Below are 115,343 nucleotides of genomic sequence, written 5' to 3'. Positions count from 1 at the left end.
TACAAATAATCAATCCAATAACAGAGGAGAGATATTCTAAAAAGCGAACTGAAAACAAGTATAGTTTATTACTATTACTTCTGCTGAAAGGAAAAAAACGATAAAAATCTCTGGCGATATAATGAACCGGTATACGATGAGTTTTTCTTTCGTAAACTTGTGTGTATTCACGAATAACATTTCCAGATTCTAACAAATGAAGCAATTGTTGGTACAAATCAGCAGTAATTCCGTCAGTTTTTTGAGAGGCAATGACAATCTCAGAAACCTGATTATGAAGTACAAAGGCTTCTAAATCTTTCTTTTGAATTTCTTTTATATATTGAAAACCTGATTGCTCCTCAGCAATAGAATCTGAATTTACAAATCCAATAAATTTATAATGTGGATCAACATTTTCAAGCCCTAAAACTAATTCCTCAACCTGATTATGATCACATATTAAAACTACATTTTGCGAAAACCGCTGCGACGCTAAAAAATAAGCATAAAACTGACGCCACAACAACAAAGTTAAAAGTATTGTGAAATAGAAAGTAAATATTATTAAGCGTTGTTTTGGTAATTCCGGAGATAAAATTGGGGTAAATAAATAAGCTAATCCTGTGGCAGTGGTAGTAAAAATTACACTTTGAAGAATCTGCAATTGATTACTTGCAACCTGTAGATTATACATTTCGAATATCATTCCAAAAATATAAATATAAGATATCAATAATATAACACTTAAAGAGTTACTTTTCTCGATTACAAAATAACCGTAGTCAGATATTATATTTAAAACGTATAAAGCTGATAAAACAAAAATAGCATCAAAAACAAGAAGTAGTATTCTTCTTTCCGAAATTTCGAAATGCATTTTATTAGTAGAAAACATTTATTCAGGTTTGTTTAGGGGCTTAAACGTCAAGCAAATGTATTATAAAAAAAAGATTTTACTCGAGGGAATTTTCTCCTTTTTCAGGAATTTTAAGTTGTACTGAAAGAAGTGCTAATGCATATACAAATGCGGGAGCCGCAAGTCGCATAGCTGCATGATTTATAGTTAGCAGCCAAAAAGTCAAAAAGGAAAGTGCCAAAATATTTTGTCTGTTATTAACAAACAAAAGTATAGGAGTAAAAAATAAAATCAATAAATCTATTATTCCAAATAAACCATGTTCTGCCAACATTCTCGTAATTTCATTGTGACTCGCCAAATCAATTCCTGTTTGTTGTTTTCTTAACTCCTTATTTTTACCTACACCTACTCCCAAAATTGGATTATCCAAAAACATTTGCCACTCCGATTCCATGAGAACTTCTCTTCCTCCCAGCTGACTCTTCTTCTTTCTCCCCAAAGCGTCTTCGTTTGCATAGCGTTTATTAATCAATCCTTTAGTCTCAAAAGAGCTATAACCCCAAACTCCCAATCCTGTTAAAAAAGAAAACATAATAATTAATGCGATTTTAGGTCTTGCATTATTATTAGCTTGAAAAAACAGCACTATTAAAAATAAAAGAATCATCACTACTGCGGTTATTACTCCCCCGCGTGAAAAAGTTACAATTCCCCTAAAAGCAAAAGTCAAGACAAATCCTGCATTTATTACTTGCAATAATCGACTTTTGGAATTCATCAACAATTGAACAAAAAACACAAAAACACCTAAACCCAATATAGTGGACACTTGATTGGGGCCAAATCCACCAGATGTTTCAAAATTGGATTGCGTTCCAGTAATCACATCCTCAACACTAGGTGTATAAAAATAAAGATATGCCAAGGTAGTAATCAAAGGCATAGAAAAAGCGGTAATTAATTGCTTTAATCTATCAAAACTTATTTTACGCTGATAGCAATAGATGGAAGAAATTCCTAGACAAACCGGCCCAGAAATATTAAATGCAATTGCCTTTCTAATATCAGTTTCGAAATTTAAGGCGGTAGTAGATAAAATGATCCCCGGAATAAGCAAAAGCAAGAAAACACCATACAATAAGCCATTCTTGGAAAATCTGGAATAAATCATTCCAAGAAACATAAAAAATAAGATTGAATATTTACCAAACTCATTCAATATCATTCCATTAGTCATTCGTAAAAGTACCTCAACACCTACAACATAAGCAGATACAATAAGAACTTCATTATTTTTATTCTCAGTTTTTACAATATAATAAACCCCAAATGCAAATATTGCCAAAGTATATATTTTTGAAGCAAAAGGAAAAGCGAATATTAATGCTCCTAAAAAAAAATGAAGCATTATTAAAAAAATATAAGACCGATCTTCTTTCTTCATTTTTAACTTTTTTGCAACCAATTCAAATATTTACTAATAACGCTTTTATCTGTATAATCATTTTGAACGGTATTATAAAGTGCTTGCCCAAAATCAGAACGCAATCCCTCACTAGTAATCAATTTGACTAGATAATTATAAAACAAATCCGGTTCGTTAGAATCAACAACAAAACCATTTTCCCCATGCTCGACGATCCTCGGTATTTCCCCAACTCGAGTAACAACAATCGGTTTTTTATACAATCCATATTCTAAGACCGAAACTGGTAATCCTTCAGATTGTGAAGTTAATATAGCAATTGAAGTTAAATTTAGTATATTTTCTACATCTTGTCTCGAGCCATAAAGGAACACCTTTTCTTCTAAATTATATTCTAGGATTAATTTCTTAATCTGCATCGCATAATCGTCTTTAAAATCTTTTCCAACTAAATGAAAAGTCCAGTCTGAATGTGTTTTTTTTAGTTTTTTAGCGACTTCTAATAATAAAAAATGGTTCTTCTGAGGTCTCAGATTAGCTAAACAAATAATTCTTTTTCCTTCAAAACCTTTAAGAATTATATCTTCTTTTTTACTTTTCTCTTTTATCGTAAAATTAGGCAAATAGATAATGTTCTTTGCTTTTAATTTTGATTCCGACCAATTTTTAAGCTTTTGATTTACAACGATAATTCCATTAAAAAAAGGAGCTGTTTGCTTCAACACAAAATAAGGTCGAACCGATAAAAACTCATTATTCCCATAATGATCGTGGCGAATAATTCTTAACGAAGGATGAATCAATTTTAATAAAAAAGCCAGAAAAAAAGAGGTACTGTGCGCATGAATATGAGTTACTTTATTTTTTAGCACAAAAGATCTTAATCTAAAAAGTGCGCCAAAGTCAAGCTGCCTCTTTTTATTTAAAAACAAATACGAAACATTCGCATCAATTTGACCTAGCAAAGAACCTTCTTTCCTGGTAGTAACAAGTCCAGAAAATTCAATTTCATTGACCAAAGCATTAGCATAATTTACAGCCATACGCTCTGCTCCACCTGCTTCAAGGGAGTCTATCATTTGAATGATTCTCATTGATTCAAAATCCAATTTTTAACATCAATATAAGTCCATTTTAGAGGGCCATAAATATTTACTTTTTTAGAATCGCTATTTAATGTATTTCCATCATATACATAGTAGTAATGATTTTCATCTAATTTTTGAATATCCAATTGATGCATTCCTGCATTAAATTCTTTTATTTCTTTATTAGCCTTTAAAAAAAATGGAGATTCTCTTTTAACTGTATAATTTCCATCTTTAAAAGAAAAACGATACAATGACAATCCGAATCCATAACCATTTGTAGAATTTTGTACTGGCAAAATCAGTCCTTTTTTATCTGCAAAAAAACGCCCGCCCGCTCTGGCTTCTGTCCCCATCATCGCTATTGGTTTTTTATGTAACTTCCATTTTCCAAAAAGCGAATCGGCCTGGTACATGTACATATTCAAATTATCATCTGATGCTACCATAACATTTAAAGAATCTGATAGATATATTGACGGATCTTTCAATCTAACATTACTTACCAAAGTATCATAAACCCTCCAATCAAAAGGAAAATGATATGCTTTATATAACAATACATTATTTGCCCCTTTGGACTCTGGAACCATGTAAAAGTCGTTTCGATATTTAAATACCTGAGGATACGATAAATGAAACTTTTGAGTAAGTACAGTACCACGATACTGGTAATTCTTTCCATCGGTTGACGTTAACAAACCAACATCTCCATTAAATTTGTTTTTTTTATGTTCAAAAAACAAATAAAAAGTATCTTTCTCTTTTACGAAAAAAGGATCTGCTAAAAATACCGTGGAGTCATTACTAATCTTCAATTTTTCAATACTATAAATAGCATTATCCTTTACATTAATACTTTTCGGAAATTCGTTAGATTCTCCATATCCTACAGACCAACCGCCGCCGCCATCTTGCTGAAAAAAAGGAGTTCTACGATTTATCAAAATCAATATTAAGATCCCTAAAAAGAGAATAATAATTAAAATTTTCTTGTTTTTTATTTTCATAATTACTTATCTAACATTTTTTCAATCTCCTTATCAAAAACATCAATAGTATATTTTTGTGACCATTCTAATGCTTTTTTACTTTTATTTTTAAAAAGCAATTCACTTTTTAAAATAGTTTCTATTTGCTGGATATCGTTTTCCAAAATCATTTTAAGCAGTACTCCTCTTTCTCCATAATCCAGCATATATGGCACACAAGACACTGAAGTTGCAATAGGCACACACCCCCAGAACATTCCTTCTGCAACTGCCTTTGGCCAGCCTTCACTTTTAGAAGGTAAAATAACAAAATGGCTATCTTGATATGCTTTCTTCAATGTGTCTTGATTTACATTTCCGTTTAAAGTTATGAAAGCTCCTAAATTATTTATTTGAATGTAATTCTCTAAACTAATTCTTTCAGGCCCCTCGCCATATAAATCCAAAGTCACTTTATATCCTTTTTCCTGCAACTTTTCAACAAATTGAATAGCATACATTGGATTTTTTCCTAAAACCAAACTCCCGACAAAAATGAATTTTGTTTCCTGATCAAAACTTGTCTTTTGAACCGTTTCTTTTTCCGATTCTGAATAGGTGGCTGTAAAAAATGGTTTACTATTTTTAGATTGATTTTCCCAATCACCGTAAACTAAAACCTTCATATTTCGAGTCAGGAAAGTATTACTTAGCATCCATTTTTGCAATTTGTATGTGTATGGCTGTTTACTTTTAGGATCCCAATTACCAGCGTATTTTGCTGTTTTTTCTTTTTTCGGAAATAGAATCTGGACAAAACAACCTATTAAACCCATATTTCCCGGACAGCGTAAATGAATATGATCTGCATTTTTCATCGCCCAGAATACTTCCCAAAAAATCCTTGGCAATTTTAAAACTGAAAGCAAACTATTTTTGAAACTAGTAAAACTAAAATCACTTACTTTTTTAAAATTTATTTTATTATGCTTATAAGGAATATCTATTATTTTAGGTTCATTATTTTCTAAAGGAGCAACAATAATTACCTCATCAACATACTTTAACCAAATATTCATTTCGCGTATATACGGAGAGTAGCCATAAAAGCCTTTCTTGTCTTTTATATGTCTGACATGAGTTATTATACACAAAATCATAAATCACGAGCTTTTGGCTTATTAAATAACAAACTCACCCATCCTAAAATTCTTCCAAGGCCTTCAGTAAAACTAGCTTTTTTATTATTGGAAGTAAATGTATTACTTAATCTTACTGCAGTTAAAAGTATTGTGATTGAATTCCATTTTAAACGGTCTTTAAATCTTGGTCTTGGATTTTTAACACGCCAAACATACCAGCCATTTCTAACTACCATCTTTCCGTATTGGTATTGATTTGGACGTCCTTCCTCAGCATGAAAATGCCCTAACCGAGCTTTTGTGTTAACATATAATTTTCCGATTTTCGCTACTCTTAAACTAAAATCAGCATCTTCATACAAACCATAACCTTCAAAATAGGTCGAAAATGAAAATTCTTCGAAAATCGTTTTCCTAAAAGATGAAACGCCACCCATTAATTGTTCAACAGGGTATATTTTATCACTTGGCGGTAAAAACCCAACACTTCTTCCGTGTGAGAATAAAGGCGAAAATCCAGGAGGACAATCACTATCTAGATTAAGTTTCTTTCTAAGAACAAAACGACTTCCATCTTTACGTTTCCATCCATCATAATAAAATTCATTTACAAAAGGAATGTAATTATCGATTACTCTCTCCCATTTTGTTTCGTTTGTGATGTAACCGCCAACGCCTAAAGCCTCTGGAAAAACTTTATAAGTTTTAATTATTTCTTCAAAATAATTTTCCTCTAAAACTGTATCATCATCTAGGAAACAAACAATTTCAACCGAATCGTTTACTTTTTTTATTCCAAAATTTCTCTGGTTCGTAAGTCCTCGATTTTGTTCGTCAACCAAAAAATATTTTAAATTTCTGAATCGATTCTCCTTTAAAATAGTTTCTGTTTCATTGTCTAAAGATCCATCAATAATTAAAATTTCATCAGGATAAAAAGTCTGTTTCTGAACCGATTGCAATAACTCCAGCAAAGGCTCAGGGCGCATATATGTACAAACAATTAGAGAAAATATCATTCCGACTTACGTATTAATTCATTAGCCCAATACAAACTCTGTTTCCATTCTTTATTAAATTTTACAAAATATTTCAATGGATTTTTGATATTTTGGATTTTATAATATTTAAAAAACAAGATAGTTTTAAAACCATTATGTTGTTCTTTTGTTTCGTGCAATAGTTTATACAATGATATAGTTGGAGAAGGCTTTGGTTTAATTTCATGATCACTCCAAAGTAAACTTGGTTTTGTCCTGAACCCTCCAATTGGCGCTTTTAAATGTAATATTTCCGGAGTTGGGAAATACAACACATCACATCCTAGATTTCGAATCTGCATTCCGAAATCTGCGTCTTCACCAAATCCAAATTCATAACGTAAATCAAACTGCACGTTTTTAAGTAGTTCACCATTAACCAAACTGCATCCTGAACCGAAAGTGCCCCATTGGAATATATCTTTAAAAATACTCTTTTCATTTTTCTGAAAACATCTAAAAGTAACGGCTTTACATTTATATTGAGAAATTAGTTTAACTGCCGATTCAATAAAATTTTCATTAAATCTAATATCATCATCTGCAAAAAAGATCCAGTCACTTTCAACTTGACTTAAAGCAATATTTCTTGCATTACAAGCACCTGTTTGGTTTATAAAAGTGTGTTTTATTTTAAATGGCCAATCTTCCGCAGTTAAGTAATCTAATTCTGAAATACTCTCTCTTAAAGAATTCTGTTCCACAATTATTACATTCCTAGGCAAATAAGTTTGTTGGGATAAATCTTTTAAAACATCATATAAATATTGTTTTCTTCCAATAGTTGGAATAATCACATCAATAGTTCCTGAATCAACAAAATTTAATGAAGAACAAACTTTAATAGAATTCATATTAATGTTATTACCGTTCCTATTCTTAAAAAAGAAACTATACAATAGGGCTAAAAATGGAAATCTAAATTCATAAATAACTAGATTTAAAAACAACAAGAATATCCATCGCGTTCTGTAATGCTGTTTGATAAATTTAAAAAGAGTATAATTTGAAGATTTTGAAATTATGCGTAATTCATTCTTTAATAATAATTTTGGATCTGAATAACACAGTAACCCCAAAGGCGCACATAATTTGGCTACTGAATTTAAATAATAATCAAAATTAGAATCTAATTTTATTTTTTTATTAACCGCCAAAAGTACCGATGCATGAATAACACCCACTAAGCTACTCATTTGCCAAGTTGGATAATTTACATCTTTATTGATTTTAATAAAAGGGGATTCGTCAACATAACCTATTTTTGGTCCTAAAAACTCAATTTTTTCAGGATTATAAGACACCATCATTTTTCTGTGATGAAAAATTGTATTTATAGATTCTAAGTTTAGATTTGATTCGAACCTTTCGTCGCACCAAACAATTTTTGAATCTGGATATTGAAAAGCGAGTTGCGATAATATAACAGATAGTTTTGTATTCTTATCACAAGATAAAATAATATCTCCGTTCGAAACGACTTTTACAGCTCTAGTTCCGTTATGATATAAAACTATCAATTTTTAACGATTAATGATTTATAAAAATTAATATTATCATTAGCTATTTTATCAACTCCAAAGAAATTTTCAACTCTTATTCTCCCTTTTCTACCAATTTCTTCGATCAAAATAGGATTTTCTAAAAGCTGAACGATTCTCGATGCAAACAAATCATGCTTTTTTGGGTCAATTAAAAAACCGCTCTCACTATCTATGATAACTTCCTTGGCCCAACCAATATCCGAAGCTACTATGGCTTTTTCCATCGCCATAGCTTCTAACCAGGAAACTGGAAAAGCTTCTGCGAAAGAAGGGAACACGCAAACTGATGCATCTCTAATTTTATTCTTAATTTCAGAATAGGGAATACTTCCTAAATAAGATACTTTTGCCTTCGCTTCTTCTGAGAATAATTCTTTCATCATTTCCCAAGTTGAAGAATTACCGGAAATAATATCAGAGACGTCCTTTCCAATTAAAACCAATCTCACTTTAGGGTTATTCTCTATAACTTTATTAAAAATTAAGGGAAGTTCTAAAAGTCCTTTTTTGCGAATAAGACTTCCGAAATACAAAATAGTATTGTTAAAATTAGATTTTAAATCCTCTGCTTTAAACAAAGTAAAATCAATAGAATTTGGAATAATGGTAAACTTTTTATCTAAGCCAAAAACGAAATTAGTTTTTTCTGCTGTAAACTGACTTACAGATAATAATGCATCAGCATTTTGCAAAGCCCTTTTTTCATGAAACTTATTGATCCATTTTACAGGACGATTATCTAAATAGCAGAAATAAGCATCAGAGCCATTTAATCTTATAATCAGCGGACATGATTTTGGTTTTATAAAAGATGTGATACCGGTCCAATCTGGTGCTTCGACCAAATCAATTTTTTTATCTAAATGTAACTGATTAATTATTCTTTCAATTTTTTTTCTTGTAAGAAACCACGATAACCCTTTTAATTTGACATTTTTTATTTGCTGAATTAAAATCCCATTATCGTCAAAAGAAGCATCTTCTTTTTGACCGTACACCAAAACTCGAACAGAAATGCCTTTTGCTAAAAGTCCGATTGCTAAATTTTTAATGCTGGTACCTATACCTCCAGAATTACCTGTTTTAGGATGTGGGTATTCTGGAGTCAAAAATGCTATTTTCATGAATTTTATTTGTTAAAAAAATCCTTCAAAATTTTTGTTGTAAAAATTTTTGCTCCAGTATCTGTCATATGTCCGCATGAAGAGAAATATTTATTTTCCTCAACAACATTTTCATAATTATGAATTTCCGGATAAGCTTTTTTTACCTTATCAAAGTAATTCATTCCAACAACATTTTCGCACATTGGAGTCATTATTGCAATAAAATTGATATTATTTACTTTGCAAATATTTTTGATTTCTTCATAATATTTATTGTGAGGCAGTGGATTTAAATTCACAATATTATTCTTCATATTTCCATTTTTATGCTTTTCTAGAGGATAATATCCTAAATTATTTAAAGCATTTGTTTTTTTTCGAATTGCAGTAAAGAAAGTCTCCCTGAACCCAATTTTAGAGTCATATTTTATATATCTATAGAATGGAACATAATACAACTCTTTGAAGTTTTCCTGACTTGAAAAGTGCTTTTCAATAATATCTGAGTTGTGTATGTAAGGCAGAAATAAAGCAGAAATACCTTCGGCTTCATGATCATTAGCAAGATTTAAATCGGCTTCAAGAATGACATTTTTAATTTCATATTTTCTTTCGATCATTAATTTAAGCATTAAAGAAGCTTCAAATAAATGTCCTCCACTCATACCGTAATTAAAAGTTTTCAACCCCTTATCTTCAAACATTTGAGATACAAAATGATTATTTGCTCTCGAAGAACCCAGAACTACAACATCATACTTCTTAGCTCTTGAGTTAAAAACTGTTTCGATTTTTCCTCTATTTTTAGATTGCATAAAAATGGTTGTATAAAGACCATCAAGAACAATAGCAATCAAAATGACTACCAAGATAATTTTAGTTATATAAATTAAAAAACGTTTCATTAAAATTGAAAATAAATAAATTCTTTGTAATCTGAAAAAGTTCCGAAAGCCATAATTCCAACAATAGCTAAAGTGATCTTAAGTAAACTTCTTTTACCAGAAAGTGGTTCAACTTTTGTACGATTATACCATTCGATCAAAATAAAAACACTTAGCATTCCTATTAATTCATAACTATAGCGCTCATTATCTAAATATTGAAAACTAAAATCTCTATTTAAAACAATACGTTTTAAATACATGACAGCATCTGTTATTGTCCTGGCTCTAAAAAACACCCAAGCAACACATGTCAATAAAAAAGTATATAGAATGCTCAATATAATTTTTGCTGAATCGACATTAAATTTTAGCTGAAAAGTATCTATATTATTCCGATTACTATTTCGTAACAATAGTGGCAAAAAGTAAATAGCATTTATGAATCCCCATGCAAGATAAGTCCAATTGGCTCCATGCCAAAACCCGCTTACAACAAAAATGATAAATGTATTTCTAATTTTCATCCAGATTCCTCCCTTGCTTCCACCTAACGGAATGTACAAATAATCCCTAAACCAAGAAGAAAGTGAAATATGCCAACGTCTCCAAAACTCAGCAATATCTCGCGAAAAATAAGGATAGTTAAAGTTTCGTAATAAATCTAGTCCAAACAATTTAGATACTCCTAGTGCAATATCTGAATATCCTGAAAAGTCACCATAAATTTGAAATGCGAAATAGATAGCTCCTAAAATAAGTGAAAAGGAATTCATTGAAGTATAGTTGTCAAAAATAGCATTGGCATAAGTCGCGCAAGTATCTGCAATCACTACTTTTTTTACTAAACCCCAAATAATTTGACAAACTCCTTCTTTGGCTTTTTCAAAATCAAATTCTCTTCTTACTTTTACTTGTGGCAACAAATGTGTAGCTCTTTCTATCGGTCCGGCAACTAAAAGTGGAAAATAACTAACGAAGAGCGAATAATCTACAAAATTGTATTCGGCTTTAATTCTCTTATAATAAATATCTATAACATAAGATAATCCATGAAAAGTATAAAATGAAATTCCGACTGGAAGAATGACATTTAGCAAAATTGGACTTGCCTGAATTCCAACCGAATTTAACAAATCGGAAAAAGAAGCTGCAAAAAAATTGTAATATTTAAAAACTCCTAAAAAACCTAAATTGACCAAAATACTAAGCAAAAACCAAAATTTTCGGCTTCGCTCAGATTTTCCTCTTTCAATTTGAATTCCAGTATAATAATCAAGAAAAGTAGAGAAAACAAGTAAAAAAAGGAATCTCCAATCCCAACAAGAATAGAAATAATAACTGGCAACAATTAACAATGCATTTTGTGTACTTTTTGTTTTATTGAAAACAAACCAGTACAAGAAAAAAATGATTGGTAAAAAAATAGCGAATGCTAAGGAATTAAAAAACATATTTAATTTTAAACTAATATTTAATTTACAAAGTTTTGTTTTTGAGTAGTTCAAAATGGTTTTCTACCATTTTTGGCAAAGAAAAGGAATTAGCAATTAATTCTCTTGTATTAAGAGATATCTTTTTGTTTCCTAAAAAAACATCTTCAAGAATTTGTGCCAAAACTTTGATGTTTTTTGCTTGAAAAACATATCCATTTTCTCCAGAAGTAATTACTTCAGTATTGCCGCCAACATTGGTTGTAATTACAGGAACATTTGCGGCAAGACTTTCTAAAATTGACAAACTGAAACATTCCATATGTGTGGGCTGTAACATATAATCATATTGCGAGAAAATCTCATTTAGATTCGATTTACTTCCCATAAAAACAAAACAACTTTCAAGATTTAAGTCCTTGATTTTTTTTATTAGATGTTTTTCGTAAGGACCTTCGCCATAAATATCAATCTTAATATCATTTTTTATTTGAAGTGGAAGAATATTTACCGCATCAATTAAATCCTGAATTCCTTTAGATTCTCTAAGATGGGAAGCTACCAAAAAACGGGGGTTTAGAATAGCTCTTTTCTCTCTCTCCAATATTTCATTTATAATAACACCATTATAAATATTCAAAGTTTTAGTTTTTAAATGAGACCCAAAATCTTTTAAAATTTCAAAAACAGTATAATTTGACACCCCAACAAAAACATCAATGTATTTTGAGAACAATATCCCTTTGAGTCTTTTGTTTACTTTCTTTTTTAATGAATATCCTTTTAAAGGCCTCGGATTATGATCAACGACAATAGTCTTATTCGAGAATTCTTTTATTCTATAATAAAATGGAGTACACAGCTCTATAAAATGAGTAATTACATGTGTATATTGACTATTGTTTTGCTTGCAAAAAGAGAGAAAATTATTCTCTACATTTTCTGTTTCACTACAATAAATATTCAAATTCGAATACTGTCCATGATCAGAAATATTTGGGAAAAACCAATTTATTTCAATACCATTTTCTTTACATTTTTTGTCAAACTCCCAGAAAAAATAATCCATGCCTCCCACTCTTCCAGGAAGTAATTCATAATTACAGATAACTGCTATTTTATTTTGATTTATGCCCATTTTAAAAGAGTTTCGGCAATTCTTCTTCCTGTATTCTGCAATGGTTTACTGACTTGTAATTGTAATAATTCCTTTCTATTATCTGAATCTAATTTTAAATCTTCTAAATATGAATTTACTCCATTTATTAATTCATCTTCGTTTTTAACAATTTTGGTTGCCTTACTATTTATGACATTTTCTATGTGGGCATAGTTTAAAAATCTTTGATCATCATACAATCCATTTTTAGAATTACCAAAAACAGTATTAATTACCGGTTTATCAAACAGAATAAAATCCAAACTCATTGTAGACAACATATTAATATTAAGATCTGAATATTCTAATAAACTTCTCAAATCTCTAATATCCTCAACAGAAGGAATTCTTTGCGACCAGGATTCCTGATGATTCTCTCTAGATAAATCCCACTTTGGATAATTCCATTTTATAAAAGGAAATTTTTCTTTGTATTCAGAAAAACGAATAGGATCTTCTGCAGGAGAAGTTCTAATTATAAAATTAACATTCGTTATTTTTTCTTCTTTTATAGCATTTGCAATAGTATCAATATACAATTCATCATTTTTACTTGTCGAAATATCTCCACAACTAAAACAAATGGTTCTAAAATTAGGATTCAACTGGAACTTTAGAACAAAATCTTCTTCTGAAACTTTATATCTGTTTAATACATATGGCTCAAATTGAGGAGTTCCAACCACTTCAATATCTTCCTCTTTTACGGATGAATAGAACTGTTGCAATTCGGTTTTCATTAAATCACTCCAAACCAGGTAATAATTAAAATTGGCGGCCATTCTTCCTTTTGAAGCCAAATTATCCCAACTAAAAATAAATGAAGTAGTTTTAATTTTAAGCTTTTCGGCTTGATAGACTAATGGTGCAATAAATGGTGGTCGTTGATGTGTAAACAACAACATATCGAAATTTTCCTTTTCTAGTATTTCTTTATATCCAATTGTTATAGAATCCGATCTAAAAGAAAATTGCTGCAATAAATTAAATCTTTGAATCCACTTTTCTGAATGTATAAACGAAGTTAATTTAAATATAAAACGCGTTGCATAACCTCTATTAGTTTTAGAAGTAGATGCGTTTATTTTTAAGCTATCCTGAATACCAAAATTATTTTTTTGATGTAATTTTAAATGTGCAACTTCTTTTGCTTTTCTAAAAAACCAAGTTTTAAACTTTTCTTCAAAAACATCTAACGCTATAACTTTAGATTTGCTTAGAAATCCAGAATATACTTTTGTAGGTAAACAAGAAAGAATTACAACCTCATCAAATGTCTTTTCGGCTTCATCCAAAAAATCACTTAAAATGAAGTTCCTGAAACCAACGCCATCTGTAATTACTATTCCTAGTTTTTTCATTTATACGTTATAATCTTCTTTATTCTATTTTTAAAATGCTTTTTGTTTACTTTATATAGATACTTGCCTCTTTCAATCAAACTATAAAAATATCCATATATTTTTAATCGAAAATAAGTATCTGACAGTTTTAATTTTTCATGTTCATGCATTATCCATCTTTTTGGAAAATAATCACTATCATCATTTTTTTTCAACTATTCTCCATCAAAAGCATGTCGTGGCCTAATAATTTTAGTGCTTTTCTTTTCTCCTAACCATGCCATCCACCACGAAAAAGTAGAGTTGCTTATTATGTAATTATCAAATTTAGCCCCTAAACAAAGTTGCTCAATTGGAGACAAATTTTCTAAAAAAAAAGCATTTTCAAAAAAAGAAAAGTGCTTTTTACAATAAGAAATATCATCGCTGGCAAAAATCAAATTATATTCTTCCAAATTTTCAAAATGTACCAAAAGGGCTGTTAGGTAATATTTATAATCTAACTGAAAAAAAATTGGATTATTTACAAAATCACCTCTTCTAATCGTTATCAGGATATTTTTTTTTGAAAACAAATAGCTATATTTTTCAAGTAATTTTTCCTCAAAATCTTGTTTAAACTTAAAAATTAGTTTTATATCTGAATTTACAAAATAGCGTTCTGTTTGATACCAACCATTCAAATTAAAATCACCATTTGGGATATCTATTTTATGGTATGTATATTGTTTTTCTTGTAATCCTTGAAAATTAAAAGTATCACAAATTTCAAAAGTAAAATCAAAATAGTCTGAAAATTGCCAACTTGGAAAGCTAAACTTTTGATTATTACTTTCAGCAATACCAATAATAGATGCAATTTGAAATAATTGATTTCCTAAATTTCCTTTTTTACCAAGGTTTAAAAATGTAATCATTAATTTGAGTCTCTAAATTGTTTTTGGTGATTTAGTTTCCAAATATGTGTTTTTTGAAGACACTGAAGAAATAATTCGTTACTATTACCTTGCCCAAAATCATTTTCGATACTTTGAACTTTATGCGAATTAATAATCGAAAGTGCTTTTTTTATACCCCTTTCAGAATAATCTGTATTAATAATATCGGCATGAACAGCTCTATTTTGCTGACGAGTTCCAATATTGATAATTGGAATTCCATAATACGGAGCTTCTCTAATTCCTGCGCTACTATTTCCGATAATAAATTGGCAATTTTTTAATAGAGTTAAAAAATATTCGAATCGAAGAGATGGAAAGATTCTGAATCTATTGTTTCGTTTTATTTTTTCATAAGCTTCAAGAATAAATTGACTTCCTAAATCGTTGTTTGGAAAAATGACGATATAATTATGATTGTCTTGCAATAATGAATTCACGAAGTTATCTGCATATTGCTGCATCTCTTTAATTTCGGTGGTGATCGGATGAAACATTACTATTGCATATTTTTCAAAATCAATTTTATAATATGCTTTCGCTGTTATCAACTCTGGCAACTGATCAGAAAACATAATATCCACATCGGGTGAACCAATTGTAAATATTGATTCTTTTATTTCCCCCATTTGTATCAATCTTTTTTGTGCTTGTTTGTTGGATACAAAGTGAATATGACTCAATTTACTCACACTATGTCGAATTAATTCATCTACTGTTCCTGAAACTTCCCCACCTTCTATATGAGCTACTAAAATATTATTAAGTGAGCCAACAATTGCACCTGCCAACGTTTCGACCCTATCACCATGAACGACTATCATATCCGGATTCACATCTTTGCAATAAGTTGAAAACCCCTCAATAGTTTTAGCCAGAGTTAAATCCATCGTGGTTTCATGCGTGTGGTTTTTAAAAGTATGAATATTTTTAAAATTACATCTTTCAATTTCAATTAAAGTGTAACCATAAATTTCTTGTAAATGCATTCCGGTAACAAAAACATATACTTCAAAATCTTGCTGTTTTTCAAGCACTTGAATTAGTGATTTTATTTTACCAAAGTCTGCACGAGTGCCTGTAAGAAATAGGATTTTTTTCAATATTTTCATTATAATTTATAAACAACCAATCGACTACCCTCTCAATAAAATACTTCCCTTCCCAATTGTATTGTACAGAATTGATGCAACCAAAAATTTAAAAAACCATTTTAAATTTTTAAAATCAAACACAAAAAGAGTTTTAAACACTTTAATAAAAGAATAAAAGCTGTTTTTTTGGGAATATAAATACCTGTAATTTTTAACTTGTAATTTAAGTAAAAATAACTTTAACTCTTTTGATGGTTTATTTTTTAAAATCAGCGCTATGGTTTTGTTTAAAGCATCAAAATAAGATTCTATTACATCAATACTAAATGTATTACTAATTGTATCAGAGTGTTGCCTGTAATAAGTCAAACATTGGTCGATGAAGATTATTTTTGGATTATCTAATAACAGTCTAATGAATAAGTCTCTGTCCTGTCCTTTTTTAAGTTCTTCACGAAAGAGTTGTTTTCCTACAAGAAAGGATCTTTTCCATAAAGGATCAGGCAAGTGCCAACTAATTTTTAGTGTAACAAAATCCTCAAATATATTATCAGAAGATTTAGTCCTATTTTCAACACCTATAATGTTCTGTATATTATTTTTAAAATAACAAACTTTAGAAATTACTACATCTGCATTTTCAAAAGCTGCCATTTTATTTCTAATAAAATCGGGATGCATTATATCATCACTGTCAAACCAATTTATATAGATTCCTTTACTAATTTCAAATCCATAATTACGACAGGAATTTGCTCCTTTTATTTTATTTTCCGGTCTTGTAAACAACAGGAAACGTTCATCTTTTTTTATAAAATCCGAAATAACTGCAGTAGAATTATCTGTTGAACCATCATCAACTAAAATACATTCAAAGTTCGAATAGCTTTGATATTGAATTGACTTCAAGGTATCAATTATTAAATCTGATCTATTATAAACAGGTATTATTATAGAAACTAATTCCTTTTCAATCATCGTCTTTAGTTTATATCAACCCAATTCAATTGTTCATCATCAGCAATATCTTTTATAGCAATTTTACCTAATAAATCATTAAAGTGTTCTGCTAAGATTTCCCCGGTCCCCGGGCGTTTTACCCAAATATTTTCTTTAGATAATTTTTCTCCTTTTTTAATTGGAGCTATTGCACAAACAGTCGCAAATGCAAAATCGATCGTTACTTGTTCTTCGGGAGCCGGCTTTTTAGTTCCACCACGCATTAATGCTATTTCTGCAGATGAAACAATTAATTCCTGACAAGTTTTTTCATCCATACTACATACGATATCCGGACCAGTTCTTTCCATATGATCTGTAAAATGTCTTTCTAGAACACTTGCACCAAGCGCAACAGCACCTAAACAGGCATTATTATTCAAAGTATGATCACTTAAACCAAATACTTTATTGGGAAATGCATCATGCAATTCGATCATGGCCCCAAAACGTACCAAATGAACTGGCGTTGGATATAAATTAGTAGTATGTAATAATACTAACGAAATATTGTGTTTATCAAAAATAGCAACAGCCTTCTGAACACTTTCTATCGTATTCATTCCTGTACTTAATATTACTGGTTTACCAAACGACGCAATGTGATGCAATAATGGATAATTATTACATTCTCCTGAACCTATTTTATAAGCTGGAATATCAAATTTCTTTAACCGCTCTGCAGCTGCGCGCGAAAATGGTGTCGAAATAAAGATCATTCCTTTACTTTCGACATAATTTTTAAGTTCCAATTCATCCTCTTCATTCAATGAGCACCTTTCCATAATTTCATAAATAGAAACATCTGCATTACCAGGAATGACTTTTTTTGCAGCACCGCTCATTTCATCCTCCACAATGTGGGTTTGGTGTTTCACAACCTCAACTCCTGCTCTATGTGCCGCATCAACCATTTCTTTTGCAACTTTTAAAGAACCTTCATGATTAATTCCAATCTCGGCAATTACTAAAGGGGGGAAATCCTGACCAATTTTTCGTCCTGCTATTTCTATATATGGATTCATAAAGTAACTACTTAATTAAGGTTTTATGTGTTTATGGTATAAATATTTGGCATAATCAAAATCTTCTTGAGTGTCAATATCAACGTTGGCAAAAATATGATCTATTTCAAATGGAAAGGCATCTTCTGATATAATTATATTCTCTAAAATCAATGAAGCTTTTGTAATATAAAGCAATCCATTTTCAAAATAAAGGGGTTCTATATCCTGGCTCCTTTGACCAATTTTATAATTATAGGGAATAAATTTTTGACTTGTTATTTTACCAAATTTTTTATGATTTCTCGAGACCGTAAATAAACTATCGCAGTTTTTTTCATTATATATTTCAAAAGCTTCCTTTAAAAGGTTTTCAGGACGAATTGGATTTGTTGCCTGAAGCAAAATAACATTTTCTACTTCTGAATCAATATTTTTCAAAGCATGTTTTAATGCAGAAACTGTTGGTTCTAAATCTCCTGAGATATCTTTAGGTCTGTCTATAACTTTTGCTCCGTATTTTAAAGCAATGTTTTTTATATCCTCATCGTCTGTAGAAACATAAATTTCATCAATAATTTCGTTATTCGCTTGTGCAAATAATATACTAAATGACAACAAAGGAACTCCGTCTAACAATTTAATGTTTTTTTGAGGTAATCGCTTGGAGCCACCTCTAGCGGGAATTATAGCAATGTTTTTCATTTTAAAACTTTAAATTCGATAAATTTTTTATTTTCACAATCACTCTTTTATCAACAGGATCCCTATGTTTTAAAATTTTTGGAACATGTAACAATACCGTAAAAATAGTTTTAAAATATATCCTGCAATATTTAAAATCACTTAAAGCATATTTTTTAAAATTATGCCAATACAATTTTAAAATCCTTAGTACTGGAAATGGATAATATACCAAATAGTAATACGTTGAATTTTTCAATTGTTTTTCAAATCTAAAATAATTCTGTTTATTCGCTTTTCTTTGTTCTCGATCAACTCTATGATTAACTTTAATTTCATTCGAATATAAAATATCATATCCATTTGCCAAAACTTCAATAGAAAGACAAGATTCCTCTCCATAAATATCAACCCAGACTGGAAAACCATTTGTTTCATTATAAACTGACTTACGAATCGCAAAGCCACAACCAATAAACTCAGAAGAAAGAAATTCTTTCTTCTCTTTTTCAGCTTGATTTAACACCTCATTATCAGACGAGTAAACCCCTTTTATTTCTTCAAATGCAAGAACCCCAACATTTGGATATTTATTAAATAAAGTTTCAATTTTAAATACAAAATCTTCGTTTAACGGATGTGCATCATCATCTAAACCAATAAAAAACATCCCTTTAGCATGTAAATAAAGGCTGTTTCTCGCTGCCGATGCGCCAATGCTTTTTTCAGAAGAAAACCATTTGACCCAAGGCATATTACTTTTTAAAGTAACCGTATCATCTGTACACCCATCTAAAAAAACTAAAACCTCATGAATAGACAAATCTATCTGCCGAGCCAAAACCTTTAATGTAATTTCTAGTTCATTTTTTCTGTTTTTGGTAACAATTAAAATAGAGGCTTGCATATAATAAAAAAGAGTTTCTAAATGAATTTTGATTTTAATAGCGTAAAAATATGTTTAATGCTTTTTGTCCATAATTAAGAATTCGCAATTTAGAATTAACGTAAACTAAACCAATTATTTCTCTAAGTCATTAATTAATTTCCTCAAATAATCAACTGACAAATAATACTCTAAATCTCTTCTATTTAATAGTAAATTATTGGGATTAATTTTCCATAATTGATACATCTTTTCGATAATAGAAGCTATTTCGTTAACAGCATCTGCCTCTGTCCAATATGGGTAATCATGACCTAATAATCTTCTGGTTTCACTGTAATAAGGTGCTAGAGAAAGAATTGCTTTATTAGCTTCTACACAATGAGGAAACTTTGCAGGAAGAAAAGGGCTAATCTCCGCTTTAGCTTCTAAAATAATATTTACTGAAACATTTTTCTGTAAATGGTAAACAATATCAAAAGCTACATTTCCATTATAAATATAGATCTCTAAATTATCCTTTTGATATTCATTGAGCATCTTGGAGTGATAAGAAGCATTTCCTAATAAAATTAGTTTTGAATATTTTTGAGCTTCAATATTTTGATTCAAAAAAAGCTTAAACCCTTCAATCAAACTTTTGGGAGAACGCTGTTTCATTAAATTTCCTGCATGTAATAAATTGAACTTTGCAGGGTCAAAATAATCTGGAAAATTTGCCTCCTCTAAATTATATTTTGCGTTTTGATGTGGTATTACTATTCCAGTTTTTATAAAATTAGGAAAATAACTTCCCATCCATTCCAACAACAATTGGCTTGGAAAAGCACTATACATAGCCTTTTCTGCAATTTGAGTAAAGAATTTTTCTTTTTGTTTGTAACTTGACTCTACCCAAGTGTAAGGTCTTGGATAAAAATGAAATGGATAGGGATCGTGTACATATGCCATCCATTTATCATATAATTCTGGAATCTTTAAAACAGCATAATGAGATCTAAAACTACCTCCTTTACTCAATGTCAATACCAGATCAGGTTGGAATTTAGTCTTTTTTAATGCTTTAGTGATACTGTTGGTATCATTAAAGAAAGTAAACGAAAAGCCAAACATTTGCTCAAGAAATGACGCCAAATTAACTTTAAAAATTCTGCTAAATACTCTTTGAAATCTACTTAAAAAATAAAGAGGGCTGTATTTTATTTCAGGAATTGCAAAACAAGTTACTCCAGCTAATGAAATTTTTTTTAAAGTGTAATGATACACAAGCACATCAAAACGTGCTGCTATAAGATTATGAATCAGAGCTACATTTGCTTTTGATCCGCTGCTATCCTCTACATCGATGGAATCCACAACAATGAGTATTTTCATTCCGACATTTTAATTAATAAATACTCAACAATCTTTTTAGATGCATCACCATTTCCGTAAGGGTTTATTATTTTTTCAAAACTAATAAAATGATCTAAAGTCGTATGAACTGCATTTAAAATTTTATTTTTATCTGTTCCTACTAAAGTTGAAACGCCTGCTTTAACTCCTTCCTGTCTCTCAGAAACATCTCTAGTTACTAAAACTGGTTTTCCTAGTGAAGGTGCCTCTTCCTGAATTCCTCCAGAATCAGTAATAATTAAAAAAGATTGTTGCATTAGCCAAACAAATGCAGGATAAGAAACTGGTGGAATTAAATAGATATTTTCTTTTTCCGACAATAATTCGTAAACGACTTTCTTTACATTTGGATTCAAATGCACTGGATATAAAATAATAACGTCTTCTCTTTCTGCAACTTTCAAAAGAGCTTGACAAAGATTTTTTAATCCTGACTCAAAACTCTCTCTTCGATGGCCAGTTACTAAGACTATTTTTTTATCGTTTGGAATTTCTTTTTTTAATTTTTCAATTTCTGGATGATTATAATCTTTTTTTGAAATCTTATTTGTTGTCCATAATAGAGCATCTACAACCGTATTCCCAGTTTCTATTATGTCCTTTTGAAGAATGCATTCTTTTAACAAATTTTGTGTGGCTTCTGTTGTTGGCGTAAAATGAACATCAACCAATCTACTGGTTATTTGCCTGTTGATTTCTTCCGGAAAAGGTGCTTTTTTATTATAAGTACGTAATCCGGCTTCGATATGACCAACTTTAATTCCTAAATGAAAAGCCGCCAAAGCCACCATTGAAGATGTCGTCGTATCTCCATGAACTAAAACTAAATCAGGTCGCTCGATTACTAAAACTTCATCTATTTTAGAAAGGATCTTGGCACTTAATCCATTCAGACCTTGATTTAACTGCATTAAATTGAGGTCATAATCTGGAACTATCTCAAAGAAATTTAATACCTGATCTAACATTTCACGATGCTGGGCAGTAACACAAACAACAACTTCAAAATTTTTACTTTTTAACTCATGATATAAAGGAGCCATTTTTATAGCTTCAGGACGAGTACCAAAACAAAGGAGGGTTTTCATTTTTTCAATCTTTTTTTTATCTTATAAATAGGTCGGCGCAAAGGATAAGATTGATAAAACAAACTCCATTTTAGATTACTAAAAATACTTAAATTCAAAACATTTAGTACACGATTAAACAAATCATATTCTTTAAAACCAATAGAAAAGGTTATAAAATATTTAATTAATGAAGCTGAAAGCAATTGTTTTTCTTTTAGATTTTGAACAACCAAAATAACGGCATCTGCCTGTGAAGCTCTCCTAATTGGATTATGAGCATAAAACTCTCCAGTATTCGAATTAGAATGTTTTCTTCCATAAAACAAGCATTTATTTATAGAAATACCTTCTATTCCAGCAGATACAATTCTGGAATACAATTCCCATTCTTCGGCAAACATCAAATGTTCTACAAAACGATTCTCGTTAAAACATTCTTTCTTCCACATTACTGCACAAGAGTTAAATGGCAATTCATTTTTTAATATTCTTCCTATATCATTTACATCGATTTTGAATGATGTATATTTTTTAGAATGATCAAAATTATAATCGAATTCGTTAAAAAAAACTTTTCTCTGATATCTGCAAAATGAAGCTCTATTTTTATCTAATTCAGTTACACATAATTCTAAATTTTGAGGATGTACAATATCATCATCGTCAAAAAAAATAATATAATCTCCTTTGGCTATATCAATACCATAATTACGGCAGCCCGGCAGCCCTTTTTTATATTGATCAGGACGTTTTAAAAATTTAAAACGCGAATCTGTATCTAAAACTGGACTGATTACTTCTAATGTATTGTCGGTTGCTCCATCATCAATTATTAAACATTCCCATTCTGAATAAATTTGACTCTGAATCGATGATAAAGTTTCCAGAATAAAATGGCTTCTATTGTAAGTTGCCATTACTATAGTTACTATAGACTTCATTTATTTAAAAAACTTTTAATGAATCGTAGTGGCCTTAATAAAAAATACCCTATTTGATATTCATTTTTTTTTAAACACTTTAATTTTTCTTGTTCTTGTCTCTGAATTTGAGTTAGAAGATGATCAATAAAAAGACCATAATTGTCAATATAAAGATCTTTATGTTTTGCGTAAATATAATTTAAGAGTTCATATTTATTCAAATTAGCCCTAGTTGTTGTTGAATCATTTCGTTTCCTGTAATTGTACAATGGCTCTTGAATTATCTCGGCACTTCCTCCAGTTTTCAAAAGTCGAATAAAAAACTCCCAATCTTCAAAACCTTTTTTCATTGTTTCATCATAACCTCCACAATTATCCCAATCTTCTTTTTTAAACATTGAAGTTCCAAGTGCTGCATTTGAAAACAAGAAATCGTGAATAGTTCCTCCAACAGGTTTAAAAAGAATTGTTTTATTATTTTCAAAAATCAAATTCGCATAACAACTTACTAATTTTAAATCTAAATTATTTTTAAAAATGGCAAAAGCTTTTTCACAAAAAGTTGATTCCAAATAATCGTCACTGTCTAACACCAGAATGTAATTTCCATTTGCAACTTCAATACCAATATTCCTAGCTTTACTTTGTCCTGAATTTTCTTGTGTTATTAATTTAGTAATTTTAGATTCTAAACTTTTCAAAACTTTTTTAGTTTCTAAATTTGAACCATCATCTACAACTATCACTTCAACTTGAAAATGAGTTTGATTTAAAGCCGAAAACACCGACTGTTCAATAAATTTCACGTCATTAAAACACGGAATAATTATAGATATTAAAGTATTATTTTCCATTTTTGACCTCCCTAACAGCTTCTAACCATTTAGAACCAAACTTTGCATCTGGTTCTAAATGGTTACCCTCAGCCCATTCATTCCAGGATTTTATAATAATAAATTGAGGGTTCTTTGGATTCTTAAACAATTCTTTAACTGCTTTTTCTAAATGCTTCTTCCACGAGCTAGGGTTTGAGTTAACAAAAATCAAAGATTTTTTCCCACTGCGAGCTGAATTATCCCAATTCGGAAAAACGCAGGGAATGAATTTTTCATGTGGAAATATCACATTCAAATAAGACACTGCTTTTACATAATCAAAAATCAAAGGTTTCAATCTTTTGCCAACTTGATTTGTAAAACCAAGCTTCACTTTAATTTGTTTTTCAAGCCAGCCTAAATATCTAACGTCTTCAAACATAAATCCTTTTTTATATCTCATGTTATAAAACACTTCTATTCCAACTTTTCCGTATATATAATCATTATTTAAAATCATATCAGAACCATGCGTTGCAACAAAATAAATACCATTAAAACCATTTACAATAGCCAACTCGTTAAATACAGAAATAAATTGACTTGCATCTGGAATATCATCAAATCTATAAACATGAAACATCGGCTTATCATCTACCTTGATATAGCGCTCATCTCGAAAGAAAGGTAACAAATAATCAAAATAAATTTGATATCCTTTTATACCATCATAAGTTTGTTCTATTAAAACATTTGGATTGTCTAAACCATGCCATATACCTTTCCATGTTTCATTTGCCCAACAAAAACAGAAAGGTAATTCTATTTTTTTATTGTTCAACATAGCTTCAGCAGGTCTTTCTAGTAACATTTTACCATTCCCAAACCAATATTGATAATATATAAAACCATCAATCCCATAATCTTTTGCTAATTTAGCTTGTTGTTCTTGAGTTTCAGATACTCTTAAGTCATAGAAACCCAATTCACCTGGCAAAATCGGTTGATTGTGACCTTTGAATAAAGGTTTAGCTTTAGTTACATTTGTCCATTCGGAAAAACCTTTTCCCCACCATTTATCATTCTCTGGAATAGGGTGATATTGAGGAAGATAATAGGCAAGAAATTTTATTTTATTTTGAGACATTATTATTTTATTTTAAAAATTAATCTCAATAAATATTGTTTCTTTAACTTTTCTATAATTCTATAACTTCTAGATTTTCTGTAATTTAAAATTGTAGTTTGCAGTTCAATATTATGGTTATATTTTTTTTCTAAAGCATGAATTAAAAAAGCTAAATAATCCTTTTCTGAAATCAAATTCTTTAAATAAAAGATTGATTGTAATTGATTTTCTTGCATAAAAGCATATTTTTTTGTCATACTTTTTTCATGAAATCTATAAAATGCTAATGCCTCATTTATAAAATAAATTTTAGATTCCTTTTTAAAAAAAGACAACCACATAATCCAATCTTCTTTAGCTTTCAAATTTTCCGGAAACCTAAAATCATCAAAAAAAATAGATTTAAATAATCCGCAATGAATTGGAATAGTAAAGACGGAATCCCAATCATATAAAATATTTTCAAATGTAAAGAGCTTATAACTTAAGTCGCAGTAAGGCTCTACAGTTTCATTAATATTATTAGTAAATAACCTAAAATTAGAAATTATGATTTTATAATTATAGTCTACTTCTATTTCACAATTAGCTAATGATAACTCCAATTTTAAATTGTCTAAGACATCATCCGAGTCTAAAAATTGAATAAATTCTCCAGTTGCATGATCTAATCCTGCATTTCTTGCAGAACTTAAACCTCCATTCTCTTTATATATATATTTGAATCGAAAATCTGTATTTATCCACTTTTCAACTACTCCTTGTGTATTATCTAAAGATCCATCATCTACAATAATACATTCCCAATTAGTATGTGTTTGATCAATTATCGACTGTAAAGCTTCAGGTAAATACTGCGCTTGATTATAACATGGAACTATTATTGAGACTAAAGGATTATTATTTTTCATAACACACAGACTCTTTAAAGCAAGAAGCAATTTTTATAAGATATTTAAGACTAACTTTTTTCTCTAAAAAAATATTTCTCATAACAATCGATAATCCTTTTCTATATTCTTTTTTTCTTAAATAATAAAACTCTGTATATTCTATCCAAGAAGAATTCCATAAATGGACCGTAAAACTTTCCTCTTTTATAAATTCTTTATACTTACTATTATTTTTTGATTCATCAAAAGGAAAAGGATAAAAAAATACTGATGGGAAAATTGCCAAATCATTATCAACAATTAAGTCACCAAAAGATCCTGAAAAACTATATTCTTCTTTAAAAATTTTTGTAACAATCCTTGGAATTGTATTCATTTTGATGCTATCATCATCAAAAAAATTTGATTCAAAATAAAAATTAAAACATTTTTTAATAAAATCATTTTTCTTTTCTGCACCAATTATTCCACAACTTATAAACTCTAAATCCTCTGCTCCAAAAAAACATCTAAAGTTCAACAAATCGTCAATTTTTTTCAACATCATCATGTCTGTATCTAAATATACTCCTCCATATTCATAGAGAACCTTCAATCTAATCCAATCAGAAACGAAAGCCCATTTTTTTTGTTTATATGCCTCTATTAAAAAGGGATGACTTAAATCTGTATTTGATTCGTTCCATTCAATAATTTCATAATCAGGCAGAAACTTTTTCCATGAAGAGATACAATCTTTTATCAATTTAGATTTTGTATTGTTACCAAACCAACAATAATGAATTACTTTGGGAATCATCAATATAACTTAATTTTAGCAAGATTAACAGCTATAGTATCTCCAAACTCATCAAATAAAAAATAACCATGTCTTTTTAAGTATACTTTTAGTTGATTTTGGTCACTTGCCTTTAAATTGACCTTTTCATATTTAATCATAAAAGGTCTATAACTTTCAAAATTCAATCCTTTTAAAATCTCAAAATCAAAACCCTCAGTATCAACCTGAAAATAATCTATTTTCTTGTTTTTCAAATTATGATAAAGAATACTCATTAATGAATTTGCCTTTACTTCTTCTTGTATTATATCATTACTATCAATTCCCGTTTTTAAATGATGTTCAGAATCTAAGGAAGCTATCCCTTTTACCCAATCCGGATATTTTTGAATTGCACTTGGGGAAATTTTGTTTATAACAATTAAACGTTCGGTTGGATGAACAGCTTTATTAACTTTAATTATTTCTGGAAACGCTCTATAGTTATATGTTAACTCTGTAAAGTATTCTTTTACAGGCTCAATTACAACTCCTTCTGATTTTCTTTTTATTACAAAATCGTATAAAAAATCAAAACTAATACCATCATTGGCACCAACTTGGACAAAGTTAAAAGTTTCATTTTCTAGAAAATTTTTTTCTAATATAACCTTACTCGAAAATACTTTCTTTTTAAAAACTAATGCTCTTCCAAATATATTTGAAATTCTAATAATAAAAATCAATAAATAATTCCTTAAGTATCTCATATCGTTTTTATACTTATTTTTTTATGAACTATTCGATTCCAAGCCGTGTCTAATTTTCTTCCAGAACCAAAAACATCTTCTCCAATAATTTTAAATTTTATTGCATTTTCTAAACCTTCATAGTTAGGACCTTTATCTCCAAAATATAAATTAATCCAATAATCTCCATTAGCAAACAAAGGAAAATCTTCAATTAAAATTTCTCCAATACCTTTTCCTTCTTTAACAATTATATTAGTTCCAAGATGTTTATTATTTAGGCCTAAATAAGAAATTTGATCAGAATCTTTTATAACAATTCCTATTTCTCCCTCATAAAAATCTCTACATGAATCAAAATATAACCTTAACTTAAACATAGATCCTGCATAAATTGTATCGCTTAATTGATTATCACAAAACAGTTCGGCTTTATAAATACCAAACAAGTTTTCCTTATCTCTATGATTTTTTAATTCATAAATACCTAAAAATTCATTCTTAGATTCTTTATAATCTGACATATAATATCTTGAAATACAATCTTCAACATCACCTTTAAAAACGACCCTCCCATGCTCCAAAACAATCCCTTTTGTACACAAACTCTTAACTGCCGCCATATTATGACTCACAAAAAGTACCGTTCTCCCTCCTTCTCTTGAAATATCCTGCATCTTCCCGATCGCTTTTTTCTGAAATTCAGCATCTCCAACAGCCAAAACCTCATCTACAACCAAAATTTCCGGTTCTAAAAAAGCGGCCACAGCAAATGCCAAACGAACAGTCATTCCAGAGCTATATCTTTTTACCGGAGTATCGATATAACGTTCGCAACCTGAAAACTCTATAATTTCATCCAGTTTTGATAAGATCTCTTTTTTGGTCATTCCTAGAATTGCGCCATTTAAGAAAATATTCTCTCTTCCGGTCATTTCTCCGTTAAATCCTGTACCCACTTCAAGAAGTGAAGCAATACGTCCACGAGATTTTATACTTCCCGTTGTAGGAGCGGTTACCTTTGAAAGTATTTTTAACAGAGTAGATTTACCAGCTCCATTTTTGCCAATAATACCAAGAACTTCACCTCGCTCAACTTCAAAATTAATATCTCTCAAAGCCCATACATAATCAGAAGTTCCTTTCGTTGAACGATCATTTGTATCGCCTATTTTTAAATAGGGATTTTCTTTTCCTCTAATTAAATGCCACCAACGATTGATGTCATGACTCAAAGTTCCTGTACCAACCTGTCCTAAACGATACTGTTTAGAAATGTTTTCGGCTTTTAAAATAATATCTTTTTTCAATGGAAACTTGTAAATCTAGAATGATAAATAAAATATGCTGTTTTAAACAGTATCTATAAAGCTCTTTTCTGTTTTATTAAAAACTAAAAGTCCAATAAAAAACACTGCAATAGTTACAGCCAAAGTATATGATAATCCTAAAACTGAAACTTCTCCTACATTTAAAAGCATATAACGAGTTGTTTCTATTATATATGCCAAAGGATTATATTCAACAAGCCAACCGTAAGTTGGTAATTTATCTTTAATTAATTCCATCGGATACATTACTGCCGATAAATACATTAGCAATTGTATTCCAAAAGTAATTAAATAGCTAAAATCACGATATTTGGTTACCATCGAAGAGATAAGCATACCTAATCCAAGTCCTAAAACCCCCATTAAAGCAATTAACACTGGGAATAACAATAGAGAACCATTAATAGTTAGATTACTTCCTTTAAAATAATAGAAGGCATAAAATGCAACAAAAATAAAAAATTGAATTCCAAACTTCACCAGATTAGAAATTACAACTGATAAAGGAGTAATAATTCTAGGAAAATATACTTTACCAAAAATTGCAGCATTCGCCTTAAAAGTATCTGATGTTCCTGTTAAACAAGCTGTAAAATAATTCCAAACAGTTATCCCTGCCAGATTAAACAAAAATGGAGGAATAGTTCCGGTATTAATCCCTGCAACATTATTAAATATTATAGTAAAGGTTACAGAAGTAAATAAAGGCTGAATTAAATACCAAAGTGGCCCTAAAACCGTTTGTTTATAAACCGTAATAACATCCCGTTTTACGAAGAGCAGCAACAAATCTCTATACTGCCAAACCTCTTTAAGATTCAGTGCTAAAAACTTATTCTTTGGCGTTATTTCAAACAACCAATCATCGTGAATATTATTGTTATTCATTTATCTTTAATTACAACTAAATTGTTTCGATAATAATTTAAAAAAATCATTGAATTGCAACATATCTTTACCTTACGCTAATTAACAGGATTTTTATTCGGTTATAAATTATTAAAAACGCAAAAAGGCGTTTTAAAAAAAAACACCTTTTTAATATTATTTGAATCCAAAACTCAATTTATTATAAGAAAACTACTTGTCTAAAACTTCAAAAGTAGAATTCATGCTTTTAAATTCAGGAACAATTTTTTTCATTTTAGTAACAATATCATCATTATCATAAAAATCGGCAATACCAATTAGCTCATCAATCTCAATATGCAAATTTTCATATTCATCCTGTATCTCCTGAGCTATCATAATTTTGTTATGATATGTTGGTAAAGTCTTTGAAGTATCATTCAATAATTCCTCGTATAATTTTTCACCAGGTCTTAATCCCACAATTTTAATTTTAATTTCTTTATCAGGAATAAAACCTGCAAGCTTAATCATTTTTTTTGCCAGATCAATTATTTTTACTGGTTTTCCCATATCGAAGATATAAATCTCTCCTCCGTTACCCATCGCACCAGCTTCTAAAACCAACTGACAAGCCTCTGGAATGGTCATGAAATAACGAATAATATCTTGATGCGTTATAGTAACCGGGCCTCCTTCTGCAATTTGCTTAGTAAACAAAGGTACAACCGAACCGTTTGAGCCTAAAACATTACCAAAACGCGTTGTAATAAACTTGGTTGCACTCTCATTACTTTCTCTTTGATTTTTTAAGAATAATGATTGTACATATTTCTCCGCTATTCGTTTACTAGCTCCCATAACGTTACTAGGGTTAACTGCCTTATCAGTAGAAACCATTACAAATTTTTTGACGTGATATTTACAAGCCAAATCAGCTAAATTCTTAGTTCCTTTAATATTGGTCTGAATAGCTTGTGACGGATTTTCTTCCATCAATGGAACATGCTTATATGCCGCTGCATGAAAAACAACATGTGGATTGTAGTTTTTGAATACTTTTTCCAGCGCTTTTTTACTCCTTACATCAGCTATAACTGCTACAATTTTTGCTTCTGAACCTAATGTTAGTGTTTCTAAGCATAGGTTGTGAAGAGGCGTTTCAGCGTGATCTAAAATAATGACCATCTTTGGATTAAATCCTAGAACCTGCCTTACTATCTCACTTCCTATTGATCCTGCAGCACCAGTAATAAGGACCGTTTTATCTTTTAATTGTTTAGAAATTGATTTACTATCCAGAACTATCGGTTTTCTTTCTAACAAGTCTTCAATCTGAATATTCTTTACTTTTTGAGAAATCTCTTTCTGATTTTCCCAATCTGAAATTAAAGGAACAGTATATACTCTATAGTTAAATTCTAAACATTGATCAACAATAATTAATTGTTCTTCTTTAGACAAACTTTTATCAGCAATAATAACACCTTCCGCAGCAACAGAACGCATTAAGGCAGGTAATTTTTTTCTTAAAATCAGAATAGGTAAATCTAACATGCGTTTAGAAGCATTCTGATTATTCTTATCTACAAAACCGACAATTTTAAAACGTGAAGGAGTTTCAAATTTCAATGCATTTGCAACCGAAATTGCATTAGCATCAGTTCCATAAATTACAGTTCTAATTAATTTAGAATTTGTTTTCTCTGAAAAGTATAATTCAAAAGTTTGTTTTACAATCACACGATATAGAAACAAACCACAAAATGACAATACTAAATTGATAAAAAGAGCAGTGTTCAAAAAGGCTTTATGTCCAGTATATAGTTCAAAAACTAAATTGAAAAACAAAAAGAAGACCAAAACTGACATTTGAGAAAACAACAGTTTTATTGCATCTATATAAGAGGAATGTCTAATAATTCCCGAGTAAGTTCTAAAAAGCCAAAAGAAAAAAACATTAATAACAATTAAACTCCCAACAAAATAAAATTGATGAGAAGTAATAATATAACCTAGTGCTGTGCCTTCAAACAACATATAGGTGAAAGTAAATGAGAAAATCAGCACCATAATATCAATGGCAATGATGATCCACCTAGGCAAATAACTAAGGTTATTAATACTAGCTCTCAAATTTCTTGGTGAGAAAGAATTGTGCAATAAAGAGGCTATTTTGGTTTGTTTATCTGTATCCAATTTTGGTTTGGTTTAGTTTTGTAAACTCTATATGACCCACAAAAATACAAATTAAAGGTTTTAAAAAATTATTTCTTGACCTAAATTATACTTTAACACCTTTTTTCTTTTGTTTTAAAAATTCTAATAAATAAGATCCGTATCCTGATTTCACTAATGGCAATGCCAACTCTTCAAGTTGAGCATCATTTATAAATCCTTGTCTCCAGGCAATTTCTTCAATACAGCCCACTTTTAATCCTTGTCTTTCTTCAAGAACCTGAACAAATTGTCCTGCTTGCATCAAACTATTAAAAGTTCCTGTATCCAACCAAGCGGTTCCTCTACTTAAAATCCCAACTTTTAAGGCTTCTCTTTCCAGATAAACTTTATTTACATCGGTAATTTCGTATTCACCACGAGCGCTAGGTTTAATATTTTTAGCAATTTCTACAACTGAGTTATCATAAAAATACAATCCTGGTACAGCATAATTTGATTTTGGCTCTATTGGTTTTTCTTCAATAGAAACGGCTTTAAAATTTTCGTCAAACTCTACAACTCCATAGCGTTCAGGATCTGAAACATGATATGCAAAAACTACTCCTCCATCTGGTTTTGTGTTAGAACGCAATAATTCTTGCATATTTGCACCAAAGAATATATTATCTCCTAGTATTAACGCAACATCATCGTCTCCTATAAACTCTTCTCCAATTACAAAAGCCTGTGCTAATCCGTTAGGAATAGCTTGCTCTGCATAACTAAATTTACAACCTAAACTAGAACCGTCACCTAATAACTTTTTAAAATTTGGCAGGTCATGTGGAGTTGAAATAATCAATATTTCATTTATCCCTGACATCATCAAAGTCGACAATGGATAATAAATCATCGGTTTATCATAAACCGGCATCATTTGCTTACTCATCGCTAATGTTAGTGGATGTAAACGAGTGCCAGAACCTCCAGCTAAAATAATTCCTTTCATAAATTTTATTTTAGATTTTAGACTACTTAAAATTGAATCCTAAAATTTGTTATCTTCAATGCTTTTTTATTTTATACAAACATTTTTTTCAAACTCTCTTTATAATGAGGTACATCCAGATTATAAGTATTCTTGATTTTTTTCTTATCTAGTAATGAAAACTTTGGGCGCTTTGCCGGTGTCGGATAAGATCCCGACGGTATCCCTCCAACATTACAATTATATCCTCCAAGTTCTTTTATAGCCAACGCAAATTCATACCAGCTTATTTCACCTTCATTAGAATAATTATAAATACCCGGAATCCAATCTGGAAACTCTATAACATCAATCATTGTCTGAGCAAGATCTGCAGCACATGTTGGAGAGCCTATTTGATCATTTACTACATTAATTGAATCTTTTTCCTGCATCAATCGTTGCATGGTCTTTACAAAATTGTTTCCAAATTTACTATATACCCAAGAAGTTCTTAAAATAATGGCATTTGGGTTTTTCTCCAAACAAATCATTTCTCCAGCCCTCTTACTTGCGCCATAAATATTTATTGGATTGGTTTCTGCATCTTCATTCAAAGCAATAGAAGAAGTTCCGTCAAAGACATAATCTGTTGAGATATGAATTAATTTAACATCATTCAATGAACTATATATCGAAATCAACTCAACTGCCAAATGATTTATTGTAAATGCTAATTCGCTTTCGCTTTCTGCTTTATCAACTGCTGTATATGCACCGCAATTTAAAATTATATCTGGTTGAATTTCGTTTAATTGCATTTTTAGAATCTCTAAATTATCTAATGTAATTTGAGTTCTATCTGCAAAAACCCATTCGTAGTTAGTATATTTTGAAGATAAAACAGCTAGCTCAGAACCTAATTGTCCATTTGCACCTGTTACAAGAATTTTTTTCATTAAAACAAACTGTTGCAATTATCAATAAATGGAAGAATCTGATCTTTTTCAGAAACTATAGCTTCGTTTAAATTCATTCCCCAATCAATATTAAGTGATGGGTCATTAAATTTTATTCCTCCTTCAGATTCTTTATTATAGAACTGGTCACATTTATAGAGCACTGATGCTGTTTCACTAACTACAGAGAAACCATGAGCAAAACCCTGAGGCACTAAAAGTTGTTTTTTATTTTCAGCTGACAATAATATTCTAAACGATTTTCTATAAGTTGGAGAATCTTTTCTTAGATCTACTACAATATCGATGATCTCACCCTCTAAAACACGAATTAATTTAGTTTGTGCAAAAGGAGGATTTTGGTAATGTAGACCTCTTAAAGTTCCTTTTTTGGAGTAAGATTGATTATCCTGAACAAATTCAATATTAATACCATAATCTTCAAGTTTAGTTTTGTTGTAGGATTCAAAAAAGTAACCTCTTTCGTCCCCAAAAACTATTGGATCGATAATTACTAAATCTTTTATGAACGTTTCTTCAATTTTCATGTTACATTACTATTTAAAGAAATTGACTATTACTTCTTTAATTTTATTTTTATCTTCATTTGTAAGTGTTGAACCAGAAGGCAAACACAATCCTTTGTCAAATAGTTGTTCTGCTATTTTATTACCATAAAATGGGTATTTTTCAAAAATTGGCTGTAAATGCATTGGTTTCCACAGAGGACGGCATTCAATATTTGCGTTTTCAAGAGCCAATCTTAAACTCTCTCTGTCTTTATTTTTATTGGGTTTAACCAAAATAGTGTTTAACCAAAAATTGGAAAAGAAACTTTCTTCTATTACTTCAGAAAGTACTACATCATCAATTTCATCAAAGATCTCTTTGTAAAAAAAATGATTATTTCTTCGCGCTTCAACATTCTTATCAAGTATTTTTATTTGTCCAAGACCGATACTCGCGCAAATATTACTCATTCTATAATTATAACCAATTTCAGTATGCTGATAATGAACTGCCATATCTTTTGACTGAGTGGAATAAAAAATTGCCTTTTCTTTCATTTTTTTAGAAGCTGTAACTAATGCTCCTCCGCTTGAAGTAGTAATAATTTTATTTCCATTGAATGAAAGTACTCCAAAAGCACCAAAACTACCACATTTTTTACCTTTATATTTACTTCCTAAAGCTTCTGCACAATCCTCAATAACTGGTATTCCATATCTATCTGCAACAGCATGAACTTCATCGACTTTATATGGTGTACCATATAAGTGCACAGCAATAATTGCTTTGGGTTTTTTCCTTTTTTCTATTCTATCCTTTATTGCTATGTCCAGTGTAATAGGGCAAATATTCCAGGTTTCAGGTTCACTGTCAATAAACACAGGAATTGCACCTTGGTATAAAATAGGATTTGCAGAGGCAGAAAATGTCATGCTTTGACAAATCACCTCATCATCGGCCTTTACTCCTAATAAAATTAATGATAAATGAATCGCTGATGTTCCAGAATTTAATGCTGTTACATATGACCCATCACTAAAATAATCCTCAAGCTTACTCTCAAAATCATCAACATTTGGTCCACCAGAAGTTATCCAATTTGTTTCTAAAGCTTTCTGTACAAATTCTTGTTCAAAACCACTTGACTGAGATAATGACAAATAAATTCTTTTATTTGTCATTTACATTCCAGTAATCTAAAGGATAACGAACATCATCTTCACTAACATTTGCCAAAGGTAAGGTAGAGAATGAGATCAATTTCGAATCTTTTTCTAATGATTTAATTGCATTGGCATAACCTGCAGGAATATGAACAATCTTACTATCTAAAGCAGAAACCAAAACGGTTTCTATTATTAAATCCTTAGATGGATTTTCCCAATTATCAATTTTTATGAAATAAATTTCGAAGGAGCCGCTTAAGCAATAAAAATTTTTTGAATCTAATTTATGCCCTTGCCAGGCACGAATAGGATTTTCATCAGAATTACTAATGATGTAAAACCTTTCGATATTGGCAAAGCTAAAATCATTAACATACGAAATTGTCCCCCTATTATCTGAAAAATTACCCCCTTGAATTATTTTAGGAATCATGTGTTTAATTTTAGATTGCTTTTGTTCAACAAATAAAATTTTAAACTATAGACAATAAGCAAAGGCACAATAACAATTGCAAACAATACTGAATCATCTATTTTTTGATATAACGAAACAACTATAATGGAAATTATTGTTTGTGCAATTGCATAAAACAATGAAACTAATCTGTGATCGATTTTATATTCATTACTCAAAACTTGATATAGATGCAATCTGTGGGCCTCAAAAATATTTTGTTTTAAATATAGACGATGCATGATTGTACAAATAGCATCAACTCCGTAAATCGCCAGAAACAGTAACCATATCAAAGAATTTGTTATCAAAATAAGCTTTAAAACCAGATAAATTATCCAAAAAGCAATTGCGATACTTCCAACATCACCGGCAAAACATTTCGCTTTTTTTCTGTAATTAAAAAAAAGAAAAACAATACTGGCGATCATTCCGTATTTTATAAAACTTCCATCAATAAAAACTTGAATGTTTGTATTAATGTAAAGTAAGGATCCCATAACAACTAAAGTATAAAGTCCTGTTATACCATTTATACCATCCATGAAATTGTAGGCATTTATTAGTCCTATAGCTAGAACATAGGCTATTACAATACCCCAAATTGGAACTAAATTAAACAAACCTATGTCATAAAAAATCATGGTTATTGAAAGAAAATGAATGCTGATCCTAATTTTATTAGATAAACTTTGAATGTCATCCCAAAAACTTACCAAACTAATTAATGTTATTCCAGTAAAGAAGAAAAAACTACTTTGAATGTGCTGAACAAAATAAAGTAAAGCCGAAAACCAAAAGATAATCCCTCCGCCTCTTAATGTTATTTCGGTATGTGAACTCCTTTGATTAGGTTTATCTATAATATTAAAACGATCTGCTACTTTAAAATAAAGTAACATTATAATCATTAATAGAATTCCGAGTATTGTATATTCCATTATGAAATTATTCCCAATTATTATTTTTTATTTCATCGTATACTCTCTTAATACCTTCCTCAAGAGTAGTTTTTGCTTTCCAGCCAAAACTACTTAATTTCGAAACGTCCATTAACTTACGAGGGGTACCATCTGGTTTCGTTGTGTCCGTAAAAATTTCTCCTTCGAAACCGACAACTTTTTTAACTAAAATTGCTAAATCTAAAATGGAAATATCTTCACCAACTCCTATATTAACCAATCCTAATTCATTATAATTTTCCATTAAAAACACACATGCTTCAGCAAGATCATCAGCATGGAGAAATTCCCTTTTAGGACTTCCCGTTCCCCATATTGTAACCGAATTATCGTTGTTTCGCTTTGCGGTAATAAATTTTCTCAGCATTGCAGGCAATACATGGGAATTTTTCAAATCATAATTATCATTAGGACCATATAAATTCGTAGGCATAACTGAGATAAAATTACAACCAAATTGATCTCGATAGGCATCACACATTTTAATACCAGCAATTTTCGCAATTGCGTAAGGCTCATTAGTTGGTTCTAATTCTCCTGTAAGCATGTATTCCTCTTTCAAAGGCTGAGGGGCCATTTTTGGATATATACAAGAAGAGCCTAAAAACATTAATTTTTTAACCTCATTTAGATAGGATTGATGAATTACATTATTTTGTATCATCAGATTTTCGTATATAAAGTCGCCTCGATAGGTATTATTAGCTATAATCCCTCCCACTTTCGCTGCCGCTAAAAAAACATAATCCGGTTTTTCTTTTTGAAAAAAATCTGCAACTGCTTGTTGGTTTCTTAAATCTAGTTCTGAAGAGGTTTTTAAGATAAAGTTATTATACCCTTCAGCTTTTAGTTGGCGTAAAATAGCTGAACCCACCATTCCGCGATGTCCAGCTATGTAAATTTTATCATTTAAATTCATAATGCTAATTTGTTTCAAGAATAAAATTATTCTGCTTTATCTAAATTAATATTTAATAACCGATCTTACTTCTCTTAACATCTTTTCTTTTTTAACATAGATAAGATCAGATGCCATCATTTCTTTTACTAATCCTGCTAAATCATACTTAGGTACCCAACCTAATTGAGTCTTTGATTTAGTAGGATCTCCGATAAGCAGATCTACTTCTGTTGGACGGAAATATTGCGGATCAATAGCAATAATCTGTTTACCCAACTCAAGTTGATATGCAGGATTATTACATGAAGCTACATATCCTTTTTCATCTACCCCTTCTCCTCTGAATTCAATATCTATTCCTACTTCCGCAAATGACATTTTAACAAAATCACGCACATAAGTTGTTTCTCCCATAGCAATAACATAATCCTCAGCAACATCCTGTTGCAGAATACGCCACATAGCTTCTACATAATCTTTAGCATGTCCCCAGTCACGTTGCGCATCTAAATTTCCTAAATACAAACAATCTTGTTCTCCTAAAGCTATAGCAGCTGTAGCCATAGTTATTTTACGGGTTACAAAAGTTTCTCCTCGACGTGGTGATTCGTGATTAAACAAAATCCCATTACAAGCAAACATATTATATGCCTCACGGTAATTTTTGGTAATCCAGAAACCATAAATTTTTGCCGCTCCATAAGGAGAACGCGGATAAAAAGGTGAATGCTCATCGTACAAACCTTTCTCATTTTTATTCTCAGCCAAACCACCATACAATTCAGATGTTGATGCCTGATAAATACGTGTTTTCTTTTCTAAACCCAAAATACGTACTGCCTCTAAAATTCTTAATGTTCCAATACCATCCACATTTGCAACATATTCTGGTGAATCAAAAGAAACCTTAACGTGGCTCATCGCCCCTAAATTATAGATTTCATCAGGCTGTACCTCTTGAATAATTCGAATAATATTAGTCGAATCTGTTAAATCTCCATAATGCAACTTAAAATTAACATGAATTTCGTGTTGATCCTGGTAGATATGATCAATACGTTGTGTATTAAAAGAAGATGCTCTTCTTTTAACTCCATGAACTTCATATCCTTTTTCCAATAATAATTCGGCTAAGTACGAACCATCTTGTCCTGTAATTCCTGTTATAAGTGCAATTTTCATTTTTATAGTTTTATTTTTTTTTAATTCTTAAATGATTTAAAAGTCTTCATTAACCCAGTATCGGTTTTTATTGGTAACTGCTTACCTAAGGCATTAATAATTTTTTGATTGCTTACAACATAGCTTTCAGTTAATTTCTGCAAACGCTCTGAATTTAATGGAAAAGGTAAAAAATCGCCAATTTTGCCTAATTTCCTTATAAGTAATGGATTTATATTCCAGATTATAGTTTTCTTATCTAAACTTTTTCCTAATAAATTAATTAATTCATTTGTTGATATTGATTTATCATCTGCAACCTGATAGATTCCTGAAAATATCTGCTCATTTTCAATCAATTCTTTAATAACGAAACATAGATTTTCAATACTCAAAAATGAACGTTGATTTTGGAATTTCCCCAACGGCCACGGCAAACCTTTTGATACTAATTGATATAACAAATTAAGATTTCCTTTATTTCCTGGCCCATGAATCATACATGGCCTAAGTATATATACTCTTTTCTGTCTTGGTAATTCTTTACTTAAAATATATTCTTCAGCTTGAAGTTTAGAAATTCCGTAATGAGTCTTAGGGTTAGGTAAACTTTCTTCCGTAAGTACTCCTTCTACCTTATCAGCGACAGCTTTAACAGTACTCATAAATATAAAGACTTCTGCATTGGAATTTAAAAATGCGTCAAATAATTGTTTTGTTAATTTAAAATTTGAATCATAATAATCTTGAGGAATAGAAACGTTTCTTAAATCGTGGGCTTTACCTGCAAGATGAATTACTGCATCAGTATTTATTTTAATTTCTTGACCTTCTTTATAACGTATTTCTAACCTTAATGGTTCGTGAAAAAGCTTAATATATTCCTTCAGGTTTGCTCCTACAAATCCTGTTTCACCAGTTATTAATATTTTCATTTATACATTTAATTTTTCTGCAATTTGATCCCAAATTTTAGTTTGTTCAAAATTTTCTTGAACAAAATGCCTTCCTTCTATCCCGTGTTGTTTTGCTATGTTTTCGCTTTCTAAATAAAATAAAATTTTATTTGCTATATCCAATGGTTCATTTGAGATAAACATACCTGTTTTATTTTCTATAATAGACTCCGAACATCCTGTTGCTTTCGTTATTATTACTGGTAAGTTCATCGAAGAAGCCTCTAAAGAAACCGTTGGAAACCCCTCTCGATATGTTGGCAACACAAAAATTTTCATTAGTCCAAAATAAATAGATGAATCTAACACAAAGTCTGTGAATATTATTGAAGAATCAGATGCTATAATGCTTTTTGAATAATCTGAAATAGAATCTCTTTCTTCAATTGGTCCAACTAATAGTAATTTTGCTTGAGGTGATTTTATTTTAACCATTTCCCAAGCTAATATTAAATCATCAATACCTTTATCTTTTACTAATCGCCCTACATAACCAACTACTTTATCATCTTGAGAAATATTATATTTACTCATCAATGCTTTTATATCTTCTGAATTTTTTCTTTCTGGATTAAATCTATCATTTGTATCGATACCATTACAGGTACCTAATCCTAACACAATATTTTTTAATGAAGTATTAAGTTTGTCTTTTTCGCTAATTTCTTTTACCGAATAACTTACACAAACGATTTTTTTTGCAAAAAAACCTGTCAATCTCTCAATATTTTTAAGAATCGTTCTTTTTATACCTGTGCTTGTTTCATATATAATACCATGTCTAAAATAAATTCTATTTGATATTCCTGCCAAAAAAGAAGCTATCATTGCCACCATGCCCCCTTTTGGAGTATGCCCTACAACTATATCAATTTTATTCTCTTTAATATATCTATAAATTTTTAAAATTGCTTTCAGATCTTTTAAAGGGCTTATTTCGCGCGTGATCTCAACCTCAAAAGGAATGAAGTCTAATTTTTGAGAAAACTCAACTAAGTCACTTGAAAAAGTACAGGCTAAATGATATTCATTTCCTGATTCTTTTTTTAAATATTTAAACTGTTCGCCAAAAAAATGATTTATAACAAAAGATACTGTTATTACATGAAGTACTTTTTCATTTTTCATAAATTTAAAAATATTATTCACATTAGATTAAGAACTCTCAATCTTTTTGCATTAACTATTACTAACTACTCTCTTTAAACTTTATGTTCTATTTTGAGTTTAGTAAAAAAATTATTTTATTAAACTTTTCATCAAACCTTTTCATTACTATTTTCCTTCCTAAACTTATAAATGGCAACTCAATAAATTTATAACTCAAATAACTCAAAAGAATAGTGACAAATAAAGATGTACAAAAAACAGTAATAATATTTCCAGAGAAAAATGAACATGCAATTAGAATAACAGGAAAGTGTAATAAATATAAACTATACGAAATCTCGCCCAAAAACTGAATTGGTCTTAAGTTTAAAATTTTCTTACAAACTCCATTTTTCATTGATAGAACTAAAAAAATACTGCATCCAAGAGTCGTCAAAAATAAATGTGCTTTATTTTGATTGTCTAAAATAAAATCAAGACTAAACCTACTGGTATACAAAAAAAGTCCTGTAGTAAAAAGTATTAAGATGTAAAATTTATTAGTTATTCTATTTAGAAAATTTAAAATATATTCGAGATATATCGCCATTAAAATTCCTAAATAAAAAACTGCTATTACTCCGTCTCTGATATAAAAGAGAATAAGAAGAATTATAAGATTATATACTAATTTATTCCTTAATGCAATGATTATAAAAAAGGGTAAAATCAAAGATATTATCATTTCTAGCCTCAATGTCCATATTACAGGAATAAATAATTTAAAATTAAAAGAAAAACCTACAAGTATGAAAGTATTTATATATTCAGCAAAAGGTACTTCCTTAAAATCCCAATTCCAAAATTCATTTATCCATGGTGAGTAATCAATAATATTCAACGGCTTGAATAATGAATGTTTTAAGAAATAAGAAAAAAGAATAGCTAGGATAAAAGCAGGATAAATTCTAAAAACTCTTTTAATGTAAAACGTACCTATATTAAAATCTTTTTTTTTAGTTATATAAGGCAATGCTAGTACAAATCCGCTTAGCAAAAAAAATAATGTAACTGCACCATCTCCATGCCAAAAAACATGGAATGGGCTGTTTGATAAAAAATTAAACAATGGAGAATTGAATACGAATGCCCCCACCAAATGAGAAAAAACAACGGATAATGCAGCAATCCCTCTCAAACCATCTAATTCTTTATAACGCATACTAATTCTGTTTTAAAATTTATTAATAATCTATAAAAAATGTTTGTCCATACAAAACATTTAAATAAACGAGTCTTAAAATGTATATGTACAGCTATTTTTATTTAAAAATTATTGCTTTAATGTAAATCTTTTTTTGTTATTGATTTTAACAAATTTTCTTTAGCTTCAATATATTGATATTCACTTAATATCTCAAATCTCTTTTTTAGAATAACGTCTGTTTTTCCTATCAAATTTAAAACCGTGTAAACAACAATTTTAAAAGCAAAAAAAAATGTAAAAAAAATCCTATCATACAATGAAATCAAATATTTGCCTTGTATTTTTAGTAATTTAATTATACCTATATTTGATTTTACATATTTTGTTAGTACTGGAATACCAAATACACGATAAAACAATAATGGCTCTTCTAAATTTCTAAATTGACTGCCTGGAAATGTTCGAATCCAAAGTTCCAGATCTTCCATCCTTTCCCATTTTCCATCATATTTATTGTTTTGAAACCAACTGAGTTTCCCCATAACAGAAGGATGTGCAAAGCAACCATTACGCAAAATGTCTTTCACACTTTTAGGCGTATGATTTGCTTTTCTAACACCTAAAATTTCATTATCCGCGTTAATTGCATAATAAGAAGACCCAACTACATCAATTGAAGTATTATTTTCCAAATAAGCTATTTGTTTTTCAATTCTTCTAAAATCCATTATATCATCTGCATCCATCCTAGCATAATAATCCCCATCTGCTAAACTTACTATTTGATTTAATCTATAAACTAATCCCAGATTTTGCCCATCAGATATAACGGAAATTTTATCACTTTTAAATGCCATTGCTATTTCCAATGATCCATCTGTACTTCCATCATCTATTAATATCAAATTCCAATTCTTATAAGTCTGATTTACGACTGATAAAATTGCGTCATGCAAATATTTTTGACCGTTATAAAACGGTATACCAATTGTAACTTTTACATTCATTAAAAAAAAATTAAATTATAATCCAGTCTTTTAGAATTAATGATGCTAAAGCTTTATTATTGGTTTCTTCATTTACATACCAATCTTTTGGAGAAATTACAATTTTACCAGAATTAGAATTTAGCCATGCTCCCCACCAACTAAATGAGCTATTTGCAATAACATTATGCTTACATTTGCTCATTAAATATAAATCAGAACTAGGATCATCTTGGTTAATATCAACAATTTTGAATACATTACCTTTAAAATTTTCATTTACCCAATTAATATCATCAGAAAAAACAAAAAATACCGGATTTTCAAACTTTTGTTTAAAAAAATCGATTGCTTTTTGATAATATTCTTGTGTACAGATACTATAAATTTTAGAGTTTGACGCTATCGAAAGATAATCTCCTCTTCTTATATGTAAGCTAATTGAATTTGTTTGCTTAATTTCTTTTTCAAATTCTTTATTTGCTTCACTTAATTCAAAATTTAACTGAAGATCATTTTCAAGTATCTTTGCTATTGAATCAAAATAATAATGTGATTGCCAATAACCATCATAATAACAATTGTCAATTAGATTATTTTTGTTTATAATATCGAAACCTTTTTCGACAACAAATCTTTTATTAAAAAATGGAAGATTTTGAACCAACTTTCTTTCAATTTTTGACAATAAATCATTCTTGAAAAACTTATATTTTCTTGCTTCATCTTTTTCAGCAAAAGATAAATCAATATTATATTTTGACAACCCCAACAATCTTGGTGTAAAATCAGAAGCCACAATATTTAATTGAGGGTCGAATTTTAATTCTGTTTTATATTTTAGTGACAAAAATCTTCCAAATGAATATTGAAATAATTGATTACCTAGACCTCCTGACAACTTAACTATAATCATTTTCTATCTTTAATTTTAATAGAAGCCGGTCCTGCAACAATATCATATTCTTGAACATCCTTAACTACTACAGATCCAGCAGCTATAACAGCTCCTTTACCAATTTTTACACCATCAATAATTACAGAATTTGCACCTATCCATACATCGTCTTCTATCTTTATCCCTTTTTCATTACTTCCTTGAAGTATCATAGGAATATTTACGTCTTTAAAATTATGGTTACCTCCTGCAATCATACAGTTTGGAGCAATCATCACATTATTGCCAATAGTTACATTTCCATAAATTGTCGTTCCAGGATTAATTTGTGTGTTCTGTCCTAATATTAATTTAGTGGGCCACAAAACTACAAATGAATTAATTTGTGATTTATTTCCAAGTGAAATGTTTTTGTAATTTCTGATAGAGCTTGACAAAGAAATATAAGTAAAAAGGCCTACATCTTTATAAATTAGCTTTCTCAAAGGATACATCATTATTGAAGTCGAAATTCTAATTAAATAGTTTAAATAAAAAACTGGATTATTAAAAAATTTTTCAAACATATTTGTATATTTTTATCTTTTACGATATTGATCATATATTTTTAGTAAAATTCCAAATATACAATTAGAAAAACCGGACTTCCAAAATGGCATTGTTTCAATTGAAATATCAGAATTTTTCTTAATTTCATTTATTTCACATGGATAAGGATATTTTGAATTAAAAACTTCGATATCTCTCATAGTAGAAGCAGATAGTTTTTCTTTTTTAAAAACAGGTTTATGAACTAAATGATTTGCAAATGAATCCTCAAGAGGAATTGTTTTCCAACCCTTATCATTCAATCTCATTATTAAATCCCCATCAGCACAATAAAAGTTAAACTCATTCTCTTCAATATAGTTTACATCTTCTAAAGCCTCTTTATTATAAAATCCATGATTTATATTGATATACCCTTTCGGCAAAAGTCCAACCCTGTAAAAATCATGTCTAGGATATTCACGAAAATAAAATGCTCCTCCTCCTATTTTCTCGCCTTTATTAACTTTATCAACTAATAAGTCATATCCTTTTTGTAATGCTCCTTTCGCAAGAATTAAATCATCACTTACCATAACAATCCAAGGAGATTTTGCAGATTTAAAAGCAATATTCATAAAATTACCCCATGAATGTGCTAAAAAAGAAACTCCTTGTTCGTCTTTTTTCTTAAAGTTGGGTTGAATAATAGTAAAGACATCTTTTTGTTTAGCAAGCCAATCACAACTTCCATCATTTGAGCCACCATCAATAACAATTATTTCAATTTGTCCTGAAAAACCATTATTTCGTATACTTTCTATTGTTGCTTTTAGCAATCTCTTTCTATTCTTACTTCCTAATACTAAAGTAATATCGTATTTTTCCATAAATATTTTTAATTAAACATCAACCTAAACTTTTTTTCAATTCTTGATTTGAAATTGACTTTATTTCTTTTGAAAAACAAATTCCAATACAAAGCCAAACTAGAATGTATCTCAATGTAAAAGCTTGAGAGTTTTCAATCCAAACACAAGCCAAATTAATTACCAAATACAACGAACAAGCTTTTACGAGCCCATTTGTAGAAAAAAGACCTCCTTTAACAATGGAAACTATATTAACTAAAAAATAGATAAATAAACTAATAAAACCTCCTTTTAAAATAACATCTAAATATCCTGTTTCAATATTATATCTATAACCACTATTTTCTAATGATGTAGTATTATTATCATAATCCGTATCTGCTCCTGGACAATAAAACCTTCCATCAATACCTTTGCCAAAAACAAAATCGGTAAATGTCATATCACTATAAAAACAATCTTCGACTGTACCACGTGTATCAGAATCAATTCGTTCGGTCAGTAACGAAAAAGTTTTTGAAATATTAGCGCTAAATAAATTAATTACATAAAAACCAATAATTCCAAAAATTACTATTAAAAGAGAATTTCTTATGATTTTTCTTTTATTAAAATATGTTACATTTAAAAGTAAAGAAAAGAAAAGAGAAATTGAAAAGTAGAAAATCTGCCCACGTCTGGCCAAAAACATTGCTATAAGTAATGGAACTAGAAAGGAAATAATTGAAATAATTCTATGTTTAGGTTTTAAATAATAAAAATTTAACAACAAAAAGGTGTTAGGATATACAAAAAACTTTGAAATACCTTCATAAGTATTTATAATCTCTATTAAATCTGATGAAAGAACAAACAATAATAATACAACAAAACCTAAAAAAAATAAATCTAAAACTACAATAACATTAATGATTTGTTTTATAACATTAGTATTAAATTTCAATAAAGAAAAAAAAGGGATAATCATAGGAAAAAAATATGTAGAACTGGTTAGCATTCTTCCAATGATACTAAAATCAAAAACTAAACCTCTTAGAACAGTAATAATATTCCAAAATGACATACTTAAAACAATAATGATTAAAAATAAATTCTTAATCTTTATTACTTTAAACAAATAATAGAAAGTTAAAGGTATAAACAAAAGCGAAACAGCATAATAAAAGATAATGCTAAAATTTAATAAATTTACCAGTGAAACTAAAACAGCATAATATAGATAAAATTTAATCATCTTATTAAACTGTAAATTTTCCTTCTTTAAATCATTCATTAACTTAATAATTTATTAAATAATGAAGACATTGCTGTTTTATAACCTTCTAAAGTAAAATTAGCTGTAACGTATTCGTAATTCTGTAACATTAATTTCTCAATTTCATTATTATTTAATCCTAAACTCCAATTTATACCCATTTTAATACCACTCATATCTATAGTTGGTATTTGAAATCCAAGAGAGTTTATATCATCCATAGACGCATATTTAGAAACAATAGGAATAAGACCATATTTTTGTAAAGTTAAAACTGATCCAGGAGCTCCACCTTCACTAGAAGATGGATAAATAATAAAGCAACACTCTTTAACTATATTATAAAATTTTTCATCGTCAATATTCTGGAATCCATATAAATAAATATTTTCACTGGCAATTATTTTATCTCTATAGATTTCCATAAATTCAAAATCAATATCACCAACTACATGTAACTTTAAGTTTTTATTTTGGAAAAAATAATCAAAAACTAAATCTAAACCTTTTAACAATGTTCCTCCTCCTCCTAACCAAATGTAATTGTCTCTCGAAGTATTCTTTATTTTATCTTCTAAATTAAACTTAAAGATTTCAGGAGTAGATTGATTTACTAAAAAAATTTTTTTTCTGAGATGTTCCGGATATGTCTCTACTGTAAACTTAGAACCAATCTGAATGATATAATCTGCTATTTCACAAGAATTGTGCTTTTTTACAAGTCGATAATAAGGGTACTTAACATTCCATTTTTTTTTAAAATGATCCGTTTTTCTTATTACTTCATTATTTTGATGAGTATAATAAGCCCCTGTCGCATAATAAATTTTTAATGCCGATTTATTTTTAAGAGATGCTTTTTCAAAACCAGGTTCTATTCCAAAAATAAAATCATAATTTTTCTTATTTTTTAAAAAACAGTTATGATCAGTAATATCATATGATATTTTTAAATCATTGAGAATATTAGACAAAACTAAGATTTCTCTTCTATTCTGATGTCCATTTAAAAAAACCAAATTATCTTTTCTTCTAAAAGGTTCAGTCAAATATGAAATATAAATCCACTTATCAGAATTATAATTAGTGTAAACAAAAGGAAACAAAAAATCCTTGACTTTTTTGGCACTTACTTTCAATCGATAAATAATATGTTTTAAACTAGACATTTTAAATATGTTTTTTGTGTTTCCTCAACACATTTATCCCAAGAAAAATAATTTAATCTTTTATATCCATTTGAAATAAGTTCAGATCTTAAATCGGAGTCAACTATAACTTTTTCAATATTAGTCGCAATTGAATGAGAATCTTTTGGATCGAAATAAATCCCACTGTCTACTGCAACTTCAGGCATAGAACTAGTATTACTCATAACAACTGGACAGCCACAATCAAAAGCTTCTAATATAGGCATACCAAATCCTTCATATAAAGACGGATAAACAAAACATATAGCATTTGAATACAATTGATATAAAGTTGTATTATCAGCTTGAATCGAGATTATTTTATTATAAAGACCTAAATCTTCTAAAAATTTTATTTCTTTATTTGTAAATTTAGAGCCAACACATATAACTTTAATATCTTCATACCTACTCAGTAAATTCGAAATAGAACTAATAAAAAAATCAAAATTTTTGTATGATTCACGCGAACCTACGTACAACAAATACTTTCCCCATTTGTTTTCAATTTTATCTTTCTTGAATGTATTAGGCCCATGGTAGATTACATCAATTTTATCAGGAGCTATTTTATAAAATTCGACAAGATCTTTTTTAGTGTTTTCACTTATTGCGATAACTCTAGTAGCATTCTCAATCACTTTTTTTCTTTGAATTAACAAATTATGATTCGCGCTAAAAAAAATATCTTGATATAATTCTGGAATTAAATCATGAACTGTAACAATAAAAGGTTTTTTGGTTTTTCCTACATAATAATCATAATAATATGTTGGGTGAAAAACATCAAAGTTTCCCTTTTTAATTCTATAATTAGTATAAAGTAAATTGATGTACTTGTAAAGTTTAATTCGTATAGTAGACTTTAAAAAAAAAGGTTTTAAACTAAATGTTTTTTTTTCTTCTAATAAATAAACATTTTCAGAAAACAAAACAGATATTTCATATTTGTAATTTCCAGGTAATCCTTTAATTAACTCTATAAAATATCTACTAATACCTCCATGCATTTGGAATGAAAATATTTGATGATCGTACAAAATTTTCATATCTTAATATTTTTCGAATTTAAATTTAAAAAAGTAAAGCATTAATGGTGCAGAAAATAATTGCATGAATACTAATGTAAATACCATTCCATTATCTCCGAATTTAGGAACTAAAATCATGCAAAATATTAAAAACAAAAACACTTGTAAAACGCTTACTTTTAACATATTTTTTGATTGATTCAATGCCAAAAAAGCAGCACCCATACCTCCGCCAAAAACCAAACCAAATAATGACCATAATGAAAAGCCAATTAATAAAAGTAAATCAACTTTAACGTTTTCTTTTATTAAGTACGGAATAAATAATGGAATTATAAAAAGAATAATTAGCCCTACAAAAATCGAATATAAAAATGAGTATTTTATATACTGCCTAACACTTTGTCTCATTTGGGCTATTTTATTATCTAAAGCCAATTCCGCAAACTTAGACCACAACGGTTGCTGTAAGACAGAGAAAGGAGTTTGTAGTGCATTCATTACTTGAAACAAAACACTATAAATCACTACCTCTTTTGCCCCTTTAAAATATGCTATAATACTAAATTGAGAACTCATTATAATCAAACCTGATAATTGCATAATTATAAAATTACTTCCTACCTTTAACTCTCCTTTTACTATAGAGATATTCTCTTTTGCACTGAGGATTATAAAGTATATATATTTTTTAACAACAAGATGAATAAAAATAGCAATAGGCGTAAAAATGAGGCTAGTTGAAAAAGAAAGTATTAACAATAAAAATCCTAAATCGAAATGAACTGTTAACAAAACAAAAATTAAACTTAGAATATAGCCGATAAACAAATATACCTCAGTAAGGTAACCTGTTTGCATAGTATAGGGAATTTTCAAAATTATATTTGTTGTTAACTGAAATAAAAAAATAGAAACACATAAAATAATGATTTGATCTATTTCTTGCCTAGTTATTGCATTACTCAATTTGAAAATACTAACCCAATCAAAGTATTGTACGCCAACTATTGTTATGGTTAATATTCCAAAAGATATTAGAGATAAGAAAAAAATATTAGCAAAGACATAGCTGCTTGATGCTTTATAATCTTTAAAACTATAAAATTTAACTAAATTATTTATTGCCGCAGAGCTTATGCCAAAATCAAAAAACATGATATACCCAACAAAAGAGCTTATTGTTATCCATAACCCATATTGTTCTTTTCCTAAATAATTAATAATCATAGGAATTATCAGTATTCGTATGAATATATTAAAAAATTTATTACATGAAGAAATTATACCTATTTTAAAAATTGCTCCCCAAAATTCATTAAAATATTTTTCAAATATTTTCCCTTTCAATTCCTTTGCCTTGTTAATTTTAAAAAACATCTTGCATATACTTATTTATAAACATCATATTATTGCTATATATTCAGTCAAATTATACAATCTAATAATGAAAAACTGAATACTTATTATAAAAACTAATAACCACTTTCAAAAAGTTCTTGTTATAATAAATAAAAAAGAAAATTTCTATTCTGAAAGATTGAAAAAAGATTGAAAAAAGATTAAAACTGATCTAAAAATTGTTTAACGATCAGCCACAATACAATTAAAAAACCACCTAAAAAACCACCTATAATAATTCCCATAGCTTTACCAAACTTTGTTTTTTTTAAAGGCAAAATTGGACTGTCAATTATTTGGATTAATGGTGTTTCTTTACGCAATGTTACTTTTGCAAGTTCTGATTGTTTTACCAATTCTGTTAAAATGGCTGTATTAGCCTGCACATCTACTTGTCTTCGAGCTGAAGGTGTACGTCTAACATTGAGTGCTGGATTCAAATTAAAATTATTATCATTTGAAATTGCAACTCCCGTAATAGCGGAATTAAGTTCTCCCCTAATTGAATCTGTCTGACGCTGTAAAATAGACATGTTCATTCTAGCCTTTTTACTTTTTGTGAGAACATAAAATTCTGAAACTTGTCTCGCTAAAGCTTCACAAAAATATTTAGAGAACAATTCGTTGGTTGAAGAAACATCAATATTTATAATAGCAATTTTTTTATCTCTTTGCGCAACAGATAACCCTTTGGCAGATAATCCTTCATAGATTTTACCCATGATACTATCCTGTACCCTTGTAAATAAATGACGATTAGCATTTGGCAAAAAATTTAATGAAGCAAATTTTGGATTATCTTTCCAACTATTACGCCAATTATTATTTTGAATATACATTTCTGCCAATGAAATTGTTTTCCCATTTAAATTTACAGGAGATAATAATGTCTTTTCAACCATAGACCTAGACTTAAACAATTCAGTCAAATTTGAGCCTGAAAAAATACTTCCGCCGCCCCCTCCTAAGTCTAATCCTAAAGAACTAGCTAATCCTAACGCGTTACCTAAACCTCCGCCACCACCTTTTTCATCTTCCAAAGCAAAAGATAAAGTAGCTGTATAAATTGGTTTCTTAATAAAAGAATAACTTAATCCTAAGATAGCTCCTATAATTCCTGAAAGAATAATAATTCTCCATTTTGACAATAAGTAAACATACCACTCTTTTATTTTTTGTACTAACTCTTTTAGCGAAACCTCTTCGCTATCGATCTGTGAATTATTCATTTAATAAATTATTTAAAAGCTGTCACAATTAATAAAGCCAAACTTGAAACAACACTACCTATTCCTACCCATTCCCCTGCTGTCATTTTCTTTCTTTCTGGTTTTTCTGGAATTACTATCTGCGAATCTGGTAAAACTTTTGGATATGATTTAAAAAATAAAAAAGAACCTGTAACTGCTGCCTTTCCATTAGGATAAATTATATAAGCTTTTCGTTTCCATCCCTTATTATCAACACCTCCAACTGCATTAATATAATACTTAAAGCCTTTTCCACTTCGATATGGTATTTCTGAGGTTAGCAATACATTCCCTGTTACTTTTACCCCCTCGTTATAAACAGCTACTTCAATTTCATCACCAGGAAATAGAGTAACATTAGAATAATGATTTTTATCTTTTACAATTTTCTCCCAATTAACTGGTATAGTAGCAAATTTCAAATCCTCTTTTAATTTCTTAGTCAATTTATCTTTCAAAGTATCACTTTTAGACAAATTCAAATCAATACTTTCAAGTTTTTCAATTTGATCTTGTTTTATAGGTCTTTTAATTTTCATTCCATCCAAATTTGCAATGGAAGTAAGCCCTCCTGCTCTCATTACGACATTATAAACAGTCTCTTTTTTATTAGCTAAAACATATTTACCAGGATATCCAACAGCACCACTTACTTTAACCATTTCTGGCTTTTCATAAACCGCTATTTTACGAATATTAATTACATCAAAAGGTTTTAAAATAAAATTTTTAATCTGTTCGTTATTACCTGCCGTTATTTCAAGTTCAACTAATTCGATTCGTTTTGGATCGGCATCATCTATTACATCAGATTTTACCATTCTTGCTATTTCCACTCTTTTAGATGCTGAACCTGTAAGACCACCCACCTGAACCACCAAATCATTCAAAGTCAAATTTTCAAAGTATTCATACTCCCCAGGGTTTTTAACTTCCCCATCGATAGTAACTTTATATTCTTCTCTGAAATCCAGAATAGAATAAACGGTTACGATATCTTCTCTTTTTAATGCTATATCTGAATTTAAGTCTCCCGATAAAGCCGAACCTAAATCAACATTAACAATTTCTGTCGTTAAATCTGTTTTTAAACGAATAATTCGAGCCCTTTTTGTATAGGCATCTTCTTTAAGACCTTCTGCTCTTGTAATAAGATCCGAAATCCGCATTCCTTCATTATAAGAGTAATAATCCGGTCTAAAAACTGCCCCTTCAATTTTGATACGATTTTCAAATCGGTTCAAAATTTTGGTAATTCTAAATACATCTCCGGATTGTGGTAAATAAGAATTGTATTCGCTTTCATTGATATCATGCACTTTGAATTCTTTTCCTGTCTTCTGCATTACATTTACTGAAGCTGTATAAGCAAATTCATTAAAACCAGATGCAAAATTCAATAAATCAGAGAATTTTTCTCCTTTTTTCATCTCGAAAATCCCGGGACGCTTCACTTCTCCTTCAACAGTTACTCTTTGACTGTATGCCGGAATTCGAATTACATCATTATCTTTTAAACTCACATTATCAGATTGATCCCCTTTTACCAAAAATTTATAAATGTCTACATTTTTGTAAACTTTATTATTTCTAATCAGTTCTATATTTCTATAACTACCATTTTTTCCAGGTCCTCCAGCCAAATGCAAAGCATTGTACACTGTTGCCAAAGAAGAAATAGAATAATTACCCGGTTGTTTCCCACCTACAATCGTGATTTTAATTGTACGAATTCGGCTTAAACTGACACTAACCTGAGATTGACCAGAACTCACTGTACTATAAACTCTTGCAATGGATGCTTTGATTTTTTGGGTAGCCGCTTCAATTGACATTCCTGAAACTTGAATTTGCCCTACATAATCGATCGTTATCTTTCCTTCTACGCTAACTGGGATACTGGCATTATATTCCTGAACTCCATAAACACTTACCTGCAATTCATCACCAGGTCCGAGAATATAATTCATAGGAGTTGCCAATTTTAAATCCGGTTCAAAATTTAAAGTAGGATTATCAAATAATTCAGAACCAAAAATTAAAGCATTTGCTGAATCCTTGACTTTCTCATTTTTAATCGTTTCCTGTTTTCTACCAAAATCAAAATTCTTATCTACTATTTTAGGCTTATTATTTTTATCATTTGCATCTCCTTTAGCATTTTTCTTTTCATATTCATTAAGCTTAATTTTAAGCTTATTAAACTCATTCTGAGTCATCCCTTTTGACAAAGCTATTGACTCTACACTATCAATTGTTGCATTGTTGCTTTTTAATTGAGCACTAATTTTAGCTAAATCATCATCAGACAAATAATCGACTTTAACAGTACTCAAATCTTTAGATTTGAGTATGTCCTGAGCATTTGCATTAAATGACAATACTAAAATAAAAAGGAGCGTAAAAACGTATGTTATTTTTTTCATATGAAATTATAATTTAACCTATTTGGTTTAAATAAAATTATTTGCTTTTATGAATATTGTTTTTGATAATAATCTTTATAAGAACCCGAAGTCACATTTTGTAGCCATTCTTCATTAGAAAGGTACCAATTGATTGTTTTTTCCAGGCCTTCTTCAAAAGTAACAGAAGGCTTCCATCCCAATTCTGTATTAATTTTAGAGGCATCTATTGCATACCTTAAATCATGACCAGGTCTGTCTTTAACATAAGTAATCAATTCCTGAGAAGTTCCTTCAGATCTGCCTAATTTTTCATCCATGATTTGGCATAATAATTTGACTAAATCAATATTCTTCCATTCGTTAAAACCTCCAATATTATACGTTTCATGATTTTTTCCTTCGTGAAAAACTAAATCTATTGCAATAGCATGATCTTCGACAAAAAGCCAATCACGTGTATAGTTTCCGTCTCCATAAACAGGCAAAGGTTTATTATTAATAATATTATTAATAAAAAGTGGGATTAATTTTTCAGGAAAATGATACGATCCATAATTATTGGAACAATTGGTCAAAACATAAGGCAACCCATAAGTTTCTCCATAAGCCCTCACAAAATGATCTGAACTTGCCTTAGAAGCCGAATACGGAGAATTAGGATCATAAGAAGTAGTTTCTGTAAAAAGTCCCTCTGCTCCAAGAGAACCATAGACTTCGTCGGTACTAATGTGATAGAAACGTTTACCCTCAAAATTATTTTTCCATTTATTTTTCGCTGCATTCAATAGATTCATCGTTCCAATAACATTTGTTTTTACGAATGCTAAAGGATCATCAATAGAACGATCTACATGGGATTCTGCTGCCAAATGCAAAACACCATCAAAATTATGAATTGAAAAAAGTTCATTTATAAAAGCTTCATCAACGATATCTCCTTTTACAAAACTATAGTTAGGCTGATTTTCTATATCTTTTATATTCTCCAAATTACCAGCATAAGTCAATGCATCCAAATTGAAGATTTGATATTCTGGATATTTATTTACAAAACATCTTACTACGTGTGAACCAATAAAACCGGCACCGCCAGTGATAAGAATTTTTTTCATTTTAAATTTTAATTTAATAAATCGGAATTTATTTTTTCTAATTCACTGTAGATATCCTTAACATCTTGCGAATTTTCTTTTTGCAAAATTAAATTTGCTGTATCGGTATATACAAAAATAGTATTTTTTAATCCCAAAAAAGTAGTATGCTTACCAGAACCAATTACCATATTTCCATTTTTATCAACAGGATGATTTTTTGATACTAAATAATCATAAACCGATTCAAATGATCCTAAGTCTGACCACGAAAAAGCAGCAGGTACTACTTTTATTTTTTTACTGCGCTCCATAACAGCATAATCAATGCTGATTGATGGAATTTCTAATGATAGATCCAAATCTAAAAAACCATTTTTACTTGCTTCCCAGACAGCTTTAGATTTCTCATAAACATCCGGCTGAAATTGCTTTAGTTCCTCTAAAAGAACACTAGCTTTGAAACAAAACATTCCGCTATTCCATAAAAAATTCCCTTTTGCAATAAATTCTTTTGCTGTAGTTTGATTTGGTTTTTCACGAAATGAAATTACGTTATCTCCTTTTGACTCGATATAACCATATCCAGTTTCTGGTTTGGTAGGAATAATTCCGAAAGTAACAATAAAACCATCTTCTGCTTTTGAAACAGCCTCATTAATTGCTTTATTATAATCCTCTATTTTATCAATAATGTGATCTGAAGGTGTTACAATTAATATATCATCAGGATTTGAAGCAAATGCCGCAAAAGCTATGGCAGCAGCAGTATTTCTAGGTGTTGCTTCCACTATGTTTACATAAGAAGTTTTGGTTTTATCCATCACTTTTCCGCTCAAGTGATGATTATCTACATTACCTACTACCATTACCTTATTTGCTAAATGACTGTTACGATCAACAGTTATCTCAAATAAAGATTTATTTTCAAATATCTCTAAATATTGTTTAGGTTGGCTTTTTCTTGAAAGCGGCCATAATCTACTACCTACTCCACCAGTTAAAATAACGTGAGTTATTGACACTCCCATATATTATATTTTTTTTAATTGTTTTTCAGCAACCTCTTTTCTAAGATTACTGCTTGAAAATCGATGATCTCGAACATTAAAGTATAACGCTATTCCCTTTTGTTCACAGTATTCACGTCCAGTAAAATTTTTCTCGCGATATTCATCACCAATAATACGTACATCTATTTTAAAAGACCGCAAAATATCTTCCAGATCTTGCTCGGTTGCATAAGGAACAATTTCATCTACAAATTTGCAGCCTTTTAATTGTATGTATCTTTCTACTACTGTTTGAGAAGGACTGTTTTTTTCAGGGCGATCAAGTGTTGGGTCTGTTTGCAACCCTACTATCAAATAATCGCATTCTCTTTTGGCTTCTTCTAACATCTTAATATGTCCTGCATGTAATAAATCAAAAGCACTAAAAGTTATTCCTACTTTCATAATTTTATTTTATTTTATTTTAGAAAATTACAATCTATTATCAGCTATTGAGCCTAAAACTCCTTTTACGTCGTATAACAAACTGTTTTCTTTTTGCAGTTCTGAAAAATCTAATTTTAAAAATTCATCATGCGCAACTCCTAAGACTATCGCATCAAATTTTTGTTTAGGAATAGAATTTACAGTTTCTAATTTATATTCTTTTCTAACTTCTTCAATATTTGCAAGAGGATCATATAAAGTAACAGAAATACCGTATTCTTTTAATGCTCTTATTACATCAACTATTTTAGTATTTCTTACATCAGGACAATTCTCTTTAAAAGTAATTCCAAGCATTAAAAGGTTTGCACCATTAACTGAAATTCCTTTTTTTATCATCAACTTTACGACTTGCGAAGCCACATATTCGCCCATACTATCATTTAAACGACGTCCAGCCAGAATTATTTCAGGATGATACCCAAATTCCTGTGCTCTTTGAGCTAAATAATATGGATCAACACCTATACAATGTCCTCCAACTAAACCTGGCTTAAATGGTAAAAAATTCCATTTAGTTGATGCTGCTTCTAAAACGTCTTGAGTATCAATATTCATCAAGTTGAATATTTTAGCAAGCTCATTTACAAAAGCAATATTAATATCTCTTTGAGAATTTTCAATAACTTTAGCAGCTTCAGCAACTTTTATAGTTGGTGCTAAATGAGTACCCGCTGTAATAACTGATTTGTACAAAGCATCAACTCTTAAGCCAATTTCAGGTGTTGAGCCCGATGTTACTTTTAGAATTTTTTCTACAGTATGCTCTTTATCCCCTGGATTTATTCTTTCAGGTGAGTAACCTGCAAAAAAATCTTCATTAAATTTCAAACCAGAAATTCTCTCTAAGACTGGAACACATTGTTCTTCTGTTACTCCTGGATAAACAGTAGACTCGTATATCACGATGTCCCCTGTTTTTAATACTTTCCCCACTGACTCACTCGATTTATACAAAGGAGTTAAATCAGGACGATTATTTTTATCAACTGGAGTTGGAACTGTTATTACAAAATAATTACAATCCGTAATATCATCTAAGGAAGTCGTGCAATATAATCCAACTTTAGAACTCGAATTAGTAATCAAAACTTTTTGCAAAGTTGCATCATCTACTTCTAATGTTGTATCTGTACCTGATTTTAATGAAGTAACTCTTGTTTCATTAATATCAAAACCTACCACTGCATATTTAGTAGCAAATAGTCGAGCCAACGGCAAACCAACATAACCTAAACCAATAACAGCTATTTTTATGTTTTCTTCCAATTTATCTTCTTTTTTATTCACTTCAGTCATTACAATTCACGGCTTCGCCTCTCTGAGTCACAAAGGTTTGACACAGATACTCTAAAATCATTTTCGGCAAATATAACATATTAAGTCAATTTATTCAATACGGTTTCCCGTAATACTGAAAAAACAAACAATTTTAAAAAAATGACAAAGTTTAATCTACTATCAATCAGTATGTAAAAAAATACATTATAAAAAAAACAGAAAATAAAATCTCATATTAAAGAAATTTCACCTTCTGTTTTAACTAAAAACAGTTAAAGTATAACTGATTTATTTGTATTTTATTTTAAGGACACATCCTAAAGATTCTAAAACCAATATATAGTGTGTATTTGAGACCTCCTGAACTATTGCATCCTGGTTACTAAAAGCTCCCGTTTCTAATTTTATACGATCTCCAACCTGAATTGAAGTCACTGAAATGTCACATATATTCTCAGCCTTAAGACTCGTTTTAATTATATTTATTTCTTCATCACGAACAACGGCAGGCTTGCCTAACCAAAACAAATACCGAACTACTCCTGCAATTTGAAAAACAGAATTTCGATCTTTATCTGCCAACTGAACAAACACATAAGAATTAAAAAGCGGAACTTCAATCTTCTTCTTCCTATCAGACCATTCTTTTATTTGAGTAATTAATGGACAATAACATTCTATCCCAATCTCATTAAGTTTCTCTGCTACTTTTTTCTCCCATTTAGGCTTTGTATACACGACGTACCAATTCATATTCTCTCTTTATATTGAAATAAAACTTCTAGACTCATCTTTCTTGTATGCATTTCATCATTAATTTTATTTCATCACATAACATATTCAATTATGAACCTATACCGTTATAAATAAACCCAATTGACTCCAGTTCTTTTGCATTTAATATATTCCTGCCATCAAAAAGAAAAGCCGGTTTATGCATCGAATCATATATTTTTTGCCAATCGTAAGCAGTAAATTCATCCCATTCCGTTAGAATTGCAATTGCATGAGCTCCTTTACAAGCTTCATAAGCATTATCAAATATTGACAATGCATTACTATTCTCTTCCACTGTTCTGCTTTCTAAATAATCCAGATCGCTCAACATTTTATTTCTTGAAACTTTTGGATCATAAACAGAAATTTTAGCCCGCTCATTTATCAAATCGTCAGCAACGTAAATTGCTGCAGATTCTCGAGTATCATTTGTATCTTTTTTGAAAGCCCATCCTAAAAATGTAATTTTTTTATCGGCTACTGTATTATATAAAGTTTGAACAATTTTATTTGAAAATCTTCTTTTCTGATGATCGTTCATAATAATAACCTGCTCCCAATAATCTGCTACCTCATTAAGTCCGTAAGATTTTGCAATGTAAACTAAATTAAGAATATCCTTTTGAAAACAAGAACCTCCAAAACCAACTGACGCTTTTAGAAATTTAGGACCTATTCTACTGTCCATTCCAATTGCTCGTGCTACTTCACTAACATCAGCACCTGTTTTCTCACACAATTCAGACATTGCATTTATAGATGAAATACGTTGCGCTAAAAATGCATTAGCCGTAAGTTTAGATAATTCTGACGACCAAACATTGGTGGTTAAAATTTTATCTTTACTTACCCAATTTGCATACACATCCACTAAAGCATTAATTGCCTCTTCACCTTCTGGCGTTGCATCTCCTCCTATTAAAATTCTATCCGGATTTAATAAATCTGTCACAGCAGTTCCTTCTGCTAAAAATTCAGGATTTGATAAAATTTGAAACTGTACTCCATTTCCTGTATTATCCAAAATACTTTTTATCGCTTCAGCAGTTCTTACCGGTAATGTTGATTTCTCAACAACAATTTTATTTTGCTTGGCAACTTTAGCAATTTGTCTGGCACATAATTCAATATATTTCAGATCGGCCGCCATACCTTTACCTTTTCCGTAAGTCTTGGTTGGAGTATTTACCGAAATAAAAATTACCTCTGCTTCATCAATTGCTTTTTCTACTTCTGTTGAAAAGAATAGATTTCTACCTCTTGCCTCTGCCACTATTTCTGAAAGCCCAGGCTCGTAGATCGGAATATTATCTGTATTTGGATCGTTCCAATATTTAATTCTTTGTTCGTTCAAATCGACAACAGTCACTTGAATATGTGGACATTTTTGAGCAATTACCGCCATTGTTGGACCTCCAACATAACCTGCACCAATGCAACAAATTTTTGTAATTTTCATTTAATTTACTATTAACTTGATCCTTATTTTATTTCAAATTATTCCAATACCAGCTTACAGCTTCTTTTAACCCTTTTTGTAAAGAAAACTTCGGGTTATAATCTAACATCTCTTTTGCCTTGTCTATACTTGCTAATGAATGTGGAATATCACCGGCTCTATTTGCGCCGTAAACAATTTCTACATTAGCTATTTCCGAATCAAACTCAGCTAAATACTCTTTCAAATACCTTACCAAATCATTTAATGTATTTCGATCACCAAACGCGGTATTATAAACCGTATTTATTGCTTCCGGATTTTGGCTTGTCATAGCGAGCTCATTCATCTGAATTACATTGTCTATATAAGTAAAATCACGAGAATAATTTCCATCTCCATTAATCACAGGACTTTCATGCTTCATTAATTGGGTAACAAATTTAGGAATCACAGCTGCGTATGCGCCATTAGGATCTTGTTTTCTGCCAAAAACATTAAAATAACGCAAACCTATAGTTTCCAACCCATAAGTTCTGCTAAAAATCTCTGCATATAATTCGTTTACATATTTAGTAATCGCATACGGAGACAATGGTTTTCCAATTACATCTTCGACCTTTGGCAATCCTTGAGAATCTCCATACGTTGACGAACTTGCAGCATATATAAATCTTTTTACTTTTCCATCGCGTGAAGCAACCAACATATTCAAAAACCCCGAAACGTTTACATCATTTGTTGTAATTGGATCGTTAATTGATCTTGGAACTGAACCTAAAGCTGCTTGATGCAAAACATAATCAACTCCTTCAACTGCTAAATTACAATCGGCAATATTACGAATATCTCCCTCTATCAATTTAAAATTGGGATTCGCGATAAAATCTTTTAAATTATGACGATGACCGGTCGAGAAATTATCAAGACAAATTACTTTATAATCTAATCCTAAAAAATACTCAGACAAATTTGACCCAATAAAGCCAGCTCCACCTGTAATTAAAATCGTGTATTGAGTTGATGTATTCATTTGGTTCAATTTATTTTTTATTAAATTTATTCAATATAGTCTTCCATAAACTTAGTTTCAATTCTTCGTCATGGTAGCCATTTGCATAAGCTCCGTAACCGTATCCGTATCCATAAGCTGAACCATATTTTGCTTTATTCTCATAACCATTCAAAACTATACTTGCATTATTTAACTCCCCTCTTTTTACTCTTGTATTCAACAAAGTTATCATATCTTTTTTGGTATAATTCTGTCTTACAATATAAAGAGTTACATCTGCAAATTGAGATAACTCTAAAGCATCTGAAACCAGACCAACCGGAGGTGTATCTAAAATAATATAATCATATTTTTTCTTCAACTCACTAATTAATTCTTTCATAACATCCCCCAATATAAGCTCTGAAGGATTTGGAGGAATTGGCCCGGAAAGTATAACATCCAGATTTGCAATTTGCGTTGCGTTTGTTATTTCTTCTAAACTATTTTGTTTGATTAAATAATTCACAACTCCAATTTGATTTTTTATACCAAATTCTTCGGATAATCTTGGTTTTCTTAAATCTAAACCAACCACGACTGTTTTTTTATCACTTAATGCAAAAACCGTCGCTATATTAATAGAACAAAATGTTTTTCCTTCGCCACTTATAGATGAAGTAATCATTAAAGTCTTTGAACCGCTAACCTGCTGTTTTTTATACAAAAACTGTAACGATGAGCGTATTGCTCTAAAAGCTTCTGAAAGTGCTGATTTTGGTTTATCAAACACAGCTAAACTCAATGAATCATTATTAACACCAATAACACCTATTAATGGTATTTGAGTTAATTTACTAATATCATCTCCATTTTGAATTGAATTGTTTGTAAAGAAAATTCCAAAAACAAAAAACAAAGGAATTAATATACCTAAAAACAAAGCCAGAATATAATTCACGGATGTTTTTGGTCCAACTAATCCTCCGCCAATATCTTTTGCCGGATCAATAAAATGAACATCTGATAAATTAGATGCTTTTACAATCTCTGCCTCATTTCTTTTTTGAAGAAATTCAGTATAAATATTATCACTTAAATCATATTTTCTTTGAATTTTCAATAATTCCTGTTGTTCTTCAGGAAGCCTTTTAACCGTACTTTCAGCCTGACCGATTTTTGCATTAACCATTGCTAAATCAGTCAATAAAGACACTTTTGCAGATGCAATATTTTCGAGCAGAACATTTTTAACAGCTCGCATTTGATTATCAAAATCTTTAAATATCTTATCGCTTTTTACCGCATAAGCCATTTCCGATCTTTGAGTCGAAAGCGCTATAAGTTTTGACACATTTACAACAACATTTGGATCCTCGATTCCTGCAACTGAAGGCGCGGGTAATCTTGAATAATCTTCACTATTATTCAAATACGTTTTTAAAGAATTATAATAAGCAATTTTTCTGGTTACTTGATCTTTCTCGACATCAAAATCCATTATCTTATCCGAAAACTTTACTCCACCTTCGATTTCATAAATGTTTTTATCTTTTCTAAATGATTTTAGTTCATTACCTGTTTGCTTCAGTTGAGATTCCATAGCAACAAGAGTACTATCGATAAATCTAATGGTATTGGTTGCAAACTGATTTTTTCCATCAAGTTGAATTTTGATCAACATTCTCACTGTCGAATTCAAATACTCTACCATTCGGGCTTTGTTTGCGCCCTGTAACCCCAGTGTCAATATTGATCCGCTTTTATCATCAGAACTAACACTTACTCCTCTGTAGCGAGAAACTGTGCTGTCAAAATCATTGAAGCTTACAAAATATTCGTTTCCTGTATAAAAGCCCGGATTATCGTTTATTTGCAATTTCCAATTTAAGAAAGGTAACAAAACCTGTTGACCCACTTTATATCGTTTTACAAATTCAACAGGCTGAACAGCAGTATTACTGTATGTATTATTTGAATATGTAATTAAAGAAGCTGAATTATTCTCAAAAGGAATTCGAATTTCATATTCAGCAGGACTTAGAAACTTAATACTTATTAAGGTATTTGCAAGTTGTCCTTTTGTTTTGTCAATAGTTACATAAAAAGGTATTTCGCCATAAGAATCGATTAAATTATATTTACCCTGAACAAAGTAATCAATATAAAATTGCAATTTATCTACAACTAATTCATTATGAGATCGAGATTGAATTATAGTTGAAATATTGTTTACCTGATCTGAAGCTCCTCCCCAATTAAAGATTAAACTTGTGTTTGATGTAAAAAAAGGATTTCGTTCTTCTTTGATTGAAATCATAGTTTGCATTCCGTAAATTTTTTCTTTACGAATATTTACCTGATAAGCAATTGTGAAAGCAATTATTAAACTTGCTAAAAACCACTTCCAGTAACCGGCAATTTTCAACAAAAAACCTTTAAAATCAAAATTTGACTGATTCTCAAAAATGGAAAAATCTTTTATATCTAGCATCTTTTGAATTTAGTTTTTCAGAATCAAATAAACTGTTGTTGCCAATGACAATAAAGTGATTACAGTTCCTATTGATTGTATTCCTGTTTGGCCAGTTCCCCAAGTTTTTTGCTTGAGTGGTTTTACATAAATATAATCATTAGGCTGTAAATAATAATAAGGCGATTTCATCACATTTACATCTGTTAAATCGAGATCATTCATTTGAACTCCAGTTGGAGTTTGACGAATTACTGTTACAGATTTTCTATTTCCAACAGTAGTGATATCCCCCGCATTTGCAATAGCCTCCATTATATTTACATGCTCCTGAAACAATGTTTTTGTGCCAGCACTCCCAACTTCTCCATTGATTGTATATCTAAAACCAGCCAGTTTTACTGTTACAAAAATATTAGCTTCTTTTTTAAAATATTCTTCAAGGAGTTTCTTTTCAATATTAATTCGAACTTCTTCGAGAGTATAGCCTATTACATTTATTTCGCCTAAAATTGGCATTCTAATATTCCCATGATCGTCAACTGTAAAACCATTAAAATACAAACTCGATTCATTTTTCAACGTTCCTGAACTATTGCTCTCGGTGTTACTTGTACTAAAAATGGATACCAATTTTGGGTCGATCGCTTTTATATCAATACTTAAAATATCATTTACCTGCAATCTATAAGGTTTAGATTGAACAGCAGATATATTATTCTGTTCTCCTGAACTGCTTTTATCTTGTAAATAAACCAAGTCTTTTACAGGAATACAAGATGTAAATAGTGTGCTAATTAATAGCAATATATAAAAGCAGTTTTTTGTCATTATCTAATTTTTATGGCAAATATAGCTTTTCCTTTAATTTTCAGAAAATCTACACCCTATTTGGGCTAATTTAATTGTTTTTGAAAGTTTTTTCAAATGGAACCCGATGCAAAATACTTCTTCCGAGTGTAATTTCGTCAGCATATTCTAACTCATCGCCAACAGATATACCTCTTGCAATTGTAGAAATTATAATTTCTGATTCGCCAATTTGTTTATAAATATAGAAATTTGTAGTATCCCCTTCCATTGTAGAGCTCAATGCAAAAATGATCTCAACTACTTTTCCTGATTTTACTTTTTCAACTAAACTTGAAATATTCAACTGACTTGGACCAACTCCTTCTATTGGAGAAATCTTACCACCCAAAACATGATAAATTCCTTTGTACTGACCTGTATTTTCGATCGCCATAACATCCCGAATATCTTCGACCACACAAATCGTCTGATGATTTCTTGCCAAATTAGCACAGATTTCACAAACTTTTGTATCTGAAATGTTATGGCAATTTTCACAGAATTTAATATCCTCACGCATATTCAACAATGCTTGCGATAAAAAACCTGTCTGCTCTTTGGGCTGTTTTAACAAATGAAGAACCAATCGCAATGCCGTGCGTTTACCAATTCCTGGTAATTGTGACATTTCGTTGACTGCTTTTTCTATTAATTTTGATGAAAATTCCATGACGACAAAAATAATATTTTAATGTTTCTTTTTTAGCCCTGATAGTCCCAAAACTTCAAGAGAAATCCTTTTTGTTTTTTTTCTTTAAAAAATAAAAAAATTGCAACGAATTGCTTCACCAATTCGCACTTTCAGGCTCGGGTACGGGATTAGCTCCTAAAAAATCTAATATTGATTTGTAGCCAATAAAACTAACGTACACGCAACTTCGGCCTTGATATTATTCAATTCTAATAATTGATAAAATTCCGGATTTTCCGTACCAGGATTAAAAACAACTCTTTTTGGCTGCGCTTCGATAATATAATTATAGTACTCTCGCTGACGTGCCGGATTCAGATATAAAGTGACAGTATCAATATTTTTTACAGGAATTGCTTTGGTATGAATTTTTACACCTGCAACTTCGCCGGCCTTTTGTCCAATTGCCAAAACTGAATGTCCTTTTTCAACCAACATATTTATGGCTCTAAAAGCGTAACGTTCTGGTTTTGTTGTAGCTCCAAGAACTAGGGTTTTCTTATTTTTCATTATTTTAAAATATGATACAAAAGTAATCAAAAAGAACGAGCATCGTTTAGCTTATTGATTTAGAATTATTAGTAATAAAAATAATATCATAACGTGAATTTGTGCTGAAATATCAAAAAAAGACTATTTTTACTTCATTAACCCAAACTATATGGATTTATTCATTTATTTATTTGCTGCTCTTTTTTCAGTACTAAACCCAATCGGAACGGTTCCGATTTTTGTTGGACTAACTCAACATGATTCTCAAAAAGAACGATCTCGCATTTCGCTTTGGACTGCCATAAACGTTTTTATTATTTTAATAGTATCGTTTTTTATCGGTCAGTATGTTTTATCTTTTTTCGGAATTAGCATTGATGCTCTTCGAATTGCAGGTGGGATTGTGATCGTAAATTCTGGTTTTTCACTATTATCCGGAAAATTCAATAAGAAACGAGGTATTAATAAAAAGATTGAAAACGAAGTTCAACAACGTAACGACATTGCTTTGACACCACTGGCGATTCCGATGTTAGCTGGTCCCGGATCTATCTCTTTATTGATTGCTTTTCACCAGGAACATCATGAAATGAACGAAATCATCTTTTCATGTTTAGCAATTCTAGCCATTGCAGTCGCTATTTATGCTATTTTAAAAAGTGCGCACTATTTAGCAAGAATACTTGGCGCATCAGGAATTGTAGCCATTTCTAGAATTGTTGGCTTTATTGTAATCTCAATTGGAATTCAATACATTGTAAGTTCAATTATTAATATCGTAAAAGGCAATTTGATGTAAATTGATTATTAAATGTAATTTGTAAAGTTAAAAATTATGAAAGAAATTAATTTCTCTTTTGGAGATTATGTAATTACAACCTATAAAAACAAATTAGATCTTTATGCAATTCATGATTTCTTATCAAAGGAATCTGGCTGGAGCAACAATATTCCTTTTGAAACCTTGAAAAATTCTATCGAAAATTCTCTGAATTTTGGATTATTTTATAAAGACAGACAAATTGGTTTTGCAAGAGTAATATCTGACTTTGCTACAATTGCTTATTTGGGAGATATTTATGTTTTAGACGAATTTAGAGGCAAAGGTCTTTCAAAAACTTTAATGGAGCAAGTAATGCATCATCCTAATCTGCAAGGTTTACGTCGTTGGATTTTATTAACTTCTACTGCCGAATGGCTTTACGAAAAATACAATTTCACAAAATTACCGAATCCAGAATTATATATGGAATTATACAATCCTGAGGTTTATAAATAAAAGTAATTACTAAAAAACGCAAAATTCCAAATTCCAAACTGTACTATTTGGAATTTGGAATTTGTTTATTAAAAATTATAATTTTAGTTTCTTGGTAAAAATACTTCAGCCATCATACATCTTGCACTTCCTCCTCCACAAGCTTCAATAGTATCTAAACTCGAACTCAAAATTTCGGCATGATTCTCTAATTGTGCTATTTGTTTTGGAGTCAAGCTCTGATGTGCCGATGCACTCATTACAATATACTTCTTATCATTGGTTCCTCGAACCTCCAACATATTACCAGCAAAATTATTTACTTGCGCTTCAGTAATCAAAATCACTTCTTTTTTATCCGCTTTTAGATTTTCAAGAACCATTTTGCGCTCTTTCTTATCATCAATACAATCTGCACAAATAACTGCAAAAGTTTCGCCTAAACACATCATTACATTTGTATGATAGATCAATTTACGTTCTCCGTCGACCGTTTGAAAAGCTTCAAAAATAACTGGAGCATAATCAAAATCTTCACAGAACTCAATGAACAATTCTTCATCAGCCCGAGGTGATAATGCGCAATATGCTTTAGCGTTTGCTCGATCTAAAAGTAAACTTCCTGTTCCTTCTAAAAAGAATCCGTCATCTTCTGCAGATGTATAATCCATAATATTAGAAATCTCAAAACCCTTTTCTTCAAGAGTATCCAAAATATCTTCACGACGTTCCTGACGACGGTTTTCAGCAAACATTGGATACAAAGCTACATCTCCGTTTTCGTGAAATGAAACCCAATTGTTTGGAAAAACACTATCGGGAGTATCCGTTTCTATAGTATCTTCTATAACGGTAACATCAACTCCTACAGCCCTTAATTTTTCAACAAAAACATCAAATTCTTGTTGCGCTTTTGCATTTACTGTACTTGGCAAAAGCCCGTCTAATACTTTTTGATAATAATTATTTACAGCAGTTTGCTCATTCATTCTAAAAGCTACTGGCCGAATCATTACGATTGCATTTGTTGTTTGATTCATTTGTTTATGTTTTTTATTTCAGGTTTCATATTTCAAGTTTGCTGTAACTTGAACTATGAAACCTGAAACTTATTTTAGTCTCTAATTAATGGTAAAGTCGAACATCTTAATAAGCCTTCTTGCTTCGCAATTTCCGCATACGGAATTTCTTCAACTATAAAACCATTTGCACGCAGCCAATTGTTTAATCTTGTGAAGTTTTTCTCTGAAACAACTACATTCTCATCTATCGAAAATACATTTGAAAACATGTTATACATTTCGTTTCTCTCGATATGAAATAAATTTTCTTTTCCAAAAAGATTGACCAGATATAAATAATCAGCCTCTTCACGGAAACCTCTTTTGTAAATTATTCCTTTATCTTTTCCAACAGGTTGAAAACAACAATCTAAATGCAAAGCATTGTCTCTAGCTTCTAACTTAGATTTTACTAAATCGAATTCTTTAACAATTTTATTCGGAAACAATTCTTTAATATAGTTTACACCATGCATATTAGTTCTTGCAGTAATGTAATCCTTATAGTCACTCCCTTTATAAGTTCCAATAAAAATATGATCATTCCAAAGCATTACATCTCCACCTTCAATATGAACCTGTTCTGGCGGACGAACTACTTTTAATGGATCCATTTGATCAATTATATATTGAATGGCATCTAATTCACGTTCTCTATCGGGCAATATATTAGATTTCACAAATGTATCATCAATTACAAAACCTATATCTCTCGCAAAAATCTGATTATAATTCTCAATCATTTCCGGACGATAAACGGTTACATCATACTTTTGAAAAACGGCATTAAAAGCTTCCATTTCAGCAACCATATCTTTTTCGATTGGATATGTCCCCGCTTTTATATGTTCCAATGATTTAGGATCATAGGCTTCATCTAAAGATGGAGTCGGCCCATTATGAACAGCTGAACCCAAAACTACAGCACGTAATCTTGACGTTTCGTTCTTTATATTTAATTGCAACATAACTCTATTATATTTTGAGCAAAGATAAAAAAAGCTTCACAGTTAAGTGAAGCTTTAAAATGTTTTTATTTGTTCGACTTAAAGTCTCTCAGCGGGTGTCCAGTATAAATTTGTCTTGGTCTGCCAATTGGTTCTTTATTTTCACGCATTTCTTTCCATTGCGCAATCCAACCTGGTAATCTACCAATAGCAAACATTACAGTAAACATATCAGTTGGAATACCTAATGCTCTGTAAATAATTCCAGAGTAGAAATCAACGTTTGGATATAAATTTCTTGATTTAAAGTAATCGTCTTCAAGAGCTGCCGCTTCTAGTTTTTTAGCAATTTCTAAAATCGGATCATCAACTCCTAAAGTTTCTAAAACCTCTTTAGCCGCTTTCTTGATAATTCTAGCTCTTGGATCAAAGTTTTTATAAACTCTATGACCAAATCCCATTAAACGGAATGGATCATTTTTATCTTTTGCTTTTGCTAAAAATTTATCAGTATCACCACCATCTTTATTTATCTCTTCCAACATTTCAAGTACTGCTTGATTTGCACCTCCATGAAGTGGTCCCCAAAGAGCAGAAACTCCAGCAGAAATTGAAGCAAATAAACCAGCGTGAGACGAACCAACCATTCTTACTGTAGATGTAGAACAGTTTTGTTCATGATCTGCATGAAGGATAAACAATTTATCTAATGCATCAACAATAATAGGATTTGCTGAGTATGGTCCTGTAGGCAATTTAAACATTAATTGCATAAAATTCTCTACATAACCTTGTGTATTGTCATAATAGTTTAACGGATAACCCATAGATTTTCTATAAGTCCAGGTTGCAATTACAAGAAATTTACCCATTGTTTTACAAATGGCTTCATACATTTCTTTTTCATTCTCAACATTTACAGCTTTTGGATTAAATGCCGTTAAAGCACTTGTCAAAGCTGATAAAACGCCCATTGGGTGAGCTGTTTTTGGAAAACCGTCAATGATATTTTTCATCTCTTCGTTTACCAAAGTATGTTTTTTAATACCATTTTCAAATTGCTCCAGTTCTTTTGCAGTTGGCAGTTCACCAAAAATCAAAAGGTACGATACTTCTAAAAAGTTAGCTTTTTCAGCTAAATCTTCGATTGAATATCCTCTGTAACGCAAAATTCCTAATTCTCCATCCAAGAAAGTGATCTCACTTTTACAAGATCCAGAATTTTTATATCCTGGGTCGATTGTAATAATACCTGTTAAATCACGTAATTTGTTAATATCGATAGCTGATTCATTTTCACTCCCCGTGATTACCGGAAGTTCAATTTTTTTACCATCTACTTCTAATGTAGCTATTTTTGACATAATATATCGGAAATAAATCTTTAAAATAATAATTTATCAAATCTAAGGAATTTAAGACTAATTAAAAAAAGAATACTGCTATGAATTTGTTAAAACTCCAAAAAAAAACCACTCGTAAAAACGAATGGTTTAAATTTAATATATAACTCTTACAATTATTTAATCTTGAAAGCGTTTAATCCAGGAAAATAAGCAGTACTTCCTAATTCCTCTTCAATTCTTAATAATTGATTGTATTTTGCCATACGATCAGAACGAGAAGCAGAACCAGTCTTAATTTGACCACAGTTTAATGCTACAGCTAAATCAGCAATAGTATTATCTTCTGTCTCTCCTGAACGGTGAGACATAACTGAAGTATATCCTGCATTTTTAGCCATATTTACAGCTGCAATAGTCTCGGTCAAAGTTCCAATTTGGTTCACTTTTACTAAAATAGAATTTGCAATTCCTTTTTCGATTCCAGTTGACAAACGCTCAACATTAGTAACAAACAAATCATCACCAACTAATTGAACTTTATGTCCAATTTTCTCAGTTAACAATTTCCATCCGTCCCAGTCATTTTCATCCATTCCATCTTCAATAGAGATAATTGGATATTTAGCCACTAATTCAGCTAAATATTCAACTTGTTCAGCAGAAGATCTAACTTTACCAGTTTCTCCTTCAAATTTAGAGTAATCGTATTTACCGTTTACATAAAATTCTGCAGAAGCACAGTCAAGCGCGATCATAATTTCGTCACCGAAAGTATATCCAGCATTTTCAACTGCTTTTTTGATAGTATCTAAAGCATCTTCAGTACCACCTGCCAAGTTTGGAGCAAAACCACCTTCGTCACCTACAGCAGTACTTAAACCTCTATCGTGTAATACTTTTTTCAAGCTGTGAAAAATTTCAGTTCCCATTTGCATAGAATGAGAAAAAGAAGTTGCTTTTACAGGAAAAATCATAAACTCTTGAAATGCAATCGGCGCATCTGAGTGAGAACCACCATTGATGATATTCATCATTGGCACAGGTAATGTATTAGCAGAAACTCCACCAACATATCTGTATAATGGCAATCCAAGTTCGTTAGCAGCAGCTTTTGCGGCAGCTAATGAAACTCCTAAAATAGCATTAGCTCCTAATTTTGATTTGTTTGGAGTTCCGTCTAAATCAATCATTAATTGATCGATTGTGTTTTGTTCAAAAACAGAAGTCCCTACTAATTCTTCAGCAATAACAGTATTTACATTGTTCACTGCATTCAAAACTCCTTTTCCTAAGAAAGCTTTTCCTCCGTCACGTAATTCAACAGCCTCATGTTCTCCAGTTGATGCTCCAGATGGAACAGCAGCTCTTCCTAAAACTCCATTCTCAGTAATAACATCAACTTCAATAGTAGGATTACCTCTGGAATCAAAAATTTGTCTTGCGTGAACTTTAATTATAATACTCATTATTTTTGTTTTTTATTAATAAATTATATTTTTTTTCGAAATTATAAAATTATTTAATAGTAAAAATGCATTTTAACCATTAAACACCTTTATTTATTAACTATATCGTTTTAGCAGTAGCAAGTTTTATATTCTCAACAAACTGATCAAACAAATAAGATGAATCGTGAGGTCCTGGACTAGCTTCCGGATGATATTGGACTGAAAAACAATTCTTATTTTTCATACGCATACCAGCAACAGTTTCGTCATTTAAATGCAAGTGTGTAATCTCTAAATCCGGATGATTATCCAATTGCTCTTTGTTTACAGCAAAACCATGATTTTGAGAAGTAATCTCACCTTTTCCGGTAATTAAATTTTTTACAGGATGATTAATACCTCTGTGTCCGTTAAACATTTTATAAGTCTGAACACCATTAGCCAGAGCAATTACTTGATGCCCTAAACAAATACCAAATAAAGGTTTGTCATTTGCTAAAATTTCTTTTGCAACTTCAATAGCTCCAAAAAGCGGATCCGGATCACCAGGCCCGTTAGACAAGAAATAACCATCTGGATTAAACTCGGCTAAATCTTTATAAGTAGAGTTATATGGACAAACCTTAATATAACAATCTCTTTTAGCAAGGTTTCTTAAGATATTCTTTTTAATCCCAAGATCTAAAGCCGAGATTTTATATGTAGCATTTTCATCACCAAAGAAATAAGGCTCAGTCGTTGAAACTTTCGATGCTAACTCCAAACCTTCCATATTTGGCACATTAGCCAATTCTTTCTTCAAGTCGTCTATAGAAGTTCCATCTGTACAGATAACAGCATTCATTGCACCGTTATCACGAATATAACTAACAAGCGCGCGCGTATCAACATCAGAAATACAGATTAAATTTTGTTTTGCAAAATAATCTTCTAAACTTCCTGAAGCATCTTCTCTAGAATAATTAAAACTGAAGTTTTTACATACTAATCCAGCAATTTTAATGCTATCAGATTCAATTTCTAAATCATTAACACCATAATTTCCAATATGTGCATTAGTAGCCACCATAATTTGACCAAAATAAGAAGGATCCGTAAAAATCTCTTGGTACCCGGTCATTCCAGTATTAAAACAAACCTCTCCGAAAGTTTTACCTCTAATTCCGATAGATTTCCCGTGAAAAATAGTTCCATCACTTAGTAATAAAATGGCGCTTTGTCGTGTAGTATATTTCATTCTTTAATTTGTATTGTTGTTTTTTAATTGTGTCATGAAACCCGCAATGCGTCTTTCATTTGTAATTAGATATTTTGCAAATTTACTTCTTTAAAATAGTGCTTCCAAGATTTTTTAAAAATTTCATTGATAAAATTAAAACCTAAGTTTTAAAATAAGTTATATTTCAAACTTTTAAAAAAAATCAAAAAAAAAGGATAAACTAAAAAATAGTTTATCCTTGATTTCTATAGAATCATTACTTTCATAATTATTCAGAAGCTTCAGTAGTCGATTCAGACTCAGCAGCTGGAGCTTCAGTTGTATCCTCAGCTTTTTTTGCTTTACCACCACGACGGCTTTTTGCTTTTTTAACTTCTTTTTTACCACCATTGTAAAGTTCATTGAAATCTACAAGTTCGATCATTGCCATATCAGCATTATCTCCCAAACGATTTCCAACTTTAATGATACGAGTGTATCCACCTGGACGGTCACCAACTTTAGCAGCTACGTCTCTGAACAAGTCAGTTACAGCATACTTGCTACGTAAGTAAGCAAAAACAATACGACGGTTGTGAGTCGTATCTTCTTTTGATTTTGTGATTAAAGGCTCAACGAATTGTTTAAGCGCTTTAGCTTTAGCAACAGTAGTGTTAATACGTTTGTGCTCAATAAGAGAACAAGCCATATTAGCTAACATAGCTTTTCTATGTCCAGTCTGTCTGCTTAAGTGATTGAATTTTTTTCCGTGTCTCATTGCTATTTTAAATTTAATCCGCCGAAGCGGATTGAATTATTCTTTATCTAATTTGTATTTAGCTAAGTCCATTCCGAAAGTTAAATTTTTAACTGCAACAAGTTCATCAAGTTCAGTTAAAGATTTTTTACCAAAATTACGGAATTTCATCAGATCATTTTTATTGAACGATACTAAATCACCAAGTGTATCAACTTCAGCCGCTTTCAAGCAATTTAATGCTCTCACAGATAAATCCATATCAACAAGCTTAGTTTTAAGCAATTGTCTCATATGCAATGATTCTTCATCATACGATTCTGTTTGTGCAATTTCGTCAGCCTCGAGTGTAATTCTTTCGTCAGAAAACAACATGAAGTGGTGAATTAAAACTTTAGCAGCTTCAGTTAGAGCATCTTTTGGATTAATAGAACCATCAGTTTTAATTTCAAAAACTAATTTTTCGTAATCTGTTTTTTGCTCAACACGGAAGTTTTCAATTGCATATTTTACATTTTTTACCGGAGTAAAAATTGAATCTGTAAAAATGGTTCCAATTGCAGCGTTCTGTTTTTTGTTCTCCTCAGCAGGAACGTATCCTCTACCTTTTTCGATTGTTAAATCGAAGTTCAATTTGATTTTTGAATCTAAATTACAGATAACAAGGTCTGGATTCAGAACTTGAAAACCTGAGATAAATTTTTGAAAATCACCTGCTGTTAATTGATCTTTACCAGAAACAGAAATTGTAACTGCTTCATTATCGATATCTTCAATTTGACGTTTGAAACGTACTTGTTTTAGATTAAGGATAATTTCGGTAACATCTTCAACAACACCTGAAATAGTAGAAAACTCATGATCTACACCTTCGATACGAACAGATGTAATTGCATAACCTTCTAATGCTGAAAGCAAAACTCTTCTAAGTGCATTACCAACTGTCAATCCATAACCAGGTTCTAAAGGTCTAAATTCGAATTTACCTTCAAAATCGGTTGAATCGATCATGATAACTTTATCGGGCTTTTGAAAATTAAATATTGCCATAAATTTCGACTAAGTCAATTATTATTTGTTGTACAACTCTACGATTAATTGTTCTTTAATGTTTTCTGGAATTTGAAGTCTTGCAGGCACAGAAACGAAAGTTCCTTCTTTAAGATCATTGTTCCAAGTAATCCATTCATAAACATGACTTGAATTTGATAAAGAACGTTCGATAGCTTCTAAAGATTTAGATTTTTCACGAACTGCAACTTTATCACCAGGCTTAAGGTGGTAAGAAGCGATATTTACAACTTCACCATTTACAGTAACGTGTCTGTGAGAAACTAATTGTCTCGCACCTCTTCTAGAAGGAGCAATACCCATTCTAAAAACAACGTTATCTAATCTTGCTTCACATAATTGTAAAAGAACTTCACCAGTAACACCTTTAGTAGCTGATGCTTTTTTGAATAAATTTCTGAATTGTTTTTCTAAAATTCCGTAAGAATATTTAGCTTTTTGCTTTTCCATTAACTGAACAGCATACTCAGATTTTTTACCTCTTTTTTTAGCCATCCCGTGTTGTCCAGGTGGGTAATTTCTTTTTTCGAAAGATTTATCATCTCCGAAGATTGCTTCGCCAAATTTACGAGCAATTCTAGTTTTAGGACCAGTATATCTTGCCATTTCTAAAAAATTAATTTTAAGGTAGAGATTATGAATTCAGGTCAAATCCTTCGATAATCTATATTCTACCTTGTTTATACTATAAATAAATAAAATTAAACTCTACGTCTTTTTGGAGGACGACATCCGTTGTGAGGCATTGGAGTAACATCGATAATCTCTGTAACTTCAATTCCACCGTTATGAATAGAACGAATAGCAGACTCACGTCCGTTTCCTGGTCCTTTAACATAAACTTTCACTTTTTTAAGTCCAGCCTCAAGAGCTACTTTACTACAATCTTCTGCTGCCATTTGGGCTGCGTATGGAGTATTCTTTTTAGAACCTCTAAAACCCATTTTACCAGCTGAAGACCAAGAAATAACTTCACCTTTTTTGTTTGTCAAAGAAATGATGATGTTATTGAAGGTAGCAGAAATATGAGCTTCTCCCGTTGATTCAACGATAACTTTACGTTTTTTTGCAGTTGCTTTAGCCATATTACTTATTATTTAGTTGCTTTTTTCTTGTTAGCAACAGTTTTTCTTTTACCTTTTCTTGTTCTAGAGTTGTTTTTAGTTCTTTGTCCTCTTAACGGAAGACCAGATCTATGACGAATACCTCTGTAACAACCAATATCCATCAAACGTTTGATGTTCAAAGAAACTTCAGAACGTAATTCTCCTTCAATTTTGTAAAATGAAACTGCATCACGAATCGCTCCGATCTCATCATCATTCCAATCTTGAACTTTTTTGTCTTGGCTAACTTGAGCTTTTTCTAAAATCTCAATAGCTCTACTTCTTCCTAATCCAAAGATATAGGTAAGTGCTATAACACCTCTTTTATTTTTTGGGATATCTACCCCTGCTATTCTTGCCATAATTATCCTTGTCTTTGTTTAAATCTAGGATTCTTTTTGTTTATTACGTACAATCTCCCTTTTCTACGCACAATGATGCACTCGGGACTTCTCTTTTTTACTGATGCTCTAACTTTCATAGTGAATATCCTTTAATATCGATAAGTAATTCTTGCTTTTGACAAATCATAAGGACTCATTTCCAGTTTCACTTTATCACCAGGTAATAACTTGATGTAATGCATACGCATTTTACCAGAAATATGAGCAATTACGATATGTCCATTTTCTAACTCTACACGGAACATCGCATTTGATAATGCTTCAATGATTGATCCGTCTTGTTCTATTGCTGATTGTTTTGCCATAAATATATTAAGCTACCGCTTTTCTATTTTTACCAGTCTTCATTAAACCATCATAATGTTTGTTTAACAAGTATGAATTGATCTGTTGAATAGTATCTATTGCAACACCAACCATAATTATTAATGAGGTACCTCCAAAAAACATTGCCCAAGATTGTTGTACATCCATAATACTTACAACAATGGCTGGGAACACAGCAATCAAAGCAAGGAATAAAGATCCTGGGAAAGTTATTAAAGACATCACTTTATCTAAAAAGTCTGAAGTTTCAGCTCCTGGACGAATACCAGGAATAAAACCACCACTTCTTTTTAAATCATCAGCCATTTTATTAGTAGGTACGGTGATCGCAGTATAGAAAAATGTAAATACAATAATTAAAGTTGCAAATACAAAATTATACCAAAAACCAAACATATTACTAAATGCACCAACAATAGATTGTGATGTATCTGATTTAGACAATCCAGCTACAGCTGCAGGGATAAACATAATTGCCTGAGCAAAAATGATCGGCATAACTCCAGAAGCATTAAGCTTTAAAGGAATCCATTGTCTATTACCACCTGCCAAATCTTGTTCGTAATCACCTGTTGTTGTACGACGAGCGTATTGAACAGGAATTCTACGTACTGCCATTGTAAGCAATACACAAGAAATGATAACTAATAACCACACAATAATTTCAATAACTAATAACATTGGACCACCATTGTTATTGGTAACTCTAGAAGAGAACTCTTGCATAAATGCTTGAGGTAATCTTGCTAAAATACCAACCATAATCAATAATGAAATTCCATTTCCAATACCTTTATCTGTAATTTTCTCTCCAAGCCACATAGCAAAAATTGTACCTGTAACCAAAATAATAACAGAAGAGAATAAAAATTCAGGAGAATTAAAACCTAGTAAGAATGCACTTCCAGGTAATGTTCTGTATAAATTGTAGATATAAGTTGGACCTTGAACCAGTGTAATAGCTATAGTCAACCAACGAGTGATTTGATTAATCTTTTTTCTACCACTCTCTCCATCGTTTTGAAGTTTTTGCAAATAAGGAATCGCAATTCCCATTAACTGAACAACAATAGATGCAGAAATATAAGGCATAATACCTAAAGCAAAAACTGAAGCTTTAGAGAAAGCACCTCCTGTAAACATGTCCAGGATAGACCCTAAACCTTGTTTAGTTTGTCCCGCCAAACCTGTCAATTGAGTTGCGTCAATTCCAGGTAGCGTTACATGTGCACCAAAACGATATACTAAAAGCAATCCTAATGTAATTAAGATTCTATTTTTCAGTTCTTCGATTTTCCAAACATTACTTATTGATTCAATAAATTTCTTCATCTTAGTAGATAAGTTATATAGTTACAGCTTCTCCTCCAGCAGCTTCAATAGCAGCTTTTGCAGTAGCGGTAAATTTGTGGGCAGTTACTTTTAATTTTGCTTTCAATTCTCCTCTACCTAAAATCTTAACGATTTCATTTTTAGTAGCTAGACGATTTGCTACGAAATCTGTCATAGAAACAGAATCAGTAATCACACCATTGTCTACTAATAATTGAAGCGTATCTAAATTAACACCTTCGTATTCTTTACGATTGATGTTTGTGAAACCAAACTTAGGCACACGTCTTTGAAGTGGCATTTGCCCTCCCTCAAAACCAATCTTTTTAGAATAACCAGAACGAGATTTTGCTCCTTTGTGACCTCTTGCAGAAGTACCACCTTTTCCTGAACCTTCTCCTCTACCTAATCTTTTATTTTGATTGTGTGTTGACCCTTCAGCTGGTTGTAAGTTACTTAAATTCATAACAGTATTTGTTATTTAGCTTCTTCTACAGAAACTAAGTGTTTAACTTTGTTTATCATACCAAGGATAGCAGGGTTTGAATCATGCTCTACAACTTGTCCCATTTTACGTAGACCTAAAGCTTCCAAACCTCTCTTTTGAGAAAGAGGACAGTTGATTTTGCTTCTTACTTGTTTTACTAATAATTTAGCCATAATTTCCTTGAATTAACCTTTAAAAACTTTTTCTAAAGAAACACCTCTTTGTTTTGCAACAGTATGAGCGCTTCTCATTTGTAATAAAGCATCAAAAGTTGCTTTCACTACGTTATGAGGATTTGATGATCCTTGAGATTTAGATAATACATCGTGAATACCTACTGATTCAAGAACTGAACGAACAGCTCCACCAGCAATAACTCCTGTACCATGAGACGCAGGAATTAAGAATACACGTGCACCACCAAATTTACCTTTTTGTTCGTGAGGAACAGACTGTCCATTCAAAGGAATTTTTACTAAATTTTTCTTAGCATCTTCTACTGCTTTCGCAATTGCTTCAGAAACATCTTTAGATTTTCCTAATCCATGACCAACTACTCCATTTTCATCACCTACAACTACAATAGCAGAAAAACCGAAAGCTCTACCACCTTTTGTAACTTTAGTAACACGATTAACACTTACCAGACGATCTTTAAGTTCAAGACCACTTGGTTTTACCAATTCTACATTTTTGTATTTAGACATAATATATTAGAATTTAAGTCCAGCCGCTCTTGCGCCTTCTGCTAATGATTTAATACGACCGTGATATAAATAACCACCTCTATCAAAAGTGATTGTATCAATCCCAGCTTTTAACGCCTTCTCTGCAACTAATTTTCCAACAGCAGCAGCGATTTCAACGTTAGTACCTTTTCCTATTTCTTTTTCTCTTGAAGATGCAGCTAATAAAGTAACTCCATTTACGTCATCAATAATTTGAGCGTAAATTTCTTTATTACTTCTAAATACAGATAGTCTTGGGTTAGTAGCAGTACCACTAATCGATTTTCTAATTCTGAATCTAATTCTCTGTCTTCTATCAGATTTTGTTAATGACATAATCTTATTTTTTAAGCTGATTTACCTGCTTTTCTTCTTAATACTTCACCCACAAATTTAACACCTTTTCCTTTGTATGGCTCAGGCTTACGGAAACCTCTGATTTTCGCAGCAACCTGTCCTAAAAGTTGTTTGTCAAATGATGTTAATTTTACGATAGGGTTTTTACCTTTTTCAGATATTGTTTCTAAAGCTACTTCTGGAGCAATTTCTAAAACAATATTGTGAGAATATCCAAGAGCTAAATCTAATTTTTGACCTTGGTTTGAAGCTCTATAACCAACTCCAACTAATTCAAGTTCTTTTGTAAAACCTTCAGACACACCAATAATCATATTATTGATTAATGATCTGTATAATCCGTGTTTTGCTCTTTGGTCTTTATGATCAGACGATCTTTCTAATAAAATTTGATCGCCTTCAACTTTTACAGTAATGTCCGAAAACTCCTGAGTTAGTTGACCTTTTTTTCCTTTTACCGTAACGATACCGTCTTTAACTTCTACAGTTACTCCAGCAGCGATTACAATTGGGCTTTTACCTATTCTTGACATCTTATTTAGTCTTTAAAATTAGTATACGTAACAAATTACTTCACCACCTACATTTAATTGTTTAGCTTGTTTTCCAGTCATAAGACCTTTTGAAGTTGAAACAATTGCAATTCCTAATCCGTTAAGGATTCTTGGTAATTTGGCAGCACCTGCATATTTACGTAAACCAGGTTTACTAATTCTTTGGATATCTTTAATTACAGGCTCTTTAGTATCTTTATCGTACTTCAAAGCAATTTTGATTGAACCCTGAACAGAGTTGTCCTCAAATTTGTAACTCAAGATATAACCTTGATCAAATAAGATCTTAGTTATTTCTTTTTTAAGATTAGAAGCTGGAATTTCAACAACTTTGTGGTTTGCAGCCACAGCGTTACGAACTCTAGTCAAATAATCTGCAATAGGATCTGTATACATATGTATTTGATTGCGATTATGGTTTTCGGGAGACACTCTGTCTCCCGAACCTTTAATCAATTAAAATTATTTTTTGGTTTGCAAAAGTACTAACTTATTGCGAGATTACCAAGATGCTTTTTTAACTCCAGGAATTAATCCATTATTAGCCATTTCACGGAAAGTTACACGTGAAATACCGAATTGACGAATATAACCTCTTGGTCTACCTGTTAACTTACAACGATTGTGCAAACGAACTGGTGAAGCATTTTTAGGTAATTTTTGTAAACCTTCAAAATCTCCAGCTTCTTTCAAAGCTTTTCTTTTCTCAGCATACTTAGCTACCGTTTTCTCTCTTTTTACCTCACGGGCTTTCATTGATTCTTTAGCCATGTCTTAATTCTTTTTAAAAGGTAATCCTAATTCAGCCAATAATGACTTTGCTTCCTTGTCTGTTTTTGCAGTAGTAACAAATGTAATATCCATTCCTGAAATTTTATTTACTTTGTCAATATCAATTTCTGGGAAAATGATTTGCTCTAAAACTCCAAGATTGTAATTACCTCTTCCGTCGAAACCAGTAGCTTTGATACCACTAAAATCTCTAACGCGCGGCAAAGCAGAAGTAACAAGTCTATCTAAAAACTCATACATTCTTTCGCCACGTAAAGTAACTTTTGCTCCAATAGGCATCCCTTTTCTCAATTTAAAAGACGCAACGTCTTTCTTTGAAATTGTAGATACTGCTTTCTGTCCAGTGATCTTTGTTAACTCATCAACTGCATAGTCAATTAGTTTTTTATCAGATACAGCTGCACCAACTCCACGGCTCAAAACGATTTTTTCAAGTTTTGGAACTTGCATTACGTTTGTATATCCGAATTCTTCTTTAAGAGCAGAGATTACTCTACTCTTATATTCTTCTTTTAGTCTAGGTGTATATGCCATTACTATAGTACTTGATTAGATTTTTTTGAAAATCTTACTTTCTTATCTCCTTCTACTCTAATACCAACTCTAGTTGCTTCCTTAGTTTTAGGATCAATTAGTGAAATGTTAGATATTTGTATAGAAGCTTCTTTCTTAACGATACCACCTTGAGGGTTTTTAGCACTTGGTTTTGTATGTTTCGAAACCATGTTTACACCTTCAACTATCGCTTTATTTTTCTCACGGTAAACACGTAAAACTTTACCTTCAGCACCTTTATGGTCTCCAGCAATAACTCTTACGATATCTCCTGATTTTATTTTTAGCTTTATCATCTTAAAACGAATTAAAGCACTTCTGGTGCTAATGATACAATTTTCATGAATTGTTTTTCACGAAGTTCTCTTGCTACCGGACCAAAAACACGTGTCCCTCTCATTTCTCCTGCAGCGTTCAAAAGAACACATGCATTGTCATCGAAACGGATATAAGAACCATCAGCTCTTCTCACTTCTTTTTTGGTACGTACAACAACTGCAGTTGAAACAGCTCCTTTTTTAACGTTACCGTTAGGAGTTGCATCTTTAATAGATACTACAATCTTGTCACCAACAGAGGCATACCTTCTTTTGGTACCTCCTAAAACACGGATAGTTAAAACTTCTTTTGCTCCCGTGTTATCTGCTACTTTTAGTCTTGATTCCTGTTGTACCATAATTATTTAGCTCTTTCTAAGATTTCAACTAATCTCCAACATTTTGTTTTACTTAAAGGACGCGTTTCGCTAATTCTTACAGTATCTCCAATGTTACAGTCGTTTGTTTCGTCGTGTGCAACGTATTTCTTTGTTTTCAACACGAACTTACCGTATAATGGGTGTTTTACTTTTCTTACTTCAGCAATAACAATAGACTTATCCATTTTATTTGAAGTAACAACACCTATTCTTTCTTTTCTTAAATTTCTTTTTTCTTCCATCTTTCAGCAGAATACAATTATTGTAACTCTCTTTTAGTTAACTCTGTAGCCAATCTTGCAACTGTTCTTCTTACACTTCTAATTTGAAGTGGGTTCTCAATTGGAGAAATAGCGTGAGCCATTTTTAGGTCAGCATATATTTTCTTAGTTTGACTAAGTTTTTCTTGCAACTCCGCTGCAGAAAGATCTTTTATTTCTGATTGTTTCATAATATAAATTTAATTATGCTTCGAAATCTCTAGCAACGACGAATTTAGTTTTTACTGGAAGCTTTTGAGCTGCAAGACGTAACGCCTCTTTTGCAACTGATAAAGGAACCCCTCCAACTTCAAACATAATTCTTCCGGGTTTAACAACGGCAGCCCAATATTCAACGGCACCTTTACCTTTACCCATACGTACCTCAAGAGGCTTCTTAGTAATTGGTTTGTCTGGAAATATTTTGATCCATAATTGTCCTTCTCTCTTCATGAAACGAGTTGCAGCAATACGTGCAGCTTCGATTTGACGAGAAGTTAAGAACATTCCATCTTCATGTACAGATTTAATACCAAACATTCCATTAGAAAGTTCATGCCCTCTTTGAGAGTTACCTTTCATTTTACCCTTTTGTACCTTACGGTATTTTGTTCTTTTAGGCTGTAACATTTTTCTTTAGTTTAAAAATTTACTTTCTTTTACGAGCGTCTGGTTTTCCACCTTTATTAAAGTTAGATTTACCTCTAGGGGCATCTCCACCTTTACCACCACCAGTTCCAGATTGTTTTTTATCCATTCCTGCAAGCGGAGAAAGATCTCTCTTTCCATAAACTTCACCTTTCATGATCCATACTTTGATACCCATTCTACCGTAAGTAGTGTGAGCTTCAGCCAAAGCATAATCAATATCAGCTCTGAAAGTTGATAGAGGAATTCTACCTTCTTTGAAACCTTCTGAACGCGCCATCTCTGCACCATTCAAACGACCAGAAATCAAAACTTTGATACCTTCAGCGTTCATACGCATAGAAGCAGCAATAGCCATTTTGATTGCACGTCTGTAAGAAATACGGCTTTCGATTTGACGAGCGATGCTTGTCGCCACAAGATAAGCATCTAATTCAGGTCTTTTAATTTCAAAGATGTTGATTTGAACCTCTTTGTCAGTAACTTTCTTAAGTTCCTCTTTCAACTTGTCTACCTCTTGTCCACCTTTTCCGATAATGATACCAGGTCTAGCAGTAGTGATAGTAACGGTTACAAGTTTCAAAGTTCTCTCGATGATTACTTTAGATACACTAGCTTTTGATAAACGAGCGTGGATGTACTTTCTGATTTTGTGATCTTCGGCAAGTTTATCACCGTAATCATTTCCACCATACCAGTTCGAGTCCCACCCTCTGATGATACCAAGTCTATTTCCAATTGGATTTGTCTTTTGTCCCATGCTGCTTAAGAATTGCTTTGTGTGTTATTGATAGCTCCAAGCACGATTGTTACGTGATTAGAACGTTTTCTTATTCTGTGTGCACGACCTTGTGGAGCTGGACGAAGTCTTTTCAACATCATTCCACCATCTACTCTGATCTCCTTAACAAATAATCCAGCCTCTTCTAAATTACCTTCACTATTTTTTTGCTCCCAGTTATTGATTGCAGATAATAATAGTTTCTCTAATTTTCTTGAAGCTTCTTTAGAACTAAATCTTAAGATGTTAAGTGCTCTCTCTACCTTCTGACCTCTTACCAAGTCCGCTACTAAGCGCATTTTTCTAGGTGAAGTAGGGCAGTTATTCAATTTTGCGAAAGCAATAGACTTATTAGCCTCTTTTCTCGCATCTGCTGTTTCTCTTTTACGAACTCCCATTGCTTCTTATTTTTTACCTTTATTTTTTGCTCCAGCATGACCTCTAAAAGATCTAGTTGGTGAAAATTCTCCTAATTTGTGACCTACCATGTTTTCTGTTACGTAAACTGGTACAAATTGACGACCGTTATGAACTGCGATAGTTTGTCCAACGAAATCTGGAGTAATCATAGAAGCTCTAGACCAAGTCTTAACTACACTATTTTTACCACTTTCTACGTTTTCCTGAACTTTCTTGTCTAACTTATAATGAACGAAAGGTCCTTTTTTTAATGAACGTGCCATATCTTATTATTTCTTTCTACGTTCTACGATATACTTGTTACTCGGGTTTTTCTTAGAACGAGTTCTATAACCTTTTGCTGGTATTCCATTTCTTGAACGTGGATGTCCACCAGAAGAACGTCCTTCTCCACCACCCATTGGGTGATCAACAGGGTTCATTGCAACAGGTCTTGTTCTAGGTCTTCTTCCTAACCATCTTGTTCTACCAGCTTTTCCTGATACAACTAATTGGTGGTCTGAATTAGAAACAGCTCCAATAGTAGCCGAACAAGTTAACAAGATTAATCTTGTTTCACCAGATGGCATTTTAATTGTAGCATATTTTCCATCTCTTGCCATTAATTGAGCAAATGTTCCAGCTGAACGAGCGATTACCGCACCTTGACCTGGACGTAACTCAATACAAGAGATAACAGTTCCTAAAGGAATTCTGCTCAAAGGCAATGTATTACCAATTTCAGGTTGAGATTCTGGACCAGAAACTAATTTCTGACCAACTTTCAATCCGTTTTGAGCAATAACATAAGTTTTCTCTCCATCAGCATAAGCTAATAAAGCGATAAATGCAGTACGATTTGGATCATATTCGATTGATTTCACTGTAGCCGGAATTCCTTCTTTTGTACGTTTGAAATCAATAATACGATATCTCTGCTTGTGACCACCACCCGTATAACGCATGGTCATCTTTCCTTGACTATTTCTACCTCCAGAGTTTTTTATCGGCGCTATCAAAGAGCGTTCCGGCTTATCAGTTGTAATGGCGTCATAACCATTCACAACTCTAAATCGCTGACCTGGGGTAATAGGTTTTAATTTTCTTACTGACATTTTTCTATCTTAGATATTGTTGTAAAAATCAATTGTTTCTCCTTCTTGTACTTGAACAATCGCTTTCTTAATTGCATTTGTCTTTCCACTGATCAAACCACTTTTAGTGTATTTTGTAGTTCTATCCGGTCTTACATTCATCGTGTTAACTGAAACGATAGTTACTCCATAAGCAGCTTCAACAGCTTTCTTAATCTGAACTTTGTTTGCTTTTCTGTCAACAACGAATCCGAAGCGGTTTAAAACTTCACTTTCTTTGGTTACTTTTTCCGTTACTATAGGTCTAATTATGATGCTCATATTCCTATTATTTACTTAAATTTTCTTCAATTAACTCCAAAGAACCTTCTAAAAGCACTAAATTATTAGTGTTTAAAATAGCGTAAGTGCTTAATTCTGAGCTAGTTACGACATTTGAAGCCTTTAAATTGCGTGACGACAAATATACATTTTTATTTGACTCTCCCAACACAAATAGAGATTTTTTATTATCTAACCCTAAAGCTTTCAAAACGTTAATGAAATTTTTAGTGTTTGGAGTTTCAAAATTAAAGTCCTCTAGAACGATAATATTTGACTCTTTTGCTTTGATTGAGAAAGCTGATTTTCTTGCCAATCTTTTCAAGCCTTTATTCAATTTGAATGAATAACTTCTTGGTCTTGGTCCAAAAATTGTTCCACCACCTTTAAACAATGGATTCTTAATACTTCCCGCACGAGCAGTACCTGTTCCTTTTTGTTTTTTAATCTTACGTGTACTTCCTGTCACTTCAGCTCTTTCTTTAGCTTTGTGAGTCCCTTGTCTTTGATTAGCAAGATATTGCTTAACATCAAGGTATACAGCGTGATTGTTTGGTTCAATTGCGAATACTGAATCAGAAAGTTGAACTTTTCTTCCAGTATCTTTTCCGTTGAAATCTAATACTTTTACTTCCATTACTTCTGAATGATTACATAAGAGTTTTTATGTCCAGGAACACATCCTTTAATAACAAGTAGGTTCTTTTCAGCAACTACTTTTAAAACTCTAAGGTTTTGAACTTTTACATTGTCTCCTCCCATTCTTCCAGCCATACGCATTCCTTTGAATACTCTAGATGGATAAGAAGAAGCTCCTACAGAACCTGGCGCTCTTAAACGGTTGTGTTGACCGTGAGTCGCTTGTCCAACACCACCAAATCCGTGACGTTTAACAACCCCTTGAAAACCTTTACCTTTAGATACACCTTGTACATCTACAAATTCTCCTTCAGCAAAAATAGAAACATCAATAAGATCTCCTAATTTTTGTTCAGTTGCAAAATCTTGAAATTCAACGACTTTTTTCTTAGCAACAGTTCCAGCTTTTTTAAAGTGACCTAAAGCCGCTTTAGTGGAATGTTTCTCGTTTTTGTCATCGAAACCAAGTTGCAACGCTTCGTACCCGTCAACACCTTTGGTTCTGACTTGGGTAACAACACAAGGACCAGCTTCGATTACTGTACAAGGAATGTTTTTCCCGTTTTCGTCGAAAATACTAGTCATGCCGATTTTTTTACCAATTAACCCAGACATAAATATTAATTATTAATTACTAAAATTCCCTTCAATTTGAAAATAACAGAAATTTCCAAACAGGGAGTGCAAAAGTAGACATTAAAATTGAATATACCAAACGGTTATAAAAATTAAATCGCTCATTATCAAAATCCAAGCACCAAACCATCAATCAACATCATTTTATTTCCAAAAGAATTTCATCAAAAACTTTTCAACACACGAAAGCACTTTTACTCATAAACACCAAAACCCAACCAACAAAAAACACTCGCAACAGCCTAAATAAAAGAGCTTATGATAAAAAAATAAAAATTAACAATAAAAACAAATTTCCAAAATCACCATTCAAAAGCACCTATATAACAAAAAAAAGCGAGACATTAACGTCTCGCTTTTATGTATAAAATATAATAAAAAATTATACTTTTATTTCTACTTCTACTCCACTTGGCAATTCAAGTTTCATTAAAGCATCAATAGTTTTAGATGAAGAAGAATAAATATCGATCAATCTCTTGTACGACATTACTTCAAATTGCTCTCTCGCTTTTTTGTTAACGTGCGGAGAACGTAACACAGTGAAAAGTTTTTTGTGAGTTGGTAACGGAATTGGACCTGTTACAACTGCTCCAGTAGTTTTTACTGTTTTTACGATCTTTTCAGCAGACTTATCTACCAACATGTGATCGTAAGATTTTAGTTTTATTCTGATTTTTTGACTCATTTTCTTAAGAATTAAGCGTTACCTTTTGCTTTTTTAATTACAGCTTCTGAAATATTAGAAGGTGTTTCTGCATAGTGAGAAAACTCCATTGTTGAAGTAGCTCTACCAGAAGATAATGTTCTTAATGTTGTTACATATCCAAACATTTCTGACAAAGGCACATCAGCCTTAATAGTTTTAGCTCCATTTCTATCACCCATATCATTCACCTGACCTCTACGACGGTTAATATCACCTACGATATCTCCCATGTTTTCTTCAGGAGTAATAACCTCCATTTTCATGATTGGCTCAAGAATTACTGCTCCAGCAGCTTTAGCCACTTCTCTATAACCCATTCTAGCAGCTAACTCAAAAGAAAGCGCATCAGAATCGACAGGGTGGAAAGATCCGTCAGTTAAAGTTACTTTCAAACTATCAACTTGATATCCTGCTAAAGGACCAGTTTTCATAGCTTCACGGAAACCTTTCTCTACAGATGGAATATATTCCTTAGGAACGTTACCACCTTTAACAGCATTAATAAATTGCAATCCTACAGGAACTTTACCATCAACTTCGTCAGCTGGCTCAAGTGTAAATACGATATCACCGAATTTACCACGACCTCCTGATTGTTTCTTGTAAGTTTCTCTGTGCGTAGCACTTCTTGTAAACGCTTCTTTATATTCAACTTGAGGCTCACCTTGGTTTACTTCAACTTTAAATTCACGTTTCATACGATCGATCAAGATATCTAAGTGAAGCTCACCCATACCTGAAATAATAGTTTGCCCTGAAGCCTCATCTGTTCTAACAGTAAACGTTGGATCCTCTTCTGCTAATTTAGCAAGAGCCATACCCATTTTATCTACGTCAGCTTTAGTCTTAGGCTCAATAGCAATACCAATTACCGGTGCAGGGAATTTCATTGACTCAAGAATAATTGGGTGTTTTTCATCACACATTGTATCCCCGGTCTTGATATCTTTAAACCCAACTGCCGCTCCAATATCCCCAGCCTCGATATAATCGATAGGATTTTGCTTATTAGCATGCATTTGGTAGATACGAGAAATTCTTTCTTTGTTTCCAGAACGAGTATTCAAAATATATGAACCCGCATCCAAACGACCTGAATAAGCACGGAAGAAAGCCAAACGACCAACATAAGGATCAGTAGCAATCTTAAATGCCAAAGCAGCGAATGGCTCTTTTACATCTGGACGACGAAGAATTTTCGTTTGATCTTCTTCTAATAATTCAGCATCATCAGGATGAATTCCTTCGATACCTTCTTTATCCATTGGAGATGGCAAATACTTACAAACAGCATCTAACATAAATTGAACTCCTTTGTTTTTGAAAGAAGAACCAGCAAGCATTGGAATGATTGCCATATCTATAGTCGCAGCTCTTAAAGCATTATTAATTTCCTCCTCAGTAATAGAAGTTTCATCTTCCATATATTTATCAAGAAGATTCTCATCATAGTCAGCAACTGCCTCGATAAGTATAGATCTATATTCTTTTACATCTGCAAGCATATCCTCAGGAATAGGCACGATATCAAAAGTAGCTCCTTGAGTTTCATCATGCCAAATAATAGCTTGATTCTTAACCAAATCAACCACACCTTTGAAATCATTCTCTTCACCAATTGGCAAAGTGATCGCAACTGCATTAGATTTTAACATATCTCTAACTTGTTGACATACATTCAAAAAGTTAGAACCTTGTCTATCCATTTTATTAACGAATCCCATACGAGGAACTCTATATTGATCAGCAAGTCTCCAGTTAGTTTCTGATTGAGGCTCAACACCATCAACAGCACTAAACAAGAAAACCAATCCATCAAGTACACGCAAAGAACGATTTACCTCTACAGTAAAATCAACGTGTCCAGGAGTATCAATAATATTAAAGTGGTAAGGCAATGTTTCTGGCAAAACTTTTCCTTGCTCAGTTGGAAAATTCCACTCACAAGTAGTCGCTGCTGAAGTAATTGTAATACCTCTTTCTGCTTCCTGCTCCATCCAGTCCATTGTAGAAGCACCATTGTGCACCTCTCCAATTTTATGTGTTTTACCAGTATAAAAAAGGATACGCTCTGTTGTTGTTGTTTTACCAGCATCAATATGAGCAGCAATCCCAATATTTCTTGTATATTTTAAATCTCTAGCCATTTCTTATGAATTAAAATCTAAAGTGAGAGAATGCTTTATTTGCTTCAGCCATTTTATGAGTATCCATTCTCTTTTTAACAGCAGCACCTTCTTCTTTAGCCGCAGCTAAACATTCTGACGCTAACCTTTGAGCCATAGACTTTTCATTTCTTCTTCTAGAATAAAGTATCAACCACTTCATTGCCATAGAAATTTTACGGTCTGGTCTAATTTGCATTGGAATTTGGAATGTAGCTCCACCAACTCTACGACTACGCACTTCTACGTGAGGCATAACATTAGTTAAAGCATCTTTCCAGATCTCTAATGATGATTTTTCTGAATCTTGTTTTTTAGACTCAATGATGTCAATTGCATCATAAAATACTTTGAAAGCTGTAGATTTCTTACCGTCCCACATTAAGTTGTTCACAAAACGCGTTACCAATTGGTCGTTAAACCTCGGATCTGGTAAAAGTGGTCTTTTCTTTGCCGCTCTTTTTCTCATGTCTTTTTCTTAAAAGTTTAAATTACTTTTTTGCTTCTTTTGGGCGTTTAGCACCGTACTTAGATCTTCTTTGCGTTCTTCCTGCAACTCCTGACGTGTCAAGCGCTCCACGAACGATATGATATCTAACACCTGGTAAATCTTTTACCCTTCCGCCTCTAACTAATACTATCGAGTGCTCTTGTAAATTGTGTCCTTCTCCAGGGATGTAAGCATTTACTTCATTACCATTTGTCAAACGTACACGCGCAACTTTACGCATTGCAGAGTTTGGTTTTTTTGGTGTAGTAGTGTAAACACGCGTACAAACCCCTCTTCTTTGAGGACAAGAATCTAAAGCAACCGATTTACTCTTCTTAGTTATCTGAGTTCTTCCTGTTCTTACTAATTGTTGAATTGTTGGCATAATTAATACTAAAAATTTATTATGTATATTTAATTCCCGCTTTTTACGGGGTTGCAAATGTATAAAATATTTTTCACTATACAAACGTTAATTCATTAATTTTCAACAACATTATTTATACTTATGATTTTACAAACAAACAATAGATATTTGCAATACTTTTAATAAACAAAAAACACTTACTCTTGAAACGGTATTTACATTTATTTTTTTTCCTTCTTAGCATTTCTAGTTATGCCCAAAATTTTTATTTAAAAATAAACGGCTCGACCGAGCGCGAAAATTCAATATTAGACTCATTGAACTACATCACAAAACACCAAAATATCAAATCACTGTATAACGAAATAAACAACACCTCCAACAGACTCAACAAAATTGGATTCTTAAACAACAAAACACTAGAAACAAATCAAATAAACGACAGCACCTACATATCAACAATCATCCTAAAAGACCCCATCAAAGAAGTACATATATATATAGGTAGAAACAATTATTTTTTTGACCTAGAAAACACAAAAAAAGACACAGTAATAATACCTTATAATGAAGTGGAAAATTTTCTAAACCAAAAAATAATTGACGCAGAAAAAAAAGGCTATGCTCTTAGCAAAATAAAACTTGACAACATCAAAAGAAGCAATTCAATAATTATAGCAGATTTAAATTTTAAATCCGAAAAAAAAAGAACCGTAAATTCAATTATTCTAAGCCAGGCAAATCCAAAAGAAAAAGACTACTTCCCAAAAGGACACTTAAAACAATTAAACAAAAAATACCTTCACCAAACATTTAATCAAGAAATCGTAAAAGAACTATACGATGATATAAATACTTTTGAATTCACATCTCAAACAAAATACCCACAAATACTTTTCACAAACGACTCAACAAAAATTTACGTTTACATAGAAAAAAGAAAAGCCAACACTTTTGATGGATATATTGGCTTTTCAAATGATGAAAACAAAAAAACCACACTTAACGGATACCTCGATATCTCCTTAGTAAACACACTTCACGCCGGTGAGCAATTTTCACTTTACTGGAAAAGCGACGGAAACCAACAAAAAACCTTTAATACCAAAATAGAAATACCTTATATTTTTAAATCACCACTTGGATTAAAAGCACAGTTAAACATATTTAAACAAGACAGTACTTTTCAAAACACAAAAACCTCCCTTGACTTAGGATACTACCTAAACTACAACTCAAAAATATATCTGGGATACCAATCGACCGAATCAAGCGATATTCAAAACACAAACAACTCATCAATTAGCGATTATAAAAACTCATACATCACTTCAACTATTGAATACAAAAAAATTGATCATTTAAACAATCTTTCCCCTAAAAAAGCCTACCTAAACTTCATACTTGGATACGGAAAAAGAAACACCGGCAACGAACCCGAGACAGCCGACCCAAGCAAACAATTTTACCTAAACGCAAACATTTCCTATGATTTTGAATTAAATAAAAAGAATTTCATTTATATAACTTCTCAAAATTTCTATTTACAAAGTAAAAAATACATAACAAACGAACTATTTCGATTTGGCGGAATAAACTCCATAAGAGGTTTCGCCGAAAACAGTCTGCAAGCCAACTTCACATCTATGATTCTTACAGAATACAGATATGTTCTCTCAAGCAACTTATACATTAATTCAATCATAGATTACGCAATTTACCAAGATCAGACAAGCCTATCAAATCCTAATAAAATTAACAATTTAACAGGAATCGGAATTGGCACAACAATCCAAACACCAAACGGATTACTAAGAATTAATCTCAGCAATGGCGGCTCAAACATTCAAGAATTGCAATTATTTAACACTATCATTAATATATGTTATAATGTTAAATTTTAACTCATGACGGAAAAACTTTAAATTATCATTAGGAAAGTTAACAAATTATTAAGAGTTTTGTTGAACTAATTCAAAATATTTAAAAATGAAACTAAAGTTCAATGGATTCTTAGTACTACTATTAGTGCTAATGGCGCAACTAACTTTTGCGCAAGAAAGAGCCGTTACAGGTACAGTTTCCGACAATGCAGGAATGCCCTTGCCAGGCGTAAGTGTATTAGTTAAGGGAACAAAATCTGGCACTCAAACAGATTTTGATGGGAAATTTTCTATCAAAGCATCAACAAACCAAATTTTGGTATTTAGCTACATTGGAATGAAAACCCAAGAGGTAGCCGCAAGCTCATCACTAATCAATGTAAAACTTGGTGATGCAGCACAGGAACTCGAAGGCGTTGTCGTTACAACGGCCCTTGGAGTTAAAAGAGAGAAAAAATCTTTAGGATATTCATCTCAATTAGTAACAGCTGATCAAGTAAACAGCTCTCCAACAAACAACTTCCTAAACAACTTATCAGGAAAAGTTGCAGGTTTGGAAGTTAAGACAAATTCTAACTTTGGAGGATCAACAAACATTGTACTAAGAGGTGTAAAAAGTATCACTGGTAACAACCAGGCCTTAATTGTTATTGACGGTGTTGCAGTTAGTAATGCCAATTTAAATGATACAGATTCACAAAACGGGAAACAAGGTTTTGACTTTGGTAACGCCGCATCTGATATTGACCCAAACAACATCGAAACAATTAACGTTCTTAAAGGTGCAGCAGCAACAGCTCTTTATGGTAGCCAAGCATCAAACGGAGCGATTATGATTACAACTAAAAAAGGAAAAAAGAATACTGCTTTAGGAGTTTCCGTTAGCTCAACGGTATCTGTTGGATCTATTGACAAAAGCACTATGCCAAGATACCAAACTCAATACGGTGAAGGATATGCTGGGGAAGACAGTAGTTATTCATCACCTGGTCTTTTTGGAGATCCAAATGCATTAGTGTCTTCAACAGGGGACGATGCTTCTTATGGAAACAAGTTCGACCCTAGCATCATGGTATACCAATGGAACGCATTTGTACTAGGAAACCCTAACTACGGAAAAGCAACTCCTTGGGTAGCAGCAAAAAACAACCCTACTTCATTTTTCCAAAAATCGACCACTTACACAAATAACGTAAATTTAAGTGGTGGTGATGACAAAGGATCATACAATCTTGGATTCACAAACATTAATAATACCGGTGTATTACCAAACAGTTTATTAAACAAAAACTCTCTTAACGGTAGCTTCTCAAGAAACTTATCCGACAGACTAACATCAACTGCGTTTTTTACTCTTACTGATCAAAATACAACTGGTAGAAATAATACTGGATATGGAGACAACTTTATTGGAGGTTTCAGACAATGGTGGGCAACAAACGTTGACATGAAAGAACTAGAAAGAGAATACAATAGAAGTGGTCAAAATACTACGTGGAACATGACTGATCCAACTAATGGTAATTTAGCAGCCAATTTCTGGAACAATCCTTACTTTGACAGATACCAAAACTACGAGCAAGATTCCAGAACAAGATTTTTAGCAGGAACAAGCCTATCTTACGAAATAGCTAAAGATTTCACAGTTTTAGGACGTGCAACTATTGATTACTCTAATGATCAACAAGAATTAAGAAAAGCTGTAGGTAGTCATGCTGAAACTTTTGGAATTAGTGGAGCCAATGACAGTTCAGGCTACTCTATTTATAAAAGAGATTTCATGCAACAAACTTACGACTTCATTGCTACGTACAATTTTCACCTAAATGATGATATTGGAGCAAAAGCATTAGGAGGATACACATTCTTAAGATCAGATGCTTACTCGATTCAATCTTCAACAACAGGAGGTTTAGCATCTCCAGGCTTATACACTTTAGAAAACTCAAATGTATTCTTACCTGCAAGAGAATCTCAAATTACTTATGAAAAATCTGGTTTGTATGCACAATTATCTTTAGACTACAAGAAAACATTATTCTTAGAAGGTTCTTTTAGAAATGACAAAAGTACAGCCCTTCCAACAGAAAACAGCAATTACAACTACTACTCTATTGGATCAAGTTTAATTTTTTCTGAATTATTACACCAAGATTGGCTATCATTAGGAAAAGTAAGAATTAACTATGCTCAAGTTGGTAATGACCCAGCAGCTGGTAGATTAGGAGCTAAAGTAAATAATTATGGAATCGATGGAAATCCTCTTTTCGGAAACAGCCCTACTTATTTAGATTTTGCTAATTTAAAACCGGAGACTCAAAAAGCCTGGGAAGCAGGTTTAGAGATGACAATGTTCAAAAACAGATTAAGCTTCGATTTGTCTTTATACAAAACAAATACAGAAGACCAAATCTTCAACGTACCACAATCAACTTCTACAGGTGTAAACTACTCAACTGTTAACGCTGGAGACATAGAAAACAAAGGTATTGAATTAGCCTTATCAGGAAAAGTAGTTAAAACAGATAATTTCACATGGGATCTTGGCATCAACTGGTCAACTAACAAAAACACTGTAAAATCTTTAAACCAAGGAAGAGACAACTTATTATTAGCAGATTTTCAAGGAGGAGCATCACTTAATGCAACTGTCGGACAATCATACGGAGCTTTAAGAGGAACTGACTATACTTATGACACTAAAGGAAATAGAGTGGTTGACGAAGACGGGTTTTACGTATTAGCATCAAACAAAGTTATTGGTAATACTCAAGCAAAATGGATTGGCGGTGTATCTAATAGATTTGCTTACAAAAACATCGCATTCAGCTTCTTGATTGACGTTAAAAAAGGAGGCGATATTTTCTCTTTAGATCAAGCTTATGGGCAAGAAACCGGAATCTACGATCTAGGATTAAATGACTTAGGAAACTCAGTAAGAAATCCTTTAACCGGAGGAAACGATAGTGGTGGTGTTATTTTACCTGGAGTAAAAGAAGACGGAACACCAAATACAACTAGAATAGATGCTTCAACATCAGGAACAGGTACTGCTTTCAGTTCAGACTCAAACCCAACAAAAGCTTATATATACGATGGCTCATTTGTTAAATTGAGAGAAGTAGCACTTACCTATACAGTTCCATCACAAATATTAGATAAACTAAAACTTAAAGGGTTATCTTTTAGTGTAATCGGAAACAACCTTTGGATCATTCAAAAAAACCTTCCATACGCTGACCCTGAAGCAGGTTCATCAGCAGGAAACATACAAGGATTTCAATCAGGAGTTATGCCAGCAACAAAAGTATACTCATTTAATGTAAAACTTAACTTCTAGTCAAAATGAAAAAGATATTCCTATCAATAGTAACACTAACCGTACTAACTCTATCGAGTTGTGTTAGTGACAATGAGAATTTTAATGATGACTCAAAAAAAGCTTATGACGCATCGGCAGAATCATTACTAACAAATGCTCAAAAAGAATTAACAGATCAATTAACAACTCCAAGTGTAAACAATAACCCACTTCGTTACTATGTACAATATTGGGCTGCTACATTGTATACTGCAGAGTCAAGATACAACTTAATAAATAGAACAATTCCAGATACCCACTGGACTAAATTATACCAAGATGTTCTAGGAAATCTTCAAACCTCTGAAGAAGTTTTAAGTAAAGAAACAAAACCCGCCACAGTATCTGACAGCGATTGGGCAAAGCAACAACAAAACAAAGTTGCTATACTTGAAGTTTTAAGAGTATATACTTATCAAATTTTGGTTGACACCTTTGGAGATGTTCCTTACACAGAATCATTACAAAACCCAAAAATCATTTTACCTAAGTATGATAATGATACTGAAATCTATCCAAAATTAATTACTCGTTTGAACGCTGCTATCGCAAAATTAGATACAAGCGGAAAAAGCTTTAATACAGGTGACTTAGTTTACAAAGGAGATGTTGCAAGTTGGAAAATATTTGCCAATTCATTAAAACTAAAACTAGGAACCAACCTTGCCGACATTAGCCCAGCTTTAGCTAAAACTACTATCGAAGAAGCTTATACAGCAGGAGTTTTATTAAAAAACCTTGAAAATGCATTATTTGTATACGCTTCGTTTGCCCCGAACTACAATCCTATTTTCGACAACTTGATCGCTAGTCAAAGAAATGATTTCGTTCCTGCAACAACAATAATTGACAGAATGAACTCAACATCAGACCCAAGAAGACCAATTTTCTTCACACCAATGGCTGATGGTTCATACAAAGGGGGAATACCTGGAGCCCAAAATGCTCTTCCATATGAATCTACATATTCTCACGTTGGTGATGCAATAAAAAAACCAGCGGCACCAGGTGTTTTACTAGAAGCATTTGAGGTTAATTTTTACTTAGCTGAAGCTGCCGCAAGAGGATATGCTGTAGGAAACACTCCAGAATATTATTACAAGAAAGCCATTACTTTATCTTGTGAATTCTGGGGAGTAACTCCAGAAGACACAAATACTTATTTAACTAATCCTCAGGTAGCTTATACTACAGCAGCCACAACACCAATAGCTGGTTTCCCAGGAACCGGTACAGGAACATGGCAAGAAAAAATTGGTTACCAAGAATGGATTGCTTTATATAATAGAAGTTTCCAATCCTGGACCGCATACAGAAGGCTAGATTTTCCAATCTTGATATCTCATCCAAGATCTGTAGCTGCTTCAGAAGGAAAAGTACCTGTTAGATGGACTTATCCAAGCGAAGAGCAAACAGTTAACGGTACAAACTGGGCTGCTGCCTCTACTGCAATTGGCGGAGACAAATTAACTACAAAAATTTTCTGGGATAAATTCTAATTCCAAAACCCATAATTACAAAACCATCGGCTTAGCCGATGGTTTTTTTTTGCTTTAACTTTATGGAAAGCTGTAAAAACATAAAAAAAACAAAAAGTTTTGGCTCGTAATGTGTTATTATTCATAGCAAAACCAGTCCAAATGTTAAAATATCATTACTTGGACGTAAAAAAGAAGCACTTTAACTAGGAACATTAACAATTAATTAGGATTTTTGCGATACTAATTCAAAACATTTAAAAATGAAACTAAAATTCAATGGTTTTATAGTACTATTACTAGTACTAATGGCGCAGATCACATTTGCGCAAGAAAGAGTTGTTTCAGGAATTGTTTCTGACAATACAGGAATGCCTATACCGGGTGTTAGTGTATTAGTGAAAGGAACAAAGACAGGAACACAAACAGATTTTGACGGAAAGTATTCTATTAAAGCTTCTCCAAGTCAAATTTTGGTCTTTACTTACATTGGGATGAAAGCAAAAGAAGAACCTGCTACATCTACAACTGTTAACGCTAAACTAGCAGGAGACGCACTAGAACTTGAAGGAGTTGTCGTAGTTGCCTTTGGAACTCAAAAAAAATCTGAGATCACTGGAGCTGTTACAAAAATTGATGCAAAAGCATTAGAGAACACTCAAGCGTCAAATGCTATTCAATCTTTAACTGGTAAAGTTGCCGGTGTACAAATTCAAGCGAACTCAGGACAACCAGGTGATGCACCTCAGGTACGTTTTAGAGGTATTGGATCATTATCATCTTCTAACGCACCTTTATACGTTGTTGACGGTATTCCATACAATGGTGACATCAATGCTATTGCAACGCAAGATATTGAGTCGATTTCCTTTTTGAAAGATGCATCTTCAAATGCCTTATATGGTAGTAGAGGAGCAAATGGTGTAATCATCGTTACGACTAAAAAAGGTAAAAAAGGACAATTGAAAGTAACTTACGAAACTAAAATCGGAGTTAACTCAAGAGCAGTTCCTGAATATGACATGATTACTGATCCGGGAGAATACTACAAAGCTTCTTATAACAGAATCAGAAACGGATTAATATATGAAGAAGAAACTCCTGGTGCGGCATCTACAATAGCATCTCAAACTTTAATTAGTGGAGCAGAATACTCTTTAGGATACAACAATTATAATGTTCCTAATGGTCAAGTAATAAATCCAGCAACTGGACAACTAAATACTAATGCAAAATTATTATATCACGACGATTGGGCTAAAGCATTATTTAGAGACGCAACAAGAACGGAACATTTCTTAAGCTTATCAAGCAGCACTGACAACCTTAGTTCTTATTTATCTGTTGGATATCTAAAAGATAATGGTTACACAGTTAATTCAGATTTTAAACGTGCTACGATTAGAGCAAATGTAGATTATAATGTAAACAGCAAAATAAAAGTTGGAGCTAACTTAAACTATGCTAACTCAGATCAAAATGCACCAATCTCGCAAGTAAGCTCTGGAACTTATAGTAACTTATTTAGCTGGGCTAGAAACATAGCTCCTATCTACACAATCTACCAAAGAGATGCTGCTGGTAATTACGTAACGAATAAAGAGGGAGGTAGAGTTTATGACTTTAACCAATCTGGAGATCGTCCTTATGGAGCAAATTTAAATCCATATGCGACTACTTTATTGAACACAAATTTAAATCAAGAAAATAAATTTGGCGCTAGAGGATATGTATCTATTGATTTCTTAAAAAACTTCAATTTCAGATATAACCTTGGATATGACTTAATGTCTGGATATTACCTAAATGCTACAACTGGAGAAGGTGGTGATGACATGGGAGTAGGTGGTAGAATTGGTACTGCTTCACAAGATGATTATACAATCACTAACCAACAATTATTATCTTGGAAAAAATCATTCGGAAACCACAATTTGGATATCCTTGTTGGTCATGAATCATCTGATTTTAAATCAAAAATGTTAGCGGGACAAAAAAGTGGTGTCATGATACCTGGACTACCTAACCTAAGTAATGCTACTAAATATAACTATGTAGATGGTTATAATGATTTATATAAAGTTGAAGGATACTTCTCAAGAATAACTTACAGCTACAACGACAAATACTTTGTAAATGGAAGTTTTAGAAGAGATGGATCATCAGTATTTGCACCTGAAAACAGATGGGGTAACTTCTACGGTTTTGGAGCAGCATGGTCTGTAATGAAAGAATCTTTCTTCCCTAAATCTAAAGTGATTACAGATCTTAGAATTAAAGGTAGTTATGGAGAACAAGGAAATGACAACATTTACTACCCGTCAAGTGCACAAATTCAGCACCGTAGTTACTTTGGTTCATCAAGAAACTACTACGCATACGAAAACCAATACGATATTGTACCAGATGCTGAAGGAAACGCAACAGTTCTTCAAGTATTCACTGGAAACAGAGATATCAAATGGGAAGTTTCTAAAAACCTGAACGTTGGATTCGAAATCGAATTATTCAACAGAGTGAATCTTGAAGCTGAATATTTTGAAAGAAAAGTAAGTGATTTAATTTACAACAGACCACTATCTCCATCAACAGGAACAAACTTTATCAGTGAAAACATTGGAGACATGGTTAACAGAGGTGTTGAGATCAATCTTGGTGTAGACATCATTAAAACTGAAGATCTTGACTTTAACATCTGGGCAAACGGAACTCATTACAAAAATGAAGTAACTTCATTACCAAGTCCATTTACATCTGGAAATTTCCGTTTTGAAGTTGGAGCTCCTGCATATGCATACTACTTAAGAGAATTTGCCGGTGTTGACAAAACTAATGGAGATGCATTATGGTATATGGATGAAAAAGACACATCTGGAAATGTAACTGGTAAAACAACAACTAATGTCTATGGAAATGCAACTCAATATTTAAGCGATAAAGATGCAAATCCAACGGTATACGGAGGTTTTGGAACAGTAGTACGTTACAAAAACTTAACATTACAAGGAAGTTTCGCTTATCAATTAGGAGGATATATGTACGATAACGTTTACCAAGGAGCAATGTATTCTGGAGGAGATAATGTTGGACAAAACTTCCATAAAGATGTAGAAAAAGCATGGAGTATAGACAATCCAAATTCTAATATACCAAGAATTGACCACATTTCTATTTATCAATCGGCTGCTTCTGATTATTTCTTAATAAAATCAGATTATTTAAGCTTACAAGATGTTTCTTTATCTTATGATTTCAAGAACAGTAAACTTACAGATCTTGGAATTACATCTACTAAATTTAGCGTAATGGGAACAAACTTAGCATTATGGTCAGAAAGAAAAGGTATGGACCCAAGATTAAACAATTTAGGTTCTAGATCAAACAATGGTCAATCTTTGAATGTATATGGAGTAATGAAAACTATCTCATTTGGTTTAACAGTAAATTTTTAAGAACATGAAAAAAATATTAATATTATCAATATCTCTGTTGATACTCACAGGTTGCTCAAAAGATTTTCTTGACACCAAACCAGAATCAACAATAACTGATGAACAACTTGAAACCTCTACCGAGGCAAATCAAGCAATTATCGCCGGAGTATATTCAGCCTTAAGATCTTTCGGTCTATCTAACTCAGCTAGCCATGAAGATTACGGTCATAAATCTATTCTAGTAGCGATGGACATGATGTCTAACGATATGTTGATGACTAAGTCAAGTTGGTACAGTTCTTTCTATAATTACTTAGGAAGAGTACAAACCAACTCAAGAGCAAAATTAGCATGGAGTATCTACTACCCACAAATTAAGACTGTAAACACAGTTCTTACTCTGCTTCCAGCTAAGACTGACAATGCAAAACTAAATGCGCAAAGAGGACAAGCTTTAGCTTTAAGAGGTTATTTTTACTTTATGCTAGCACGTATGTACGGTCCTACTTATGTTGGTAATGAATCTAAATTATGTGTACCTATTTACACTGAAGTATCTTTCGACGGTAAAGCGAGAGCTACTGTCGCTCAAGTGTATACTCTAATTCAAGCTGATTTGGAAGAGTCTGTTGAATTACTTCAAGGTTATTCTCGTAACAACAAAGATGGATTAGACCAATCTGTAGCACAAGCATTTTTGGCTGATGTTTACTTAGAAATGGGAAAATATCCACAAGCTGCTGATTTAGCTCATAAAGCGAGACAAAAATACACTTTACTTAGTAAAGCAGATTGGAACAATGGTTTCTACGACATGGCTACTGGTAATGAAACAATGTGGGGAGCAACAATTACATCTGCACAAAGTAGTTTCGTAGCAAGTTTCTTTGGTCATTTCGACAATACAAATAATTCAGGATATGCTGGAGGTTTAGGAGTATACAAAAACATAGATAAAAATCTTTACGAAAGTATTTCTGATACTGATTATAGAAAAGCTGCGTTTGTATCACCTACTACTGGAAATCCAACTTATCCTTCATTACCAGCATATGCTAATACAAAATTCAGAGATCCAACTATTGATTCTGGAGATTATATCTACATGAGATCTGCTGCTTTATATTACATTGAAGCTGAAGCTTTAGCAAGATCAGGAAATGAAGGTACAGCAAAACAAGTTTTATATGATATTACAATTACAAGAGATCCTTCTTATGTATTATCTACAAAATCAGGAGCTGCTTTAATCAATGAAATCATTCTTCAAAAAAGAATTGAATTATGGGGAGAAGGTTATGCTTGGTTTGACATGAAGCGTTTAAAAGTTGGTCTTACTAGAGATTATCCTGGAACGAATCATCCAGCTTTCGGTAAATTAAACATCCCTGCAACAGATAATAGATTTATCTTCCAGATTCCACAGGCTGAAATTGATGCTAACCCATTAATTGAACAAAGCCCACTATAATTCTAATAGTGACCTAAATTATACATTAAACCACTCTGTTCATTCAGAGTGGTTTTTTTTTATATCAACATTATACCTATATTTGTCCCATGGAAAAAGAACATCAAATTTTTGGAATTAGAGCCATTATAGAAGCAATTCAAGCAGGAAAAGAAGTCGATAAAGTATTTATACAAAAAGAAATTTCTGGAGAATTAATGAAAGATTTAATGAAAGTGATGAAACGCGCTAACATTAATTTCTCCTACGTACCTGTAGAAAAGTTAAATCGATTAACACCAAACAACCATCAGGGAGCAGTTGCTACCATCTCTCCTATTGGATTTATAGAACTCGAACATTTAGTTGAATCGACTATTGCTTCTGGTTCAAAACCATTATTTTTAATATTAGATCAAATTTCTGATGCCCGTAATTTTGGAGCTATTATCAGAACAGCAGAATGTACTGGTGTAAACGGAATCATTGTGCAAAAATCCGGTTCGGCGCCTGTAAACGGAGACACAGTTAAAACCTCTGCCGGAGCTGTATTTAATGTGCCTATTTGTAAAGTTGAACATATTAAAGATGCTATTTTTTATCTTCAGGGATCAGGAATTAAAACAGTTGCTGCTACGGAAAAAACAGATCAAAACATTTATGATGTTACACTAAACGAACCGGTAGCAATTATCATGGGATCTGAGGAAAGAGGAATAAATCCTTCTGTACTTAAAATTGTTGATGAAAAAGCAAAATTACCAATGTTCGGATCGATAGGATCTCTAAACGTTTCTGTTGCCTGCGGAGCATTTTTATACGAGACTGTTCGACAAAGAAGTTAAATAGTATTGAGATACGATGACAAATAAATAAACAAATTAATGTCTTCAAAATCTACTCACAACATATTATTTTTTAAAATCTGTAGCTTATTTGTAGTTTTTATAACTACAAATTTAAGCTTCGGACAAACCACTACTTACGGACAATCGTGGAATGAAGTTCAATTCAATAGAACTATCAATGAAAAGTGGTCAACTGAATTGAATATTGGTAATTCATTTAGCAGCACCGCCACTTCCTCAAACATCTTTCAACAAAACACTCAAAACTCATTTAGGGTTTGGGCGCATTATTACTTAACTCCGAGGTGGAAACTTTCATCATTTATTGCCTACTATGACAATAAAGATGTACCAGAAATAGGTCAGTTTAAATCACCTGAATGGAGATATTCATTACAAGGAATTTACTACCTGCATAAAACGGGCTATACTTTGAGCACCAGAATGCGACTAGAACTTAGACACATGAGAAACGGTGATGACGATTATGAAAATGTTCTTCGCTATCGTCAGCAAATAAAATACATCCAACCTATAAACAGTAAAGTCCTAAGAGAAGGAGTTATTTATGCCATAGCCTCGGATGAATTATTTTTTAAATCCGGAACTAAAGTAACCGGACTAAGTTTTTTTGACCGTAATCGATTAAATGTAGGTGCTGGGTATCTATTCAGCGATGATATACAAGTAGAGCTCACTTATGCTAATGAATATCTTCCAAGAGATGAAGAGAATCAAATAGTAAATGCCGCAGCTTTAACTATCACGTTTAATAATCTGTTTAAAAAAATTGGCAAAAAATTACTTCATCAAGATCACACCTCAAACAAAGAAGACTAAATAGATTATTTACCTGATTCTTCTTTCTTCCCATCTCCTTTCAAAAAGCATTTTAACTGCTGTACGATGGCATCTTTATGGAGTTTAAAAGCATAATCACGTATAAACTCAGTTCCTTCCATATTTATCTCTGCCAATACTGCTTCAAACTTAGAAAAAGCATCAATATCCTTTTCATCAATTAAATAAAGCACTTGCATAATTGAATCATTACGCCTGTATTGTGTGTCGTAATGTGCTAGTTTATATGATTTATTATTATTCAGATGAATAACTAAATCATCTTTAATTTTTTTCCCCTCTTGCTTAGGCGGAAATGGGATAGGCTGTAAAGAGACGAAGTAATGCTCTTTATCGGTTACAATATTTATTTTTAATGATTTAGACTTGGTTGAATAAAAAACAGCCGGCTCAAAATAATACATCATCGAGCCATCAGCTTGTACTCTATTTTTCACATCGCACTGCGCGGTAGCGTTCAGGCTGAAAGAAATCACAAAAACTAAAATTGCAAAACTTATCCTTTTCATAGTAAATTAAATAAAGTTAGGAATGCTTTTAACAAAAATAGTCAATTATTATCAAATCGAATATTTACATTTTATCATCTGATTCCGCTTTTGTCACTGTATAGAGAACTGAAACATCTGAATTGTAATAGGTTGAAAAAATCTCGTCTTCAGGTTCTGGAATTTCAGTATTGACAAAATTTCCATTTTCGTCAAAATGCTTCATAAAAGCATCTTCGTCAGGATTGAAATCCGGTCTTTGCCAATCGTAAACAATAGGTTTTGCATATTCAGGCGCTTTATACAATAGAGACATTATAAATCCGGTAATAAAACCAGCCAAGTGACCTTCCCAGGAAATCGTTTTATCTACTTCTGGAAAAACATACCAAATCATACCTCCATAAAGCAAAATAACAGATAACGAAAGTGCCACTAAACGATAATAGCGCGTTTGGATTCCTTTAAAGAAAATAAAGCTAACCAAAACATAAATTAGCCCACTAGCTCCAATATGAAAATTTTCTCGGCCTATAATCCAAGTAATCAAACCCGAAAACAAAATTCCGTAAACGATTACTAAAAAAGTTTGCTTGGGATAAAAAAACTTCAAAGCAGCTAACAGCACTAAAAGCGGAATGGAGTTATTATAAAGATGACTTAAATTTTCATGAATAAAAGGGCTAAACAAAACTCCTTGCAGTCCAGAAAAACTGCGAGGATAAATGCCATTTTGATAAAAATCGAAATCATATCGAATTTGGACCCAGTAAATAATCCACAAAAAAAGGACAAAAAATACCGGAAGCCCAATAACGGCATTCGAAAATTTAAAGTGGTTATCATTCATTGTTTTTGAAAATAAAGTTAAAAAGAGAACATCAAAAAACTATCCAATTACAATTTACTGATAATTTGTCAGCTATCTCAAATATTCTCACTTACCGATTCTAGCCCTGATGGGAGCGATATCCTTTTTCTGGCTTCTTTAGCCAGGAAAAGATATAGAGGACAGCAGGAATAGCTCCCGAAAACTATAAAATTTGAACTGAAAATAGTAATTTTACAAAATGGAAGCACCTTTAGCCGAGCGTATTCGCCCACAGCAATTAACAGATTACATCAGTCAGAGTCATTTGGTTGGGCCAAACGGATCATTAACACAACAAATTTCGAAGGGAATTATTCCGTCTTTAATATTTTGGGGACCTCCCGGAACTGGAAAAACAACTTTGGCTCAAATTATAGCGCAAGAATCCAAGAGACCGTTCTATATCCTGAGTGCAATAAACTCGGGTGTTAAAGACATTAGAGATGTAATCGAAAAAGCCAAACAAAGTGGAGGATTGTTTACCGCTAAAAACCCGATTTTATTTATTGATGAGATTCATCGATTCAGTAAATCTCAACAAGATTCGCTTTTAGCTGCTGTTGAAAAAGGCTGGATTACGCTTATCGGAGCGACAACTGAAAACCCAAGTTTTGAAGTTATTCCTGCATTATTGTCACGTTGTCAAGTTTATATCCTCAATGCTTTTACAAAAGCTGACTTAGAAGCGCTACTCTATCGTGCAATGAAAACGGATACTCATTTAGCATCAAAAAACATTAAACTAAAGGAAACGGAAGCTTTGCTCCGACTTTCTGGCGGAGACGGACGAAAACTACTGAACATTTTTGAACTTGTTATAAACGCTTCTTCTAATGATGAAATAATTATTACAAATGATCGTGTTTTTGAATTGGTTCAACAAAATACGGTTTTGTATGACAAAAGCGGTGAACAGCATTACGATATTGTTTCGGCATTTATAAAATCTATTCGTGGCAGCGACCCAAATGGAGCAGTTTATTGGCTGGCCAGAATGATTGAAGGCGGTGAAGATGTAAAATTTATTGCCCGCAGAATGCTTATTTTATCAAGTGAAGATATAGGAAATGCAAATCCGACTGCGTTTATAATGGCAAACAACACATTTCAAGCGGTGACAACAATTGGATATCCTGAAAGTAGAATTATATTGAGTCAATGTGCAATTTATTTGGCAACATCTCCAAAAAGTAATGCTTCGTATATGGCGATTGGAAGCGCACAACAATTAGTAAAACAGACTGGTGATTTGCCGGTTCCAATTCATTTAAGAAATGCTCCCACCAAACTTATGAAAGAATTGGGTTATGGTGACGATTATAAATATTCGCACGATTATGCAAATAATTTTGCCGAGCAGGAGTTTTTACCCGATGCCATAAAAAAAACGGTTCTTTACAATCCGGGAAACAATTCTAGAGAGAACAGCAACCGCGAATTTTTAAAGAACCGTTGGAAAGATAAATACGGTTATTGAACCGTATTTTATTTTAGAATTTTACTGAAACTTTTTCAGAAACTAATTGATCATTTTTGTAATACTCAAAAAACCATTGATTGTCTTTTGCATTCAAAGTTCCCTGAACACCATCTTTTATTGCAATAAATGAATCAGATCGTGATGTTTTAAGTAACTTCATAACCACTTTTGGCGTTTTGTCAATCAATTGAAAACCATTATCTGTTGGTTGCGCGTACAATAAATTCGGATCTTTAACATCTGCAACCGGAGTTGATACAGCCGCAGCCGCAGGAGTCAGTGGCACCATTGCTACAGATGTTGAAGTTTTTGCACTGTTACCCACTTTTCCATTATATTTATAATGTAAAGCATTTATAGAAACAAATGCCAAATTAAGACATTCTCTATACGCTGCTTCATAATCTTTTTCTTTGCTTTTACCTACTTCAGATGTATAGATTACTTTTCCATAACAATCTTTAAACTCTACAAAAAGCTTCGTAACTAAAAAAGCGTTGTCTTTTTTTACATCTACATATAAAAGATCACAACGATCGCCAAATCCTTCCGGAAGAACTTCATTGCCATAAAAAGCCTGAAAACCTGCTTTATTCAAATTTGACTTTGTCATTGTTGACATTCTATATTGGTTTTCCGATTTAAGAAAATCATATCTCAAGGGTACAATAACTCCTTTGTAATCATTAACCGATTGTGAAAACCCCATAACTGAAGTAATAAGTGCAATCAACAAAAATTTAATTCTCATAATTATAAATATTTTTTAAGTTCTAATAAATGATTTATTTGTTTGATATTAGTTGGAGCCTCAACATTTTTCTCATTAAAAAAAATAGCATCTAAACCAGCATTTAATGCCCCGTTGACATCAGCATCAAGACAGTCGCCTATCATTACACTACTTTCTTTTGAAGCCTGAGACACCTTTATAGCATAATCAAAGATAATACTATTTGGCTTTTTCACACCCGCTAACTCAGAATTTGTTATGGTACTAAAATAATCAGAAAGTTGCGCGTTATTAATTTTCTTATCCTGAACCTTTGCAAAACCGTTGGTGATGATATGCAATTTATATTTAGGTTTAAGATATTCTAAAACTTCTATAGCACCATCAAAAAGATGATTATTATCGGTTAGAAATTCAATATAATCTTCTGAAATTTGATCAATCTCTTCATCAGAAATTTCAACATTTAAAGCATCGAATGAAAATTTCAATCTATTGTAACGTAATTCCTGATGTGTAATTTTATCATGTTGATACAACTTCCAGCATTCCTGATTTATTGGAGCGTACTTTTCTATAAAATCCTGAACTTTAATTTCGGGAAATCTACTTTTAAAAATTCGATCAAAAGTCATTTCTGAGTTTTTATCAAAATCCCAGAGCGTGTGATCTAAATCAAAAAAAACATCGGTAATAGTGGTATTCATAAGTTAAAATATTCCTTCATCTGCAAAACTATAATATTTTGTTTCAGTTATAATCAAATGATCTAAAACTTTAACATCTAAACTCTCACCTGCAAGCTTTAATTTGTTTGTTATTTGTTTATCTGCTTCACTTGGCACTAAAGATCCTGAAGGATGATTATGACACAAAATCAGGCCCGTAGCTCTATTCTCAAGTGCTAATTTAAAAACCAATCGTACATCAACAATTGTCCCGGTAATTCCTCCTTTGCTTAATTGGGCTTTAGAAATTATTTTACTGGAATTATTAAGAAAAATTACCCAGAATTCTTCATGAAAAAGCTCGCCTATAATGGGCTGCATGATTTCAAAAACAACTTTACTAGAGGTAACTTTATTATTGAATTCCAAAGTAGCTTCGCTTCTCTGCCTCCTGCCTAATTCTAAGGCTGCAACAATTGTAACAGCCTTTGCTTCTCCAATTCCTTTAAAACTCATTAATTGGGAAAGAGATAATTTACCCAAAGAATTTAAATTACCTACACTACTCAAAATGCGTTTGCCTAAATCAACTGCCGATTCATTGCGGCTTCCTGATCCAATCAAAACAGCAATGAGCTCAGCATTACTCAAAACTTCTTTGCCTTTGAGCATTAGTTTTTCACGCGGACGATCTTCTTCAGACCAATCTGTTATAGGAAAATAAGTTGGTTCCATTTGTTAAAAATTAAATAATAGATTTACTCATGCAAACACTATTCTTTAAACCAACATAAGGCTCATAGTTTTCTACGATTTCAAATCCAACTTTTTGATACAAACCAATAGCTTCAATTTGCTTATATAACGTTTCCAAAATCAAAACTTCAAAACCTTGATCTTTCGCCATTAATTCAAGTTCTTTTATTACAAGTTGAGCTAAACCTAAACCCCTTGCTTCTGGCGCAACAAACATTCGTTTTAGCTCTACTTTATTTTCACTATACTTCTTAAAGCAACCGCTTCCAACAGCCTTTTCATCCAAATAGATTAGAACTACATTCGAGTTGAACTCTATTATATTATTGCCCCAGTATTCCTTTTTTAGTTCAGGATAACGCTCCCATAAAAATGCGTCAAAGGTTTTTATTAATGCTATAAAATCCGGGTTTTCACTTGTTGTTTTCACAACTTTTATTCTTGAATTCATTTTACTATAATCTTAAAAATGCTAATATATTTAAAAAATAAGAAAAATCACTCACAAAAAATCATTACTATTTTTTAATTAATTAATTTTAAAGACAAATCAGTCATATAATCCTGGCAATTCAAATGTATGAAGTACCTATTTACTCTAGTAATCGTTTTACTTTTCTTTTCATGTAATCACAAAGAAAAAAACATAGCTCTCACTCAGGCTTCTGAACTCATTGCTAAGGCTTTCCCTGAAAAATTATCTGAGGCAGCAATCTCCATAATTGACCCAACTGTCGATTATGATCCGGCATATTTTTCTATAGAATATCCAAATGGAGATGTACCTAAAAACAAAGGCGTTTGTACCGATGTTATCATTCGATCGTATCGAAAACTAAACATTGATTTACAAAAAGAAGTTCACGAAGACATGATGAAACATTTCTCAGAATATCCAAATTTAAAAAAATGGGGAATGACAAAAACAGATACTAACATTGACCATAGAAGGGTTCCTAATTTGGAAATATTCTTTGAACGAAAAGGAGAAAAACTGCCTGTAACTCAAAATCCTAAAGACTACAAAACCGGAGAAATTGTCACCTGGCTCATTAATGATAAGCTACCTCATATTGGTATTGTAACCAACAAAAAATCTCTTGACGGAAAACGAAATCTTATCGTTCACAATGTTGGCGGCGGCCAAGTATTAGAAGATTATTTGTTTGATTACAAAATTGTTGGACATTATAAATACTGGAAAGAGAATGAGATAATTAGATAATTTGTCAATTAGAAAATTAAACTTAAAAAAAATGCCAATTACAAAACTGCAATTGGCACATTATCTCATTATCGAATTGACTAGTTAGCTAATTAGCTCTTTTACTTCGTCAAAATTCAGTCCTCCATAATTTCCTGAACTCATTAATAACAGAGCCGAATTATCAAGATTTAAATTGAAAAGATAATCTTTAAACTCTGCCGGATTGGTATAAATAATCAAATCTTCACGATTAAAAGCCGTTGCAATTTGTTCGTATGTAACTTCTTCCAACTGTTTAATTTTTACTGCATCTGGCGAATAAAATACTACAGCAACATCAGCATATTCAAGTGCTCCTTCGTATTCTTTTAAAAATTCGGCATTCAAACTGCTGTAAGTATGCAACTCTAAACATGCTACTAAAGTTCTGTTTGGATATTGTTCTTTCACTGCTTTTGTAGTCGCAGCCACTTTACTTGGCGAATGTGCAAAATCTTTGTAAGCAACCTTACCTTTTCCTTCAGCAATTTTTTCTAAACGTTTAGACGCACCTTTAAAACTGGCAATAGCCTCATAAAAATCAGCTTCATCTACACCCATGTTTTGGCAAATCCATTTGGCTCCGGCTAAATTATTTAAATTATGCGCACCAAAAACTTCAATTGGCATATCGCCTTCTGGAGTTTCCAACAAAGTTACTCCGTCGCTTACACTATATTTTGGCGTTGAATAAGCCAATTTACGAATTGGATTTATAGCTGCTTCAGCAACACGTTTTACTTCAGCATCATCTTCATTATAAACTAAGATTCCTCCATTGGTAATCTTCGCAATAAAAATTTCAAATTGCTCTACATAGTTTTCATACGTTGGAAAAACATTAATATGATCCCAGGCAATTCCGGAAATCAAAGCAATGTTTGGTTGATATAAATGAAATTTTGGACGTCTGTCTATTGGAGAAGATAAATACTCATCGCCTTCCAGAACCATAAAATCATTTTCTTCTGTAAGATGCACCATGGTATCAAAACCTTCTAATTGTGCACCAACCATATAGTCGACTTCGATATTATGATAATGCATAACATGCAAAATCATCGAAGTAATAGTTGTTTTCCCATGAGAACCACCAATTACAACACGCGTTTTATTTTTAGATTGTTCGTATAAAAACTCTGGATATGAATAAATTTTCAAACCTAACTCTTGTGCTTTCAATAACTCCGGATTATCAGCTTTTGCGTGCATACCTAAGATTATAGCATCAATATCAGCAGTAATTTTTTCAGGAAACCAACCCAACTCAGCCGGTAGAATTCCTTTTTTTTCTAATCTTGATTTTGATGGTTCAAAAATAGCATCATCACTACCTGTAACCTGATATCCTTTATTATGTAATGCTAATGCTAAGTTGTGCATGGCACTTCCGCCTATTGCGATGAAATGTGTTCTCATTTAAAATGTTTGATCGTTAAACTGTTTAATCGGTTAATCGAAATAGTAAATAACTAATAAAACCCGTTAATTATTTTTCAAAAATAAGGAAATATAAAATGTCTCATTTGCTTTTAGAGATAAATTAGTAATTTGTACGAAATTTATTTTTAAAGCTTCCCAACCTTTTTCCAAAAATGACTCTCTATAGATAAAAACTACTTTATGAAAAATATATTTTTTGTTTTCTTATTGATTTCTTCAGCTCTTTTTGCGCAGCAAAATGATAAAAAATGGGATAAGGTTATTGCTTACGAAAACGAAGGCAAAATTAAATCGGCAAATGAAATTGTTCTAAAAATTTACAACAAAGCCATTGCGGATAAAGACGAAGTAGAAATAATAAAATGTTTTTTTTATCAATCTAAATACCTTCAGGTTATTGATGAAAATGCACAAACAAAAATTCTAAACAATCTTAAAACTGATATCAACCGAGTTTCGACACCCTCAAAAGCAATTTTGAATTTGGTTTATGCAAAATGTCTGACTGATTATTATGCAAGAAATGATTATCAAATAAGAAACAGAACTACTATTGTAAGTTTAAATCAAGATTTTTTAACGTGGACTGGAAAAAACTTTACAGACCAAATTAAGACATCATTACAACAAACTCTAGAAAGTGAATCTGTCTTAAAAATTACGCCTTTAACCAAATACGAATCTATTTTTGATTATTCGACTTTAGAAAAATTCAAAACACAGAATTTATATGAATATTTACTAAAGGAAAACATCACGCTGTATTCTCAAAAAGTACATCAATGGGAAATTCAAAAAAAAGAATTTGATTCGTACAAAAAACAGCTTCTGGGGAAATCGTCTGATTTTATTGCATTAAATTTTGATTTTGTAACCAATGAAAATTTACGTTCCCTTTTAAATTTATACCAAAAACAAGAAAAAACAAATCCGAGCATTGACAATCAATTAGATCGCTTATTATATTGCAAAACTAATTTAGTTGATTCTATTGAAGATTATACTAACGCTCTTATTGCGCTTCAAAAAAGTACGAAAGATGAAAGTTCAATTCAAAAGATCCAGTTAATAAAAGCAATGCTTTTAGCGCAACAAGCCTCAAAAGGAATCCATCCTGATTACAATACCAAAGCTATTTCAGTACTCGATAGTATTTTAAATAAAAACAATAACTCGAATACATACCAATCAGCATTACAACAAAAACAATTTATCACTTCAAAAAGCATAACTGCCGAACTTAAGAAAAACATTTATAGCAATGAAAATACAAGAGCTTTTATTCAATACAAAAATGTTGACCATCTAAAAATTTCTTATTTTAAGATTAGTCAAAATCGCATCAATGAATTTAGAAATTCTCCTCTTGATAAAGACAGCCTTGTAAATGTGACAATCGAGAAACAAAAAGCAATTGCATTGTCTGATTATCAACTTATAAACAAACAGGATTATTTCACATATTCGACAGAAGTTCTCTTACCACAACTGAAAACAGGAAATTATCTGGTTTATTTTGAAAGTGATTCTGACCAAAAAGAAGCTAAAGCATTTGCTTACGAAACCATTACAATTTCGAATATTGCACTTCTGGCATCACAAAAGGACAAAACAGAAAGTTTTCAGGCCCTGGATAGAAAAACTGGCAAACCTTTAGAAAATGTATCTATTAAACTTTTGAATAAAACCATTAAAACAGACAAAAATGGTTTTGCTTCTTACGATAAAGAAAAGAACAACTACAATTATGAACCTGTTTTACTAACAACAGAAAACGATACTATTTTAATCGTTAAAAATTACCTTCGATATAATCATGATTACAAATCAAACACTGAAGAACCAATAAGGGGAAAAGGAAAAGTCGAAATTTATTTAGACAGAGCCATTTATCGTCCTGGACAAACTGTTTTTTATAAAGGAATTGCCATCCAAAAAAATCAAAATAAAACAAATATTGTAGCTAAAACATCATTCAAAATTAGCATCAAAGATGCTAATTATAAAGTATTTAAAGAATTTGAAATTACCAGTAATGACTTCGGTTCTTTCTCAGGTGAATTTGTTTTGCCAAAAACAGGACTCACCGGCAATTTTAGCATTTTTGCCAGCGAACCTACGGATACTAAAAAAGATATCACTTATAATACGGAAAATGAAATACATCCGTTTTGGGACAATGTTGATTTCGAAACTTCACAAAATAGCTTTAGAGTCGAAGAATATAAGCGTCCTAAATTTGAAATAGTTTTTGAACCTAAGAAAAAAACATTCCAAATCGACCAAACAATTAAAGTTGATGGAACTGCAAAAGCATTTGCAGGCAGCACTATTTCTGACGCAAAAGTTACTTACACATTAACAAGATACACCAGTTATTTTAGAAATTATTACGGGCAAGAAGAAAATGAAGTTGTCGCAACCGGAGAAACCAAAACAGATGCATCTGGTAAATTTGTAATTGATTTCATTGCACTGCCTTCAAAAAATGCAATTAAAGACCAATTACCTGTTTTCAATTATATTGTAAAATCATCGGTTACTGATATCAATGGCGAAACTCACGAAGCACAAACAACTGTTAAGGTGGGTTATCATGATTTGATGCTTAACATTAACGCACCGTATAGAATTGAGACCAAAGATAAAAATGAAATCGAAATTTCGACCACTAATTTAAATGGCGAATTTTTAGCTACTAAAGGCGAAATTAAAATATACTTTGTTGCACCATTTTCAAGCAAATTCAAAGCAAGAATTTTTCCAAGACCTGAAATAGAAACAATCTCTGATCAGGAATTTGAAAAATTATTCCCTTACGAAAACAACCAAAACCCACTAACTAAAGAAACTGAAACACTGGTCTATTCTAAAAACATCGATTCATCAAAAGACAAAAAACTAGCATTAGATTTTATTTCTAATTACAAATCCGGAAATTATAAAATTGTGTTTTCTGCAAAAGACACTTTCAATAATGCTATAGAAACGACTAAAGATCTTTTAATTTTTCAAAGTAATGACAAACTAAATCCAGCTAAATTAATTACAGTAAATCAAATAAACGACGATGCTAAAAAAGATGGTTATGCACTGGTAAAACTTACTTCAATCGTTCCTGAACTTTATATCACAGTAAGCGGAAATTATGAAAGTAAAATGTTCTTTCAGAGAGTTTATCATTTGGAAAACCATGAAGCCACAATCAAAATTCCAGTAAAAAATGAATTTAACAAATCTTTAAAAATAGGTTTCGAGAGCGTTTTTGAGAATGAAAGCTTCAATGATGACTTAGAAGTTATTTTAAAAGTAAAAGAACCAAAGCTCGATTTTAATGTAGAAACCTTTAGAAATAAAATACAACCCGGAAGCAACGAAAATTGGTCCTTTAAATTAAATGCTATAAATACAAAATCTCAGGCCGAAGTTCTGGCTTCAATGTATGACAGTTCATTAGATCAATTTACTAAAAGTGACTGGGGAACATTAGGATTTTATGACTACAATTACAACGAAGTTAACTACAAATCTCCTTTAGGGTTCGAAAAAATTTATATTAATGTTCGAAACTTAAATTCAATTTCAAATCGACTTGATTTTAAAAATGAAACCACCAAATTAATGTGGTTTGGATTTGATTTCAACAATAAAAACAGCACTGCATATTTACAAAGAGAATATCAAAAGCAACTTAATAAAAAGTACAAAAAGCCATTAAACGCAAAAACCATTTCAGGAGTCGTTAAAGATCAGTCTAATTTATCACTTCCCGGAGTTTCAATTGCTGTAAAAGGCACTCCAAGATCGACAACTACAGATTATGACGGTTTTTATGAAATTGAAGCCGCGCCAAATGAAGAACTTGTTTTTATTTATATTGGTTTTAAAGAACAATCTATTAAAGTTGCCAAAAATAAAATTATAGACATTGCTCTAACTCCGGAAGAAAGCAGTTTAAGCGAAGTTGTTGTTGTAGGGTATGGAACTCAAAAAAAATCAATGTTAACAGGAGCA

At 31.5% G+C, this 115,343-nt stretch carries 117 protein-coding genes (2 of these 117 cut by a window edge); 12 read left to right on the top strand and 105 right to left on the bottom strand.

Going from position 1 to position 115,343, the window contains the following annotated elements:
• The 61 genes from ACHRVZ_RS14210 to ACHRVZ_RS13910 form a co-directional block, all read right to left on the bottom strand.
• Positions 1-877, bottom strand: partial view of an exopolysaccharide biosynthesis polyprenyl glycosylphosphotransferase gene (locus tag ACHRVZ_RS14210; protein ID WP_395423238.1) — the 5' portion only. The gene continues 518 nt to the left of window position 1, outside the view; the window shows 877 of its 1,395 coding nt (coding positions 1-877); the start codon lies at positions 875-877; its stop codon lies beyond the left edge, outside the window.
• Between the two features lie 58 nt (positions 878-935).
• Positions 936-2,285 (bottom strand): O-antigen ligase family protein, encoded by a 1,350-nt coding sequence (locus ACHRVZ_RS14205; RefSeq protein WP_395423236.1) that lies wholly within the window; start codon positions 2,283-2,285, stop codon positions 936-938.
• A gap of 2 nt (positions 2,286-2,287) precedes the next feature.
• Positions 2,288-3,346 carry a glycosyltransferase family 4 protein gene (locus ACHRVZ_RS14200; protein ID WP_395423235.1) on the bottom strand — a complete coding sequence of 353 codons (1,059 nt, stop codon included), beginning with the start codon at positions 3,344-3,346 and terminating at the stop codon, positions 2,288-2,290.
• Positions 3,347-3,357: 11 nt separating this feature from the next.
• Entirely contained in the window at positions 3,358-4,365 is a 1,008-nt protein-coding gene (locus ACHRVZ_RS14195) for a hypothetical protein (RefSeq protein WP_395423234.1), read from the bottom strand.
• Between the two features lie 2 nt (positions 4,366-4,367).
• The gene (locus ACHRVZ_RS14190) at positions 4,368-5,486 is read right to left on the bottom strand and encodes a glycosyltransferase family 4 protein (RefSeq protein WP_395423232.1); all 1,119 of its coding nucleotides are present in this window, start codon (positions 5,484-5,486) and stop codon (positions 4,368-4,370) included.
• Entirely contained in the window at positions 5,483-6,487 is a 1,005-nt protein-coding gene (locus ACHRVZ_RS14185; protein ID WP_395423231.1) for a glycosyltransferase family 2 protein, read from the bottom strand. Before ACHRVZ_RS14185 ends, ACHRVZ_RS14190 begins: the two co-directional genes overlap by 4 nt.
• Entirely contained in the window at positions 6,484-8,028 is a 1,545-nt protein-coding gene (locus ACHRVZ_RS14180) for a glycosyltransferase family 2 protein (RefSeq protein WP_395423230.1), read from the bottom strand. The genes ACHRVZ_RS14185 and ACHRVZ_RS14180 overlap by 4 nt, the downstream gene beginning before the upstream one ends.
• Entirely contained in the window at positions 8,025-9,176 is a 1,152-nt protein-coding gene (locus ACHRVZ_RS14175) for a glycosyltransferase family 4 protein (RefSeq protein WP_395423229.1), read from the bottom strand. Before ACHRVZ_RS14175 ends, ACHRVZ_RS14180 begins: the two co-directional genes overlap by 4 nt.
• Before the next feature lie 5 nt (positions 9,177-9,181).
• A complete protein-coding gene (locus ACHRVZ_RS14170; protein WP_395423228.1) occupies positions 9,182-10,063 on the bottom strand; it encodes a hypothetical protein in 882 nt (293 codons plus the stop codon).
• Positions 10,063-11,496 (bottom strand): MBOAT family O-acyltransferase, encoded by a 1,434-nt coding sequence (locus ACHRVZ_RS14165; RefSeq protein WP_395423226.1) that lies wholly within the window; start codon positions 11,494-11,496, stop codon positions 10,063-10,065. The genes ACHRVZ_RS14170 and ACHRVZ_RS14165 overlap by 1 nt, the downstream gene beginning before the upstream one ends.
• A 25-nt stretch (positions 11,497-11,521) precedes the next feature.
• Positions 11,522-12,613, bottom strand: a complete 1,092-nt coding sequence (locus ACHRVZ_RS14160; protein WP_395423225.1) for a glycosyltransferase family 4 protein — start codon at positions 12,611-12,613, stop codon at positions 11,522-11,524.
• The gene (locus tag ACHRVZ_RS14155; RefSeq protein WP_395423224.1) at positions 12,604-13,995 is read right to left on the bottom strand and encodes a hypothetical protein; all 1,392 of its coding nucleotides are present in this window, start codon (positions 13,993-13,995) and stop codon (positions 12,604-12,606) included. The genes ACHRVZ_RS14160 and ACHRVZ_RS14155 overlap by 10 nt, the downstream gene beginning before the upstream one ends.
• Positions 13,996-14,192: 197 nt before the next feature.
• Positions 14,193-14,894: an alpha-1,2-fucosyltransferase gene (locus ACHRVZ_RS14150; protein ID WP_395423222.1), complete on the bottom strand. Its 702-nt coding sequence runs from the start codon at positions 14,892-14,894 to the stop codon at positions 14,193-14,195.
• Positions 14,894-16,027: a UDP-N-acetylglucosamine 2-epimerase gene (neuC, locus tag ACHRVZ_RS14145; RefSeq protein ID WP_395423221.1), complete on the bottom strand. Its 1,134-nt coding sequence runs from the start codon at positions 16,025-16,027 to the stop codon at positions 14,894-14,896. Before neuC ends, ACHRVZ_RS14150 begins: the two co-directional genes overlap by 1 nt.
• A 24-nt stretch (positions 16,028-16,051) precedes the next feature.
• Complete coding sequence (locus ACHRVZ_RS14140) at positions 16,052-16,987, bottom strand: glycosyltransferase family 2 protein (RefSeq protein WP_395423220.1); 936 nt, start codon at positions 16,985-16,987, stop codon at positions 16,052-16,054.
• Positions 16,988-16,992: 5 nt separating this feature from the next.
• Positions 16,993-18,033, bottom strand: a complete 1,041-nt coding sequence (gene neuB, locus ACHRVZ_RS14135) for an N-acetylneuraminate synthase (RefSeq protein ID WP_395423218.1) — start codon at positions 18,031-18,033, stop codon at positions 16,993-16,995.
• A 15-nt stretch (positions 18,034-18,048) separates the two neighbouring features.
• Entirely contained in the window at positions 18,049-18,717 is a 669-nt protein-coding gene (locus ACHRVZ_RS14130; protein WP_395423217.1) for a cytidylyltransferase domain-containing protein, read from the bottom strand.
• 1 nt (position 18,718) lies between these two features.
• Positions 18,719-19,603, bottom strand: coding sequence for a glycosyltransferase family 2 protein (locus ACHRVZ_RS14125; RefSeq protein ID WP_395423215.1), 885 nt, complete (start codon positions 19,601-19,603; stop codon positions 18,719-18,721).
• Positions 19,604-19,717: 114 nt separating this feature from the next.
• Positions 19,718-20,956: a UDP-glycosyltransferase gene (locus ACHRVZ_RS14120; protein ID WP_395423213.1), complete on the bottom strand. Its 1,239-nt coding sequence runs from the start codon at positions 20,954-20,956 to the stop codon at positions 19,718-19,720.
• Positions 20,953-22,065: a non-hydrolyzing UDP-N-acetylglucosamine 2-epimerase gene (gene wecB / locus ACHRVZ_RS14115; RefSeq protein WP_395423212.1), complete on the bottom strand. Its 1,113-nt coding sequence runs from the start codon at positions 22,063-22,065 to the stop codon at positions 20,953-20,955. Before wecB ends, ACHRVZ_RS14120 begins: the two co-directional genes overlap by 4 nt.
• Entirely contained in the window at positions 22,062-22,988 is a 927-nt protein-coding gene (locus ACHRVZ_RS14110; protein WP_395423211.1) for a glycosyltransferase family 2 protein, read from the bottom strand. The genes wecB and ACHRVZ_RS14110 overlap by 4 nt, the downstream gene beginning before the upstream one ends.
• The gene (locus ACHRVZ_RS14105; protein WP_395423210.1) at positions 22,985-23,824 is read right to left on the bottom strand and encodes a glycosyltransferase; all 840 of its coding nucleotides are present in this window, start codon (positions 23,822-23,824) and stop codon (positions 22,985-22,987) included. Before ACHRVZ_RS14105 ends, ACHRVZ_RS14110 begins: the two co-directional genes overlap by 4 nt.
• Entirely contained in the window at positions 23,814-24,932 is a 1,119-nt protein-coding gene (locus tag ACHRVZ_RS14100) for a glycoside hydrolase family 99-like domain-containing protein (RefSeq protein WP_395423209.1), read from the bottom strand. The genes ACHRVZ_RS14105 and ACHRVZ_RS14100 overlap by 11 nt, the downstream gene beginning before the upstream one ends.
• 2 nt (positions 24,933-24,934) lie before the next feature.
• Entirely contained in the window at positions 24,935-25,825 is an 891-nt protein-coding gene (locus tag ACHRVZ_RS14095; RefSeq protein ID WP_395423208.1) for a glycosyltransferase family 2 protein, read from the bottom strand.
• Positions 25,815-26,606, bottom strand: a complete 792-nt coding sequence (locus ACHRVZ_RS14090; RefSeq protein WP_395423207.1) for a glycosyltransferase — start codon at positions 26,604-26,606, stop codon at positions 25,815-25,817. The genes ACHRVZ_RS14095 and ACHRVZ_RS14090 overlap by 11 nt, the downstream gene beginning before the upstream one ends.
• Positions 26,606-27,337, bottom strand: coding sequence for an FkbM family methyltransferase (locus tag ACHRVZ_RS14085; protein ID WP_395423206.1), 732 nt, complete (start codon positions 27,335-27,337; stop codon positions 26,606-26,608). Before ACHRVZ_RS14085 ends, ACHRVZ_RS14090 begins: the two co-directional genes overlap by 1 nt.
• A complete protein-coding gene (locus ACHRVZ_RS14080; protein WP_395423205.1) occupies positions 27,334-28,626 on the bottom strand; it encodes an ABC transporter ATP-binding protein in 1,293 nt (430 codons plus the stop codon). The genes ACHRVZ_RS14085 and ACHRVZ_RS14080 overlap by 4 nt, the downstream gene beginning before the upstream one ends.
• Positions 28,627-28,668: 42 nt before the next feature.
• Positions 28,669-29,535: an ABC transporter permease gene (locus ACHRVZ_RS14075; RefSeq protein WP_395423204.1), complete on the bottom strand. Its 867-nt coding sequence runs from the start codon at positions 29,533-29,535 to the stop codon at positions 28,669-28,671.
• Positions 29,536-29,727: 192 nt separating this feature from the next.
• Complete coding sequence (locus ACHRVZ_RS14070; protein ID WP_395423203.1) at positions 29,728-31,695, bottom strand: polysaccharide biosynthesis protein; 1,968 nt, start codon at positions 31,693-31,695, stop codon at positions 29,728-29,730.
• A gap of 85 nt (positions 31,696-31,780) precedes the next feature.
• The gene (rfbA, locus tag ACHRVZ_RS14065) at positions 31,781-32,665 is read right to left on the bottom strand and encodes a glucose-1-phosphate thymidylyltransferase RfbA (protein ID WP_395423202.1); all 885 of its coding nucleotides are present in this window, start codon (positions 32,663-32,665) and stop codon (positions 31,781-31,783) included.
• 71 nt (positions 32,666-32,736) lie between these two features.
• Positions 32,737-33,582 carry a dTDP-4-dehydrorhamnose reductase gene (rfbD, locus tag ACHRVZ_RS14060; protein ID WP_395423200.1) on the bottom strand — a complete coding sequence of 282 codons (846 nt, stop codon included), beginning with the start codon at positions 33,580-33,582 and terminating at the stop codon, positions 32,737-32,739.
• The gene (gene rfbC / locus ACHRVZ_RS14055) at positions 33,582-34,130 is read right to left on the bottom strand and encodes a dTDP-4-dehydrorhamnose 3,5-epimerase (RefSeq protein ID WP_395423199.1); all 549 of its coding nucleotides are present in this window, start codon (positions 34,128-34,130) and stop codon (positions 33,582-33,584) included. The genes rfbD and rfbC overlap by 1 nt, the downstream gene beginning before the upstream one ends.
• Positions 34,131-34,139: 9 nt before the next feature.
• Complete coding sequence (locus ACHRVZ_RS14050) at positions 34,140-35,273, bottom strand: DegT/DnrJ/EryC1/StrS family aminotransferase (RefSeq protein ID WP_395423198.1); 1,134 nt, start codon at positions 35,271-35,273, stop codon at positions 34,140-34,142.
• On the bottom strand, positions 35,263-35,691 hold the full coding sequence (locus ACHRVZ_RS14045; RefSeq protein ID WP_395423197.1) for a hypothetical protein: 429 nt from the start codon (positions 35,689-35,691) through the stop codon (positions 35,263-35,265). The genes ACHRVZ_RS14050 and ACHRVZ_RS14045 overlap by 11 nt, the downstream gene beginning before the upstream one ends.
• Positions 35,688-36,653 (bottom strand): glycosyltransferase family 4 protein, encoded by a 966-nt coding sequence (locus tag ACHRVZ_RS14040; protein WP_395423196.1) that lies wholly within the window; start codon positions 36,651-36,653, stop codon positions 35,688-35,690. The genes ACHRVZ_RS14045 and ACHRVZ_RS14040 overlap by 4 nt, the downstream gene beginning before the upstream one ends.
• Positions 36,654-36,660: 7 nt before the next feature.
• On the bottom strand, positions 36,661-37,593 hold the full coding sequence (locus ACHRVZ_RS14035; RefSeq protein ID WP_395423584.1) for a GDP-L-fucose synthase family protein: 933 nt from the start codon (positions 37,591-37,593) through the stop codon (positions 36,661-36,663).
• Positions 37,594-37,638: 45 nt separating this feature from the next.
• Positions 37,639-38,757, bottom strand: a complete 1,119-nt coding sequence (gmd, locus tag ACHRVZ_RS14030) for a GDP-mannose 4,6-dehydratase (protein WP_395423195.1) — start codon at positions 38,755-38,757, stop codon at positions 37,639-37,641.
• Between the two features lie 20 nt (positions 38,758-38,777).
• Positions 38,778-39,671: an NAD-dependent epimerase/dehydratase family protein gene (locus ACHRVZ_RS14025; protein WP_395423194.1), complete on the bottom strand. Its 894-nt coding sequence runs from the start codon at positions 39,669-39,671 to the stop codon at positions 38,778-38,780.
• A complete protein-coding gene (locus tag ACHRVZ_RS14020) occupies positions 39,672-40,820 on the bottom strand; it encodes a glycosyltransferase family 4 protein (protein ID WP_395423192.1) in 1,149 nt (382 codons plus the stop codon).
• A gap of 88 nt (positions 40,821-40,908) precedes the next feature.
• Positions 40,909-42,003 carry an acyltransferase family protein gene (locus ACHRVZ_RS14015; protein WP_395423191.1) on the bottom strand — a complete coding sequence of 365 codons (1,095 nt, stop codon included), beginning with the start codon at positions 42,001-42,003 and terminating at the stop codon, positions 40,909-40,911.
• Between the two features lie 119 nt (positions 42,004-42,122).
• Positions 42,123-42,995, bottom strand: coding sequence for a glycosyltransferase family 2 protein (locus ACHRVZ_RS14010; protein ID WP_395423190.1), 873 nt, complete (start codon positions 42,993-42,995; stop codon positions 42,123-42,125).
• A 10-nt stretch (positions 42,996-43,005) separates the two neighbouring features.
• Positions 43,006-43,890 carry an alpha-1,2-fucosyltransferase gene (locus ACHRVZ_RS14005; RefSeq protein WP_395423189.1) on the bottom strand — a complete coding sequence of 295 codons (885 nt, stop codon included), beginning with the start codon at positions 43,888-43,890 and terminating at the stop codon, positions 43,006-43,008.
• Positions 43,887-44,357 (bottom strand): acyltransferase, encoded by a 471-nt coding sequence (locus ACHRVZ_RS14000; RefSeq protein ID WP_395423188.1) that lies wholly within the window; start codon positions 44,355-44,357, stop codon positions 43,887-43,889. The genes ACHRVZ_RS14005 and ACHRVZ_RS14000 overlap by 4 nt, the downstream gene beginning before the upstream one ends.
• Positions 44,358-44,450: 93 nt before the next feature.
• Positions 44,451-45,290, bottom strand: a complete 840-nt coding sequence (locus ACHRVZ_RS13995) for a glycosyltransferase family 2 protein (protein WP_395423187.1) — start codon at positions 45,288-45,290, stop codon at positions 44,451-44,453.
• 19 nt (positions 45,291-45,309) lie between these two features.
• A complete protein-coding gene (locus tag ACHRVZ_RS13990; protein ID WP_395423185.1) occupies positions 45,310-46,545 on the bottom strand; it encodes an O-antigen polymerase in 1,236 nt (411 codons plus the stop codon).
• Positions 46,545-47,696, bottom strand: coding sequence for a hypothetical protein (locus ACHRVZ_RS13985; protein ID WP_395423184.1), 1,152 nt, complete (start codon positions 47,694-47,696; stop codon positions 46,545-46,547). The genes ACHRVZ_RS13990 and ACHRVZ_RS13985 overlap by 1 nt, the downstream gene beginning before the upstream one ends.
• Positions 47,684-48,766 carry a glycosyltransferase family 4 protein gene (locus ACHRVZ_RS13980; protein WP_395423182.1) on the bottom strand — a complete coding sequence of 361 codons (1,083 nt, stop codon included), beginning with the start codon at positions 48,764-48,766 and terminating at the stop codon, positions 47,684-47,686. The genes ACHRVZ_RS13985 and ACHRVZ_RS13980 overlap by 13 nt, the downstream gene beginning before the upstream one ends.
• A gap of 3 nt (positions 48,767-48,769) precedes the next feature.
• Positions 48,770-50,128 (bottom strand): hypothetical protein, encoded by a 1,359-nt coding sequence (locus tag ACHRVZ_RS13975; RefSeq protein WP_395423180.1) that lies wholly within the window; start codon positions 50,126-50,128, stop codon positions 48,770-48,772.
• Between the two features lie 182 nt (positions 50,129-50,310).
• Complete coding sequence (locus ACHRVZ_RS13970) at positions 50,311-51,378, bottom strand: Wzz/FepE/Etk N-terminal domain-containing protein (protein WP_395423178.1); 1,068 nt, start codon at positions 51,376-51,378, stop codon at positions 50,311-50,313.
• A gap of 8 nt (positions 51,379-51,386) precedes the next feature.
• On the bottom strand, positions 51,387-53,825 hold the full coding sequence (locus ACHRVZ_RS13965; RefSeq protein WP_395423177.1) for an SLBB domain-containing protein: 2,439 nt from the start codon (positions 53,823-53,825) through the stop codon (positions 51,387-51,389).
• 47 nt (positions 53,826-53,872) lie between these two features.
• Entirely contained in the window at positions 53,873-54,919 is a 1,047-nt protein-coding gene (rfbB, locus tag ACHRVZ_RS13960) for a dTDP-glucose 4,6-dehydratase (protein ID WP_395423175.1), read from the bottom strand.
• A gap of 8 nt (positions 54,920-54,927) precedes the next feature.
• A complete protein-coding gene (locus tag ACHRVZ_RS13955) occupies positions 54,928-55,929 on the bottom strand; it encodes a mannose-1-phosphate guanylyltransferase (RefSeq protein ID WP_395423174.1) in 1,002 nt (333 codons plus the stop codon).
• A gap of 3 nt (positions 55,930-55,932) precedes the next feature.
• Entirely contained in the window at positions 55,933-56,355 is a 423-nt protein-coding gene (locus ACHRVZ_RS13950) for an adenylyltransferase/cytidyltransferase family protein (RefSeq protein WP_121322201.1), read from the bottom strand.
• Positions 56,356-56,382: 27 nt separating this feature from the next.
• Positions 56,383-57,696: a nucleotide sugar dehydrogenase gene (locus ACHRVZ_RS13945; RefSeq protein ID WP_395423173.1), complete on the bottom strand. Its 1,314-nt coding sequence runs from the start codon at positions 57,694-57,696 to the stop codon at positions 56,383-56,385.
• Positions 57,697-57,966: 270 nt separating this feature from the next.
• Positions 57,967-58,431 (bottom strand): UpxY family transcription antiterminator, encoded by a 465-nt coding sequence (locus ACHRVZ_RS13940; protein ID WP_395423171.1) that lies wholly within the window; start codon positions 58,429-58,431, stop codon positions 57,967-57,969.
• Positions 58,432-58,522: 91 nt separating this feature from the next.
• A complete protein-coding gene (locus ACHRVZ_RS13935) occupies positions 58,523-59,914 on the bottom strand; it encodes a UDP-glucose 6-dehydrogenase (protein WP_395423170.1) in 1,392 nt (463 codons plus the stop codon).
• Between the two features lie 28 nt (positions 59,915-59,942).
• Entirely contained in the window at positions 59,943-60,926 is a 984-nt protein-coding gene (locus ACHRVZ_RS13930; RefSeq protein WP_395423169.1) for an SDR family oxidoreductase, read from the bottom strand.
• 10 nt (positions 60,927-60,936) lie between these two features.
• The gene (locus tag ACHRVZ_RS13925; protein WP_395423168.1) at positions 60,937-63,381 is read right to left on the bottom strand and encodes a polysaccharide biosynthesis tyrosine autokinase; all 2,445 of its coding nucleotides are present in this window, start codon (positions 63,379-63,381) and stop codon (positions 60,937-60,939) included.
• Positions 63,382-63,390: 9 nt separating this feature from the next.
• Positions 63,391-64,191 (bottom strand): polysaccharide biosynthesis/export family protein, encoded by an 801-nt coding sequence (locus tag ACHRVZ_RS13920; RefSeq protein WP_395423167.1) that lies wholly within the window; start codon positions 64,189-64,191, stop codon positions 63,391-63,393.
• A 70-nt stretch (positions 64,192-64,261) separates the two neighbouring features.
• Positions 64,262-64,882: a recombination mediator RecR gene (gene recR / locus ACHRVZ_RS13915; RefSeq protein ID WP_395423166.1), complete on the bottom strand. Its 621-nt coding sequence runs from the start codon at positions 64,880-64,882 to the stop codon at positions 64,262-64,264.
• A gap of 165 nt (positions 64,883-65,047) precedes the next feature.
• On the bottom strand, positions 65,048-65,413 hold the full coding sequence (locus ACHRVZ_RS13910) for a CoA-binding protein (RefSeq protein WP_395423165.1): 366 nt from the start codon (positions 65,411-65,413) through the stop codon (positions 65,048-65,050).
• 151 nt (positions 65,414-65,564) lie between these two features.
• Between ACHRVZ_RS13910 and ACHRVZ_RS13905 the strand changes: the two genes are divergently transcribed.
• Positions 65,565-66,194 carry a MarC family NAAT transporter gene (locus ACHRVZ_RS13905; protein ID WP_395423164.1) on the top strand — a complete coding sequence of 210 codons (630 nt, stop codon included), beginning with the start codon at positions 65,565-65,567 and terminating at the stop codon, positions 66,192-66,194.
• 36 nt (positions 66,195-66,230) lie between these two features.
• Positions 66,231-66,674, top strand: coding sequence for a GNAT family N-acetyltransferase (locus tag ACHRVZ_RS13900; protein ID WP_395423163.1), 444 nt, complete (start codon positions 66,231-66,233; stop codon positions 66,672-66,674).
• 83 nt (positions 66,675-66,757) lie between these two features.
• Here ACHRVZ_RS13900 and ctlX read toward each other — a convergent pair whose 3' ends face one another.
• The 37 genes from ctlX to rpsL all read right to left on the bottom strand — a co-directional run bounded on the left by ctlX (position 66,758) and on the right by rpsL (position 90,347).
• The gene (ctlX, locus tag ACHRVZ_RS13895; protein ID WP_395423162.1) at positions 66,758-67,693 is read right to left on the bottom strand and encodes a citrulline utilization hydrolase CtlX; all 936 of its coding nucleotides are present in this window, start codon (positions 67,691-67,693) and stop codon (positions 66,758-66,760) included.
• A 74-nt stretch (positions 67,694-67,767) separates the two neighbouring features.
• A complete protein-coding gene (locus tag ACHRVZ_RS13890; RefSeq protein WP_395423161.1) occupies positions 67,768-68,682 on the bottom strand; it encodes a dimethylarginine dimethylaminohydrolase family protein in 915 nt (304 codons plus the stop codon).
• A gap of 65 nt (positions 68,683-68,747) precedes the next feature.
• Positions 68,748-70,025 (bottom strand): citrate synthase, encoded by a 1,278-nt coding sequence (locus ACHRVZ_RS13885; RefSeq protein ID WP_395423160.1) that lies wholly within the window; start codon positions 70,023-70,025, stop codon positions 68,748-68,750.
• A 155-nt stretch (positions 70,026-70,180) separates the two neighbouring features.
• Entirely contained in the window at positions 70,181-71,473 is a 1,293-nt protein-coding gene (eno, locus tag ACHRVZ_RS13880; RefSeq protein WP_271334615.1) for a phosphopyruvate hydratase, read from the bottom strand.
• Between the two features lie 100 nt (positions 71,474-71,573).
• Positions 71,574-72,692 carry a glutamine-hydrolyzing carbamoyl-phosphate synthase small subunit gene (gene carA, locus ACHRVZ_RS13875; protein WP_395423159.1) on the bottom strand — a complete coding sequence of 373 codons (1,119 nt, stop codon included), beginning with the start codon at positions 72,690-72,692 and terminating at the stop codon, positions 71,574-71,576.
• Between the two features lie 250 nt (positions 72,693-72,942).
• Positions 72,943-73,431 (bottom strand): 50S ribosomal protein L17, encoded by a 489-nt coding sequence (gene rplQ / locus ACHRVZ_RS13870; RefSeq protein WP_395423157.1) that lies wholly within the window; start codon positions 73,429-73,431, stop codon positions 72,943-72,945.
• 36 nt (positions 73,432-73,467) lie between these two features.
• Complete coding sequence (locus tag ACHRVZ_RS13865; RefSeq protein WP_026109818.1) at positions 73,468-74,460, bottom strand: DNA-directed RNA polymerase subunit alpha; 993 nt, start codon at positions 74,458-74,460, stop codon at positions 73,468-73,470.
• A 21-nt stretch (positions 74,461-74,481) separates the two neighbouring features.
• Positions 74,482-75,087: a 30S ribosomal protein S4 gene (gene rpsD, locus ACHRVZ_RS13860; RefSeq protein ID WP_026982953.1), complete on the bottom strand. Its 606-nt coding sequence runs from the start codon at positions 75,085-75,087 to the stop codon at positions 74,482-74,484.
• 95 nt (positions 75,088-75,182) lie between these two features.
• On the bottom strand, positions 75,183-75,566 hold the full coding sequence (gene rpsK / locus ACHRVZ_RS13855) for a 30S ribosomal protein S11 (protein ID WP_007803677.1): 384 nt from the start codon (positions 75,564-75,566) through the stop codon (positions 75,183-75,185).
• Positions 75,567-75,574: 8 nt separating this feature from the next.
• Positions 75,575-75,949, bottom strand: a complete 375-nt coding sequence (gene rpsM, locus ACHRVZ_RS13850) for a 30S ribosomal protein S13 (RefSeq protein ID WP_007803675.1) — start codon at positions 75,947-75,949, stop codon at positions 75,575-75,577.
• Positions 75,950-75,951: 2 nt separating this feature from the next.
• Entirely contained in the window at positions 75,952-76,068 is a 117-nt protein-coding gene (ykgO, locus tag ACHRVZ_RS13845) for a type B 50S ribosomal protein L36 (protein ID WP_072945378.1), read from the bottom strand.
• A gap of 12 nt (positions 76,069-76,080) precedes the next feature.
• On the bottom strand, positions 76,081-76,296 hold the full coding sequence (gene infA, locus ACHRVZ_RS13840; RefSeq protein ID WP_007136545.1) for a translation initiation factor IF-1: 216 nt from the start codon (positions 76,294-76,296) through the stop codon (positions 76,081-76,083).
• A 7-nt stretch (positions 76,297-76,303) separates the two neighbouring features.
• Positions 76,304-77,650 carry a preprotein translocase subunit SecY gene (gene secY, locus ACHRVZ_RS13835; RefSeq protein WP_041516266.1) on the bottom strand — a complete coding sequence of 449 codons (1,347 nt, stop codon included), beginning with the start codon at positions 77,648-77,650 and terminating at the stop codon, positions 76,304-76,306.
• 13 nt (positions 77,651-77,663) lie between these two features.
• Positions 77,664-78,116 (bottom strand): 50S ribosomal protein L15, encoded by a 453-nt coding sequence (gene rplO / locus ACHRVZ_RS13830; protein ID WP_017495009.1) that lies wholly within the window; start codon positions 78,114-78,116, stop codon positions 77,664-77,666.
• Positions 78,117-78,127: 11 nt separating this feature from the next.
• Positions 78,128-78,310 (bottom strand): 50S ribosomal protein L30, encoded by a 183-nt coding sequence (rpmD, locus tag ACHRVZ_RS13825; RefSeq protein WP_017495010.1) that lies wholly within the window; start codon positions 78,308-78,310, stop codon positions 78,128-78,130.
• A 12-nt stretch (positions 78,311-78,322) separates the two neighbouring features.
• Positions 78,323-78,847 (bottom strand): 30S ribosomal protein S5, encoded by a 525-nt coding sequence (gene rpsE, locus ACHRVZ_RS13820; protein WP_085950926.1) that lies wholly within the window; start codon positions 78,845-78,847, stop codon positions 78,323-78,325.
• A 3-nt stretch (positions 78,848-78,850) separates the two neighbouring features.
• Positions 78,851-79,201: a 50S ribosomal protein L18 gene (gene rplR / locus ACHRVZ_RS13815; protein WP_039111736.1), complete on the bottom strand. Its 351-nt coding sequence runs from the start codon at positions 79,199-79,201 to the stop codon at positions 78,851-78,853.
• An 11-nt stretch (positions 79,202-79,212) separates the two neighbouring features.
• Positions 79,213-79,755 carry a 50S ribosomal protein L6 gene (gene rplF, locus ACHRVZ_RS13810; protein WP_089478372.1) on the bottom strand — a complete coding sequence of 181 codons (543 nt, stop codon included), beginning with the start codon at positions 79,753-79,755 and terminating at the stop codon, positions 79,213-79,215.
• 18 nt (positions 79,756-79,773) lie between these two features.
• The gene (gene rpsH / locus ACHRVZ_RS13805; protein ID WP_017495014.1) at positions 79,774-80,172 is read right to left on the bottom strand and encodes a 30S ribosomal protein S8; all 399 of its coding nucleotides are present in this window, start codon (positions 80,170-80,172) and stop codon (positions 79,774-79,776) included.
• 105 nt (positions 80,173-80,277) lie between these two features.
• A complete protein-coding gene (rpsN, locus tag ACHRVZ_RS13800; RefSeq protein WP_007803655.1) occupies positions 80,278-80,547 on the bottom strand; it encodes a 30S ribosomal protein S14 in 270 nt (89 codons plus the stop codon).
• 3 nt (positions 80,548-80,550) lie between these two features.
• Entirely contained in the window at positions 80,551-81,102 is a 552-nt protein-coding gene (rplE, locus tag ACHRVZ_RS13795; RefSeq protein ID WP_007803652.1) for a 50S ribosomal protein L5, read from the bottom strand.
• 2 nt (positions 81,103-81,104) lie between these two features.
• On the bottom strand, positions 81,105-81,419 hold the full coding sequence (gene rplX, locus ACHRVZ_RS13790) for a 50S ribosomal protein L24 (protein WP_192187082.1): 315 nt from the start codon (positions 81,417-81,419) through the stop codon (positions 81,105-81,107).
• Positions 81,420-81,430: 11 nt separating this feature from the next.
• On the bottom strand, positions 81,431-81,799 hold the full coding sequence (rplN, locus tag ACHRVZ_RS13785; RefSeq protein ID WP_007803649.1) for a 50S ribosomal protein L14: 369 nt from the start codon (positions 81,797-81,799) through the stop codon (positions 81,431-81,433).
• Between the two features lie 2 nt (positions 81,800-81,801).
• Complete coding sequence (rpsQ, locus tag ACHRVZ_RS13780) at positions 81,802-82,062, bottom strand: 30S ribosomal protein S17 (protein WP_007803646.1); 261 nt, start codon at positions 82,060-82,062, stop codon at positions 81,802-81,804.
• 17 nt (positions 82,063-82,079) lie between these two features.
• The gene (gene rpmC / locus ACHRVZ_RS13775) at positions 82,080-82,271 is read right to left on the bottom strand and encodes a 50S ribosomal protein L29 (RefSeq protein WP_007803639.1); all 192 of its coding nucleotides are present in this window, start codon (positions 82,269-82,271) and stop codon (positions 82,080-82,082) included.
• Positions 82,272-82,284: 13 nt separating this feature from the next.
• On the bottom strand, positions 82,285-82,710 hold the full coding sequence (gene rplP, locus ACHRVZ_RS13770; protein WP_007803637.1) for a 50S ribosomal protein L16: 426 nt from the start codon (positions 82,708-82,710) through the stop codon (positions 82,285-82,287).
• A 19-nt stretch (positions 82,711-82,729) separates the two neighbouring features.
• The gene (rpsC, locus tag ACHRVZ_RS13765) at positions 82,730-83,488 is read right to left on the bottom strand and encodes a 30S ribosomal protein S3 (RefSeq protein ID WP_012022487.1); all 759 of its coding nucleotides are present in this window, start codon (positions 83,486-83,488) and stop codon (positions 82,730-82,732) included.
• A 5-nt stretch (positions 83,489-83,493) separates the two neighbouring features.
• Positions 83,494-83,907, bottom strand: a complete 414-nt coding sequence (rplV, locus tag ACHRVZ_RS13760; RefSeq protein WP_007803631.1) for a 50S ribosomal protein L22 — start codon at positions 83,905-83,907, stop codon at positions 83,494-83,496.
• Between the two features lie 6 nt (positions 83,908-83,913).
• Positions 83,914-84,192 (bottom strand): 30S ribosomal protein S19, encoded by a 279-nt coding sequence (gene rpsS / locus ACHRVZ_RS13755; RefSeq protein ID WP_012022488.1) that lies wholly within the window; start codon positions 84,190-84,192, stop codon positions 83,914-83,916.
• Positions 84,193-84,198: 6 nt separating this feature from the next.
• Positions 84,199-85,023: a 50S ribosomal protein L2 gene (gene rplB / locus ACHRVZ_RS13750; protein WP_059114053.1), complete on the bottom strand. Its 825-nt coding sequence runs from the start codon at positions 85,021-85,023 to the stop codon at positions 84,199-84,201.
• Positions 85,024-85,032: 9 nt separating this feature from the next.
• Positions 85,033-85,323, bottom strand: coding sequence for a 50S ribosomal protein L23 (rplW, locus tag ACHRVZ_RS13745; protein WP_395423156.1), 291 nt, complete (start codon positions 85,321-85,323; stop codon positions 85,033-85,035).
• 7 nt (positions 85,324-85,330) lie between these two features.
• A complete protein-coding gene (rplD, locus tag ACHRVZ_RS13740) occupies positions 85,331-85,960 on the bottom strand; it encodes a 50S ribosomal protein L4 (protein ID WP_395423155.1) in 630 nt (209 codons plus the stop codon).
• Complete coding sequence (rplC, locus tag ACHRVZ_RS13735) at positions 85,960-86,577, bottom strand: 50S ribosomal protein L3 (protein ID WP_007803612.1); 618 nt, start codon at positions 86,575-86,577, stop codon at positions 85,960-85,962. Before rplC ends, rplD begins: the two co-directional genes overlap by 1 nt.
• Before the next feature lie 403 nt (positions 86,578-86,980).
• Complete coding sequence (gene rpsJ / locus ACHRVZ_RS13730) at positions 86,981-87,286, bottom strand: 30S ribosomal protein S10 (RefSeq protein WP_007803605.1); 306 nt, start codon at positions 87,284-87,286, stop codon at positions 86,981-86,983.
• 11 nt (positions 87,287-87,297) lie between these two features.
• A complete protein-coding gene (gene fusA, locus ACHRVZ_RS13725; protein WP_395423153.1) occupies positions 87,298-89,454 on the bottom strand; it encodes an elongation factor G in 2,157 nt (718 codons plus the stop codon).
• Between the two features lie 10 nt (positions 89,455-89,464).
• Complete coding sequence (rpsG, locus tag ACHRVZ_RS13720) at positions 89,465-89,941, bottom strand: 30S ribosomal protein S7 (RefSeq protein ID WP_007803600.1); 477 nt, start codon at positions 89,939-89,941, stop codon at positions 89,465-89,467.
• A gap of 22 nt (positions 89,942-89,963) precedes the next feature.
• Complete coding sequence (rpsL, locus tag ACHRVZ_RS13715) at positions 89,964-90,347, bottom strand: 30S ribosomal protein S12 (protein ID WP_007136570.1); 384 nt, start codon at positions 90,345-90,347, stop codon at positions 89,964-89,966.
• 554 nt (positions 90,348-90,901) lie between these two features.
• On the opposite strand from rpsL, the gene ACHRVZ_RS13710 reads away from it, so the two are divergent.
• The 7 genes from ACHRVZ_RS13710 (at position 90,902) to ACHRVZ_RS13680 (ending at position 103,623) form a co-directional block, all read left to right on the top strand.
• Entirely contained in the window at positions 90,902-92,233 is a 1,332-nt protein-coding gene (locus tag ACHRVZ_RS13710) for a hypothetical protein (RefSeq protein WP_395423152.1), read from the top strand.
• Between the two features lie 85 nt (positions 92,234-92,318).
• Entirely contained in the window at positions 92,319-95,552 is a 3,234-nt protein-coding gene (locus tag ACHRVZ_RS13705) for a SusC/RagA family TonB-linked outer membrane protein (protein WP_395423150.1), read from the top strand.
• Between the two features lie 5 nt (positions 95,553-95,557).
• Positions 95,558-97,072 carry a SusD/RagB family nutrient-binding outer membrane lipoprotein gene (locus tag ACHRVZ_RS13700; RefSeq protein WP_395423149.1) on the top strand — a complete coding sequence of 505 codons (1,515 nt, stop codon included), beginning with the start codon at positions 95,558-95,560 and terminating at the stop codon, positions 97,070-97,072.
• 242 nt (positions 97,073-97,314) lie between these two features.
• Complete coding sequence (locus ACHRVZ_RS13695) at positions 97,315-100,503, top strand: SusC/RagA family TonB-linked outer membrane protein (protein ID WP_395423148.1); 3,189 nt, start codon at positions 97,315-97,317, stop codon at positions 100,501-100,503.
• A 4-nt stretch (positions 100,504-100,507) separates the two neighbouring features.
• On the top strand, positions 100,508-101,956 hold the full coding sequence (locus tag ACHRVZ_RS13690; RefSeq protein ID WP_395423147.1) for a RagB/SusD family nutrient uptake outer membrane protein: 1,449 nt from the start codon (positions 100,508-100,510) through the stop codon (positions 101,954-101,956).
• Between the two features lie 89 nt (positions 101,957-102,045).
• Positions 102,046-102,780: a 23S rRNA (guanosine(2251)-2'-O)-methyltransferase RlmB gene (rlmB, locus tag ACHRVZ_RS13685; RefSeq protein WP_395423146.1), complete on the top strand. Its 735-nt coding sequence runs from the start codon at positions 102,046-102,048 to the stop codon at positions 102,778-102,780.
• A 39-nt stretch (positions 102,781-102,819) separates the two neighbouring features.
• Positions 102,820-103,623: a DUF2490 domain-containing protein gene (locus tag ACHRVZ_RS13680; protein ID WP_395423145.1), complete on the top strand. Its 804-nt coding sequence runs from the start codon at positions 102,820-102,822 to the stop codon at positions 103,621-103,623.
• A gap of 5 nt (positions 103,624-103,628) precedes the next feature.
• On the opposite strand, the gene ACHRVZ_RS13675 is transcribed toward ACHRVZ_RS13680, so the two are convergent.
• The gene (locus ACHRVZ_RS13675) at positions 103,629-104,153 is read right to left on the bottom strand and encodes a hypothetical protein (RefSeq protein WP_395423144.1); all 525 of its coding nucleotides are present in this window, start codon (positions 104,151-104,153) and stop codon (positions 103,629-103,631) included.
• A gap of 64 nt (positions 104,154-104,217) precedes the next feature.
• Positions 104,218-104,982 (bottom strand): rhomboid family intramembrane serine protease, encoded by a 765-nt coding sequence (locus tag ACHRVZ_RS13670; protein WP_395423142.1) that lies wholly within the window; start codon positions 104,980-104,982, stop codon positions 104,218-104,220.
• 220 nt (positions 104,983-105,202) lie between these two features.
• Here ACHRVZ_RS13670 and ACHRVZ_RS13665 point away from each other — a divergent pair, with 220 nt between their 5' ends.
• Complete coding sequence (locus tag ACHRVZ_RS13665) at positions 105,203-106,480, top strand: replication-associated recombination protein A (RefSeq protein ID WP_395423141.1); 1,278 nt, start codon at positions 105,203-105,205, stop codon at positions 106,478-106,480.
• 13 nt (positions 106,481-106,493) lie between these two features.
• Here ACHRVZ_RS13665 and ACHRVZ_RS13660 read toward each other — a convergent pair whose 3' ends face one another.
• From ACHRVZ_RS13660 to ACHRVZ_RS13645, 4 genes are read right to left on the bottom strand one after another with little or no spacing between them, the layout of a single operon-like run.
• Complete coding sequence (locus ACHRVZ_RS13660; protein WP_395423140.1) at positions 106,494-107,234, bottom strand: hypothetical protein; 741 nt, start codon at positions 107,232-107,234, stop codon at positions 106,494-106,496.
• A gap of 2 nt (positions 107,235-107,236) precedes the next feature.
• A complete protein-coding gene (locus tag ACHRVZ_RS13655) occupies positions 107,237-107,923 on the bottom strand; it encodes a YjjG family noncanonical pyrimidine nucleotidase (protein ID WP_395423139.1) in 687 nt (228 codons plus the stop codon).
• A 3-nt stretch (positions 107,924-107,926) separates the two neighbouring features.
• Positions 107,927-108,619, bottom strand: a complete 693-nt coding sequence (gene radC, locus ACHRVZ_RS13650) for a DNA repair protein RadC (protein WP_395423138.1) — start codon at positions 108,617-108,619, stop codon at positions 107,927-107,929.
• 10 nt (positions 108,620-108,629) lie between these two features.
• Complete coding sequence (locus tag ACHRVZ_RS13645) at positions 108,630-109,091, bottom strand: GNAT family N-acetyltransferase (RefSeq protein ID WP_395423137.1); 462 nt, start codon at positions 109,089-109,091, stop codon at positions 108,630-108,632.
• Between the two features lie 129 nt (positions 109,092-109,220).
• Here ACHRVZ_RS13645 and ACHRVZ_RS13640 point away from each other — a divergent pair, with 129 nt between their 5' ends.
• Positions 109,221-109,865 (top strand): DUF1287 domain-containing protein, encoded by a 645-nt coding sequence (locus ACHRVZ_RS13640; protein ID WP_395423135.1) that lies wholly within the window; start codon positions 109,221-109,223, stop codon positions 109,863-109,865.
• A gap of 84 nt (positions 109,866-109,949) precedes the next feature.
• Here ACHRVZ_RS13640 and murC read toward each other — a convergent pair whose 3' ends face one another.
• Complete coding sequence (gene murC, locus ACHRVZ_RS13635; protein WP_395423133.1) at positions 109,950-111,305, bottom strand: UDP-N-acetylmuramate--L-alanine ligase; 1,356 nt, start codon at positions 111,303-111,305, stop codon at positions 109,950-109,952.
• Positions 111,306-111,509: 204 nt separating this feature from the next.
• Here murC and ACHRVZ_RS13630 point away from each other — a divergent pair, with 204 nt between their 5' ends.
• Positions 111,510-115,343: the 5' portion of an alpha-2-macroglobulin family protein gene (locus ACHRVZ_RS13630; RefSeq protein ID WP_395423132.1), read on the top strand. 2,640 nt of this gene lie beyond the right edge of the window; 3,834 of the gene's 6,474 nt are visible here — the first part of the coding sequence; its start codon is at positions 111,510-111,512; its stop codon lies beyond the right edge, outside the window.

This window comes from Flavobacterium sp. FlaQc-57 (assembly GCF_044007395.1).
Taxonomy (GTDB): domain Bacteria; phylum Bacteroidota; class Bacteroidia; order Flavobacteriales; family Flavobacteriaceae; genus Flavobacterium.
Note: the sequence above shows the minus strand (reverse complement) of the source record. Positions and strands in the feature narration are given on the sequence as shown.

Excerpts from the sequence above, each read along its gene's own strand:
- ACHRVZ_RS14205 (WP_395423236.1), bottom strand. The coding sequence starts at position 2,285 with ATGAAGAAAGAAGATCGGTCTTATATTTTTTTAATAATGCTTCATTTT.
- ACHRVZ_RS14200 (WP_395423235.1), bottom strand. The coding sequence starts at position 3,346 with ATGATAGACTCCCTTGAAGCAGGTGGAGCAGAGCGTATGGCTGTAAAT.
- ACHRVZ_RS14195 (WP_395423234.1), bottom strand. The coding sequence starts at position 4,365 with ATGAAAATAAAAAACAAGAAAATTTTAATTATTATTCTCTTTTTAGGG.
- ACHRVZ_RS14190 (WP_395423232.1), bottom strand. The coding sequence starts at position 5,486 with ATGATTTTGTGTATAATAACTCATGTCAGACATATAAAAGACAAGAAA.
- ACHRVZ_RS14185 (WP_395423231.1), bottom strand. The coding sequence starts at position 6,487 with ATGATATTTTCTCTAATTGTTTGTACATATATGCGCCCTGAGCCTTTG.
- ACHRVZ_RS14175 (WP_395423229.1), bottom strand. The coding sequence starts at position 9,176 with ATGAAAATAGCATTTTTGACTCCAGAATACCCACATCCTAAAACAGGT.
- ACHRVZ_RS14170 (WP_395423228.1), bottom strand. The coding sequence starts at position 10,063 with ATGAAACGTTTTTTAATTTATATAACTAAAATTATCTTGGTAGTCATT.
- ACHRVZ_RS14165 (WP_395423226.1), bottom strand. The coding sequence starts at position 11,496 with ATGTTTTTTAATTCCTTAGCATTCGCTATTTTTTTACCAATCATTTTT.
- ACHRVZ_RS14160 (WP_395423225.1), bottom strand. The coding sequence starts at position 12,613 with ATGGGCATAAATCAAAATAAAATAGCAGTTATCTGTAATTATGAATTA.
- ACHRVZ_RS14155 (WP_395423224.1), bottom strand. The coding sequence starts at position 13,995 with ATGAAAAAACTAGGAATAGTAATTACAGATGGCGTTGGTTTCAGGAAC.
- ACHRVZ_RS14150 (WP_395423222.1), bottom strand. The coding sequence starts at position 14,894 with ATGATTACATTTTTAAACCTTGGTAAAAAAGGAAATTTAGGAAATCAA.
- neuC (WP_395423221.1), bottom strand. The coding sequence starts at position 16,027 with ATGAAAATATTGAAAAAAATCCTATTTCTTACAGGCACTCGTGCAGAC.
- ACHRVZ_RS14140 (WP_395423220.1), bottom strand. The coding sequence starts at position 16,987 with ATGATTGAAAAGGAATTAGTTTCTATAATAATACCTGTTTATAATAGA.
- neuB (WP_395423218.1), bottom strand. The coding sequence starts at position 18,033 with ATGAATCCATATATAGAAATAGCAGGACGAAAAATTGGTCAGGATTTC.
- ACHRVZ_RS14130 (WP_395423217.1), bottom strand. The coding sequence starts at position 18,717 with ATGAAAAACATTGCTATAATTCCCGCTAGAGGTGGCTCCAAGCGATTA.
- ACHRVZ_RS14125 (WP_395423215.1), bottom strand. The coding sequence starts at position 19,603 with ATGCAAGCCTCTATTTTAATTGTTACCAAAAACAGAAAAAATGAACTA.
- ACHRVZ_RS14120 (WP_395423213.1), bottom strand. The coding sequence starts at position 20,956 with ATGAAAATACTCATTGTTGTGGATTCCATCGATGTAGAGGATAGCAGC.
- wecB (WP_395423212.1), bottom strand. The coding sequence starts at position 22,065 with ATGAAAACCCTCCTTTGTTTTGGTACTCGTCCTGAAGCTATAAAAATG.
- ACHRVZ_RS14110 (WP_395423211.1), bottom strand. The coding sequence starts at position 22,988 with ATGAAGTCTATAGTAACTATAGTAATGGCAACTTACAATAGAAGCCAT.
- ACHRVZ_RS14105 (WP_395423210.1), bottom strand. The coding sequence starts at position 23,824 with ATGGAAAATAATACTTTAATATCTATAATTATTCCGTGTTTTAATGAC.
- ACHRVZ_RS14100 (WP_395423209.1), bottom strand. The coding sequence starts at position 24,932 with ATGTCTCAAAATAAAATAAAATTTCTTGCCTATTATCTTCCTCAATAT.
- ACHRVZ_RS14095 (WP_395423208.1), bottom strand. The coding sequence starts at position 25,825 with ATGAAAAATAATAATCCTTTAGTCTCAATAATAGTTCCATGTTATAAT.
- ACHRVZ_RS14090 (WP_395423207.1), bottom strand. The coding sequence starts at position 26,606 with ATGATTCCCAAAGTAATTCATTATTGTTGGTTTGGTAACAATACAAAA.
- ACHRVZ_RS14085 (WP_395423206.1), bottom strand. The coding sequence starts at position 27,337 with ATGAGATACTTAAGGAATTATTTATTGATTTTTATTATTAGAATTTCA.
- ACHRVZ_RS14075 (WP_395423204.1), bottom strand. The coding sequence starts at position 29,535 with ATGAATAACAATAATATTCACGATGATTGGTTGTTTGAAATAACGCCA.
- rfbA (WP_395423202.1), bottom strand. The coding sequence starts at position 32,665 with ATGAAAGGAATTATTTTAGCTGGAGGTTCTGGCACTCGTTTACATCCA.
- rfbD (WP_395423200.1), bottom strand. The coding sequence starts at position 33,582 with ATGAAAAAAATTCTTGTAACAGGTGCAAATGGACAATTAGGTTCTGAG.
- rfbC (WP_395423199.1), bottom strand. The coding sequence starts at position 34,130 with ATGAAAATTGAAGAAACGTTCATAAAAGATTTAGTAATTATCGATCCA.
- ACHRVZ_RS14050 (WP_395423198.1), bottom strand. The coding sequence starts at position 35,273 with ATGACAAATAAAAGAATTTATTTGTCATTATCTCAGTCAAGTGGTTTT.
- ACHRVZ_RS14045 (WP_395423197.1), bottom strand. The coding sequence starts at position 35,691 with ATGATTCCTAAAATAATTCAAGGGGGTAATTTTTCAGATAATAGGGGG.
- ACHRVZ_RS14040 (WP_395423196.1), bottom strand. The coding sequence starts at position 36,653 with ATGGAATATACAATACTCGGAATTCTATTAATGATTATAATGTTACTT.
- ACHRVZ_RS14035 (WP_395423584.1), bottom strand. The coding sequence starts at position 37,593 with ATGAATTTAAATGATAAAATTTACATAGCTGGACATCGCGGAATGGTG.
- gmd (WP_395423195.1), bottom strand. The coding sequence starts at position 38,757 with ATGAAAATTGCACTTATAACAGGAATTACAGGACAAGATGGTTCGTAC.
- ACHRVZ_RS14025 (WP_395423194.1), bottom strand. The coding sequence starts at position 39,671 with ATGAAAATATTAATAACTGGTGAAACAGGATTTGTAGGAGCAAACCTG.
- ACHRVZ_RS14020 (WP_395423192.1), bottom strand. The coding sequence starts at position 40,820 with ATGAAAAATGAAAAAGTACTTCATGTAATAACAGTATCTTTTGTTATA.
- ACHRVZ_RS14015 (WP_395423191.1), bottom strand. The coding sequence starts at position 42,003 with ATGCGTTATAAAGAATTAGATGGTTTGAGAGGGATTGCTGCATTATCC.
- ACHRVZ_RS14010 (WP_395423190.1), bottom strand. The coding sequence starts at position 42,995 with ATGAATGTAAAAGTTACAATTGGTATACCGTTTTATAACGGTCAAAAA.
- ACHRVZ_RS14005 (WP_395423189.1), bottom strand. The coding sequence starts at position 43,890 with ATGATTATAGTTAAGTTGTCAGGAGGTCTAGGTAATCAATTATTTCAA.
- ACHRVZ_RS13995 (WP_395423187.1), bottom strand. The coding sequence starts at position 45,290 with ATGGAAAAATACGATATTACTTTAGTATTAGGAAGTAAGAATAGAAAG.
- ACHRVZ_RS13990 (WP_395423185.1), bottom strand. The coding sequence starts at position 46,545 with ATGAATGATTTAAAGAAGGAAAATTTACAGTTTAATAAGATGATTAAA.
- ACHRVZ_RS13985 (WP_395423184.1), bottom strand. The coding sequence starts at position 47,696 with ATGTCTAGTTTAAAACATATTATTTATCGATTGAAAGTAAGTGCCAAA.
- ACHRVZ_RS13980 (WP_395423182.1), bottom strand. The coding sequence starts at position 48,766 with ATGAAAATTTTGTACGATCATCAAATATTTTCATTCCAAATGCATGGA.
- ACHRVZ_RS13975 (WP_395423180.1), bottom strand. The coding sequence starts at position 50,128 with ATGTTTTTTAAAATTAACAAGGCAAAGGAATTGAAAGGGAAAATATTT.
- ACHRVZ_RS13970 (WP_395423178.1), bottom strand. The coding sequence starts at position 51,378 with ATGAATAATTCACAGATCGATAGCGAAGAGGTTTCGCTAAAAGAGTTA.
- ACHRVZ_RS13965 (WP_395423177.1), bottom strand. The coding sequence starts at position 53,825 with ATGAAAAAAATAACATACGTTTTTACGCTCCTTTTTATTTTAGTATTG.
- rfbB (WP_395423175.1), bottom strand. The coding sequence starts at position 54,919 with ATGAAAAAAATTCTTATCACTGGCGGTGCCGGTTTTATTGGTTCACAC.
- ACHRVZ_RS13955 (WP_395423174.1), bottom strand. The coding sequence starts at position 55,929 with ATGGGAGTGTCAATAACTCACGTTATTTTAACTGGTGGAGTAGGTAGT.
- ACHRVZ_RS13950 (WP_121322201.1), bottom strand. The coding sequence starts at position 56,355 with ATGAAAGTAGGAATAACTTTTAGTGCTTTTGATTTATTACATGCAGGA.
- ACHRVZ_RS13945 (WP_395423173.1), bottom strand. The coding sequence starts at position 57,696 with ATGACTGAAGTGAATAAAAAAGAAGATAAATTGGAAGAAAACATAAAA.
- ACHRVZ_RS13940 (WP_395423171.1), bottom strand. The coding sequence starts at position 58,431 with ATGAATTGGTACGTCGTGTATACAAAGCCTAAATGGGAGAAAAAAGTA.
- ACHRVZ_RS13935 (WP_395423170.1), bottom strand. The coding sequence starts at position 59,914 with ATGAAAATTACAAAAATTTGTTGCATTGGTGCAGGTTATGTTGGAGGT.
- ACHRVZ_RS13930 (WP_395423169.1), bottom strand. The coding sequence starts at position 60,926 with ATGAATACATCAACTCAATACACGATTTTAATTACAGGTGGAGCTGGC.
- ACHRVZ_RS13925 (WP_395423168.1), bottom strand. The coding sequence starts at position 63,381 with ATGCTAGATATAAAAGATTTTTCCATTTTTGAGAATCAGTCAAATTTT.
- ACHRVZ_RS13920 (WP_395423167.1), bottom strand. The coding sequence starts at position 64,191 with ATGACAAAAAACTGCTTTTATATATTGCTATTAATTAGCACACTATTT.
- recR (WP_395423166.1), bottom strand. The coding sequence starts at position 64,882 with ATGGAATTTTCATCAAAATTAATAGAAAAAGCAGTCAACGAAATGTCA.
- ACHRVZ_RS13910 (WP_395423165.1), bottom strand. The coding sequence starts at position 65,413 with ATGAAAAATAAGAAAACCCTAGTTCTTGGAGCTACAACAAAACCAGAA.
- ACHRVZ_RS13905 (WP_395423164.1), top strand. The coding sequence starts at position 65,565 with ATGGATTTATTCATTTATTTATTTGCTGCTCTTTTTTCAGTACTAAAC.
- ACHRVZ_RS13900 (WP_395423163.1), top strand. The coding sequence starts at position 66,231 with ATGAAAGAAATTAATTTCTCTTTTGGAGATTATGTAATTACAACCTAT.
- ctlX (WP_395423162.1), bottom strand. The coding sequence starts at position 67,693 with ATGAATCAAACAACAAATGCAATCGTAATGATTCGGCCAGTAGCTTTT.
- ACHRVZ_RS13890 (WP_395423161.1), bottom strand. The coding sequence starts at position 68,682 with ATGTTGCAATTAAATATAAAGAACGAAACGTCAAGATTACGTGCTGTA.
- ACHRVZ_RS13885 (WP_395423160.1), bottom strand. The coding sequence starts at position 70,025 with ATGTCAAAAATAGCTACATTAGAAGTAGATGGTAAAAAAATTGAACTT.
- eno (WP_271334615.1), bottom strand. The coding sequence starts at position 71,473 with ATGAGTATTATAATTAAAGTTCACGCAAGACAAATTTTTGATTCCAGA.
- carA (WP_395423159.1), bottom strand. The coding sequence starts at position 72,692 with ATGAAATATACTACACGACAAAGCGCCATTTTATTACTAAGTGATGGA.
- rplQ (WP_395423157.1), bottom strand. The coding sequence starts at position 73,431 with ATGAGACACGGAAAAAAATTCAATCACTTAAGCAGACAGACTGGACAT.
- ACHRVZ_RS13865 (WP_026109818.1), bottom strand. The coding sequence starts at position 74,460 with ATGGCAATATTTAATTTTCAAAAGCCCGATAAAGTTATCATGATCGAT.
- rpsD (WP_026982953.1), bottom strand. The coding sequence starts at position 75,087 with ATGGCAAGATATACTGGTCCTAAAACTAGAATTGCTCGTAAATTTGGC.
- rpsK (WP_007803677.1), bottom strand. The coding sequence starts at position 75,566 with ATGGCTAAAGCAACTGCAAAAAAACGTAAAGTTATCGTTGAATCAACG.
- rpsM (WP_007803675.1), bottom strand. The coding sequence starts at position 75,949 with ATGGCAAGAATAGCAGGGGTAGATATCCCAAAAAATAAAAGAGGTGTT.
- ykgO (WP_072945378.1), bottom strand. The coding sequence starts at position 76,068 with ATGAAAGTTAGAGCATCAGTAAAAAAGAGAAGTCCCGAGTGCATCATT.
- infA (WP_007136545.1), bottom strand. The coding sequence starts at position 76,296 with ATGGCAAAACAATCAGCAATAGAACAAGACGGATCAATCATTGAAGCA.
- secY (WP_041516266.1), bottom strand. The coding sequence starts at position 77,650 with ATGAAGAAATTTATTGAATCAATAAGTAATGTTTGGAAAATCGAAGAA.
- rplO (WP_017495009.1), bottom strand. The coding sequence starts at position 78,116 with ATGAATTTAAGTAACTTACAACCAGCTGAAGGGTCAACACACAATCAA.
- rpmD (WP_017495010.1), bottom strand. The coding sequence starts at position 78,310 with ATGGCTAAATTATTAGTAAAACAAGTAAGAAGCAAAATCAACTGTCCT.
- rplR (WP_039111736.1), bottom strand. The coding sequence starts at position 79,201 with ATGTCATTAACAAAATCTGATAGAAGACAGAGAATTAGATTCAGAATT.
- rplF (WP_089478372.1), bottom strand. The coding sequence starts at position 79,755 with ATGTCAAGAATAGGTAAAAGCCCAATTGTAATCGCTGCTGGAGTAACT.
- rpsH (WP_017495014.1), bottom strand. The coding sequence starts at position 80,172 with ATGTATACAGATCCTATTGCAGATTATTTGACTAGAGTTCGTAACGCT.
- rpsN (WP_007803655.1), bottom strand. The coding sequence starts at position 80,547 with ATGGCTAAAGAATCAATGAAAGCCCGTGAGGTAAAAAGAGAGAAAACG.
- rplE (WP_007803652.1), bottom strand. The coding sequence starts at position 81,102 with ATGGCATATACACCTAGACTAAAAGAAGAATATAAGAGTAGAGTAATC.
- rplX (WP_192187082.1), bottom strand. The coding sequence starts at position 81,419 with ATGATAAAGCTAAAAATAAAATCAGGAGATATCGTAAGAGTTATTGCT.
- rplN (WP_007803649.1), bottom strand. The coding sequence starts at position 81,799 with ATGGTACAACAGGAATCAAGACTAAAAGTAGCAGATAACACGGGAGCA.
- rpsQ (WP_007803646.1), bottom strand. The coding sequence starts at position 82,062 with ATGGAAGAAAAAAGAAATTTAAGAAAAGAAAGAATAGGTGTTGTTACT.
- rpmC (WP_007803639.1), bottom strand. The coding sequence starts at position 82,271 with ATGAAACAATCAGAAATAAAAGATCTTTCTGCAGCGGAGTTGCAAGAA.
- rplP (WP_007803637.1), bottom strand. The coding sequence starts at position 82,710 with ATGTTACAGCCTAAAAGAACAAAATACCGTAAGGTACAAAAGGGTAAA.
- rpsC (WP_012022487.1), bottom strand. The coding sequence starts at position 83,488 with ATGGGACAAAAGACAAATCCAATTGGAAATAGACTTGGTATCATCAGA.
- rplV (WP_007803631.1), bottom strand. The coding sequence starts at position 83,907 with ATGGGAGTTCGTAAAAGAGAAACAGCAGATGCGAGAAAAGAGGCTAAT.
- rpsS (WP_012022488.1), bottom strand. The coding sequence starts at position 84,192 with ATGGCACGTTCATTAAAAAAAGGACCTTTCGTTCATTATAAGTTAGAC.
- rplB (WP_059114053.1), bottom strand. The coding sequence starts at position 85,023 with ATGTCAGTAAGAAAATTAAAACCTATTACCCCAGGTCAGCGATTTAGA.
- rplW (WP_395423156.1), bottom strand. The coding sequence starts at position 85,323 with ATGAGCATCATAATTAGACCTATAGTAACGGAAAAAGTAACCAAAGAA.
- rplD (WP_395423155.1), bottom strand. The coding sequence starts at position 85,960 with ATGGAAGTAAAAGTATTAGATTTCAACGGAAAAGATACTGGAAGAAAA.
- rplC (WP_007803612.1), bottom strand. The coding sequence starts at position 86,577 with ATGTCTGGGTTAATTGGTAAAAAAATCGGCATGACTAGTATTTTCGAC.
- rpsJ (WP_007803605.1), bottom strand. The coding sequence starts at position 87,286 with ATGAGTCAAAAAATCAGAATAAAACTAAAATCTTACGATCACATGTTG.
- fusA (WP_395423153.1), bottom strand. The coding sequence starts at position 89,454 with ATGGCTAGAGATTTAAAATATACAAGAAATATTGGGATTGCTGCTCAT.
- rpsG (WP_007803600.1), bottom strand. The coding sequence starts at position 89,941 with ATGAGAAAAAGAGCGGCAAAGAAAAGACCACTTTTACCAGATCCGAGG.
- rpsL (WP_007136570.1), bottom strand. The coding sequence starts at position 90,347 with ATGCCAACAATTCAACAATTAGTAAGAACAGGAAGAACTCAGATAACT.
- ACHRVZ_RS13705 (WP_395423150.1), top strand. The coding sequence starts at position 92,319 with ATGAAACTAAAGTTCAATGGATTCTTAGTACTACTATTAGTGCTAATG.
- ACHRVZ_RS13700 (WP_395423149.1), top strand. The coding sequence starts at position 95,558 with ATGAAAAAGATATTCCTATCAATAGTAACACTAACCGTACTAACTCTA.
- ACHRVZ_RS13695 (WP_395423148.1), top strand. The coding sequence starts at position 97,315 with ATGAAACTAAAATTCAATGGTTTTATAGTACTATTACTAGTACTAATG.
- ACHRVZ_RS13690 (WP_395423147.1), top strand. The coding sequence starts at position 100,508 with ATGAAAAAAATATTAATATTATCAATATCTCTGTTGATACTCACAGGT.
- rlmB (WP_395423146.1), top strand. The coding sequence starts at position 102,046 with ATGGAAAAAGAACATCAAATTTTTGGAATTAGAGCCATTATAGAAGCA.
- ACHRVZ_RS13680 (WP_395423145.1), top strand. The coding sequence starts at position 102,820 with ATGTCTTCAAAATCTACTCACAACATATTATTTTTTAAAATCTGTAGC.
- ACHRVZ_RS13675 (WP_395423144.1), bottom strand. The coding sequence starts at position 104,153 with ATGAAAAGGATAAGTTTTGCAATTTTAGTTTTTGTGATTTCTTTCAGC.
- ACHRVZ_RS13670 (WP_395423142.1), bottom strand. The coding sequence starts at position 104,982 with ATGAATGATAACCACTTTAAATTTTCGAATGCCGTTATTGGGCTTCCG.
- ACHRVZ_RS13665 (WP_395423141.1), top strand. The coding sequence starts at position 105,203 with ATGGAAGCACCTTTAGCCGAGCGTATTCGCCCACAGCAATTAACAGAT.
- ACHRVZ_RS13660 (WP_395423140.1), bottom strand. The coding sequence starts at position 107,234 with ATGAGAATTAAATTTTTGTTGATTGCACTTATTACTTCAGTTATGGGG.
- ACHRVZ_RS13655 (WP_395423139.1), bottom strand. The coding sequence starts at position 107,923 with ATGAATACCACTATTACCGATGTTTTTTTTGATTTAGATCACACGCTC.
- radC (WP_395423138.1), bottom strand. The coding sequence starts at position 108,619 with ATGGAACCAACTTATTTTCCTATAACAGATTGGTCTGAAGAAGATCGT.
- ACHRVZ_RS13645 (WP_395423137.1), bottom strand. The coding sequence starts at position 109,091 with ATGAATTCAAGAATAAAAGTTGTGAAAACAACAAGTGAAAACCCGGAT.
- ACHRVZ_RS13640 (WP_395423135.1), top strand. The coding sequence starts at position 109,221 with ATGAAGTACCTATTTACTCTAGTAATCGTTTTACTTTTCTTTTCATGT.
- murC (WP_395423133.1), bottom strand. The coding sequence starts at position 111,305 with ATGAGAACACATTTCATCGCAATAGGCGGAAGTGCCATGCACAACTTA.